The organism is Micromonospora sp. DT228 (assembly GCF_049841595.1).
Taxonomy (GTDB): domain Bacteria; phylum Actinomycetota; class Actinomycetes; order Mycobacteriales; family Micromonosporaceae; genus Micromonospora.
On sequence record NZ_JBNCKO010000022.1, the window covers coordinates 1 to 100988 of the forward strand.

Consider the following 100988-nt stretch of genomic DNA (forward strand, 5'->3'; position numbering starts at 1 on the left):
GCAACCACTACCACCACCGAACGTGAACACAGCCAACCGCCACCACACCCCTGCACCCCGAAGCCAGAACCACCGCAGACACCCGCCCCGGTGCGATTCCTTCCGGCGTTCGACAACGCGATCCTCGGCTACGACGACCGCAGCCGCATCATCGACGACGCTCACCGTGGCCTGTCGGTGGCCGGCGAACGTGTGGTGCTCGTCGACGGGCGGGCCGCGGCGACCTGGAGCGTCGATTCGGGCACGGTGACCGTCAGCCCCACTATGCGGCTTCTCCCCAGCGGATCTGGCCGCCGTGACCGAGCAGGGGCAGGCCCTGGCGTCCTTCCTCTCCGACAACGAGAGCGACCGGGTGCGGGTCGGTTCGTCGCCGCGGTGACGGACCAGGACGGTCCGACCCCGGGGCGACCGAAGTGATCAGTCGACGGTCGGCGGAGCACGGGTTCGCCCCGCCCCTGGACCCGACGGGGCGGGGCGGGGCGGGGCGAAAGCGTGCCCCCATGGCAGGGGCGGGACGGATAGGGTGCGCGGCGATGGTGATCGGGCGCGTTTCACGGGAGGCGGTCACATGACATCGGTGGGACGACGCGCGGCTCTACGCGCTGGCCTGGCGGCTACGGCGCTGGCGGGCGGGGCCGCTCTGGCGGCCAAGCCGGCTGCGGCTGCGCTGCCCGGCACCGACGACGGCTGGGTCTCGGTGCTGACGCACGGAGCGGTCGGCGACGGAGTCACCGACGACACCGCGGCGATCCAGGCGGCGTTCAACGCCGCGCGGGCGGCCACTCCGAACCGGGGTGTGCTGTTCCCGGCCGGCCGGACGTACCGGGTCAGCAACCGGGTGACACTCTCGGGACTGACCGACACCGCGCTGCGGGGTCACGGGGCGACGTTGGCGCTTGTCGACGCCAGCCCGGTGACGGTGAAGGATCAGGTCCGCGGTGTGCTCCAGGTCGAGGACTGCCACCGGCTGAAGGTGCTCGGGCTCAACCTCGTCGACAACACCGCCGCGTACTGGTACAGCGGCCTGATCATCACGGCGTCGACCGGCATCGTCGTCGACGGGGTGGTGTCCCGGGGGTTCCGCCACACCGGCATCAGCGTGTGGGACAACACCCCCGGCACGTCCAACGACATCCTCATCACGAACTGCACCACCGAGGACGTCCGGTTCGGCATCGCCAGCAACGGCCACGACGTGCGGATCACCAACAACCATGTGGCGATGGACTGGCTGTCGTCGCAGGAAGCCGAGGACTGGGGCGGCGTCTGGCGGGCCGAGTCCAAGTACTACGACGGCATCAACGTCTGGTTCGGCGCCGACCGCACCGTCATCTCCGGTAACACCATCACCGAGTGTGGCCAGGCCGGCGTCTACACGCAGCAGGTGACGAACCTGGTGGTCGCCGACAACACCGTGTCGGGCTGCCAACTGCGCGGCATCGAGGTCGACGGCAGCGCCCGTGGTTCCCTGCCCCGGTCCGGGCAGGCCGTGGGTGTCTCCATCACCGGCAACGTGGCGACCAACTGTGTCGGCCACATCAACGTTCTGTCCGCCCGGGACGTCACGGTGGTCGGCAACCGGGTGGAGAATCCGAACGCGAGCCGGGCCGTCAGCTGCGTCGCCGTGCACCAGGGCTCCACGAAGGCCGTCGTGGTGGGCAACCACCTACGCCAGGCGCACCCCTCGCATCCCGCCGTCTTCGTGGACACCGCCTCGGTCGACGTCACGCTGGCGTGGAACGCCGTGGAAGCGGCCGTTCCCTACCAGGCGCCGGCGGACACGGTGATCATCCGGCGAAGTGGCGCCGGGCAGATCCGCACCGAGGGCAAGCTCATCGCCGTCGGCGGGATCGGAGTCGGCAACAGCGTCGCCGCCACCACGCCGGGTGCGGTGATTCGCAAGATCGAGGTGTTCTCCTCCACCGGTCAGAGCCTGGGCTGGGTCCCGGTCTACAACTCGATCACCTGATGCCGTGGACCGACGTGACGGTGCGCGCTTGCATCGATGTTCGTCGACTGCGATGCTGTGGTCGGTCGTGCTCGGGAGCCAGCGCGCACCACACCTTCTCCGGTCCACGGGGCGCACGCGGTGGTCACGTCACCCGTGCCGGGCAGTCCTCGTCGGTGACCGGACACCCGAGCGCGGCACCGGCCACCACCTCGGTCCTCGGTGCCTGCTAAACCACGGAGGCACCGATGCTTCGCACGTTCCTCGCCGTCACGACCATGGCGCTGGCCGCCTGGGCCGGGACCGCCGTCGCCGAGGCGACGCCAACACCGACACCGTCGGCTACGGCGCTACCCACCGCGGTACCCACGCCCACTCCGATACGCACGCCCACGCCCACTGCGGTACCGACGCCCACTCCGATAGCCACGCCCACTCCGATAGCCACGCCCACGATCGCCTGCCCGCCGGCCCTGCCGATCGGCGCCAGCGTCACCGCCGTCACCACCACGAGCGTGACCATCTCGTACTCGATATTCTTCCGGCCGCCCTGCGGCTACGACCCGCCGCTGACCCTCACCCTCTTCGCCAGTCGCGAGGACGCCCAGCAGTGGCGGTCGCCGGTGGCGTCGGTCGTCTCCGGGCCGGAGCGCTTCGGCGCCGTGACAGTCGACAGGCTGACGCCCAACACCGAGTACTGGTACCGGTTCACCGCCCCCGACGGCAAGCGGGATCCGTACATCAACTGGTCGGTCCGGACCGCCGGGCTGACGTCGTGCCGTGCCACGGCCTCGATCGACTCCCAGTGGGGCAGCGGCTTCGTCGTCACGGGCACCGTGCAGAACATCGGCAGCCAGCCGCTGGACCGGTGGCGTGTCTCCTGGCGGTGGGCCGGCGACGAGCGGGTCGATAACGTCTGGGGTGGGGTGCTGGAGACGGTCGGCGCCGACATCACGGTCCGCAACGCCACGTTCAACGGGACGCTGGCGCCGGGTGGTGTGGCGAGGTTCGGCCTGCTCGTGTCGACGAGCGCGGTGCCCGACGGGTTGACGCTGACGTGTGACGGGTGAGTGACGTCCGCCCCGCTGCCGCGCTCACGGCGGCGGCGGGGCGGCGTCAGGTCGGTCAGGGCTTGCGGGCCACCGCGCCGTAGGCGTCGATCCCGACCGCGTCGGGATCTTCCGGTCGCCACAGGGGGATCGGCACCAGGCCCGGCTCCACGATCGTCAGCCCGTCGAAGCAACTCGCGAGTTCCTCCGGGCTGCGCAGGATGTACGGGACCCCGCCGCTCTGCGCCAGCCGTTCCGCGCCGGAAACCACCGCCGGGCTGGTGTTGGTGCCGTCCCACAGCACCAGGTGCGAGCCGGAGGGCATCGCGTCCATCGTCCGGCCGACGATGGAGCGCACCACGTCCAGGTCCGGCTCGTAGCCCAGCACACCCATGTACATGACGGCGATCGGCTTGTCGAAGTCGAGCGTCTGCGCCGCCTCGGCGAGGATCTTCTCCGGGTCGTGGTAGTCGGCCGGGACGTAGGTGGTGACACCCTCCGAGGTCGTGCTGGCCAGCAGTGCCCGCGCGTGCACAAGCACCATCGGGTCGTTGTCCACGTAGACGATCCGCGACTCGGGCGCGACACCCTGCGCGACCGCGTGCGTGTTCTGCATGGTGGGCAGGCCGGTGCCGATGTCCAGGAACTGCCGGATGCCCGCCTCTGCCGCGAGGTGACGCACCGCCCGCACCAGGAACACGCGCGACTGCTGCGCCATGAGGACGATCTCCGGGTAGACCTCGGCGACGGCGTCGCCGGCCGCCCGGTCGGACTGGAAGTTGTCCCTGCCGCCCATCCAGTAGTTCCAGATCCGCGCCGCGTGCGGCACGTCGGGCTGGAGTTTCGCGGCGAGTTCGGCGTCCGGACCGGCCATGCCAGGCTCCTATCGAGGGGTCGTCGGCGGGAGATCACCACTGCGGTGCGCAGCGGGATCGTACTCCGCTGTCGTCCACAGTCGACCTGGGACGGCGTGGACCAACGGCGGCTCGTTCGACCCGGGGACTTGAATTCCTACCGCATTGGTAGGAAACTCGACGGCATGCCGCTGGTTCGGTTGTTCACCTCCCGCCGGGTCGTCGACCTGATGCGGGTCGCCGCACAGCTCTGTCCCGGCGCGCCCATCCCAGCCTGAACGGGCTGCCCAGCCCTCGCCGGCCCCCTCTTGTCGTCGCCGGCGCAGGGTCGCGCCCGGCATCCCCGCATCCCGCGCGTGTGGCGGTGCATCTCGTCGAGGAGGACCCTGTCGTGACCAACAAGGCTGTCCTGCCGCCCGTCGTGGACCCCCGGCTCGACTTCGAGGCGGCCTGGCGGGAGTGGCACCGACGCCACGAGGAGGTTCGGGCCGACCCGCACGGCTTCCTCGCCGTCACCGGTCTGCACTGGCTGACCTCGGTACCGCAGCGGTTCCCCGACGTGCCGGGGGAGTGGCACACCGGCGACGACGGACCGGTGGTGGTTCTCGGCGAGGACGAGTTGCTCGTCGTCGACGGCCGGCAGGGTCGGGGCCGGCATGAGTTCGGGCCGATCGCCGAGCGTGCCGGCGTCACCGTCGGTCTCGACGCCGGGGTGCTGGAGGTGGCCCGCCGAGGTGGGCACGACATTCTCCGTCCCCGGCGTCCGGACCACCCGCTGCGCGTCGGCTACCGGGGCACCCCCAGCTATCCGCCCGATCACCGATGGGTCCTGAGCGGGCGCTTCGTACCCTTCGACAGCCCGCGCCCGACCACTGTCGGCGCGGCCGTGGAGGGGCTCACGCACGTCTACGACGCACCCGGCCAGATCGAGTTCGCCGTCGACGGGGTGCCGCTGCGCCTGACCGCGTTCAACGGCGTCGCCCCCGGGAGCCTGTCGGTGCTGTTCACCGACGCCACCTCCGGCGTCACGACCTATTCGGCCAACCGGTCCCTGGCCGTCGCCGCTCCGGACGAGCGGGGTCGGGTGACGCTCGACTTCAGCCGGGCCACAAATCTGCCGTGCGCGTACACCGACTTCGCGACCTGCCCGCTGCCCCCGGCGGAGAACCGGCTGCCGATCGCCGTCGAGGCCGGCGAGAAGACCCCGTACGAGCGGCTGTCGGCCGATTCCGCCGCCTGTTCGTAGCCCCCTGCGCATCCCACCCCTCGGGAGGATCGTCATGACCCAGTCCACGGACACCCCGATCGACGCCGACAGCGACGCGCTGCGGACGTTGCTCCGCCACCAGGCCAGCACCGTCACGGTGGTCACCGCTCCCGGCTCGCCCGCGGTCGGCTTCACCGCCACCTCGTTCACCTCGGTGTCGCTGGCGCCACCGATTGTCTCGTTCTGCCTGAACCTCGGGTCGTCGAGCTGGCCCGCGGTGGCCCGTGCCCGGCACGTGGCCGTGCATCTGCTCGCCCACCACCAGCAGCAACTGGCGCGGACCTTCGCGACGAGCGGCATCGACAGGTTCGCCGCTCCCACCCGCTGGCGGAGCGGCCCGGAGGAGGTGCCGATCCTGGACGACACCCTGGCCTGGCTGCTCTGCCGGGTCGTCGAGCGGGTGACCGTCGGCGATCACGCCGTCGTGCTGGCCGAGCCAGAGGTGCTCCGGCACGCCGATGTCGGCTCGCCGCTGCTGTACCACCGGGGGCGCTACGCCGGACTGGCCGGCGACCAGCCCGGGCTGTCCCGCCGTCCCGCCGCCTGAGGCGGCGTACGCCAATTCACGGAGGAGGATGCCGTGCGAGCGATCGTCGCCGCTGCTCGTCACCACGATCACCCACGCGCACGCCGACCGGGTCAGCTCCTACGAACTGCTCGCCAAGGAGTGGAGCGACTGAGGCGGTGCGCCCGTCAGGGGCGGGCCACCCCGTTCTGGTACGCCCACACGACGGTCTGCAGCCGGTCCCGTGCGCCGATCTTGCCCATGGCGCGCCCGAGGTGTGACTTGACGGTGCTGGTCTCGATGAAGAGCCGGTCGGCGATCTCGACGTTCGACAACCCCTGCGCGAGCAACTGCACGATCTCGGTCTCCCGCGCGGTGAGCTGGTGGGCCGTCGCGGCGTCCGAGCGGGGCGCGGGGGTGCGCCTGGCGAATTCCGAGATCACCCGGCGGGTGACGGCCTGGTCGACGAGGCCGTAGCCGCCGGCGAGGCGACGGACCGCCTCGACGAGGTCCTCCGGCTCGCAGTCCTTGAGGATGAAGCCGCTGGCACCGGCCTCCAGCGCGCCGAAGACGTACTCGTCGAGGTCGAACGTCGTCACCACGAGCACCGCCGGCGGCGTTCCGGCGGCGTCCGCGAGGATCTGCCGGGTCGCGGTGAGCCCGTCGCCGTGTGGCATCCGGACGTCCATGCAGATCACGTCGGGTTGCAGCCGACGGGCCAGGTCGGCGGCGGCCGTACCGCTGGACGCCTCCGCCACGACCTCGATGTCGCCGACCTCTTCGAGGATGACGCGGAAGCCGGCGCGGACGACCGCCTGGTCGTCGACGAGCATCACTCTGATCATGCCGGGGCCTCTCCCTCTGGCGGCGACGCGACGGGGTCGTTCGTCGGTAGCGTCGCGGTGACCGACCAACCGCCGGCCGCGGTCGGGCCGGCCGCGAAACTCGCGCCGATGAGCTGTGCGCGCTCACGCATGCCGACCAGGCCGACACCGCCGGTGCGCGGCGCCGGCACGGTACGCCGGGCGGGGGGTTCGTTCACCACCTCCAGTGACACCGAGCGGGGCCGGAAGCGGAGCACCACCCGCGCCGCCGCGCCCGGGGCGTGCTGACGGGCGTTGCTGAGCGACTCCTGCGCGATCCGGTAGAGCGCGACGTCGGCGATCGGCGACACCGCACGCTGCTGCCCCTCGCGGACGAACTCGACCGGACCGGCGAGGGTGCCGACGGTGCGGACCAGGTCGTCGAGCATGCCCAGGCCCGGCACCGGTGTGGCGCCGTCGCCGCCCTCGTGTCCCGGGCGGCCGCGCAGCACGCCGACGACCAGCCGCAGGTTGTCCAGGGTCTCCTTGCCCTGGCTCCGGATCCAGGCCACCCCGGCCTTCGCGGCTGCCGGGTCCCGGTCGATCAACCGTTCGACCGCCGCCGCCTGCACGACCATGCCGGAGAGGTGGTGGGCCGCCACGTCGTGCAGCTCCCGGGCCATCCGGGTGCGCTCCGCGCCGATCGCCCCCTGGATCTTCGTCTGCTGTTCCCGGACCGCCTCCTCCGCCCGCACCCGGACCAGCTCCACATAGCGCCGGGACGTGGCCACGTACGTGCCGACGAAGGTCGCGCCGAGGTAGGTCAGCGCGCTCGCGGAGACGTACGCGACGCCCGTCAGGAGATCGGGGGTCACCACGAAGGCCGCCCCGACCGACTCCGCCAGCACGGCCGCGCCGACGGCCAGCAGCGCGTGCCGGGACGGCAGCACCGACCCGATGGTGTACGCCACGACGAACGGCGCGACGCCCCGGACGGTCGCCTCGGGCAGCGAGACGCCGATGACGGGCAGTTGGAGGCCGACGACGAGCGCGAGGCAGAGCAGCGGGCGGACCCGACGCAGGCACAGCAGCAGCGCCTGGACGCAGCAGACGGTGATGAGCAGCCATGCCCGCGTCGGGTCGAAGGACACCCCGTCCTCCGGTGCCACGAACCAGATCAGCAGCGTCAACAGGACGAACGTCAGGACGGTCAGGGCCGCCGCGAGCAGGCAGTCCCGGGGGAACACCCCGATCACGCCGAGTCGGGTGAGGCGTTCGTCGAGCCACCTCGTCAGTCGCGGCGTGCCGGGTTCGGTGCCGGTGTGGTCCCTCATGCGGTGCGCATCCTCGCTCCGGATCGTCCCGGGTCGGGCGGGTCAGTAGGAGATGCTAGGCGCGAGCAGCCGGAACTCCACGGCGAACCAGGCCGCACCGGCGAGAGCGAGCAGGAGCAGGGCGCTGCCGGCGATCCTGCGCCAGCCGAGGTGGCGTCGGACGTCGTCGGCCAGCCGGACGGCGGCGGGCAGCACACCGAGCAGACCGACAAGTTGCAGCACCTGAATGGCGCGCAGGACACCACCGGGGATTTCCCGCAGGCTCATGATGCTGCTGATGGCCAGCACCCACCCGGCGAGGGCGAGGAGCGTACCGGCGACGGCGACGCGGCTCAGGATCCGCGCGGTGCGCCCGGCCCGCTCGCGCGGGGCGCGGCCGAGCCGGCGGCGGACGAGCGCGCCGACCGGCCAGGACAGCACGGTCAGCAGCAGCACGACCGTCGAGACGGCGAGCACCGGGACGGCCACCGTCGAGGCGCGGGCGGGCTCGACGGGCAGCAACGCGAACGCGGAGTCGAAACCGATCGCCTCGACCCGGTCGTCGGTTGCCCGCATGGCGATCGTGCGCTGCCCGCCGACCTCCCGCCAGACCCAGGGGGCCACCTCCTCGTAGCGGGCGGGGGAGTCGGACAGTGGCCCCGGCTCGAACAGCAACCGGTCGCCGTCGGTGACGCTCACCGTCGTCCGCCCGACCAGGCCGATCGCCGTCAGGAAGTTGCTCCGTATCGCTCGCGAGGACTCGTACGTGCCGGCTGCCAGCGCGGCGTGTTCGGCGGTGGTCGCCGGGTCGACGCCGGCGGTCGGCTGCCCGTCGCGGGCGGGGAAGTAGCGGTCGGCGAAACCGTTCACGACCGACTCGCGGAGTTCGTGGCTGGCGAGCGCCCCCGAGCCGTTGCTGTTGAGCGAGAGGAAGATGCCGGCCCGGTCGTCGGGGTAGATCTGCAGGTGGGTGTGGAAGTACGCGGTGTCGCCGCCGTGGCCGAGGATCCGGTGGCCGTTGCGGCTCTCGTCGAAGAAGCCGAGAGTCATCCGGGGTCCGTCGGCAAGCGTGCCGAGCGATGTCGCGTCGAGTGCCGGGCGCTGCATCAGCTCGCGGGTCGGCTGGTCCAGCAGGGCCCCGAAACCGACGGGCTCCCCGAGCTGGGCGAGCATGAACCGCGCCATGTCCGTCGCCGGGGCGCTCAGCGCGCCGGGCGGGGGAGTGCCGACGATCTCGAAGGGCGCGGCGGGCGCGCCGGAGGTGTCGTACCCCTTGGACATCCGCTCGCGCAGCGGCGTCGGCAGGGGCTGCTCGAAGCTCGACGACGGCATGCCCGCCCGGTCCAGGATGTTGCGCTGCACGTACTCCTCGAAGCGCGTCCCGGTGGCGCGCTCGACGACGTAACCCGCGACCGCGTTGCCGTAGTTGGAGTACGCCGGGACCGTGCCCGGCTCGTAGATCTGCTCGGGCGGGTCGGTCACCAGCGCCCGGCGCAGGTTGACGTTGCCGCCTTCGGTGCCGATGAGGCCGGAGACCCGCTCCTCGAAACCGGCGGTGTGCGTCAGCAGGTGCCGCAGGGTGACGGCTCGCTCGAAGCCGCGCGGCAGGCGGAAGTCGAGGTACGTCTCGACGTCGGCGTCGAGGTCCAGCTTGCCGCTCTGCACGAGTTGCAGGACGGCGGTGGCGGTGACGAGCTTCGACACCGATCCCATCCGGAACAGGTGCCGGTCCGGGTCGACAGGCACCGCCCCGACGCCGCCGTCACCGGTGTCGGCGTGGCCGTACCCCCGGGTGGTGACAATGCGGCCATTGTGGACGACGGCGACGGTGGCCCCGGCGATGCCGGTGCGGTCCAGCGCGGCCGGCAGCAAACCGTCGAGCCAGGCATTGACGTCGACGTCGGTCAGGGCGGAGGCCGCCCCGTTCGCGGCAGCCGGTGCCGCCGGAGCGTCGACTGGTGGCGCGGGAGCGCTCTGCCCCGCGCCACAGCCCGCGGTGCTCACGGCGATGACGACAGCGGTCGCCACCACCGCGCCGAGCCGGACGACGGGCCGTGCGATTCGGGCGGAGCGGGATGGGGAAGAGGAAAGAGATCGCATCGTCGGTTACTGCCTTTCCAGGCGAACGGGTGTCCGGAGCAGGTCCGTACGGCGTCACCCGACGCCCTGGGTCAAGCCTGTTCCAGCGATCGCACCCCGCCATCTGGCGCAGGACGGCCATACCCTTGCGACCCGAGAAGGAGAGGCGTGCGTACCGACGGTGGAAGATCCGCGCTCGTTGCGTGAACCACCGCCCGTGCCGGGGCATCGAATGTGGTGACGGATCCCGCAGAGGAAAGGACCACCCATGCACGGCAAACTGCTCGTCGGTGTGGCACTCGGCGTCACGCTCGGCGCTGGCTGCACCCCATCGGTAGACCGGCAAGGCGGTGACGCGGTGCCCGCCGGCTCTTCACCGGGCAGCGTGAGCCCGTCGGCGTCGAGCGCCCCGACGCCCGCCAGCTCCGGCCCGGGTACGCCGGCCACCGCCGGCGCCACCCAGGGTGCTCCGGTCTCCGGCACCTCCGGGCCGGCCACCCAGGTGGGCGAGATCAGGCAGACCGACTGGCCCAACGCGGTGATTCGCAAGCTGACCTTCTGCAGCGAGTCCGACGACGCCGTGGCGTTCCGCAACGGGTCGAACGGGTTCGACGTGCCGTGCCGGATCCTGCCCGGCGGCGCGCAGCCGGTGTACGGCGAGTTCATCGTCGAGGAACCGGCGAACGCGCCCTCGACCGAGGACGCGCTCGTCCTGGTCGAACTGGGCAACGCGAACGCCGCACGACGCCAGGCGCTCGTGCCCGTGCAGCTCTCGGACAACGGCCGCGGACGCCACGCGTGGCCGGCCATCAGGGGAGACCAGCCCGGTTCCGGAGCTGACCAGGTCATGACGTTCGTCTCGTACCGGCTGGTGGGCCAGAACGTGGAGGCCACCGTCCGTACGCTCGACGGCGGCACCGAGACCCGTCGGTGGCGCAAGGCCGACGGCAGCGGCAACTGGGCGCGGTACTAACTAAGGCCTGTTTCATAAGAACTGGCCGGCCTGCGGCGGGCCCGGACGACGAGCGGCGGCGTTGCGGTCTCGCCCGGATACAACACCGGTATCCGAACGAAACCGCGCCTTGCCGGATCGCCGCCCGGACTCCGCCTCGGCTCGACCGCCCTTATGAAACAGGCCTAAGGCTCGGCCGTGGTGCCGGTCACCCGCAGCGTGTCCAGGATCTCGTCGGTGCGATCCACGTCCCCGGTCTGTCTGACCTGGACATAGACGTCGAGGGTGCCGTTGGCCTCGGTCAGGATGACCTCGCTGAAGGACGTCGTGGTGTTGGCGCACCGCGTCCAGCGCCGGACGCTCCCGCTGAGGCTGCCGACCGTGATCGTGCGGTCGGCAGCGCGGGTGCAACGGTTGTGGCCGGTCAGGGTGGGCTGGACCGTCGCGGCGGTGCGGGTCCGGCTCACCCCGACGAACACGCCGGGCGTGGGACTGTTCGCGTTGGACCACGCGGCGAGGTCGGGCCCGACGACCAGACCCGGGTCGTGTGCGCCGGGCAGCCCGATCACGCCCGGTTTCCAGCCGCCGTCGCGGAGGTGCCGGGCCCAGTCGTCGGGCACGGCGACGGAGATGGTGCCGGTCGCGTCGCGTACCCGGGTCCAGCCCGGCGGCGTGGCGGTGGCGGCGGCCGAACCGGCCAGGACCAGCGTCGTGACCATCGTGCCGACGGTGGTGAGGGCCCGGCGGGCGCGCCGTGGCGACGGTCGGGCCGGACCCGTTCGTGCGGCCAGCAGGCCCTCCAGCGCGGCGGCGTAAGCGGCAGCGGTGGGCCAGCGGCGGTCCGGATCACGATGCAGGGCGCGGCGGACGACGCGCTCGACCACGGCGGGTACGGCCGACGCGGTCTGCCCCGCCTGCCCCGGCGGCGCTCCGGTCATCATGTGCTGGGTCAGGGCGCCCATCGCGTAGACGTCGGCGCGCGCGTCCAGCGTGCCGCCCGCGACGAGCTGTTCCGGTGCCATGTAACCGGGCGTGCCGGCGACGAGCGTGAACCCGGACGCGTGCGCGAGGGCCTTGGCCAGTCCCAGGTCGGCGACCAGCACCCGGGCTCCGGCGGCGGTGGTGTCGAAGAGGACGTTCGAGGGTTTGAGGTCCCGGTGCAGCACCCCCTTGTCGTGCAGGACGGCCACCGCCCGGGCGATGTCGGCGGCGGTCCGCAGCGCCTCGCGCACCGGCATCGGGCCGTCGGCCAGCCGGTCGGCGAGCGTGCCGCCTCCGGCGTACGTCATCACCAGGTAGGGCCGGCCGTCGGGCAGCTCGCCGATGTCCAACACCCGGACCAGGTGGTCGGAGTCCACCTGCCGCATGAACCGGGCCTCCTGCCGGAAACGCGCCCGGATGTCGGCCCGTTGCGACCAGTTCTCGGCGAGCACCTTCACGGCCACGGGGGCCTGCAACTCGTCGTCGTACGCCAGCCACACGGTGGCGAACGCGCCGGCACCGACCGGGCGTGCGACGCGGTACCGGCCGATCTGCGGCGGAATGGACACGGCCGTATTATCCGGCACCGCGGCAGCGGTGTCGCACGAGCCGGGGGAGCGCCAGTGGTGGTGGAGGAGTCGTCGACCGAGGAGCTGGCACGCCGGGCGGCGAGCGGCGACAGCGCGGCACGTGACGAGTTGTTGGCGGCGATCGGTCCGCGGGTCCTCGAGCAGTGTGGGCGGTTCCTGCCCTGCCAGCAGGACGCGGAGGAGGCGGCGCAGGACGCGTTGCTGCAGGTGGCCAGGCACATCGAGCGATTCGAGGGTCGGTCGCTATTCTCGACCTGGTTGCATGTCGTGGTCGCCAACTGCGCCCGCCAGACCTATCGGTCGCTGCGGCGACGGGCGGTCGAGCGGCCGAGTCCGCTGCTGCCCGTCGAGATTGCCGATCCCCGCACGACCAGCGTCATCGCCGGGTCGCGTCTCGACCTGCTCGACGCGTTGGACCGGCTGGAGGCCCACCGGCCGGAGTTGGTGACGGCGCTCGTGCTGCGGGACCTGTGCCAGCTCGACTACCAGGAGATGGCCGAGCAGCTGGGCATTCCGGTCGGCACGCTGAAGTCGCGGATCCATCACGCCCGCCGGCACGTCCGGGAGTCGTTGCGGGGCGGGGAGTAGGGCTGCGGCCCTGCCGGACATCGCATCGATCTGGGGTTTTGTCGCCGATCACGTGACATCGTTTGACATGTGTCGTCGACCCATCTTTGATATTCGATGTTCACAGTTCGACTTGGTCGAGCGCCGGTCCATCCGGTGCCGGGGGCGGTCCGGTCGACGCCCCGATCCTGGAGGACAGATGGCAGCGTTCGCGCGGCCCAACCCACGCCACGCACGACGACGACGGCTACTGCCGGCGACGATGGCAGCGGTGACGCTGCTGACCGTCGCGGTTGGCGTACCCGCATCGGCCGCGGTGGCCTCGACCGTGGTCAGCGCCGCGTCGGGCCGCTGCCTGGACGTCGTCGGCAACGTCCGGACGGCCGGCGCCGGCATCAACATCTACGACTGCAACGGTCAGGCCAACCAGGCCTGGACGTTCACCTCGGCCGGTGAGCTGCGGGTCTACGACGAGACGATGTGCCTGGACGTGGTCGGCCAGGACACCACCGCGCCGGCCACCCTGCAGATCAACACCTGCACCGGTGGCGCCAACCAGCGTTGGCGGATCAACACCAACGGGACCATCGTCGGCCTCCAGTCCGGCCTGTGCCTGGACGTCAACGGCGGCGCCACCGCCAACAGCACCCTGGTCGGTCTCTGGACCTGCAACGGGCAGGCCAACCAGCGCTGGACGACGGCGCTGGGCAGCTCCGACGCCCAGCCGCCCACGGCGCCGGGCAGCCCGCGGGTCAGCGGCCTGACGTGCAACTCCGTGACCTTCGCCTGGAACGCCTCGACGGACAACGTCGCGGTGGCCTTCTACGACATCTACCACGACGGTCAGCTGATGACGTCGGTGAGCGGCTCGACGCTGTCCACAAGCCTCACCGTGGTCGCCGGAGCGACCTGGGGCCTGTACGTCAACGCCCGCGACGCCGCCGGCAACGTGTCCCAGGCGAGCACCACCGTGTCGATCACGCCCCCGCCGTGTCAGGCCGACACCCAGGCGCCGACCGCGCCGCAGCAGCTCACCGGCAGCGCCTCGGGCACCACCGTGACCCTGCGCTGGACCGCGTCCACCGACAACGTCGGCGTCCGGGCGTACGACGTCTTCCGGGGTGGCGTGAAGGTCGGCACGGTCACCGGCACGCCGCCGGTGACCACCTTCACCGACAGCGGGCTGGCGGCGAACACCGCGTACCAGTACTACGTCGTGGCCCGGGACGCGCAGGACAACGCCTCCTCGCGCAGCGCCACCACGACCGTGACCACGGGCGCGGGCTGCGGCAACCCGGTGTGCGGGGTGCGCCAGGTCACCACCGACACCGACATCCCGTGGGGGCTCGTCACCCTGTCGGACGGCACCGTGCTCTACAACCGCCGCGACGCGCACGACGTCATCCAGCTCAACCCCACCACTGGGGCCAAGACCAACCTGGGCACGGTGCCGAACGTGCAGAGCACCGACGGTGAGGGCGGCCTGCTCGGGCTCGCCGTGTCGGCCAGCTTCGCCAGCGACCGCTGGCTGTACATCATGCACACCTCGCCCAGCGACAACCGGATCGTGCGGATCAAGTTCGAGAACGGCCGCCTCAACACCGCCAGCGAGCAGGTGCTGGTCAGCGGCATCCGACGCAACAAGTACCACGACGGCGGCCGGCTGCGCTTCGGCCCGGACGGCAAGCTGTACGCCAGCACCGGCGACGCGCAGAACGGCAACTACGCGCAGGACCGGTCGGCCCTCGAAGGCAAGATCCTGCGCCTCAACCCGGACGGCACCGTCCCCTCGGACAACCCGTTCGGCAACTACGTGTGGAGCTACGGCCACCGCAACCCGCAGGGGCTGGCGTTCGACTCGCAGGGCCGGCTGTGGGAGCAGGAATTCGGCAACTCGATCATGGATGAGACCAACCTGATCACGAAGGGCGGCAACTACGGCTGGCCGGCGTGTGAGGGCACCAGCGGCACCTGCGGCACCGCCGGGTTCATCGCACCGGCGCGCACCTATCCGACCGCGGACGGGTCCTGCTCCGGGATCACGATCGTGCGGGACGCGCTCTACGTGGCCTGTGCCCGGGGCGCCCGGATGTACCGCGCGGTGATCAGCGGCAGCAGCCTGACGAACGTGCAGACGTACTTCAGTGGCACCTACGGTCGTCTGCGGACGGTGGAGCCGGCTCCGGACGGCGGGCTGTGGCTGACCACCACGAACACCGGCGACAAGGACAGCACCCCGAACAACAGCAACGAGAGGATCCTGCACGTCACGCTGGGCAACTGACAGCCGTGGGCCGGGCGGCTCAGCACCTCGTCAGGATGACGAGTTGCTGGGTCGCCCGGGTCATCGCGACGTAGCGGTCCACCGCCCCCTCGACGCCGGTGCCGAACGCCTCCGGGTCGATCAGCACGACCAGGTCGAACTCGAGACCCTTGGCCTGCTCCGGGCTCAGCGATCGGACCCGCGACGTCGGCGCGAACGTCGGGTCGCCGATCACGCAGGCGGTCCCGTCGGTGTGCGCGGTGAGCCAGGCGTCGAGGATCGCGCCCAACTCGGCCACCGAGCCGCGCACGACGGGAAGCCCGTTGCCGCGGATGGAGGTCGGCACGTTGGCGTCCGGGAGCACGGCCCGGATGACCGGCTCGGCCTCCGCCATGACCTCCGCCGGGGTCCGGTAGTTGATGCTCAGCGAGGCCAGGCTGATCCGGTCGAACCCGACCCGCTCAAGGCGTTCCTGCCACGACTCGGTGAACCCGTGTCGGGCCTGGGCGCGGTCCCCGACGATCGTGAGACTGCGCGACGGGCACCGCGCCAGCACCATCTGCCACTCGGCGTCGGTCAGCTCCTGGGCCTCGTCCACGACGATGTGCGCGAACGGGCCGGCCAGCAGGTCCGGCTCCGCGGTGCGCACCGCGGACTCGCCGGCCAGGACGTCGTGCAGGTCGGGCTGGCGCAGCATCGTCAGCAGCCCCTCACCGTCGTCGTAGGCGTCGGCCGCGAGCAGCTCGTCGACGACCCGGGCCCGGTGTTCGCGTTCCACCTCGGCGGCGGGGTCATGTCGCTGCGCGTGCCCCGACGCGACGCCGAGGCGCCGCCGAGCCGCGTCCAGCAGCGGCAGGTCGGACACGGTCCAGGCCCGGGGGTCGTCGCGCTGGAGCTTCCGGACCTCCGCCGGGCTGAGCCAGGGCGCGCACGCGCGCAGGTACGCGGGAACCGACCACAGGTCTCCCACCAGGTCGGCCGCGTCGAGCACCGGCCAGGCCCGGTTGACGGTGGAGCGCAGCTCGCGGTTGCGCGACAGCGACAGGCGCAGCACGTCCTCCGGCTCGTCGCCGTCGTACCTGTCCACGAGGATCGTGAGCAACTCCGCCCAGATCTCGTCGCGCGCCTCGTTGTGCGGGGTGCCCGGCCCCGGCGCCTGGAACGCGTCGGCCCAGTCGTCGGGGCTCAACCGGATGTCGGCCTCGTCGGTCGTGACAGTCAGCGGTGTGACGGGCGGGTCCTCGTAGAACCGGACGGCCGCGTCGATCGCCCCGACCAGGTCCGCCGAGGACTTCAGCCGGGCCACCTCCGGGTCGGGTTCGACGATCGCCGCGCCGCCCTCCTCGACGAGGTCTCGCAGGGTGCAGGACTGCACGTCCTCCTCGCCGAGACTGGGTAGGACGTCGGAGACGTAGGCCAGGTAGGGCTGGTGCGGCCCGACGAAGAGCACACCGCCTCGGCGTTGGCCCAGGCGTGGGTCGGAGTAGAGCAGGTAGGCGGTGCGGTGCAGCGCGACGACTGTCTTCCCGGTGCCCGGACCGCCGTCCACGACGAGCGCGCCGGCAGATCCCGCCCGGATGATGGCGTCCTGGTCGGCCTGGATGGTGCTGAGCACGTCCCGCATCCGGGCGGATCGGGCGCTGCCGAGGCTGGCGATGAACGCGGACTGGTCGTCGAGCGCGACGGCGTGCTCCACGAACCCGTCCGAGGTGAACACCTCGTCCCAGTAGTCACTGATCCGGCCGCGCGTCCACCGGTACCGGCGACGGCTGGCCAGACCCATCGGGTTGGCGTGGGTCGCGCCGAAGAACGGCTCGGCGGCGGGTGAGCGCCAGTCGAGCAGCAGCCGCCGACCCGTGCTGTCGGTGAGGCCGCGCCGCCCGACGTACGCGGGCTCGGGATCGTCCGCACCGACCACGTGGCCGAGACACAGGTCCAGGCCGTAGCGACTGAGCGCACGCAGGCGGTCGGTCAGCCGGCGGATCTCCTCGTCCCGGTCCATCGCCTGCCGGCCCCTGCCGCCGGGCGCCAGGCGCTCGGCGGCAAGGCGTTCGGACAGCTCGGCGTTCAGCCGGTCCAGGCTCTGCGCCATCGTCGCGAAATGCTGCTCGTCCCGGGCGATGAGCGTCGGGTCGGCCTTGGGGGAGAGGTGTGCGGGGAGATCGAACACGGAGGTAGGCAGGGAACTCAAATGACGTCCATTTCGGCAGATTCTGGTCTCGGCCGACGCATTCTGCGGCACGACCCGGGTCTTGCCGCAAGCCCCCCAGTGCGCTATATGTTAGAAGTGGCAGGGGACCTGGGGTCCCCGTTTTCCAAGCTCAGGGCGTGTCCACGACCTCGCGGCCGAGGGGCCAGAACGCCGCCGGCACGAGCTTGAAGTTGGCGATGCCGAACGGGATCCCGATGATCGTCACGCAGAGGGCGATGCCCGCGACGACGTGGGACAACGCGAGCCACCAGCCCGCCAGCACCAGCCAGAGGATGTTCGCCACCCCGGAGGCCACGCCCGCACCGGGCTTCGGCACCAGGGTGCGGCCGAAGGGCCACAGCGAGTAGACGGCGAGGCGGAGCGACGCCACGCCGAACGGGATGGTGACGACCAGGACGAAGCAGATGAGTGCGGCCACGCCGTACCCGACCGCCAGCACGATGCCACCGCCGAAGATGAGCCACAGCACATTCAGTACGAAACGAATCACCCCTCCAGCATGAGCGATGCTCGCCACCCGACCGTCGCCGCACGCCGCCCAGCCGATCCGGCGCGCCTGAGGGCGAGGGCGCACCGAGGGTCTGCTCGGTGGGAAACCTGAGGCGGAACCCAGGGCCGGGCGAGGGATCTTCCCGGAGGCTGGCGGGGCACCGGCGACCAGATGATGATCGGCATGAAACGCGCTGCGCTCTACGTGATCGCCGGACCGGTCGGCATCGCCGCCTACGGCCTGGTCCGCCTGTGGGCACGATCCGACGGTGTGTACGGCCCGGGGATCGACTGGCAGGCCGCCCATCTGGTCGCGCTCGCCGGCATGGTGTGCTTCGTCCCGGGTGTGCTCGCGCTGTCCCGCCTCCTGCCACGCAGCCCCTGGCGCACCGGGGTGGTGACTCTCACGATGGTGGGGCTCGCCGCGACGATGGTGCAGTTCTGCGCCGACATCGTGGAGGGTCTCCTGGCCGCGGACCGGGCGGAGATGTCGGCGCTCGGCGCGGACTTCAAGGACATCCCCGGCGTCGAGGTGGCCTTCTACGACGTCGTACCCCAGTTCTTCTTCCTCGGCCTGGTCATCCTCGCGGGCATGCTCGCCGCGAGACGGCGGCTGCCGTGGTGGAGCGTGCCGCTCCTGGTCGTCGGCATCGTCCTACCGGTCGTCACTCTCGACCTGCTGCCCGTCGCCGGCCTGGCCATGCTGGTGGCGCTCGCGCCGGTGCTGCCGGCCCTCCGAAGGCAATTCGGATAGTACGTGATCCGACAGTAACTGTGGTCGTGGGCGTATAGCGTCTGACCTGGGCAAACGTTCTGATAGGACCGACCGGGACGACCCCACTCCGATGCCACTGCCGGGCATTTTCCGTATTCCGCGCAAGGAAGGCCCGCCCATGCATCGCATGATCCATCGAGGACTGCTCCTGACTGGCACCGCCGTCGTCATCGCACTGCTGACGACCTCGACGGGCGCCGCGGCCCGGCCGGACGGCGTCGCGTCGGCGCGTACCTCGTCCCCCGCTCGGGCGTTGTTGGACGCCGGCCCCTGCACCATTCTGTGGGACCTGCTCAACGCCGGCGGCCGTAACGGTCGGGTGGCGGTCGGTCTGACCGAGGACCAGCAGTTGTTGAGGTTCGCCGCCAACCGACCCGAGCTGCCCTGCGTGATCGGCACCGTGGACCTGCCCGGCACGGAGAACCTCGTGGGCATCGACTACCGGGTCCAGGACGGCCGGCTCTACGGCGTCGGTGACAGCGGCGGCATCTTCACCCTGTCCACGAGCAACGCTGCCGCCACGAAGGTCAGCCAGCTGACCGTCCCCCTCAGCGGGTCGTTCTTCGGTGTCGACTTCAACCCGGCCGCCGATCGCCTGCGCATCATCAGCGACGTGGGCCAGAATCTGCGGCACAACGTCAACGTCGGCGGTGTCACCCTCGCCGACGGCACCCTCACCTACCCGCCCGCGGTCACCGCCGCCCCCGGGCTGACCGCGGCGGCCTACACGAATAACGACCTCGATCCGATCACCGCGACCACGTTGTTCGACATCGACACAAACCTCGACCAGGTCGCGCTGCAGTCCCCGGCCAACTCCGGCCAACTCGTCGCCACCGGCAGCCTGGGCGTGGCCGCCAACCCGCGGGCCGGGTTCGACATCCACAGCACCCTGCGCGGCGGGCGAGCGGTGAGCAACAACGCCTACGCCATCCTCAACGGTGGTTTCCCCAGCCAGGTGTACCAGATCGACCCGCTCACCGGCGCGGCGCAGTTGACCGGCGCGTTCGCCGTGAAATATCTGGTCATCGATCTCGCGCTGCACCTCAACCAGCAGTAGCCCCGGGTGTCCGGCAGGGGGGTGGCCCACCTTCGGGTGGGTCACCCCGAGCCGTGATCTGGCCGGCGCGTGCCGGTCAGTTCGGCAGACCGGTGCAGGCGGCCCCGTCGATGGCGCACGTGTCGGGGGCGGCGCCTGCGGGCGTGCCGTTGACCCGGAACGTCACCCGGACCGACGCGCCGCCGGGCGCCGGAGCGGTGCTGCCGTCCGGCACGAACGTCCACACCGCGCCGTCGCGGCTGGCCAGCGCGCCCTCGACCGAACTTACCCGCAGCGACTCCCGGGGCAATGTGAGCACCAACGTCCACTGTGCCGCCGGTGCCGGGCCGGGGTTGGTGATCGTCACGGCCGCACCGTAACTGAGCAGCGCGGTGTCCTCGATGGCGAAGTCGGCGGTCCGGGCGGCCGTCGTGGGCGCGGCTGTCGACCCCGTCGGCGCGGGCCTGGTCGTGGCCCCGACGGACGGTGGGACCGCGGTGACCGAGGCGGACGGCGGGGGAGCGGCCACCGCCGGGCTGGTGGCCGCCGGTCGTGCCCGCGCCCGCGGAGTGCCGGCCGGCGGAGTGCCCGCCTGGTCCACCGACAGTGGCGGGTCGAGAGTCACCGGCGCCAGCTTCTCCGGCGTACGCAGCACCCCGGCGACGAGTACGGCTGTCGTGACCAGCACCCCGAGCACCGCGACCACCGCCACCCAGATGACCCGCGAGGCGTCGTCCCGGCCGGTGAGCACCCGCCCGGCGGCGGTGGCGAGGGCCACGATCCGGTCCAGCAGGATGATCGCCACGGTACGGCGTGGCTGGGGTGGTGTCGCCGGCACTGCCTGTCTCCCCTTCAGTTCGTCGCCGGAGACCCGTCCGCGATCGGTCCGGGTCGCGGCTGGCCGCTGCCCTGTCACAGGGCGCGGAGCCCGACGAGTATCGCCTCGAGCAGATCCTCGGTCGGCAGCTCCGACAGCATGGGCGGGTCGTGCGTCTCGATCAGCCCGGCCGCGAGCAGGTCGCCGAGCAGCACCCGGACGGTGCCCAGCGGGAGGTCCAGCTCGGCGCCGACCTCGGCGACCGACACCGGATGGTGGCACAGCTCGACGATCCGCGCCTGTTCGGGAAAGAGGGGTGTGCCAGGCGTGACCCCCCGCCGGCCGACGACAAGTGAGATCAGGTCGAACTGGCCGCGCGCGGGAGCGGTACGCCCTCCGGTCATCGTGTACGGCCGGGCGACCGGTCCCGCGTCGTCGTCGTACCACGCCTCGTCAGCCGTGCCGCCGGTGTGCACCGGTGTCCCCGATCGTCGCGGAGGAGGCCGGACCCAGTGTGATCGGCAGGTGCCGCTCGGCCTGCCCGACGAAGAGCGCCACCTCGTACGCCATGTCGCCGACCTTGACGTCGTCACCGGCGATCCGCACGGTGAGGATGGTCCCGTTCGGGACGGTGGCGACGAACAGGAAGGCTCGCGTCATCTGCACCACGACCTGACGCAGAGCGCCCGCGTCGCAGGTCCGGGTCGCGGCGAGCCCCAACGCGATCAGGCCGGCGACAACACCGGAGATCTGCTCGGCCAGCTTCGTCTCCACCTGCCGGGAGCCGCCGAGGAGCAACCCGTCCGGGGAGAGCACGAGGGCGAACTCCGCGCCGTGCACTCGGTCGACCAGGCGGTCCAGGGCACCGGTCAGGTCGTCGCTGACCACTGCGGAGGTCATGGGTGTCTCCTCGCTGCTCTGGCGACCGGCATCTCGACCGTGTCGAGTGCGGCCCTGCCGTGTTCGGGGTGTGTCGGCCCGGTCTGTCGGACCCGGGTCGGCAGCGCGCCGTTGCCGCCCGCCTCGGGCGGGCCGGTGCCGCCCGCCTCGGGCGGGCCGGTGCCGTGGTGTGCTGGTGGGGCCGGGGTGGTGGGTGGCGCGGTGGCGGGCCGCCGGCCGGTGTCGTTCACCGGGACCAGGTGGGCCGGCAGGAGCACGACCGCCGCCGTTCCACCGCGCCGGCTGGGACGCAGCGAGACGTGGACGCCACACCTGTGGGCCAGCACGGCGACTGTGTACAGACCGGTGGGACCCGTGGGTGGACCGGCCGGCGGGCTGGCGAGCCTGTGGTTCGCCTCGGCCAGCGCGGTGGCGTCCAGGCCGGGCCCGTCGTCGACGACGAGGACGGCGCACCCCTGTGGTCGGTGCTCACCGCTGACCCGGACGGTGGTGTCGGCCGGGGAGAAGGTGAGGGCGTTCTCGATCAGCTCCGCCAGCAGGTGGACGACGTCGGTGACGGCCGGGCCCGCGAGCGACCACGGCCAGTGCGGCGCGATCAGGACCCGGTGGTAGTCCGGCACCTCGGCGACGGCGCCGCGTGCGACGTCGAGCAGCGGCACAGCGCCCCGCCAGCGGCGGGCCGGCCGTGCGCCGGCCAGGGCGATCAGCTTCTCCACGTTGCGCCGAACCCGGGTGGTCAGGTGGTCGAGTTGGAACAGCTCGCCGCTCTCCTCGGCGGTCCGCTCCCGGCGCTGCATCCCGTCCAGCAGATTGAGCTGATCACGCAGCAGGACCTGGTTGCGACGGGTGATCCGCAGGAACAACTCCCGGTCGGGGCCGTCGGGCGCCGCCGCGACATCCGGGGTCGGGGCCGGCGGGGTCGGGACCGGCGCGTCGACGACCGGCCGGGTCAGCGCGTCGGTGAGCCGTCGGACGGTGCTCGCCCAGCTCACCAGGAGCACGAGCACGACGATGAGGCCCAGCCCCACCACGGCGCCGGTCCGGGCGACGAGCACGGCGGCGCCCGGCGTGGCCCGCTCGACGCTGCTGCGGGCGGTGCTCGTCACCAGGGTCTGCAGCGCGCCGAGGGCGGCGTCCGTGGCGGCCCGCCAGCCCGCCATTGTCGTCCCGGCCAGCGCGTTCGCGGTGTCCGCCCGCAACAACCTGTCCTCCAGGGCGATCAGCCCCGCGAACTCGGGGCCGCTCGCGATGCGCTGGTGCTCACCCGGGCCGTCGTCGGGCAACCCGGCCGCCGCCTCGGCCCGCGCGAACCGCTGGTTGTTGACGAGTTCGGTCAGCCGGCGTCGATCGTCCAGGCCGAGCCGGTGGGCGGTCAGGGCCGCGCTGACCAGCGTGTCCTCGCGCGCCAGCAACTCCCGGGCGCGGGCCAGCGCGATCACCGCACGGGTGTCGGCGGCCAACGTGCTCTCGTACGCGGCCCACTCCGGGCCGTACACCCGGAAGGCGACGTCGACGACCTGGTCGTACCCGTCGACCGCCTCGGCCGGGTCGAGTTGCCCGGCGTCCACCTGGGACCGGATCGTGCTCAGGCCGTCGAGCCGGCGGACCAGCTCGTCGGCCCGCTCGCGCACCTCGCCGGCGCTGAGCAACCGGACGTCGCGGCCCCCGGTGAACCCGCGAATCTCGGCGGCGGCCCGGTCGGTGAGCTCGCGCGCCCCGCCCAGCGGGGTCGCCGTCGCCCCGGCTCCGGCGATCGTCTCGGCGCTGGCCCGGCGTTCGGTCTGCAGACTCAGGATCAGCCTGTCGATGGGCTGGCCCAGGGTGTCCGCGAGGGCCCGCACACGCAGCAGGTCGATGGCGTCCTGGCTGGTCAGGTAGGCCGCGTACGACCAGAGTGTGACCAGGACGGCGGTCAGCACGACGAGCCTGGTCCGGATCAGCCGGACCTCGCCGGGCGTCACGCCCCGCTCCGCCCGGCGCGGCGGCGTCCCCGGCGCGAGCCCCTCATCGGGTCGTCCGCTGCGGCCACGGCTGCCCGGCCGTGTCGCTGGCCCGGTCGGCGACGACGGTGCGCAGCAGAGCCAGCAACTCGGTGCGGTTGGCGCAGTTCAGCCGGTTACGCATCCGCGCCACGTGGTGTTCCACGGTCTTCGCCGAGATGAAGAGCCGGTCGCCGATCTCGCGGTAGGTCAAGCCGGCGAGCACCAGCTCGGCAACCTCGTACTCGCGGTCGCTGAGCCCCTGCGGGGTGGGGCCGGCGACCCGCGCGGTGCTCTCGGTGGTGCTCGTCGGAGCCTGCTCGCCGTGGCCGCCGGCCGGTCGCCCCTGGAGTGCCCGCGCGCACTCCAGCAGCGTGGTCATCGCCCGCCGGTCGGCGGTTCGGATGGCGGCCTGGCCGGCGAGGCGAGCACCGTCCCAGCGCAGTCCGGTGTCGTGCAGCGCCCGGGCGGCGGCCTCCACGCGGGCCGGGTCGACGACACCCCGGAGCACCTCCACCCAGCACTCCGCGGCGGCGGCGACCACCGCCGCGTACCGGCTGTGGTCGGCCGCGGCCAGCAGGGCCGCGACGTGGTCGTCGGCGACGTCCGGCGCGCCGGTGAGGATCGCGGCGTGCAGGCCGCTCCAGTGCAACGGCACGCTCCACAGTGGTGGGTCGCCGAGCCGGCCGAGCAGCGCACGCGCCTCCCGCAGGTACGGTTCGAGTCGGGCCAGGTCACCGAGGCGCGCGCCGGCGATGGCCAGCTCACCCAGCGGCAGGAGCGTGAACAGGTCGACGGGGTGCCGGACCACCGCCTCCAGCGCCTGCCCCCAGCCGCTCTTGAGCGCCCCGATGTCGCTGGTGCGGCGGCCGACGCCCATCCGGATCGCGGCGGCGAAGAGCAGGTCGCGTGACTCCAACTGCCGTCCGTCGAGCGTCACCGCGGCGAGGTGTTCGGTCGCGGCGCGCGTCTCGCCGCGGACCATCAGGATCCAGCCCTGCAACAGCCGGTGGCGGCGAGCCATCAGCGGGCCACCGACACCGGCGTCCAGGGCGCGGTGCAGCACCTGCTCGGCGATCTCCAGCTCACCACAGTGCACAGCCGTCAGCGCGGCGAGCGCCGCCGGGCTGTCCGGGAGGAGAGCGGCCCGCCCGTCCGGTTCCAGCAGCGCGGCGGCCTGCACCAGCGCGGAGAGCGCGGCGGTCGGCGGACCGCTGACGCTCTCGCGTACCCCCTCGGCCATCAGCCGGGCGGCGCTGGCGTGCAGGGTCGGTGGTTCGCCCAGCAGGTCACCCGCCGGTGCCGCGGCCGTGGCGTCCATCTGTCCGGTGGCGAGCCCGCCGACGACGGCGAAGGCCAGCGCCGAGGCGGTGCCCGACCACCGGTACAGCTCCACGCTGCGGCCGACGTGGCCACGGTGCGCCAGGGCGGTCGCCGCCACCACGGCCGCCTCGCGGCGGTCGGACGGGGCGGCGGTGGCCAGCAGTCGGTCCGCCAACCGCAGGGCGTCGTCGAGGTTGCCGGCGAGCGCGGCGGCGAGCGCCTGCTGCGCGCTGGCCGGCTGTCCGGCCGCGGTGGCGGCGGCGAACAACTCGGCGGCGAACGCCGGCTCGTCGGCCAGGGCCTCACCCGCCGCGGCGGCCAGCGTCGAGGCCGGGCAGTCGCCGAGCGCGCCGACCGCGAGCAGGGAGCGGACCAGCGGCAGCACCGCGCCACCCCGCGCGAGCTGCACCTCGGTGAGCCGACGCCAGACCGCCGTCCGGTCGGTGGCGGGGCTGAGCGTCGTGACCGCCCGCCGGACGATCGGCGCGAGCCGGCCGTCGGCGCCGAGCAGCCCGGCCGCCCGCGTCGTGGCGATCAGTTCGTCCACCGCCGCCGGGCCCACGCCCAGGAGCGCGGCGAGCATGTTCGCCGGCAGCGACCCACCGGCCGCGACGGCGAGCAGCAGCCGACGTACCTCGGCGGGCTGCACGTCCAGGTCCGGCCCGAACTCGGCGACGACGGCCCGGGGTGGGTTGACCACCGCGCCGGTCCGGGTCTCCGCGCCGGCCAGGCCGCGGGCCAATCGCTCGACGTCCCGGGGTACGCCGGAGGTCTGGTTGTGGACGAAGTCGACAAGGTCGTCGCGGCGGCCCAGCTCCGGCGCGGCGGTGAGATAGCTGGCGGTCTGCTCCCGGGTGAACGGGGTGAGGAGCACGGCCTGCCCGTCCCGCCGCAGGGAGTCGACGAGCTCGCTGAGCGCCGCCGACCGGGGCCACGGGCGGTGGGCGACCACCAGGCGGTGCCGGCGGGCGCCGAGCAGGCGCAGGAGCACCTCGATCCGGGCGTCGTCGAGCAGGTGCGCGTCGTCGACGAGCACAAGTGTGTCGGGGTCGACCGGTTCGTCGGGCTCCGGAGCGGCGGTGCGTACGGGGATCCCGGCCCGCTGGTGAACCCGGGCCAGCTCGGTGAGGAGCGCCGTCTTGCCATGCCCGCCAGGTCCGGCGATGCCGACGGCCAGTGGGCCGGTCGGGTCCTGGGCGACCGTGTCCAGCAGGGCCTGTGGCCCCCGGTCCAGCGTCAGCCCCGGTGCGTCGACGTCATTCATGATCATTGGGGTCATCCTTCGCGTCCCCGGCTGCGAGCCAGCGCCAGGCGGGACGGCTTCGGCAGGTCCAGTGGGAGGACCCGGACCGGCGGCCGCGGTGGCGGGTCGCCCGGAACGGTGTCGTGGTGGGGGCGGCGCGACGCCGGGATGGAGGCCCGCCCGGCGCTGCGCACCGGGTCGCGGACCGGTGCCGGCCGGCGAGCGCGCGGCGACACCACCTGGGCGGCGGCCAACGCCGCCCCGCCGGCGGCGGTCAGTTGCGAGTCCGGTTCGACCTCGACGGGCACCGGAAGGGCCGCGCTGATCAGCTCGACGACGAGCGGCACGCGGGTCGAGCCGCCCGCCAGCAGGACGCCGTCGAGCTGCGCCGACGTCAGGTCGGCGCTGCGCACGGCCCGCAGCAGCAGGTCGACTGTGGTCTGCACCATTGGGCGGATCATGTGCTCGAACTGCGCCCGGGTCACCGGGATCCGGGCGGGTCCGCTCGGCAGGGTCACCACCACGTCGGCCGTCAGGTCGACGGTCAGCGCCCGCTTGGCCCGGTCGCACTCCGCGCGCAGCCCGCGCAGGGCGGCCTGGGCGCCGCGGCGTGCGGTGCTGGCCAGTTCCCGCGCCAGCATCGTCCGGGTATGCCCGGCGAGCGCCTCGTCGAAGTCGACGCCGCCAACCGAGTCGAGACCCTGCGGCGTGCCGAACGTCTCGTAGGTGCCGCGCGCGGTGCGGCGCACCAGCGCGGCCTCGAAGCTGTTGCCCCCCAGGGCGTAGACGGCGGCCGTGGTGCCCGCGAACCCGCGAGCCGCGTGGCTCTCGGCCACCGTGACCGTACGCGGCAGCAACGTCACGTGCCGCAGGCCGAAGTCGGACAGCGCCCGGTGCAGCACCTCCCGCCGGTACGGACGCCACCCCGCCGGGTGACTGAGCACGACCGCCTCGGCCGGGCCGCCCTCCAGGGCGTGCACCCGCTCCACCACCCATGTCGCGAGTTCCGCGGTGAGCGTCTGCGGTGTGCACGCCTCGCCGCCCAGCAGCAGGGGCACGTCATCACCGATCCGGTGGACGAAGTCGCGGGTGGTGCGGCTGCCGTCGTCGGTCGGGGGCTCGCCGACGTGCAGCGAGCCGTCCTCCGCCAGGCACAGCACCGACGGCACGAGCGGGGAGCCGACGTGCAGTGGGACGGCCTCGGGACGCGTCCAGGTCGCGCCGGTGCGCCGTGCGACCGCGGCGGCGGTGTTGGTGCTCCCGATGTCTATCCCCAGGACGTACGGCATCGTCTCTTCTCCCCCCGTGAGTTGGCCGGCCGGTGGCGATGGTGTCGGTGCTGCCGACGACCCACCCCCGGCGAACCCCGCGGGCTCCTACGTTCGTACCAGAGATCAGCCCCTGGTCGGGACCCTAATCTCGCCGGGACGGTTTCCCCCTGTCCCCCTAACGTACGAGGTCGAGGAGCCCCTAGTTCAACCGGGCCGGTTGCGGGTTGAGCCCCGATGCCCGGGGCGAGCCCCGGCAATAGCGTCACTGTCGACGTACGACACCCGGCGCCACTTCCGAGGAGAACCGGCACATGGACTCGCACCAGACGCTCCACGACTTCGTGCTCGACCTGCTGACGAACCCCGACGCGCGGTCGGCATTCGACCTCGACCCGGAGGGCGCGCTGCGGGGCGCGGGGCTCACCGACATCACCGCCGCGGATGTGCAGGACGTCGTGCCGCTCGTCGTCGACTACGCGCCGGGGGCGGGTCTCGCGCCGTTGACCGCGCCGGTCGGGCAGCTCGGGCTCGACCCGCTGCTCACCGACACCACCGATGTGGTGGGTCAGTTGCAGAGCGTGGCGCAGCAGATCAGCGTCACGAGCTCGCCCACCGGCGTGGACGTCAAGGCCGGCGTGCTCGGCGCCATCGCGGTCGACCCCTCGACGGCCGCCGCCGGGGTGACCGTGCTGCCGGGGATCGGCCTGGGCGTCGGCCCGTCCGGCCTGGACACCGACTTCGCCGGAGTCGCCGACGTGGCGCACACCCTCGACGCGGACGTGGTGCAGCCGGTGGACGCGATCGCGGACCCGGTGCTCGGTGACGTCACGGGCACCGTCGGCGACCCGACCGGTCTGCTCGGCGGCGCCGACCCGAATCTGATCGGCGGCGACCTGTCCGGTGGCGTCCTCCCCGGCGCCCACGGTCAGCTCGGCGGGGTCGTCAGCTCGCTCGGTGTCGGCGACACCCTCGGCGGGCTGGGCCTCGGGCACGGCGACGGTCTCGTCGGCGGCACGGTCCCGCCGCTCGACGTGCCGTCGACGGTGGGCGGCGTGACGCACCAGGTGGACAGCCTCCTCCCCGGTGTCACCGGCACTGTCGGTGACGTGACCGGCGGGGTCACCGATGGTGTGCTCGGCGGCGACTCGCACGCCTCGTCCGATCACGGGCTGCTGGGTATCACCGGCGGCCTGCTCTGACCCGGATCTCCGGTCGGAGCGGAGGGCCGGATCGTCTCGGGCGGTCCGGCCCTCTCCGGTTCCAGTTCCGGAACCTCTTGATAATTGAGCCGAAATCCGCACACTTGGTGCGGTGATGGCCGGGATCTGGTTGGACGTACTGGACGACATCGCCCGCACGTGCAGTGCACACGGTCGTGGTGACCTGCTCCAGACGGTCCGGCGCAAGCGCGCCCAACTGCTGGATCCGACGCTGCGCGTCCTGGTCATCGGTGAGCCGAACCAGGGCAAGAGCCAGCTGATCAACGCGATCATCAACGCGCCGGCCTGTCCGGTCGGCGACGGCCGCACGACTGTCCTTCCGACAGTGGTGTCGCATGCCGAGGCCCCGACCGTCGCGGTCGCCCAGGCGCCGCCGCCCGCCCGGGGCGGCGCCGCCGTCGCGGTGGCCGTCGAGCGGACCCCGATGGCACTGAACCAGGTCGCGGAGAGCGTCGCCGGCCTGGTCGGACGCCGGCCGGGTGGTGGCCCGGCGTACGTCGAGATCGGAGTGCCCCGCGCCCTGCTCGGCGCCGGGCTGGTGTTGGTGGACACTCCCGGCGCCGACGAGGTCTCGGCCATCGGCGGCGCGGCCTCGGTCGCCGCGCCCGCCCGCGCGGACACCGTGCTGCTGGTCTCCGACTCCACCCGGGACCTGTCGGTCGCCGAGTTGAACATGTTGCTGCACGTCATGCGCGCACACCCCAACGTGGTCGTGGTGCAGAGCAAGACCGATCTGGTGGCGGACTGGCGCGCGGTGGCCGACCGCAACAGGCAGCACCTGGCCGAGGCGGGCATCCCGGCGACGCTGATCCCCGTGTCGGCGACGTTGCGACTGCGCGCCGCCGGGGCCGACGACCGGGGTCTCAACGCCGAGTCCGGCTTTCCCGCGCTGATCGCCCGACTCCAGCGGGACCTGGCTGGCAAGGCCGACCAACTGGCCCGGGCCTCGGTGCAGACGGTGGCCCGGACGGTGGTGGAGCAGTTGGCCGCCCCGCTGCGCGCCGAGTTGGCGACCCAGGAGGCCGAGGAGCAGTCCGGGCCGATCTCCCGGCTGCACGCGGCGCAGCGTGAGGTCGACGAGCTGCGCCGGTGCTCCACCCGGTGGCAGAACACCCTGAGCGACGAGATCGCCGACCTGCTGTCCGACATCGAGTACGACCTGCGCGACCGGACCCGGGAGATCCTGCGGACCGTCGACGAGGCGTTCGACACGGCCGATCCGTTGGTCGCCTGGGACATCTTCCAGGACTGGCTGGAACGCAGCCTGGTGGAGGCGGCGGAGGCGAACCACGAGTGGCTGATCCAGCGCTGCGACTGGCTCGCCCGCCGGGTGGCCGCCAACTTCAACAGGTACGGCTACGACGTGCTGCCGCCCTGGTCGATGACGATGCCGGAGGACATCGGGCAGCGCCTGCCCGAGTTGCAGATGCCGACGATCGACAGGTTCACCCCGAGCCAGAAGCTGTTCACCGGTATGAAGGGCTCGTACGGCGGCATGCTGATGTTCGGTCTGGCGACCACCCTGGCCGGCATGCCGATGATCAACCCGGTCTCGGTCGGCATCGGGGCGCTGTTCGGCGGCAAGAGCATCCGCGACGAGAGCAAGCAGTTGCTCCGTCGCCGTCAGGCGACCGTCAAGACGGCCATCCAGCGGCATGTCGACGACGTCTTCGTCCGGATCATCCGCGACTGTCGGGACACCGCCCGGCAGGTGCAGCGGATGCTGCGGGACCACTTCACCGGGCTGACCGAGGAGCTTCAGGAGGCGATCGTCCAGTCGTTTCGTAGCGCCAAGCAGGAGGCCGACACGGATGCGTCGCTGCGCGAACAGCGGCAGCGCGAGATCCGGTTGAAGATGACCCGGTTGGCCGCGCTCTACGAGCAGGCTCAGCAGTTGACCGGCACCCGGGCGGCCCCGCTGCTGTTGGAGCCGCAGGCATGACCGTGGGCCTGCGCCTGGACGAGGCGGCCTGGGGGTTGTTGCACCAGGCCATCGACCTCTACCAGGACCATCCGCGGGCCGTCGGGCAGTTGCGGCACCAGGTTGCCCGGTTGGAGCAACCGCTGCGGATCGCGGTCGCCGGCCCCTGGCGTTCTGGGAAGTCGACGGTGCTCAACGCCCTGATGGGTGAGGAGGTCGCACCCGTCGAGCGGGCCGACGGTGCGTTCACCTGGTACGAGGACGGCGCCGAGCCGCGCGCGACCGCCTATCCGGCCGGTCAGCCTCCGCAGGAGTTGACGGTGGTCAAGTCGGCGACCGGCCTGCGGGTGGACCTCGGCTGGGGCGCGGGCGACGTGCGCGACATCGTGGTGCGGTGGCCGACGCGGGCGCTGCGGCAGGTCACGCTCATCGACACCCCGGCGGTCACCGGCAGCGTCGAGCAGGGTCGGACGCCGGTGTGGGAGCGGGTGTTACGGGATTCGGACGCGGTGTTGTATCTGACCCGCGACGCTCGCGACAGTGATCTGCGGGTGCTGGAGTCCGGCCGGGACAGCGTGGTCGGGCAGGCCGCCCCGGTCAACGTGATCATGGTGTTGTCCCGGGCGGACGAGATCGGCGGAGGCCGGATCGACGGCCTGCTCACCGCCCGGCAGCTCGCTCGTCGGCACTACCGCGATCCACCGGTGAGCGCGGTCAGCGTGAACGTGGTGGCGTGCAGTGGGATGCTCGGCCTGGCGGGCCGGATGCTCGGCGAGTCGGACTTCGCCGCGCTCGCCGCCATCGCCCAGGTGCCCCGGGCCGAGCTGGACGCCCACCTGATCTCCGCCGATCGTTTCCGCAGTGGTGAGCTGCCGGTACGGCTGGAAACCGAGGTACGTGCCGCGCTGCTGGACCGGTTCGGGCTCTTCGGCGTCCGGCTGGCGACCACGTTGGTGCGTAGTGGTTTCGACAGTCGGGTGAAGCTCTCGGCGGAACTCATCCGGCGCAGCGGTCTCACCGAGCTGCGCGAGTCGGTGACCCGCTGCTTCATCGACCGCGGCGACGCCCTCAAGGCCCGGTCCGCGCTGGCCGCGGTCGAGGCGCTGCTGCGGGCCGAGCCCACCCCCGGTTCCGCGGAGCTGGCCGGAGCGGTCGAGCGGATCCTCGCCGGCGCGCACGAGTTCCGGGAGCTGCGCCTGCTTGTCGCGCTGCGCAACGCCCGGCTCGGCTTCGACGCGGAGGTGGCCGCCGAGGCGCAGCGGCTCGTCGGTGGTGACGGGGTGGGTCTCGCGGCCCGACTGGGTGTCGAGCACGAGGCGACCGTGCAGCGGCTCTGGGAGGTGGCCACCGACGCGCAGTGGCGGTGGCGGGACCGGGCGGAGGACCCCCTGCTCCCGCTGGCGCAGCGGCGTGGAGCCCAGGTCGTCGTCCGCAGTTGCGAGGGGATGATCGCCGAACTGGTGGCCGGTGGTCGCTGAGCTGCGGCGTCTGCCGTCGCAGCGGTGCGGGCCCTCCGGAGATCGTCAGCGGGCGCGTCGGGTTCGGCACCCGTGCGACCGCCGCAGCAGGGCCTCGATCTGGGCGCCGAGTTGGTCGGGATGCCGCAGTGGCGTGCGGAAGTTCAGCCGGACGTCGCGGTCACCGCTGGCCAGTTCCAGCCGGAGTACGACTCCGTGGCGGTCCAGGCGTACCGGTCGGACCTGGCGAACTCCTTGGAGATGGCGACCGGGTACCAGTCGGCACAGCCGCTCGACGGTGCGCGGGTGGTGATGGTCGAGGTGGCACAACAGGTCGGCTTCGGCGTCCGCCAACGGATCGGGCTGGGCGGCCGCGAAGACCTCCGGGTCGACGCCTCTGGTGCGGCCGTCGACGGTCAGCTCCGCGGTGGCGAGGTCGAGGACGACCGCCAGGTCCTGATCGCTTCCGGTCGCGGCGGCCTCGGTCACCAGCCAGCCGGTGAGCCTGCCCCGCGCGCGTACCCGGTTGCGGACCGGGATGGGCGCCAGGTCGGTCACCTCGATCATCGCCACGGTCTCCCGCTGCTGCGCGAGGTGGTGGGTCAGGTCGCAGCCGGTCGGCAGGTCGATCCGCAGTCGCCCGTCCGGCGTCACGACGTGCCGGCCGGCGACGTACGCCTCGACACCCGGGACGTGCAGGGTGAGGGAATCGGTGGCGACCAGCATTGATCGTAGTCGGACACCTGCGTCGTCGGTGGAGTCCGTGTTCGTCGACGGCTTGCTCACGGCGATCATCTCCTAATAAGGTTAGCCTTACCTTACTTGAGAGGTGAAGGATGAATCAGACCCGCCCCAAGGTCAAGCGTTCCCGCGCTCTGGGCATCGCGCTGACCCCGAAGTGCGTGCGCTACTTCGAGCGCCGTCCGTTCCCGCCGGGACAGCACGGCCGTGCGCGACGGACGACAAGTGACTACAAGGTCCGGCTGTTGGAGAAGCAGCGGCTCAAGGCGCAGTACGACCTGCACGAGGGCCAGCTTCGGCGCGCCTTCGACCGGGCGGTGCGCCGGCCGGGCAAGACCGGTGCGGAGCTGATCGTCGAGTTGGAGAGCCGCCTCGACGCGCTGGTGCTGCGAGCCGGGTTCGCCCGCACCATCTACCAGGCCCGCCAGATGGTCACCCACCAGCACGTCACGGTGAACGCCCGTCGCCTGGACCGGCCGTCGGCACGGCTGCAGCCCGGCGACGTCATCGCCGTGGCGGAGCGCAGCCGGGGCAAGGCGCCGTTCGTCGTCGCGGCGGCCGGGGCGCACGCCGTGGAGCGCCGCGCCCCCTACCTGGATGTCAGTCTGCCCGGCCTGACCGCGCGTCTGACCCGGCTTCCGGTGCGCGCGGAGGTCCCGGTGGTCTGCGACGAGCAGCTCGTCGTCGAGTACTACTCACGCTGAGCGGCGACCGGCCGTCGGGGGAGGGTTCCGAGCGCCTTCGTTGCGCCTCGGGACCCTCCAGCCGTGGATCGTGACCCGAAAACCGTTATTCGATCTTGCTGGCCACGGTCGTCTCTGACCTGCGGAGATAGCGCTCTCACGGATGGCGGAAGAGGCTTGACGCGACCGTGACCCAGACGCAACGATGCATTCGCATTTCTCGTTCCACTGCCAGGCGTGATCGGCGCACGCCGTCCTCGCACCACGAAAGGACAACCGTGCGCAGATCCCTGAGATCGTGGCTCGGTGTCGCGCTGAGCGCGATCCTCGTGGCCGGCGGCATCGTCGCCGCGCCACCCACGGCCAGCGCCGCACCGTTCACCGTGCTGGTCTTCAGCAAGACCGCCGGATTCCGGCACGGGTCCATCACCCCGGGCATCGCCGCCATCCAGCAACTCGGCGCCGCCAACGGCTTCACCGTCGAGGCCACCGAGGACGCCGCCCAGTTCACCGACGCCAACCTGGACCGGTTCGCCGCGGTGATCTGGCTGTCCACCACCGGCGACGTGCTCAACGCCGCCCAGCAGGCCGCCTTCGAGCGCTACATCACCGGCGGCGGCGGATACGTGGGCGTGCACGCCGCCTCCGACACCGAGTACGACTGGCCCTGGTACGGCGGGCTGGTCGGGGCATACTTCGCCGCGCACCCGGCCGAGCAGAACGTCACCGTCAAGGTCGCCGACCAGGTGCACCCGTCCACCGCGACCCTGCCGCAGCGGTGGAACCGGTTCGACGAGCTGTACAACTACCGCACCAACCCCCGGGGCGCCGCGCACGTGCTGGCCACCCTCGACGAGAGCACCTACACCGGCGGGGGCATGGGCGCCGACCACCCGATCTCCTGGTGTCAGAACTACTCCGGCGGCCGAGCCTGGTACACGGGCCTGGGCCACACCGACGCGTCGTACACCGAGACGAACTTCCGTCAGCACCTGCTCGGCGGCATCCAGACGGCCGCCGGCGCGGTCGACGCCGACTGCGGCCCCACCGTCACCAGCAGCTTCCAACAGGTGGAGCTGGCCAAGGGCGCGGCCGAGACCGGCGAGCCGATGAGCCTCACCGTCCTGCCGGACCGGGGCGTGCTGCACACCTCCCGCAACGGCGTGATCCGGCACACCGACGCCGCCGGCAACACCAAGATCGCCGCCACCCTGCCGGTCTACACCGGAGACGAGGAGGGCCTACAGGGCATCAAGGCCGACCCCAACTTCGCCACCAACCGCTGGGTGTACGCGTACTACGCCCCACCGCTGAACACTCCCGGCGGCGGCCCTCCGGCCACCGGCACCCCTGCGGACTTCGCCCCCTGGGACGGCGTCAACCGGCTGGCCCGGTTCACCGTCAACGCCGACAACACCATCAACCTGGCCAGCGAGACGTTGATCCTCAACGTGCCGACCAGTCGGGGCATGTGCTGCCACGTCGGCGGTGACATGGACTTCGACGCGGCCGGCAACCTCTACCTGTCCACCGGTGACGACACCAACCCGTTCGACTCGGCCGGCTTCACCCCGATCGACGAGCGGGCCGGGCGCAACCCCGCCTCCGACGCCCAGCGCACCTCGGCGAACAGCAACGACCTGCGCGGCAAGGTGCTCCGGATCAAGCCGAGCGCGGCCGGCGGGTACACCATCCCGGCCGGCAACATGTTCGCACCGGGCACCGCGCGGACCCGCCCGGAGGTCTACGCGATGGGCTTCCGCAACCCGTTCCGGATGAGCGTGGACAAGGCCACCGGCATCGTCTACCTCGGCGACTACGGTCCGGACGCGGGCACCGCCGACCCGAACCGGGGACCGGCGGGCAACGTGGAGTTCGCCCGCATCGACAGGCCCGGCTTCTACGGCTGGCCGTACTGCACCGCCCGCAACGACGCGTACAACGACTACACCTTCCCGTCCGGGCCGTCCGGGCCGAAGTTCGACTGCGCGGGCGGGCCGGTGAACAACTCGCCGAACAACACGGGCATCACCCAGCTGCCGCCGGCCATCTCGGCGTGGCTGCCGTACGGCGGCTCCGGCTCGCCGCCGGAGTTCACCGGCGGCGGCCTGTCGCCGATGGGCGGCCCGGTCTACCGGTACGACCCGAACAACACCTCGCCGGTGGCCTTCCCGGAGTACTACGACGGGACCTACTTCGCCGGTGAGTTCGGCCGCCGCTGGATCAAGAACATCAAGCTCGACGCGTCCGGCCAACCGCTGAAGATCAACCCGTTCCCGTGGACCGGCACGCAGGTCATGGACATGGAGTTCGGGCCGGACGGCGCGCTCTACGTGCTCGACTACGGCACCGGCTGGTTCAACGGCGACGCCAACTCGGCGCTCTACCGCATCGAGTACGCCCGCGAGGGCAGAGCGCCCGTCGCCAAGGTTTCCGCCACCCCGACCAGCGGCACCGCGCCGCTGACCGTGGCCTTCTCCTCGGCCGGCACCCTCGATCCGGACGGTGACCCGTTCACCTACGCCTGGGACTTCGACAACAACGGCAGCACCGACTCGACCGCCGCGAACCCGAGCTTCACGTACACCACGACCGGAACCCGCAGCCCGACGCTGACGGTGCGGGACACCACCGGCAAGACGGCCACCGCGAGCGTGGTCGTCACGGTCGGCAACAGCGCGCCGGTGGTCACCGTGAACACCCCGTTGAACGGGCAGACGTTCTCCTTCGGCGACGCCGTCCCGTTCAGCGTCACCGTCACCGACGCCCAGGACGGTGCGATCAACTGCTCCCGGGTGAAGGTGAACTACGTCCTCGGCCACGACTCGCACGGCCACCAGCTCGGCAGCGCGCAGGGCTGCACCGGGGTCATCCAGACCACCGCCGACGGTGAGCACGACACGGCGGCGAACATCTTCGGCATCATCGACGCCGAGTACACCGACCTGGGCGGGGGCGGCCAACCGCCGCTGACCACGCACACCCAGGCGGTGCTGCAACCCCGGGTCCGTCAGGCCGAGCACTTCGGTGACTCGTCCGGCGTGCAGATCGTGTCCGGGGCGGCCGGTCACGGTGGCGCGGCGGTCGGCTACATCGACAACAACGACTGGATCTCGTTCCGCCCGTACAACCTGACCGGCGTCCAGTCGTTCAGCGCCCGGGTCGGTGCCCCGGCCGGCGGGGGCGGCACGGTGGAGCTGCGGGTCGACTCGCCGACCGGGCCGCTCGTCGGCTCGGCCACCGTGGTCCCCACCGGCGGGTACGCCACTTTCGTCACGGTCACCGGCGGGGTCACCGCCCCGACCGGCACCCGGACCCTGTTCCTGGTCTTCAAGGGCGCCGGCCCGTGGTTCGACATCGACGAGTTCACCCTCTCCGCCAGCCCCGGCGGTCCCGGTCCCGACCCGGACCCCGAACCGGGCGCTAACCTGGCTCGGGGCAAGCCGGCCCGCGCGTCCAGCTCCGAGGGGGCCTACACGCCGGCGAACGCCTTCGACGGCGCGACCGGCACCCGCTGGAGCAGCACGTTCAGCGATCCGCAGTGGGTAGACGTGGACCTGGGCGCCACGTACGCCATCAATCGGGTCAAGCTGACCTGGGAGGCCGCGTACGGCAGCGGGTATCAGATCCAGACCTCGGCGGACGGCGTCACCTTCACCACGATCCGGACGGTGACCGGCGGCGACGGCGGCGTGGACGACCTGACCGGGCTCACCGGCTCCGGCCGGTACGTCCGGCTGCTCGGCACCACGCGGGGCACCGCCTGGGGTTACTCGCTGTTCGAGTTCGAGGTGTACGGCGGCACCGGCGGCTCGACCGGCGGCAACCTGCTGCTGAACAAACCCACGTCGACGTCCAGCAACGAGGGGGCCGACGTGTCGGGCGCCCAGGCGGTCGACGGCAGCCTCACCACCCGCTGGTCGAGCACGTTCTCCGATCCGCAGTGGATCCGGGTCGACCTCGGCAGCCCCACCGCGATCGGCCGGGTCAAGCTGAGCTGGGAGGCGGCGTACAGCAGCGCGTACCAGATCCAGACCTCGAACGACGGCACCACCTGGACCACCGCGAAGACGGTGACCGGGGCCGACGGCGGCGTGGACGAGCACACCGGGCTCGGCGCCAACGGCCGTTACCTACGGATCAACGGCACCGCCCGGGGCACCGGCTACGGCCACTCGCTCTGGGAGGTGGAGGCGTACAGCAGCTGAACCACCACCGCGGACGGGGCCGGCACGGTGTTCCGTGCCGGCCCCGTCCGTCGCTCACGTGCTGGGCGTCGGTGTGGGCGTCCGGGTGAACGGCCACGGGTACTCTCCGAACAGGTTTGTGCACGCGGTGAGCAGGCCCTGGCGTGCGTCGGCCAGACGTTTGTCGGCCGGTCCCTTGTCGACCGGTCCCTTGTCGACGTCGGTCGTCGGCGACGGGGACCGCGTGCCGGCCACACCCTTGCTAGGCTCCGCCCAATTTCCACGGGGGAGAAGATCATGGGTGTCCGCTTTCGGCAGTCGCGTGCGGGCTACCGGCGCCCCAAGGTGCTGCTGCTCGTCCTCATCCTGCTGGTAACCGGCGCGGCCCAGGCGGTGGCGGTGCCTGCGCGTGCGGCGAGCGACGTAGAGACCGTTCGCCACCGCTGGCTACAACTGTTGACCGACAGTGACACCAACCACGCCGGTGATGCCCGCTATGCCGGCCGCCTCCCGGATGTCCCCCAAATCCAGGGTTACGCCGCCAGCATCGACCCGCTGGCCGTCGCAGACGCGGACAATCCCGAGCACGGGCGGCTGTGGCCGATCGAGTTCGACTACGACAGCACGACGGGCGTGTCCAGGTCGGTCGATCGGCTGGCGCAGATGGCCGCCGCCTACGCCACGCCGGGGACCATTCTCACCGGCAACGCGGCGCTGGCCGATACGACGGTCGGCGGGCTCAACGCACTCGTCGACACGTTCCCGAACAGTGCTGCCGAGCTGCCGCTGCCGCATCCCGCCGGGGAGTGGTACGACTGGGAAATCGCCATCCCCAAGCAAATCGTCAACATCGCGGTGATGATGTGGGGGCATCCGAGGCTTGCCGTGCGGGACTACCTCTCGGCCATCGAGGTGCTCACGCCCACCTGCACGCGGTCCGGCCGCAGCACCAACGGCGACGACTACGCCGAACCGACCCGTGGCGCGAACCGCACCTGGAAATGCGCCACCGAGGTCATGATGGGTGTCCTGGCCAACGACGTCGCGGCCATCGCCACGGCACGGGACAACGCCCTGGAGACGATGGCGACCGTGCAGGTCGGCGAGGGCATCTATCGCGACGGTTCCTTCATCCAGCACGGCCGGCACCCGTACAGCGGCGGTTACGGCACCTCGATGGCCCAGACGTACGCGGAGCTGATCTACGCCCTGAGTGGCTCGCCCTGGGCGATCGACGGCGCCGCCAGCACCGCGTTCGCTGGTTGGCTGCGAGACGGCCTGCGGCCCCTGGTGTACCGAGGTGCCGGCACGCCCGGCGTGCGGGGGAGGGAGATCGCGCGGGCCGGGACGGGGAGGCGCGGCGATCCCGCCGGGACCAGCATCAGCAACCACCAGTCCGGGCACGGTCTTACGCGGGCCGCGCTCATCCTGGCCGAGGTGGTGCCCGCGACCGAGGCGCTGCGACTGCGCCGGATGGCGAAGGGGCTGATCAGCGGCGACACCTTCGCGCCCTACCCGGACAACTATTTCCTGTCGCTGTTCACGCTCGCGCGGGCCTACGCGGTGATCGACGCGGTCAATGTGGTCGGCGAAGTGGATCTCGTCGCCACCAAGGTGTACGCCGGCATGGACCAGGTCACCCACCAGCGGCCCGGTTACCTGGCCGGGGTGAGCATGTTCTCCAACCGGATCCTCGACTACGAGACCCTCGGCCAGAACCCGCGCGGATGGTTCACCCGGTACGGCATGACGCAGCTGAGCCTGCCAAACGACCTGGGTCAGTACGACGACGCCTACTGGCCGACGGTGGACGCAACCCGTCTGCCCGGCACGACCGTCTCCACCGCAGCCCGGTCCACGACGCACCCCAGTGGCGTGCCATCCACCGCGAGTTGGGTCGGCGGCGCGTCGCTCGACGACCGGTACGCCTCGGTCGGCATGGAGCTGCGCGACCCGTTCTCGGACCTCACGGCGAAGAAGTCCTGGTTCCTCTACGACAACGAGATCGTCGCGCTCGGCGCGGGCATCACCGGTACCGGCACCATCATCACCACCGTGGACCAGCGGCGAGTGAGTGGTGCCGAGGCGCTGACCATCAACGGGACAGCGCGCTGCGCCACAAACGGCAGCACCGAGGTCATCAGTGGCGTGACGAACGCTCACCTCAGTGGCCAGAACATCGGTTACTACTTCCCGGGCGCGGTGACGCTGCACTGCAAGCGTGAGATCCGAAGTGGCACCTGGAACGCGATCGACCCGGGTGGCAGCACGACGCCGCACCAGCGTGCGTACGTGTCCCTCTGGATCGACCACGGCACGAACCCGTCGAACGCCTCCTACAGCTACGCGCTGCTGCCCGGGGCGGGCGCACAGCAGACCGCCGAGTACGCCGCGAATCCGCAGTTCCGCGTGCTGCGCAACGAGAAGACGATCCAGTCGGTCCAGCAGCACCCGCTCGATGTCATCGGCGTCAACTTCTGGCAGCCCCGGGTGACCCAGCGGTTGGACGCGTGGGGCGAGGCCGAGTTCCTGACGGTCGATGACGCGGCTTCGATGGTGCTGCTGCGTACGCCCACCACCATCAGGGTTGCCGCGGCTGATCCCACCCAGCGCCGTACGGGCGCGCTGCACATGAAGCTGAACACTCCCAGCGGGGGCCTGGTGTCCGGGTCGCCCGGCGTACGGCTGGTGCAGACGGTGCCGGCGATCCTGAGCGTGACCTCGTTCCAGACCGGTGGCGCCACCGAGACCGCGGTGGTGGCGACCGACCCGCGGGTACTCCGTCCGACGGACGATGCGATGGTCTGGAAGGACAACGGCGACGTGAACTACGGCGGCACCGGTCTGGTCGTGAAGGGCACCGGCGACGGCTGGACGCGGCACAGCTACCTCAAGTTCGACCTGGCCGGTGTGGACCCGACCGACATCGCCAGTGCCACCTTGCGGATGTACGGCAGCAACACGACCTGCACCGGATGCACCACGGACCTGGTTGTCCAAGCGGCTGACGACAAATGGAGCGAGAAGACGCTGACCTGGAACAACGCTCCCCTGCCCGACGGGGGTCCGGTCGGCAACCTCACGGTCGGCACGGCGCCCGCGTACGCCAACGGCGACGTCACCACCCATGTCCGGGAGCAGGCAGCCGGTGACGGAGTGGTCACCTTCGTGTTGAGCGATCCAGCGCGGACCGGCGACTTCGTGCTGCTCAACAACAGGGAGGCCCCGACCGGTCAGCCGGAACTCATCCTGACTCTGCGGGGACCACAGCTCGACAACTGGCAGCAGCCAAATGCCAGCAGCATCCCCATCGGCGACACGTGGGTCGACTCAGGCGTACCCGGCGGCGCCTACGGCCAGTCGCCGGTGAACGCCGTCAAACACACCACCACTCGGCAGCGGGCCACCTACTTGACCTTCGACATCGCGCAGTACGGCGAGATCGAGTACGCCAAGCTGCAGTTCCATGCGCGGGTGACGGACGCCGTTCCAGGCGCGGACAGGGTGGTCGTCTCCGAGGTCGGCGATGCCTGGAACGAGGGTCTGGTCAGCTGGAACAGCAGGCCCGCTGCCGGCGCGGCCCTGAAAACGGTGAACGTGTCCGCTGAAGGCGGCATGGTCGAGCTGGACGTGACCGACTATCTACGGCGCAACGCCGCCGACGGACGGGCCTCGTTCGCGATTACCGGCGATCCAGCGGGAAGCCACAAGTACATCGGCATCACCTCACGGGAGAGTACGGTGAACCCGCCGGATCTGATCATCCGGGCCGAGCACGCCGACCGGCCGGCGCTCGCGGACACGTACGTCGACGCTGCCAGGCCGGCGGCGGCACCTGGCAGCGGCACCACGCTGGCGGCCGATGCCGGCAATCGGGTGGCCCTCCTGCGGTACAGCCTCGCCGCGGTGGCCGATATGAACCGGGTTGCCGTCAACCTGTACGTCAGTCAGTGCGCTACGCAGCCGGTGACGCTCAGGGTCAACGGCGGCGCGGATGGCGGATGGACAGAGAGTGGTACGTCCTGGAACACCCGGCCGTCGGCGACGTTCACGTCCGTGCGAGAGGTGACGTGCACCGGCGACAGTCCGTATGTGTCCATTGATGTCACTGGCTTTGCGATAGCGCAGTGGTTCGGTGACCAGAGTCTGAGCCTGCAGGTCACCGCAGACCGCTCCGTCACCATCGGGAGCAGGGAGTCGGCCAACCCGCCTACGCTGACCATCAAGACCAGTTGATCCGACCCCCGCTGGCGGAGCCCTGCTCGTCCGTCGCCGGGAGGAGACACCGCCCATGGTCGTCCTGGGCCGCGACGCGGTACCTCCGGCTCAGTCGTCGGCGACAGCCACCGGCTCCGAGCCGATGCAACGCACCTTCAACTCGTACTGGCGGGTCGACCCCGCGAACGTGACCTCGACGTCGTCGTCCGGGCCCCGGTCCACGTCCCGGACCCGGTAACCCTGCGCGGGCGCCCAGGAGACGAGGCGTACGCCGTCGGCGCCGCACTCGGCCACGGCCGTTCCGCCGTCGGTGGCGAACCCCCGACGGGCCCCGGGGCTGGCGCTCGGTGCGGCGCCCGTCGTGCCCGGAGCGGCCGAGCCGGTGCCCGTGGCGCCGGTGGGCACCGGCTCCGGCGAGGCGAGCGCGCGTTCGATCTCCGCCTCGCTGCGCACCCCGCCCGGGGTGCCGGTGATGCTCTCCCCGACCAGCTGGATCGCGCCCAACCCGATCAGGGTGGCCACGGCGACCGTGGCCACCCATCCGGCGGCGACGAGAAGCGAACGACGGCCCATGCGCTGACTATCCCCGATCCGTCCTTGTCGTTGGCACATCCGGACGCTAAGGCATGGTTAACGTGCGCCTCGCCGCAGGCGGCAGCGGTTAACCTGCCAGCTGTGGCCCGCCTGCTGCTCATCGAGGACGACCTGACCATTCGTACGCCGCTGATCCGGGCGTTGCGGGAACGCGGCCACGCGGTGGCCGCCGCCTCGACCGCGATGGCCGGCCTCCGGGACGCCCTGGAGGACCGACCCGACCTCGTCGTGCTCGACCTGGGCCTGCCCGACCTGGACGGCCGCGAGCTGCTGCGGATGCTGCGCGCGGTCAGCTCGGTGCCGGTCATCGTGGCCACCGCCCGCGACGACGAGGCCGAGATCGTCCGGGTGCTCGACGCGGGCGCCGACGACTACGTGGTCAAGCCGTTCACCGCCGCGCAGCTCGACGCCCGCGTCCGTGCGGTGCTGCGCCGGGGCCCGACCGGCGCAGACGGGCAGGACCCGTCGCTCGTCGTGGGCGGGCTGCGTGTCGACCCCCGGTCCCGGCAGGTCACCCTGGACGGGACGGCTGTGGAGTTGACGCCGCGCGAGTTCGACCTGCTGCACCACCTGGCCGGCCGCCCCGGCCAGGTGGTCACCAAACGTGAACTGCTCACCGAGGTGTGGCAGATCCCGTACGGCGGCGCCGACAAGACCGTCGACGTGCACCTGTCCTGGCTGCGGCGCAAGCTGGGGGAGAACGCCCAGCAGCCGCGCTACCTGCACACCGTGCGCGGGGTCGGGGTGCGTCTCGAGGCGCCGGCGGCGCAGCCGTGAGGGCCCGGCTCGCGCTGCTGGTCGCCGCCGTCAGCGTGCTCACCCTCATCGCGTTCCTGGTGCCGCTGGCACTGCTGGTCCGCACCGTCGCGGAGGACCGGGCCACGGTTGCGGCCACCGCCGACGCGCAGAGCCTGGTGCCGGTGGTCGGCACCGCCGACGCGACGACGATCCGACTCACCGTCGAGCAACTCGCCGCGGAGTCGGGGCGACCGGTGAGTGTCTTCCTGCCGGACGGGTCGGTGCTCGGCGCGCAGACCCCCCGTACCCCGGCGGTGGCCCTGGCCGCGCGCGGGCAGAGCCTCACCGGGGAGTCGGCGGCCGGCCGGGAGGTGGTCATCGCCGTGCAGGGCCGGGCGGACGGGACCGGAGTGATCCGGATCGTGGTGCCGCGACACGAGCTGACCGCCGGGGTCACCCGGTCCTGGTTGGTGCTTGCCCTGCTCGGTGTGCTGCTGGTGCTGATCGGTCTGTTGGTGGCCGACCGGCTGGCCCGTAACCTGGTCCGGCCGATCAGCGACCTGTCCGCCGTGTCGCACCGGCTGGCCAACGCCGAACTGGACGCCCGGGTCACCCCGGCCGGTCCGGCCGAGCTGCGCGAGGTGGCCGGCGCGCTCAACCATCTCGCCACCCGGATCCAGGTGCTCCTGGTGCAGGAGCGCGAGCAGGTCGCCGACCTGTCGCACCGGTTGCGTACCCCGTTGACGGCGTTGCGGCTGGAGGCGGAGTCGTTGCGGGACCCGGACGACGCCGCCCGGATCACCACCGCGGCCGACGGTCTCGAACGCGCGGTCAGCGGGCTGATCCGGCAGGCCCGGTGGCGTCACTCGCCGACGGCGCGGCCGGCCACCTCGGACGCGGCGGCGATCGTCGCCGACCGGGTCGCGTTCTGGTCGGTGCTGGCCGAGGACACCGGCCGGGCCGTCACCCTCGACCTGGTTCCCGGCCCGCTGCCGGTGGGCGTGCCCGCCGACGACCTGGCGGCGGCCGTGGACGCACTGCTCGGAAACGTCTTCGCGCACACCCCCGACGGGACGCCGTTCGCCGTCCACCTCACCCGCGACGAGGGGGAGGTGGTTCTCACCGTGGTGGACGCCGGCCCGGGCCTGCCGGTCGGGGCGGTCCGCCGGGGCGCCAGCGCGGCCGGGTCGACAGGTCTCGGCCTGGACATCGCCCGGCGCGCCGCGCAGGCCGGCGGCGGCAGCCTGGAGTTGCGGGCCGGTCCGACCGGCGGGGCGCGGGTGCTGCTGCGGCTGCGTCCACCGGCGTCGCGGCGGGAGGGTTAGGCGCGACGCTCTCGGGTAGCTGCCAGCTATGGCGCGGTATACGAAACCCGAGCTCAGGGAGCAGATCAAGGAAGAGGTCAAGGCCTCCGACAAGGGCGGCAGGCCGGGGCAGTGGTCGGCGCGCAAGTCACAGCTGGTGACTCAGGAGTACAAGAAGCGCGGCGGGGGATTCCTGGGCGAAAAGGACGAGCGGCAGAAGTCGCTTCAGCGCTGGGGCAACGAGAAGTGGCAGACGAAAGAGGGCGACACCCGGGCGCGCAAGGGCGGCACGACGAGCCGCTACCTGCCCAAGAAGGCCTGGGACGAGATGTCGGACAGCCAGAAACGCGCGACCGACACCAAGAAGCGTGCCGCCTCCCGGTCCGGCAAGCAGTACGTGGCCAACACCGGGCCGGCGAAACGGGCGCGTCGCGACGCCACCACGGCCGGCCGGATGTCGGAGATGTCGGTCGCCGAGGCCGCCAAGTTGGTCCGTGGCCTCGACACACGGCAGCTCAGGACCGCGTTGCGCAACGAGCATGCCGGCAAGGACCGCAAGACGCTCGTCCAGCGGCTCGAAGCGGAACTCAACAGGCGCGGCTAGCCGCGCCGGTCAGGGTGCTGCCGCACCGCGCCGGTCAGGGTGCTGCCGCACCGCGCCGGTCAGCGTGCCTGACCCGCGGCCTCGAAGCCCGTCGAGGTGATCCGGTCGTCATCTCGGCGGCGCAGGATCTGCACCTCGGTGGTGGCCTCGGTATCGGTCAACGGCAGCACTGACACCGAGGCGGGCACCACGGCGGAGATGCTCGCCGGCGCGATCGTCACCCCGAGGCCGGCCGCGACCAGGTGCGCCACAGTGGCCCAGCTCGTGGCGTCCTGGACGATGCGCGGGGTGTAGCCGGCTTCCAGGCACGGCCGAAGATTGCGCTGGTAGGCCCGCTCGCCGGCCACCCGGGGGAAGAAGACGAACGGGTCGTCGCGCAGCACCACGGCGTTTATCGCGAGGTTGGCCGCCCGCGGGTGGTCGGCCGGCAGGACGGCGACGAAGGACTCGGTGGCGAACGTGGTGCCGACCAGGTCGTCGTGGTCGTCCGCGTCCCGAACCACGCCGAGATCGACCTCGCCGTTCAACAACCGGTCGACGATATGTGCCGTGTACGCCTCGTGCAGGCGCAGGTGGACGGCCGGATGCCGCTCGCGGAAACGACGGATCGGCCCGGCCAGCCCGAGCGGGATCGCCGAACTGACGAAGCCGATGTCGAAGCGCCCCTGCTCCCCGCGCCCGATGCGGCCAGCCTCGTGCACGTCGTCGGCCACGGCGGCCAGCACCCGCCGGCACCGGCCCAGATACGCCTCACCGGCGGGCGTCAGCGCCACCGACCGGGAGGTGCGAACGAACAGCGGCGTACCGATCATCGCCTCGAGCTGGCGGATCTGCTGCGACAGCGGCGGCTGGGCCATCCGCAGCCGCGCCGCGGCCCGGCCGAAATGCAGCTCCTCGGCGACCGCGACGAAGTAGCGCAGGTGGCGCAACTCGGGTTCCATACGTCAAGGATACGAATGACTCCGAACAAGATATTGGACGTTCGAATGGCGGCGGCCGGAGAATCGAACCATGAACCCGAGCACGCTCACCGTCACGTCCATGACGACCGCTGCGGAGGCCGAGGCCTTCCGGACGCTCAACGAGGAATGGATCGCCCACTTCTTCACCATCGAGGAGTCGGACCGTAAGACGCTCGGCGACCCGTTCGCCGCCATCGTCGTCCCGGGCGGCGACGTGCTGATCCTCCGCGACGGCGGGGAGATCATCGGCTGCGTCGCCCTGGTCCGCAGCTCGGACGACGTCTTCGAACTGTCGAAGATGACGGTGGCCCCGGCGGCGCGCGGCAAGGGCCTCGGCCGCCAGCTCATCGAGGCGGCGATCGAGCGCGCCCGCCAGCTCGGCGCGACCACCCTGTTCCTGGGCAGCAGCACCACGCTCGCCAACGCCGTGCACCTCTACGAGACTGCCGGCTTCCAGCACGTCAGCCCGGACCAGATCCCGCTGCCGCCGTACGCCCGCGCCGACGTCTTCATGAAGATGGCGCTCTGATCACCTCCGGCCGACGCGGAGTTCCGGGGCTCGGCGCACGGCCGACGCCAGCGCCGGCTTAACCCGGCCTTAGCGTTCGGACAGCGCGGTGCTATCCCCGTTCAGCCGATCCTCGTAGTCGACAGCCCAGGAGTTGACATCCGAGGAAAGGTGGACACCACGATGAAGCGCACCAACCTGCTTCTGGCGACGGTCGGCGGGTCGGCGGTGCTGGCGGTGGCCGGGGTCGCGCTCGGCGTCAACGCCGTGAGCGACACGCGGGCCGGCGGCACGGCACTCGCCGCGGCCACCGTCGCCCCGACGGCCACGGACGCGCCGGAGGCGGGCGCGACCACCGCCACGCCAGGGACCAGCGGTACGCCGTCGGCCGGCGCCTCGTCGGGTACGCCGTCGAGCGGTACGCCGACCACGAGCACCGCCCCGGCGGGCAGCGCCGTCGACGAGAAGCGCGCCGGCGAGATCGCACTCGCCAAGGCCGGTGGCGGCCAGATCGTCGAGGTCGAGGCCGAGCAGGAGAACGGCCGGCCGGTGTGGAGCGTCGAGATCGTCGCCGGTGAGACCGAGCACGAGGTGGACGTCGACCGGGACAACGGCTCGGTGGTCAAGGCCGAGCAGGAGCCCGTCGACGCCGACGACAACGACGCCGATGACAACGACGACAACGACGACAACGACGACGACAACGACGACAACGACGACAACGACTGACCGTCCGCTGCCGCCGCCCGTTCCGGGGATCTCCCGGGGCGGGCGGCGGCTCGCGTCGTGGAGCAGGAGCCCGGTGCGGCGGCCTCAGCTGGCGACGCGTTGCTCCTGGACCGTCGGTTGCTCCTGGACCGTCGGTTGCTCCTGGACCGTCGGTTGCTCCTGGTCGAACTGGGTGCGGTACAACTCCTGATACCGGCCACCTGCGGCGAGCAGGTCGCCGTGTCGCCCACGCTCGACGATCCGTCCGTCTTCGACGACGAGGATCTGGTCTGCCGCACGGATGGTGGAGAGCCGGTGCGCGATGACCACACTCGTCCGGCCGGTCAGGGCTTCGGCGAGGGCCTCCTGAACCGCTGCCTCGGAGGTGGAGTCGAGGTGCGCGGTGGCCTCGTCGAGGATGACCACGCGCGGACGGGCCAGCAGCAGCCGCGCGATGGTGAGCCGTTGCCGTTCCCCGCCCGACAGCCGGTACCCGCGTTCACCGACGACGGTGTCGAGCCCATCGGGAAGTGAGCGGATCAGGTCGTCGAGGCGGGCCCGCCGGAGCACCTCCCACATCTCGTCCTCCGTGGCGTCCGGCGAAGCGAACGCCAGGTTGGCGCGGATGCTCTCGTGGAAGAGATGCCCGTCCTGGGTGACCACGCCCAGCGAGGTCCGGATCGACTCGGCCGACAGGTCGCGTACGTCGACGTCGGCGAGCGTCACCGCGCCGTCCTCGACGTCATACAGGCGGGGGACGAGCTGCGCGATCGTCGACTTGCCCGCCCCGGAGGAGCCGACGAGGGCGACCATCTGCCCCGCCTCGGCGCGGAACGACACCCCGTGCAGCACCTCCTCGCCGCCCCGGGCATCGAGCTTCACCACGTCCTCGAGGGACGCGAGCGACACCCGGTCCGCCGAGGGGTAGCCGAACCGCACCTTGTCGAACTCCACCGCGACCGGCCCGTCGGGAAGCGGGCGCGCGTCGGGCCGGTCGAGGATCAGCGGCTTGAGGTCGAGGACCTCGAACACCCGCTCGAAGCTCACCAGCGCGCTCATCACCTCCACCCGAGCGCTGGCCAGCGAGGTCAACGGCGCGTAGAGGCGCGACAGCAGCAGCGCCAGGGCGACCACGGTCCCGGCGTCGAGGCTGCCGCGGAGGGCGTAGAGACCACCCAGCCCGTAGACCAGGGCCAGCGCCAGCGAGCCGACGACGGTGAGCGCGGTGATGAAGACCCACTGGAGCATGGCGGCACGGATGCCGATGTCCCGCACCCGACGCGCGCGTGCCGCGAACTCGGCCGACTCCTCGGCTGGCCGCCCGTACAGCTTGACCAGGGTCGCGCCGGGCGCGGAGAAACGTTCGGTCATCCGTGTGCTCATGGCCGCGTTGTGCTCGGCCGCCTCACGCTGCAACTGGGCGAGCTTCGAACCCATCCGGCGCGCCGGGAGGACGAAGACGGGGAGCAGCACGAGCACCAGCACCGTGATCTGCCACGAGAAGCTGAGCATCACCGCAAGCGTCAGCGCCAGGGTGACAGCGTTGCCGACGACCCCGGACAGGGTGTCACTGAAGGCCCGCTGCGCGCCGATCACGTCGTTGTTCAGGCGGCTGACAAGCGCACCGGTGCGCGTCCGGGTGAAGAACGCCACGGGCATGCGTTGGACGTGGTCGAAGACTGCCGTCCGCAGTTGGACGATGAGGCCCTCACCGATGCTGGCGGACAGGAACCGCGTCACCAGACCCAGGCCGGCTTCGGCCAGGGCGATCACGGCGATCAGCACCGCCAACCGGATCACGACGTCGCTGTCGGCACCGTCGACGATGGCCTCCACCACCCGTCCGGCGAGGACCGGCGCCGCCACCGTGAGGACCGCCGTCACCACGCTCAACAGCAGGAACCTGATGATCAGGGCACGGTGCGGCCGCGCGAACCCCGCGATGCGCTTCAGGGTGACACGGGACAGCGGTCGTTCTTCCTGCGCGTTCATCGCGTGGTGCAGAGACGTCCACGCGGTAAATTCCATGCTCATGCCTTACCTCCGATACCGGAGGTTAGGACCTCACCCGAGCTTGAGGTCAAGTCACCGCGCCGAGCGTTCCCGCCCGGCGGGCGACCGGAGATTGGCTAGGCGTCGCGGCGCAGCGTGAACCAGAAGGTCGGCACCGAGTTGGTGCCCGGTGTGACGTCGAGTAGTTCCCAGCCGCGGAACCTGGCGCGGAGCTCGTCGGCCGTGACGCCTGCCGCCCACGATGTGACCTCGGGGATCGGATTGCCGATCGGCTCGGGACCGTACCCGAACATCAGCAACCGTGCTCCGGGAGCGGCGCGGTGGGTGAGCCCGGCGGCGTAGGCATCGCGGCGGTGTAGTGGGACGCCGCAGTAGCAGCTCAGGTCGAAGAACAGGTCGAAGGGGCCCGGCACGTCCAGCTCGTCGAGGCGGGTGGCGTCTCCGTGCAGCACCCGTACCGCCACGCCCGCCGCCGCGGCCTTCTCCCTGGCCTGGTCGACGGCGCGGTCGATCAGGTCGACGGCCGCCACCTCCCAGCCGTGCCGCGCGAGGTAGGTGGCGTTGGTCCCGGTGCCGCAGCCGAGTTCGAGGGCGCGGCCGGGCGGCAGCGCCCCGGGCCCCTCTACCAGGTCGACCAGCTCGGGCGGCGTCACGCCGGTGTCCCACGGCGGCTTGCCGGCGCGGTAGTAGCGCTCCAGCGCGCGGTGGACGGCCTCCTCCTCCGGGTCTCGCTGCTCCTCCGGGTCTCGCTGCTCCTCCGGGTCTCGGTGCGTTGAGGCCAGGTCCGGGTCCGGCTTCTGGGTGGCGTTGGGCTGGGCCATCGTGTCCTCCAAGAATTTAGAGCTCAACTCTAGTGACGTGCTCTAAAGATAGGCTCGCAATATGGACAAGGTCAAGCGGCCGGACAAGCGAGCCGAGCGCTCACGCCGTACCCGTGACAAGGTCGTCGACGCGGCTCGCGAGTTGTTCGTCGCGCAGGGTTACGGGGCGACGAGCCTGCAGGAGGTCGCGGACCGGGCGGGCGTGGCCGTCCAGACGGTCTACTTCGTCTTCCGCAACAAGCGCACGCTGTTCAAGGACGTCGTCGACGCGTCCATCGCCGGGGACACCGAGCCGATCGCCACAATGGATCGTGAGTGGTTTCGCGCCGCGTGCGCCGAACCCACCGCAGCCGGGCAGTTGCGCGCGCACGTCCACGGCACCTGCGAGATCCTGGGCCGGGTCGCCCCGATCATGCCGCTGATCGCGGCTGCCGCGGCCACCGACCCGGAGATCGCCGCACAGTGGCCGGACGGCCCCGACCCGCGCTACACCGTGCAGTACGCGGCAGCCGAAGCCCTGGTCGGCAAGCCCGACACCCGCCCCGGCCTCTCCGTCGAGATGGCGGCGGACCTGCTGTTCGGCCTGCTCAGCCCGCAGCTCTACCTGATCTTCGTCCGCGACCGCGACTGGTCACCGGACACGTGGGAAGAATGGGCCCGCACCACCTTGACCTCCCAACTCTGCGCCGACCCCGGCTGAGCGGACGGACGTCACGATCGCCCTCCCGCCTCGCGATGGTTGGCGCCGTGGTCGCGGCGGATCCCAGGAGCCGCCGCTCCGATTGGGTATCCACATGATCCAGGTGATCAACGCCAGTTCCGGGTGGTGGGCAGGGACGTGCATATGCCGGCTCGCGGATATACCGGGTCGTGGTGGGCAGCCATGGGTGGCCCAATAGCTGCCGGCTCGCCTTGAGGCCCTGCCCCGGCCGGGTGCTCGGTCAACGCCGCTCCAGCTCGGTCGGTCTCGCCGCCGCGGTTGATGATGGTGACGGTCCTGCCGGTCACGGTGAGGTGGGCGTCCTCGGCAAAGATCCCCTGGCCATCGGTACGCAGCAAGCCATCCGTCAACGGTTGCTGGCGAAGGCCCTCGGCTGGTCGTGTCTAGGGCCGCCGGTGGTAGTGGTTGCGGCGGGGGACCTGTTGGGGGTCGAGCCAGGCGGGTGGGATGAATTCGGGGTGGCCGTCGCCTGCCAACCGCACTGTCCAGTCGTTGTGGTGGAGGTGTCGGTGGTGGTGGCCGCAGAGCAGGACGGCGTTGGCCAGGGTGGTGGTGCCGCCGTCGGCCCAGTGGTGGATGTGGTGGGCGTCGCACCAGCGTGGTGGGCGGTCGCAGCCGGGGAAGGCGCAGCCGCCGTCGCGCAGGACGAGGGCGCGGCGCAGTGAGCCGGTGACGAGGCGGCGTTGCCGGCCGACGTCGAGGACCTGGCCGGTGCCACCGAGGACGGCCGGGAGGATCGCGGCGTCGCAGGCGAGTCGGCGCACCGTGTCGGGGGTGAGGCGCGGGCCGGTGTCGAGTGCGCCGACACCCAACTCGCGGGCCAGCGAGTCGTAGCCGGTGGTGACGACGATCTGGGCGTGGTCGCCGCCGCTGTCGGGCAGCTCACCCGTGCGCAGGGCGAGTCGGCACACGTCGGCGAGGGCGTCATGGCGGCGTTGGCCGGCGCATCGGGTGTCGTCGGGCCCGGTGGGTGCGCTGAGGGGGGCGATGGCGGCGCGGAGCAGCGCCGCGGCTTCCGCGTCGAGGGTGCCGGTGAGTCGCAGCCGGCCGTCGGTCTGCTCGGAGAGGGTGAGGGTTCGGTCGCGGGTCGCCCGGGCAGCCTCGGCGTCCAGTGCGGCGTGGGCGGCGGCGTCGGCGATGTCGGGGGCGACGTGGTCGAGGATGCGGGTGCCGAGTTTGCGCATCAGGATGGGATCGAACTGGCCGGCCCAGTCGGTGAGCACTCCGACGGCCTTGTCGGCGACCTCCGGCCCGGCGGCCGTCTGCACGGCCGTGACGGTGTCGACGATGACTCGGGCATGCTCCACGCTGACCGCGCCGGTCGCCAGAGCCTCCCGCACGGCGGCCGGGGCCGCGTCGACGCGGGCCGCGAGATCGACCAGCCGGCGCGCGGCGGGGACTGTCAACCGCAGTCGCTCGCGCAGCCAGACCGCCGTGCTGGACGCGCCCTGCGTCAGTGCGGTGCCGCGACCGTCCAACTCGCGCACCAACGCCAGCTTGACGGCGGCGAGGCGTTGCTCGACGCGGTGCGCTGCGTCGAGCGCGGCGATCAGCTCATGCTCGGTGAGGGCCCAGGCCGAGCCGCCAACGCAGGCGGCAACCGCGTCGTCCGCCTGCGCCAACTCCTCGACCATGACGACACACTAGAACACATGTACGACAATTTCCCCGGTCATGATCGACCGCTGGGCTCGGTGGTCAAGGCCGAGAAAGAGCCGGTCGACGGCCCCGACGACGCGGACGCCGACGACGCGGACGCCGACGACGCGGACGCCGCCGCCGCCGCCGACGACGCCGCCGCCGCCGCCGACGCCGACGCCGACGCCGACGCCGCGGCCGACGCCGACGCCGGCGCCGACGCCGACGCGGCCGACGGCGACGCGGCCGACGGCGACGCGGCCGACGCCGACGACCACAAGTGCGACGACGACAGCTCCTACGCCCACCGACACCACCCAGCCGCGCCCCGACCGGGTCCGCCATCCTCGCCGGGGCGCGGCTCTGTTGTCGCAGGACGCGCGGCGGTGTGGGGGAGCGGGCCTACCGCGTCAGGCGTCGGGCTGCGGCTGGCCGGCAACACCCTCGACGCCGGAGCGGGGCTCGAGAACCACCACCGCGGTTTCGGACGGGCGCAGGGCCGCGAAGGCGTCCAGATTGGTGTCGACGTCGCGCCAGCGGGCCCACAGGCGGGTCCGCTCGTCCCCGGTCGCGGCGCGCCCACGGACCAGCCGCCGCCCGTCCACCAGGTCGACTGTCGCCTCCGGATGGGTCCGCAGGTTGAGCCACCAGGCGGGTTCACCCTCGCCCCAGCCGTTCATCGCCAACGTGAACAGGTTCGGCCCATCCTCCAGGTACGCGACGATGACACCGCGTTGCTGGCCGGTACGGCGACCGGTCGTGGTCAGTCGCAGGGTGCCCCAACGGTCCGGGCGGGGCCGCCAGAGCCCGACTCGGCCGCGAAACACCCGGTAGAGCCCTCGGTGCACCGACCAGGCCGTCCGGATGAACCAGCGCGGCGGCAGCTTCGGTTTCCTTGCGCGATCCTCGATCGACACGACGACCTCCCGCACCAGCGTGGCGATGGTACGAACAGCATGCCAGCCGCGCCCCCGGCGCGGAATGGCGCGCACGGTGATCGTGGGAGCCAGGTCGCGAGGTATTCGGTACGGTTGTCGGGCAGTGGGTGGAAGTAGTCGAGATCCTGGTGGAGTGGTGGGAGTGGGTGGTGGCTGTGTGGGCGGTAGGTAAGGTCATCCGGTTCGATGAGGCACGTGGTTACGGTTTCATCGCGCCGGCGAAAGGCGGCGAGGACATTTTCGTCCACGCCAACGACTTCGGCGAGCAGCGGCATCTGGTGCATCCCGGCATGCGTGTCGAGTACGAGGTGGAGGCCGGCGACCGTGGTCTGAAGGTGGCGGCGCTGCGGATCGTCGAGTCGGTCGCGGTCGCCCGGCCGGAACGGGCACCGGACGTGGTGCCGACGCGGACCGGGCAGACCGGGGAGGATGACGGGATGTGCGACGTCCTGTCGCCGCGCGAGTTCTCCTACGAGGTGACGGAGTTGCTGATCGAGCGGGTGCCGACGCTGACCGGGGCCCAGATCTCCGCGATCCGGCAGTCTCTGGTCGACCACGCCAGATCGCACGGTTGGGTCGAGAGCTGAGCCGCTGGCCCGTTCGGCTCACCGGTGCCGTGCTGTCGTCATCGGCGAACGGGTGCGAACGGCACCCGTAGGTCGATGCCCCGACGGGTCACGGCCAGGGCCTCACCGATGAAGCTGATGCCGATGGTGAGTTGGATCGGACGGGCCGCCGTCTCTGGGCGCACGCCGAGTGCCTGCTCGGCGACTCCGGCGGCAGCCGCGCGGATCGACGCCGCCACCTGGACTCGCTTGTCGCCGCCCCGGCCGGCGCCGCCGGGTAGCGGTCCGCCTAGGGTCTGTGTCAAAGCCCTCGGTCGAGCCGAGGCGGAGTCCAGACGGCGATCCGGCAAGGCGAAGATTCGTCCGGATACCGGTGTTGTATCCGGACGAATCTTCAACGCGGCCGGTCGTCGTCTGGGCCCGCCGCAGGCCGGCCAGGGGCTTTGACACACGCCCTAGACGTCTCTGCGCAGGTAGGTCTGGGCCAACTGACGCAGGCGTGCCCGGTCGAAGCTGCGCCCGTGGCCGGGGTGGACGATGGACACGTCGAGGTCGGCGAGAAACTCCATGCTGCGTCGGTAGTCGGCCACATCGGAGTTCGGCAGATCGTCGATCAGCGCGCCCTCGTAGATGATGTCGCCGGAGTACAAGGTCCCGGTGCGTTCCTCCAGCAGGGCGACGCTGCCCGGCGTGTGGCCGGGAAGGTGCAGCACGGTGAGTGTTCGCCCGCCCAGGTCGACGTGGTCGCCGTCGTCGAGCAGGCGGTGCAGGGTCATGGGTGCGATGCGGTAGGCGGCCGGGTCGTAGTCGGGATCGGGCAGGGCGTCGATCATCAGCTCCGGGACGGGTTCGCCCGCCGCGTCGATCCCGAGCTTGTCGAAGAGCTCCGCGCCGTACAGGCTCGCCGGCACGCCCGCCGCCAGGAGGTCCGCCTCGGCGGGGTGCGCGGCCCGGTCCGCGAACTCGGCCGCCCCGCCGACGTGATCCAGGTGCGCGTGGGTGAGCAGGACCATCGGATCGCGCGCGAACATGGCCGGGATCGCCTCCCGGAGGGCGACGACCCCGAGCCCCGCATCGATCACCAGGTCCCGATCGTTGCCGCGCAACCACCAGAAGTTCGCCGACAGGAGTTCGTTGACGTGCGGTTCCGAGAGCCGGGTGAGACCGCTACCGGCCTCGGCTCGGGTGTACCAGTCGACCATGTCGGCAAGTGTGCCAGTGCGCGATCCCGTTTTCGTGCCCGCCGGTTCGGCCACCCCACCGACCAGCGGCAGTCCTGAGCCGTGTCGTCAGCGTCGAGGCGGGGTCGCGTACGGGGGACGGCTCAGGGCGCCGCGCGGGCGGCGCCCTGAGCGTCTGCGTCAGCCGATGCGGAACTGCTCGCCGTAGACGGCGAACGCCAGCGGCGTGTTCAGGTTGAGGTTGCCGTTGTTGAGGAACACCCGCTGGGCCGTGTCGACGCGGGACGTGTCCGAGTGGGCTTCCTCCTTCTTCATCTCGATGACCCGCTCGTCGAGGAACGCGTTGAGCCAGGTCCGCTCGTCGCCGCCCTGCGCCGGGGGCTTCGCGCGCGCGAGGGCGCGGCTGCGGATCTGGCGCATGCCCTCGTACCCGTGCATCACCGCCGCGTCGTAGTAGGCGAACTGACCGAGTGCCCGGACCTGGTCGTTCTTGCCGTCGCGTACCGACGGGTTGAAGTAGACCCGGTCCCGCTCGGCCTCCTGCGCGGCGCGGAACACCGAGTCGTTGGCCGCGGTCCGCCAGTCGCGGGAGAAGTTGGGGTCGAGACCCGCGTGCGAGGCGGTGCCGTTGACGGCGCGCAGCGCCGGCAGGTATCCGGCCAGCACGTTGCCGGGCTTGGTGCGCGTGTACGCCTCGACCAGTTCGAGCATGTCGCCGGTGCCGGAGCAGAAGCCGATGATGCCGGCGGTGTAGCCGCGGCCGTCGCCGATGTCCTCGATGTAGGAGAACTGCGCACGCCAGTCGAGCGAGGAGTTCTCCGCGGCCGAGACGAGCTGCATGGCGACGTCCTTCTTCGCCGGGTCGTCGAGGTTGGCGCCGGCCGGGACGGTAGCGGTAGGCGTGGGGCTGGGGGTGCCACCGCCGGGCAGCGTCCACTGCTGGTTCGTGGTGCCGCCGCAGGTCCAGATCTGCAACCGGGCGCCGTTCGCGGTGCTCCGGTCGGTCACGTCGAGGCACTTGCCCGAGGCGGTGTTGACCAGAGCGCCGTTGCTGGCCGTCCACTTCTGCGCGCCGGTGTTGTTGCAGTCGTACAACTGGATCTTGGCGCCGTTGGCTGTCGACGCGGCGGTGACGTCCAGGCACTTGCCGAGCGCGCGGATCGAGGTGTCGGTGTTGCCGACCGTCCACGTCTGGGCGGTGCTGCCGTTGCAGTCGTAGAGCTGGACCGGCGTGCCGTTCGCCGGATTGGCCCCGGCGACGTCGACGCACTTGCCGCCCAGGCCGGTGATCGCGCCGGCGGTCGCGGCGCTGGCCGACGGCAGGCCGTAGCCGACCGCCGCGACGCCGGTCAGCAGGGTGCCCACGACGTAGGCGGCTGTTCTCTTGCGGACCATGGTGTTCCTCGGGGAAGGGGCGGCATGCCGCCGGCCGGTCGGTGCCCGGCGCGACGATCGGCCCCGGCGGGCACCGCGAGCATCTGGAAACTGTATTAACAGATATCAGTGCGTCGCGGTGCCGTCAATCGATGACAGCGGGCCGTGACGACGCGTGTTCATCTCGTCGTCGGCGGGCGTTCTGCGCGAGGACGGCTACCGGGGTGCTCGGTCGCCGAGGCGCCCAGTTAGATGGCGTGAGCAGTACCGCGTCCCGGGCGGAACGACCCGGGACGGCACCGACACGCAAGGAGCAGTCCATGGCAGTCCACCTTCGCCGTACCGGGTCTCTGTGGGTCACGGCCGCCGCCGTGCTCGCCGTGGCGGCGTTGTCCGCCTGCGGCAGCGCCGACGCCGCCGACCCGGTCGCCGCGCCCAGCGTCGGCGCGCCGACCGAGGCCGCGCCGACCGGCGCCGTGCGGCCGGCGATCAAGGGCAAGTTGCGCGGGTACGGCACGGTGCGGCAGCTCAGTGAGACCGCGGACCTGGTGGTTCGGGGTGAGGTCGAGGCGACCGGGTTCCGGGTGGACGAGGTGCTGCGCGCGGCGAACGGAACCTCCGTCGGGGCCGGGACGCGGATCACGCTCGCCAGCCTGGATCGCGGCGTCGCGGACATGGCCCAGATGTCCACGCTCACCTCGGGTCAGGTCGTGGTGCTCTATCTCGCCAAGGACCCGGCGGCCGCGACGTTCCGTACGCTCAGCGGTGACTTCGGGGTGTTCGACGTGGCCGGCGCCGGTGACGACGCGGTCGTGGTGTCCCGCTCGCAGGCCATGGCCGTCAGCGGCCTGGTCGACGAGGACCCGGCCGCGTCCGGCCACGGCTTCCGCACCACCCTCGGCCAGGTTCGGGCCGTCGCCGCCCAGGTGAAGTAGGACGACGGGAACGCGGACGGCACCCGCCCGGGGGTGCCGTCCGCCTGCTCACTGCTCCCGGTAGGTGGCCAGGTCGAAGTCGGCGTACACCCCGTCGCCGCCGAGGTCCTGCACCCACAGGCCGACGAACGCGCCGGTGAAGCCCCACGCGGCCGGCTCACCGTCGATGATCAGTGCGGCGTGCTCGTCGGACAGGATCGTCGCGTCCAGCTCGACCGGGAGGCGCTGCCACCCCGCGCCCAGGTCGTAGTCGAAGCCCACCACCGGCCCGTCGAACACCACCCGCAGACCGACCCGGGTGACGCCGCTGGCGTCGACGGTCAGCTCCGGGTGCGGGGTACGCCGCCCGTTGTCGGAGCTGAGCAGCTCCAGCACCGTCCGCCCGTCGTCGGCGCGGGTCAGGTAGAGGTGGTGCCAGTTGAGGGTGTTGTAGTAGGCGGTGATCCCGGCGAGCTGACGGTGGTCGACCGGGTCGAACTCCACAACCGTCTCCAGCGAGCAGTGCGTCGCTTCGACGCGGCGCGCGACCAGGCTGGGGGCCTGTCGGCCGACGGGCGACTGCCCGCCGTGCACCCGCAGGTACGACGGCCGCGACCGCAGGTCGATCCAGTCGTCGGTGGCCGGCCGGCGCAGCGTCGACCAGCACAGACCCAGCTCGGGGGCGTCGAAGTGGTCGGTGTCGGGCTCGGCCGGCCACGGGTGCCCGGGCAGGTCCGGCGCGACGACCTCCTCCGCGGGCACCCCGCCCGGGATCCGGGGCCAGTCGTCCGCCGGCCACTCGACCCGCTGGATCGCCGTCTCCCGGCCCAGCACGCAGCTGCCCAGCGGTGAGTAGGGGCGACCCACCAGGTGGGCCAGATACCACTCGCCGTCCTGGGTGCGCACCAGGCTGCCGTGACCGGCCTTCTGCAACCGCAGGTCGGGCCGACCCACCGAGCTGAGCAGCGGGCCGGACGGGTCCACCTCGTACGGCCCGAACAGCTCCCGGGACCGCGCCACGGTGACCTGGTGCTCCCAGCTGGTGCCGCCCTCGGCGGTGATCAGCCAGTACCACCCGTCGTGGCGGTACAGGTGCGGGCCCTCGGTGACCCCGACCGGGGTGCCGGTGAACAGGATGCGGGGCCGGCCGACCAGGCGGCGCGCGGCCCGGTCGTACTGCTGGATCTCGATGCCGCCGAAACGGTCCCGACCGGGTCGCCAGTCCGCGCTCATGCTCAGCAGCCAGGTGGTGCCGTCGTCGTCGTGGAACAGGGCGGCGTCGAAACCGCGCCCGTGCAGTTTCACCGGGTCCGACCACGGGCCGGCGATGTCCTCGGCGGTGACCAGGAAGTTCTGGGGATCCCAGTAGCCGCTGGCGAAGCTGGCCACGTCGCTGTAGACGAGGTGGAACTGCCCGTCGTGGTACGTCAGGTCGGGCGCCCACACGCCGTTGGAGTCACCGCAGCCGCGCAGGTCGAGCAGGCGGCGGTCGGTGACGATCCCGCCCAGGGTGCGCCAGTTCACGAGATCACGCGAATGGTGCACACGCACGCCCGGATACCACTCAAAGGTCGAGGTGGCCAGGTAGTAGTCATCGTCGACGCGCAGGATCGATGGATCCGGATGGAATCCGGCGAGGACAGGGTTGCGGATCGACCGGGCAGCGGTCGCCACGTTAGCGATGTCGGTCGACACGAGGGCTCCTCTGGACGACTGTCTGGAACTTCCGGAAACTTGCGGTCCCGGATCACTGGAAGTCCTGCCTACGCTAGCCGGTCTTTTCGCAATAGGACAGAGGTCTTGACCGCTGGGGCCACAGCTCGTAGCGTGCCGGCCATCGACCGGTAATACCGGCGAAGCAATGAAAGTTCCGGAGATCCATAAGTCCCACCCGCCGGCTCGGCCGGCGTCCGAGCACCCCGTGAGTCCCCGAAGGGATGGATCATGACTACGCACCTTTCCCGCCGAACGTTGCTCGGCCTCGCCGGTGCCGGCGCCGGCGCCTACCTGCTGAGCGCCTGCAGCGGTGACGAGAAGTCCAGCGACCCGAACGCGCCGCAGACCATCAACTGGTGGCACATCCAGAACACCGAGCCGATGCTTCCGGTCTGGGCGGCGCTGGCCACCGAGTACAAGGCCGCGCACTCGAACGTCACCATCGACATCCAGCCGCTGGAGAACGAGGCGTTCAAGGCCAAGCTCACCACCGCCACCCAGGCGGGTGACCCGCCGGACCTCTTCCAGTCGTGGGGTGGTGGCGTGCTCAAGCAGCAGGTCGACGCGGGCCTGGTCAAGGACCTCACCGACGACGTGAAGGACCTGGTCGGTGGCATCCTGCCGGCTGCCATGGGGCCGTACACGATCGACGGCAAGATCTACGGCATCCCGTTCGACATCGGCATGGTCGGGTTCTGGTACAACAAGGAACTCTTCACCCGCGCCGGCATCACCGAGTCGCCCACAACCTGGGCAGCGCTGCTCGACGCGGTCCGGAAGCTCAAGACCGCCGGCATCACCCCGGTCGCCATCGCCGGCAAGGACAAGTGGCCGGCCCACTTCTACTGGTCCTACCTGGCCATGCGCATCGGTGGCGTCGGCGCGCTGCAGAAGGCCGTCGACGACAAGAACTTCGACACCCCCGAACTGGTCGCCGCGGGTGAGCGGCTCAAGGAACTCGTCGACCTGCAGCCCTTCCAGAAGGGTTTCCTCGGCGCCGAGTACGGCTCTCCGGACGGGCAGGCCGCCACCATGGGCAACGGCGGCGCGGCCATGGAACTGATGGGTCAGTGGGCGCCGGCGGTGCAGGCCTCAAGCTCGACCAGCAAGAAGGGCCTCGGCGACAAGCTCGGCTTCTTCCCGTTCCCCGCGGTGGACGGCGGTAAGGGCACCTCCACCGAGGTCTTCGGCGGCGGCAACGGTTTCGCCGTCGGCAAGGACGCGCCGGCGGCCACCATCGACTTCCTGAAGTTCCTGCTCAGCGTCGACAACCAGAAGAAGTCCGCGCAGACCGGCGCGGTACTGCCCACGGTGAAGGACGCCACCTCGGCGATCAGCGACCCCAACAACAAGGTCGTCGCGGAGACCCTGGCCAAGAACACCGGCTTCCAGCTCTACCTCGACCAGGCGTACGCGCCCGCGCTCGGGCAGCAGATCAACGACAGCGTCGCCGAGATCATCGCCGGCAAGAAGGCCCCCTCGGCGATCCTCAAGGACATCACGCAGGTGGCAAAGACCGCCTGACCGTGACCCGTCAACCATCCGTAGCCGGCCGTAGAACCCGAGTGGAGTAGGCATGACCAGGCCATCGACCGTGTCGGACACGAGGCGCGGCGACACGGCGACCGATCCGCCGGCATCGGGGCCGGGCACCGCGCGCAAGCGCGGCCGCCAGCCCCGGCCGGGCCGGGGTGGCGTCCTCACCGTGTTCCTGGCGCCCGCCCTGGCGCTGTTCGTGCTCCTTGTCCTCGCCCCCATCGTGGTGGCCGGCTACGCCAGCCTCTTCAAGTGGAACGGCTTCGGGCTGCCGGAGAACTTCATCGGGTTGGACAACTACACACGTGCCTTCGGCGACCCGACGTTCCGCGGCGACCTGTGGCGTGGCCTGGTGTTGGTGTTGCTGTCCCTGGTCGTGCAGCTGCCGGTCGCGCTGGCCCTGGCCATGCTGCTCAACCAGCCACTGCGCGGGCGGGCCGTCTACCGGCTGATCTTCTTCGCCCCGTACGTGCTCTCCGAGGTCACCACGGCCGTCCTGTTCACCCTGGTGTTCTCTCCGAACCGAGGGTTGGGCGAGGGCGTCGCCCGGTGGTTGGGTGCCGACGCGGGCACCGTCTTCGCCGACCCGGACACCGTGCTGTACGCCGTCTTCCTGGTGGTGTCCTGGAAGTATTTCGGCCTCTACATGATGCTCTTCCTGGCCGCCCGTCAGGGCATCCCCAAGGAGTTGTCCGAGGCCGCGGTCACCGACGGCGCCAGCGCCTGGCAGGCGTTCCGGCACGTCACCCTGCCCCTGCTCGGCCCGACGATCCGGATCAGCATCTTCCTGTCGGTCATCGGCACCATCCAACTGTTCGACATGGTCTGGGTGCTCACCGGCGGCGGGCCGATCCACTCCTCGGAGACGCTGGCCGTCACCATGTACCAGTTCGGCTTCCGTCGCTTCGAGGTCGGCTACGCGAGTGCCATCAGCATCGTGATGTTCCTGTTGAGCCTCGTCTTCGCCCTGTTCTACCAACGCATCGTGCTGCGTCGTGACACGGCGGGCGCGGTCACCACCCAGGGAGGCCAGCGATGACCGCCACGGCGAGTCGCGCCCAGCGGACCCGCAGCGTCGTGCTGCACCTCGTCTGCATCGCCGTCGGTGTGCTCATCGTCGTGCCGGTGTACTTCGGCGTGCTCGGTGGCTTCAAGGACAACGGCCAGCTGTCCACCAACCCGCTGGGCTGGCCCGATCCCTGGGTGGGAAACTACCTCGAGATCCTCAGCGAGGGCGTGTTCTGGCGGCAGCTCGGCAACAGTGTGCTGATCGCCGTCAGCAGCACAGTCATCGTCGTCGGCGCGGCGGCGATGGCCGCGTTTGTCTTCGCACGCTATGCGTTCCGGGGCCGCGAGTTCCTGGTGACCCTCTTCGCGATCGGTCTGATGTTCCCGTTCGCGGTGGCCATCCTGCCGCTGTTCGTCCTGCTGCGCGGCATGGGCCTGCTGGACAATCCGCTCGGCGTCATCCTGCCCCAGGCCGCCTTCGGGCTGCCGATCACCATCATCATCCTGCGCCAGTTCTTCCGCACCATCCCGGCCGAGGTGGAGGAGGCAGCCGTCCTGGACGGCTGCAGTTCCTTCGGGTTCTTCTGGCGGGTCCTGCTGCCGATGGCCCGTCCCGCCCTGGCCACCGTCTCGGTGCTGGCGATCGTGACCAGTTGGAACAACTTCATGTTGCCGCTCGTCGTCTTCAGCGACCAGAGCTGGTGGACGCTCCCCGTCGGGGTCCAGGCATTCCAGGGCCAGTACGCCGACGACACCGCGCGAGTGCTCGCGTACGTCGTGCTGTCCATGCTGCCGGCCCTGGGCTTCTACGCCGTGGCCGAACGGCAGCTCATCGGGGGCCTCACCGGGAGCGTCAAGGGATGACATCGCACCACCGCGAGCAGACCTGAAGCCTGCCGGCAGACGAAGGAGCGACCGTGGGCGCGGAGAACGGCCGAAACGTCACCATCGCGATGATCGCGCGGCTGGCCGGTGTCTCGGTGCCCACGGTCTCCCGGGTCATCAACGGGCGATCCGACGTCGCCCCGGACACCCGGGAACGCGTCGAGGCGCTGCTCAACCGGCACGGCTACCGCCGCCGCTCGCCGGCCCGGCGTACCGATGCCGCTCTCATCGACCTGGTCTTCAACGACCTGGACAGCCCGTGGGCCGTGGAGATCATTCGCGGCGTGGAGGACGTCGGCCAGACCAGCGGCGTCGGCACCGTCGTGTCGGCCATCCACTGGCGCATCTCCTCGGCGAAGCAGTGGCTCGACAACATGCGTACGCGCTCCACCGAGGGCATCATCTTCGTGACCTCGATGGTGAACCCGCCGTTGCAGGCCGAGCTGCGTCGCCTGCACCTGCCCGTGGTCATCATCGACCCGGCCGGCGTCGACCCGCAGGAGTCACCCACCATCGGCGCCACCAACTGGGCCGGCAGCCTGAGTGCCAACCAGTACCTGATCAGCCTCGGCCACCGCCGCATCGGCTTCATCGCCGGGCCGCCGCACCTGATGTGCAGCCGGGCCCGGATGGACGGCTACCGGGCTGCCCTCGGCGCCGCCGACATTCCCGTCGACGACAGCCTGATCCGTCCCGGCAACTTCTACCACGAGGCCGGATTCAGCGCCGGTACCCAACTGCTGGCCCTGCCCGATCCGCCCACCGCCATCTTCGCCTCCAGCGACCAGATGGCGCTCGGCGTCTACGAGGCGGTCCGCAAACGCGGGCTGCGGGTGCCCGACGACATCAGTGTGGTCGGCTTCGACGACCTGCCGGAGGTCAGGTGGTGCTCACCGCCGTTGACGACCGTCCGTCAACCCCTGGCCGAGATGGGCATGCTGGCCGCCCGGACCGTGTTGCGCCTCGCCGGCGGGGAGAAGACCGAGAGCCCCCGGGTCGAACTGGCCACCGAGCTGATCGTGCGCGACAGTGCCGCACCACCGCGACGGCCGGCGTCGAAGGGGCAGCCCGGGCCGTGAGGCCGGCGAGGCTTCTCTCGGGTGGCCGTCACCTGCTGCGTCTCGGCGACCGACCCCTCCATTCGCACTGACAACCATCTATGGACATACGTGTCCGGTGAGCGCTAACGTGACGGACAGTCGCCGATTATCCACTGCTCCGGGGCGATCGTGAGCGCTGTGACTCCTGGTCCGGAGACGCCGACGGCGGCGTGGGCGGGTGGATTGCGGCCGGCGCGGGTCGGCCTCGGCGTGCGCGGCGAAGCGTCCTCCCTGCCCGCACCGGGGATCGTCGGTCCGGCCAGGTGGTCGGGTCGCGTCTGGTAGTCCCGCTGTTCAGAGTCCGGGCCCGAGCAGCGGGACTCCACCCGCGCCGCGCGCCGCACCCCCGCGCTGAGCACCACACCCTCGCGCCCTCGACGCCGCCGACAGCGGCTCGCTCCGCCAGTGCGGCGCTCCTCGGACAACCGATGGCCCGGCCCGGGATTCCTCCCGAGCCGGGCCACCGACCGATCAAGCGACAAGCGGGGTACGCCCCCGTCGGTCACCGCGTCAACTTCTGCTCCACCGCTGGGAGTTCGTGCCGTTGCAGGTCGAGAGGACCAACTGGACGCCGTTGGCGGTGCCGCCGGCGTTCGGCGCGAGGCACAGGCCGGACTGCACGCCGGTGACCGTACCGTCGGAGTTGAGGTTCCACTGCTGGTTGGTGCCGCCGTTGCAGTCCCAGATGATCGCCCGGGTGCCCGACGTGGTCCCCGCGCCCTCGGCATCCAGGCACTTCGTGCCGTACACCTGGAGTTGTCGCGCGGCGGTCGGCGTCCACTGCTGGTTGGTGCCGCCGTTGCAGTCCCACAGCGCCACCTGGGTGCCGTTCGTCTGCGACCTCGCCGGGACGTCCAGGCAGCGACCGGCGTTGACGTTGCGCAGCGGTCCGGCCGTGCCGCCCGGTGGCGGTGTGGTCGGGTTCGGCGGCGGGGTGGTGGGGTTCGGCGGCGGGGTGGTGGGACTCGTGGTGTCCAGACCGAGGAACCGGACGGCCTGCGCGGCGTCGAACGGGATGGAGTGGCCGTACCCCTGGAAGCTGATGGCTTCGACAGGCGCCGTGCCGCCGGTGCCTCCGTACCGGGTACGGGTGGCGCTGGCCTGCGGGGAGTCGGTGTAGGCGGGGGTCTGTGAGACGCCCTGGACGTTCGTCCACTGCTTGATTTGCTCGCCGAAGTTGACGTAGCTCAGCGTGGTGTCCGTGGTGCCGTGCCAGATCTGCATCCGGGGACGTTTGCCGGTGTAGCCGGGGTAGGCGTTGCGCACCAGGTCACCCCACTGCTGCGGGGTGCGGACGATGCGCCCGCCGGAGCACTCGCTGTTCCACTCGGCGCCGTTCGTGGTGGCGAAGCAGCCGAACGGGACCCCGGAGGAGCTGAACCCGGCGTTGAACAGGTCCGGGTAGAGGCCGGCCATGACGTTCGTCATCATGGCGCCGGAGGAGAACCCGCCCACGGCGATCCGGTTGGCGTCGACCGGGTAGCGGCCCCGGACGTAGTCCACCATGGACCTGAGGCCGATGGGGTCGCTGCCGCCGTCGCGCCGCAGCGCCTGCGGGGAGGAGACGTCCCAACACTTGCTGCTGCGGGTCACCGACGGGTAGATCACGATGAAGCCGTAGCGGTCGGCGAGGGTGCTGAGCCCGAAACCGGAGTGCACCGCCGGGCCACTGCCGGTGCAGTAGTGCAGGGCGAGCAGGAGAGCCGGCTGGGCCGCGACCCGGTCCGGCACGTACAGGTGCATCTGGAGGTTCGTCGGGTTGGTGCCGAAGTTCGTCACCTGGGTGAGCGTCGCGGCCGACGCCGGGGTGGCGGCCGTGACCACGGCCGTCGTCGTCGCCAGGGCCGTCGCGAGCGCGGCGGCCAGCAGTGCGATCCTTGATCTCATCGGCGCTTCCTCTGGTACGGGTCGGGGACTCGGCGGCAGCACGGGTGCGGACGCGCGTCGTCCGCCGCACGTGGTCGGCGGCCGCTGTCGAATCCTGATGCGACGCCCGCATGCCCGGCCGGACGCCGTGACGCCGAGGCCGACCAGCCAGGGCTCTCCCGCGAGCCCTGAACGCCGTTCGCCTCGACATCGACTGTGAGCGATAACATGCCGTTCGTCAAGTTGTAACGTATGACGTCAGTCGATCGGTCGGAGGCCTGTTTTCTGGTGGGGCGGGAGTGCCACAATGGCGGTGGCGCTCTGGCGGCTACCGCTCGGGCCCGGGGGAGGGCCTTCCGCAGGAAGCGGACGGTGGGCACGAACCCGGAGGCCGTTCATGGATCTTGTGCCGCACGCTGACGCCATCTCCAGCCTGGTCGACCTGCTGGGCGCCGCACTCCAACTGACCGCCGCGGTCGTCACCCTGCTGGCGGCCGGCACGGTGTGCCGCCGCCGTGGTGGCCGGGGCGACGACGAAGACGCGTAGCACGGCCAGCCGGACCTGTGGTCATCGCAGGTCAGTCCTCGTCGCGGGACCAGTCTCGCGGCGGCACGACGGCGAGCTGGGGTTCGCCACTTATCGGTTCGAGTGCGTGCACGATCCGCAGGTCACCGTCGTCGGCGGCGTCCTCGTCGGTGAGCACCCGGCCACTGCTGCCATCGGCGCTGACCAGGAGCCACCTGTCGGGATAGTGGCTGCCGTCGTCGACAAGCGCCCGAACCCGGAAGGCGCGGGCCAAGGCGACGGCCAGCTCCCGTTCCTCCAGACCGGTGGCGTCGGCGAGCTCGGTGTCGCCGATCAGCGCCCAGCCGAACTCCTCGTCGTCGTCGGGAGGGGTGAACATGGCGACCGGCCGGGGGTCACCAGCCGAACGGTCCTCGATCCGCCCGACGTAGATCGCCTCCGGCGCGATGCCATAGCTGTCCGCGAGGAACCGACGCAGATCGGCTGCGGGGATCTCACTCTCGACCTGAATCTGGAAGACCAACGCCTACTCCCGGTAATTCTTGTGGTGGCGGAAGACCTCCATCGCGCGCTCCCGGTGGGCGGGTGTGATGTATGGGTCCCTGTCCAACTGGGCATTCGCCGCATCGAGGTCGCCGCCGAACTGGATGTACGTCTTCAGCGCCTTGTACTCCATCCGCTCCATCCGCACCAGGCCGGGCCCGGTCTCGGGGAAGACCGTACCCGTGTCCTCGACGCCGTAGGTACGGCCGTTCACCACGTAACGACTGCGGTCCGCGTCCCAGGTGGCAAGGCCGGCGGCGATGTCGGCCAGATCCCGCGCGACGTCCGTGCCGGGCAGGACCACCGTGTTGATTGGTTTGGTCGGATTCTTGGGCCGGATGCGATTGAGGTGGTGCCGGTCGTGCACCGGCTTGAGGGGGATCTTGCCGGCTGGTCCGGCGACAGGCGCGGTGGCCGGCGGGGCGGCAGGCCCGGTGGCCGGCGCGGACGTCGAGGTTGGCGTGGTCTGGGAGGCCCCGCTTCCCGCCTTCCGTCGCTGCTCGCCCAAGGGTGTCGATCGCGGAATGGCTGCTTGGATGGCCTGGGCGCAGCGGGCGGCAACCTGTGCGTACCGCTGCTTCGCCTGGAGCGCGGAGGCCCGCGCGCGTTCGCGCTCTGCTTCGCAGAGCCGCGCGTTGCGGGCAATGCCGAGAGCCTGTGAGCGGACCGGTTCGCGCAGCGGGGCCGCGTACGACTCGTTCAGGCCACGCCAGACCCCCGGTCCGTAGGTGAGCATGCCGGTCAGGCCGCAGAACTGTTGGAGCATGGCCCGGTACTGGCTGTCCGCCGTCATGCCGATTTGGAGTGCGCCGCGCGACTGCACCTGTAGCTGAGTGAGGTCGTTCGCGAACGCCGACAGGGCCTTCGCGCAGGCCAGATAGGCGTCGGCCAGGGCCCTCGCCGTACCGGGGAGTCGCCCGAGCTCATGATCGACGGTGGTGGCGTAGTCGCCCCGCAGCCTCATGGCGGCGCTGTTGGACGCGACGGACCTGAGCCGCGCGGTGTGCCCGTTGATCTCCGCGGTGCGACGCTGCATGGCGGTTGCCATCGCGCTGATCGTGGCGGGCGTGCCCGGGGTCGGATCGCCGTCGTAGATGCTGAGGGCTTGCCAATCTTCCATGTCGGCCGGTGATCAGCCGTTGATGCCCCCGGCCAGCCTGGCGTCCAGGTCCTGGTGCTCGCGGACGACGCCGACCAGGAACGTGGACATGCCCTCCAGCCCGCCGATCATGTTCTGCGCGCCGGTGGTCCACTGCTGGTAGGACTCCTGGAAGCGACCCGAGGCCAGCTGGGTGCGGAACTCGCTGTTGACCAGTTGGTCGATCATCGACTTCAGGGCGTTCAACTTCTGGGTCATCTCCTCCTGCCCCGCGGTCAGGGTGCGGGCGGCCGACTGGAGGCCCTCGTAACCGACGCTGACGTCACTCATCGCGCTTCCCCTTTGCGTGTTGGTTGGTCGGTAGCTCGTTGGCCAGTGCGCTGTCCAGTTGGGCGTGGCCCGTGACCACGCCGTCGAGCCGGTCCGCGACGGCCGCCACCGCGGCCACCAGATCGGTCTGGTGCTCGATCGCGGCCTCGGTGAACTCGTAGAGTGCCAGGTCGATGTCGTAGGAGCCGGTCTTGGGCAGGTGGCCGGTCTGCTGCCGGGCCGACTCCAGACCGGAGCGCACATCCGTCAGCTGCCGCACGGCCTGAAGGACCGCGTCCCTGTCGAAGCCGAACCCGGTCGCCATCGCCCCGTCCCCCTGAAAGTCGCGCGTTCCCCGGTCGAACCCAGCCCCACCACCGGCCCACGCGAGGCGCGAGACGTAGATCAACTCCTATGTGGACGGACATCGCCGAACGATCCGCCGGAGTATGGTTCGCACCGACTGTAATGCCCGATGGCAAGGAGCGCGAAGGTGCCCAATCCCCAGTCGCCGCACCAGCTCATCGCGGGGCGTTACCGGTTGGAGAGTGTCCTCGGCCGGGGCGGCATGGGAGTCGTCTGGCGGGCGACCGACGAGCTGATGGGTCGCGTCGTCGCCGTCAAGGAGGTCCGCGTTCCCCTCGGGCTTCCCGCCGAGGAACGTCTGCGGTTCGCCGAGCGGGCGCTACGCGAGGCGCGCAGCGCGGGGCGCATCAACCACCCGGCGGTCGTGGCGATCCACGACGTGGTCCCGGCCAACGGCGACGACGAGGCCGTCTACCTCGTGACGGAGTTGGTGGAGGCTCCGACGCTCGCCGATCTCCTCGACCGGGAGGGGGCGTTGTCGCCGGATCGGGTGGCGGCCATCGGCGTCCGTGTGCTCGGCGCACTGGCCGCCGCGCACTCGGTAGGTGTGGTGCACCGCGACGTCAAACCCGGCAACATCATGGTGCTCCCCGGTGACGAGGTGAAACTGCTCGACTTCGGCATCGCGCACGCGGCGGGGGACACCCGCCTGACCCGCCAGGGGATGATGGGCTCGACGGGCTACCTCGCTCCGGAACTGTTCCACGGCAACGACCCCACGCCGGCGGCCGACCTGTGGTCGGTGGGTGTGACCCTCGCCCAGGCCGTGACCGGTGAGCTGCCGTTCGAGGGAGCGTCGACCGCGGCCACCCTGCACGCGGTCCTCTACGACGACCTGCCGGCCATCCGCTGCGGCGAGCCGCTGGCCACGGTGATCGCCGGCCTGCTCACCCGCGACGTGGCGCAACGGCTCACCGTCGAGCAGGCCCGTGACCTACTCGACGCCCCGGTCAGCGCGGGCGCACCCGGCCGGCGCGACAGCCCCGCCGCCGCGGTCGGGGCGCCCGACCAGCCCCGCCCGGCCCGCCTCGCCCCCGAGCCGGAGGGCGAATCCTGGGAGCGGCACGCCACGACCGTGCAGCCGGCGGGGCCCACGCCTCCTCGGCAACGTCCGGTCCCGGCCGCGCCAGACACGCGATCGACCGAGCAGCCGGCAGTCAACTTCCTCGCCGAGGTGCCGAAGACAACAGTCATCGCCAACATCGTCACCCGGTTCGTCGTCGTGGGCCTCGTCCTGTGGGTGGCCGGCCTGCTCGCCAGCCTGCTGCTGATGACCGGCCGACCCGACTGGACGCTGATCCCCGCGATCCTCCTGCCGCTGCTGGCCGGGGCCGGGCTGATGGTGAGCATCGTCAGCCCGCCGCACGGCTGGATCCAGCTGACCGGCCGTTCGATGCGGATGCACTTCCGGCGGCGGGAGCCGACGCATCTGCTCTGGGAGCACGTCGCCGCCATCACGGTCGGGCCTGGTGCGGGCCGGTCCGCCACACGATCCAGGCTCGGCATCGAGCTGTCGACCGACGCGCCGCCGGACACGATCAACCGCTGGAAAGCCCGCGGGGTGCTGCGCGAGCAGGACGGCGGCGGGCCGGTCTGGATCGTCGGCGACCTCGACACCAGCCCTTCGGTGCTGATGGACGAGCTGGGCGCCGTCGCCCCCGACCAGGTCCGGATCGTCGGCCCGACCGACGAGGTGCCGGGCGGGTCCACACGAGCCTTCCTGCCGCTCGGCCGACGATGGCCGTACCCGGTGCTGTCGTGCCTGCTGTTGGTCGTCCTCGTCGTGACCGGCCACGTCTTCGTGCGGCAGAGTCGGTCGGCGATGGTGGAGCTCGACGCCGATCGGGTCAGCACGCTGGCGTTCAGCCCGGACGGCGCCACACTCGTCAGCGCCGAGGATGAGACGTCCAGCATCACCTTCTGGAATGTCGCCGACCGTACGGCGATGGCCACCGTTCCCACGCACACCAGAGGCATCGAGGTGCTCAGGTTCAGCCCGGACGGAAAGACGCTCGCCAGCGGCGGGCACGACGGCGTGGTCAAGCTCTGGGACGTCGCCAGCCGACAGAACACCGCGAACCTCGCCTTCGGCAACTACGGCAGCGTCGACCACGTGGCGTTCTCGCCACAGGGCGACAGCATCGCTGTCCTCGGCGGGCTGCGGGTGATGATGTGGCGCCTGTCGTCCCCGAACGCGCGCGTCGATTTCCCCGTCGAGCCGGCGACCGAGCCGCCCACCTTCGACGAGCTCCGCTTCAACCAGGACGGACAACTGCTCGTGGCCTTCAACTACCGGGGGGAGCTGCGAGCCTGGGAGACCGCGAGTGGTCGCCAGACCTCCCAGGTGGCCGGGCCCATCGCGCCGTGGGCGCAGACCACCCGCGATGCGAAGGTGCTCCTCCGCACGCCCGGGTCCAACCAGGTCGTGACCACCCTGGTCGGCGACACGAGTGGGACTTTCGGCTCCACCGCCTTCGGCCCGGGCGACCTTCTCGTGGCTGCCTCGGTGGGCGACATCCGGATCTGGCACACCACGACCGGCCGCACCGCGCACCTGTACAAGCCACGAGTCGTCCCCAGCCAGAGCGTGCCGGAGTCGGTGGTGGCAATCAGCTCTGCCGGCACCGTCGCGCTCGGCGGCTACTCGGGGCTGTGGCTGTGGACGTACGACTCGGACCGCTGAGACACCAGCCATGATCCTGCGCCTGACCGTCTGGGAAGTCGGCACCGGGACCACACGCGACGTCGAGGTGGTCGCCGCGCCGACCAGCAGCGTGCGCTCGGTGCTCGCGGCGCTGCCCGTCGCCGTGGCAGGCCGCCGCTGCTTCGTCGGAGCGGTCCCGTTGGACCCGGCCGCCACCCTGGCCGACAGCCCTCTGCTCAACGGCTCGGTGATCAGTGTGGGTGGGCCCGGGCCGGTCGGGCGCCTGGCCACGGACGGCGCGGTGGGCGTGCTGGAGGTGGTCCACGGCCCGGACGCCGGCCTGGCCGTCGCGCTGCGGGCCGGGGTCCACCCGATCGCCCGCAGGTCCACCGCGGCGCTGCCGCTGCGCGACACGGACGTCTCCCGGGACACGCACGCCCTGCTGGAGGTGTCCCCGGACGGCACCGCCACCGTCACGGACGGCGGATCGAGCAACGGCACGTACGTCGACGGCGTTCCGGTCACCGACCGGGTCACCGTCGCGCCGACCACAGTGCTCCAGATCGGCGGCGACGAGCTGTGGTGGACTCCCGTGCCGGCCGGTGCGCGGCGGCTCGTCCGAGCCCCGGACGGTCGACTCGACTTCGACCGCGCCTTCGCACGGGCCCCGGTGGTCCCGAGCATCGAGGTGACCCTGCCGGCCCGGCACACCGTGACCCGGGGGCCCATGGCGGCAACGTTCCTCCTGGGCGCGGCGGCATCCGTCCTGGCAGCCGTGCTCACCCAGACTCCCATCCTGCTGCTCGGCGCGGCAGCCTCCATCGCCGGGCTCGTCGTGCACCAGGTCGCGCAGAACAGGCAGGACCGGGAGCGTGCGGCCGAGTTCACCGCGGGGCGGCAGGGCGTCGAGGCGGCGTTCGCCGCCCAGGTGACCGCCGAGCGGCGGGCACGCGAGGCGCTCGCCCCGAGCCGCGCCGAGATCGTCGACATCGCCAGAGGGGCCCGCACCGATCTGTGGACGCGCCGGGCGGACTCCCCGCACGCGGTGGCGCTGCGGGTCGGCGTCGCCGACGAGCTGGCGTCGGTGACCGTACGAGGTGAGCCCTGGCCGGATTTCCACAGCCCGACGCTGTCGGCTGTCCCGGTCACCGTGGACCTGCGTACCGTCGGTGTGCTCGGTGTGACAGGTGACGACGAGCCGGTGCACGCCGTCCTGCGGTGGTTGCTGCTCCAGTTGGCCACCCTGCGCGGCCCTGACGACCTACGGATCGTGCTGCTCAGCGCCGACGCGGCGGGCCGACTGGCCTGGGCGCGCTGGCTGCCGCACGTCGACGCGGGCGAGACGACCTCGTTTCCCTGCCGGATCGGCAACACCACCGCCACCCGGGCCGACCGGGTACGGGAGCTGCGTACCCTCATCGCGTCGCGGCGTGCCGAGCGCGGCCCGCAGCAGTTCGACGACGTGGTCGTCGTCCTCGACGGCGCGTTGGCGCTACGGGACCTGTCCGGCATGGACGAGGTGCTGCGGGACGGGCCGGCGGTCGGGGTCTATCTCATCTGCGCCGACCGGCACAGCATGAACGAGTGCCGGGGTCTGATCGAGACCGCGGGTGACTCGGCACAGCTCACCCGCAGTCCGCACGGCCCGGCGACGACGGTCTGGGTCGACCGCCTCGACGCGACGACCGCCGAGCGGCTGGCGCGGGCGTTGGCTCCGATGCGCGACCGGGCGACGCTCGGCGCGACCCAGAACGCGATCCCCGGCGCGGTACGTCTGCTCGACCTCCTGGACCTCGGCGCGCCCACCGGCGACGACGTGCGCGCGCTCTGGGAGCGGGGGCGGGGCCCACGGACCAGCGTCGTGCTCGGCGCGGATGCCACCGGTCCGGTGTACGTCGATCTCGCCGGCCAGGGACCGCACACCATGTTGGGCGGTGCGACGGGCGCCGGCAAGAGCATCCTGCTGCAGACCCTTGTCACGTCGTTGCTGCTGGCGAACCGGCCGGACGAGCTCAACCTGGTGCTTGTCGACTTCAAGGGCGGCAGCGCGTTTCTGCCCTTCGAACGGTGTCCGCACGTCGTCTCCCTCATCCGTTCCACCGGCGAGACTCCCGCCGACGTGTTCGACGACGCGGCGGCGGCCCGGGTGCTCGCCTCGATCCGGGCCGAGGTGAGCCGCCGGGAGTCCCTGCTGGCCCGGTACGACGGGGAGATCGACAGGTACTGGCAGAAGCGCCTGGCGGGGGCGGACCTGCCGCCGCTGCCCCGACTGGTAATGATCTTCGACGAGTTCGGGCGGGTGCTCGACGCCGTACCCGACTTCGTCAAGGAGCTGGTGAACGTCGCCGCGAAGGGGCGGTCACTGGGCATGCACCTCGTGCTGGCCACCCAGTCGTTGCAGGGCAAGCTCTCGCCCGAGTTGAAGAACAACGTGTCGCTGCGGATCAGCCTTCGCCAGAACGAGCCGGCGGACAGCACGGAGGTGCTCGGAGTCCCCGACGCCGCCACCATCCCGGGCGCGTTGCGGGGCCGCGGCATGATCCTGTGCACCACCGCCGAGACCCGGATCCCGCAACCGTTCCAGTCGGGCTACCTCGGCGACCCCCCGCCCAGCGGTGGCGCCGCCCCGGCCGCCGTGCGCGTCCTGGCCCCGACCGACTTCGGCGCCCCTCGGCCCGTCGCGGCGCAGACGGCCAGCGCGGGGCCCACCGACCAGGACCGCGCCATCGCCGCGATCGAGGACGCCGCCGGTCGGTCCGGGCTGTCGGCGCCCTTCCGACCGATTCTGCCCCCGCTGCCGGCCACCCTGACGGTGGACGAGCTGCCGTCGCGGTGGACGGCCGCCGCGCCGGCGACCGCCGTGCCCTTCGGCCTGGCCGACGACCCGGCACGCCAGGCACAGCCGGCGGACTTCCTCGACCTGGCCGGAGTCGACCGCCTGCTCGTCGCCGGTGGCCCGCAGTCCGGCCGTACGACGTTCGCCCGCACCCTGATCACCGGCCTGGCCGCCCGCTTCCGACCCGACCAGGCCCACCTGTACGTGGTGGAACGGCACCCGGCGGGCCTGGCCGAGTACGCGGCGTTGCCGCACTGCGGCGGGGTCCTCTCGGCGGCCGAGCCGGACCGGATCCGTCGCCTGGTCACCTGGCTGGACCAGGAGGTGCAACGCCGCGCCGCGACGGCGCCTCCGTCGGACGGCCCCCGGCCGCACATCGTCGTCGTTGTCGACGGGTGGGAGCACTTCGAGGACCACAGCGACCCCGCCTTCGTCGAGACGTCACTGCTCGCCACCCTGCGTGGCGTCATCACCGCGGGCGCTCCGCTCGGCGTGCACGTCGTGCCGCTCGGCGGCCAGGACATGCTCAACCACCGGCTGCCGACGCTCTACAGCCGACGGCTGCTCCTACCGTTTCCCAAGGAGGAGACGCGCCGGATGCAGTTGCAGACCGGCATGGCCAGCCCACATGTCCTGCCCGGACGGGCCATCGACGCCGGCAGCGGCCGGCATGTGCAGGTGTGCCTACCGACGAGAGCCGACGCCGTCGCGCCGCACGACACACCCGCGCACCTGCTGCCCCGGCGGTTCCCCGCCCTGCCCGCGCGCATCGACCTGGCCACGCTCTGTGCGAGCGCCGACACCGGGGCGCCGTCCACCTGGATAACGCTGGGCATCGGCGGGCCGGACCACACCACGGTGGGCCTCGACCTGTTCCACGCCGACTCGCACCTGTTGCTGATCTCCGGTGCCGCCGGGACGGGCCGTACCACCGCGGCGGCCACCGTGGCGCACGCCCTGCGGCGGCGCGGGATCGGCGTGCTCGCTGTCGCCTCGCCCCAGTCCCCGTTGCCGAAGCTGCTCCCCGACGACACCGGGCTTCGGGTGCTCACCGGTGTCACGTTCCGGGACAGCGACCTGCGCGAGGCCGCCGCCGCGTTCGGCGACGAGCCGTACGCGGTGGTCGTCGACGACGTCGACCGGATCACCGTGCTGCCCAGCGAACAGGGCTTCGCGAGCAGCCCCACGCTGCTCGACGACATCAGCAGCCCCGCCGCGCGCGGGCAGCGGGCCCTGGTCGTCACCGCGGACGCAGCCCCTCTGCTGACCGGGTTTCCCAGCCCACTCACCCGTCTGGTCAACGCGATCGTGATGGCGGGGACACGTCTCGTGCTGGTCCCGGGCAACCGGTCGGCGGCGGTGGCCCACAACATCACTCTGGAACCCGACCAGTACCTCACCGGCCCGCCCGGTCGGGGCTACCTCGCCGCCGGCCGTACGCCGGTGTCGATGCAGGTGGCCGCACCCTAGTCACCCGCACGTCCACCGCCGTGACCTGCGGTTTGTCACAGACGAACCGCCTGGATCGACGTTCCCTTCGACAGACCATCTCGAAGGGGAGCACACCAGATGCGTATCGTCGTTCTCGGCGCGAACGGGGGCACGGGCCGTCGCCTCGTACAGCAGGCGTTGGACGCCGGCCATGAGGTACGGGCGGTTACCCGGCAGCCGCAGTCGTTCCCGGTCAGCGGCCACGGCTTGGAGGTGGTGGCGGCCGATGTCACAGTGGACGCCCCGTTGGACGGCGCCGAGGTGGTGCTGTCGACGCTCGGAGTGCCGTTCACCAGGCAACCGGTTCTGCTCTACAGCCGCAGTACCGCGACGATCCTGGCGGCGATGCGCCGCGAGAGTGTGCGGCGGCTCGTGGTCGTCAGTTCCAGCGCCACCGAGCCGCATCACCACGCCGAGGGTGGTTTCCTCCTCAACCGCGTCATCCAGCCGTTGGTCACCGCCACCATCGGCAGGACCACCTACGACGACATGCGCGCGATGGAGGCGCTGGTGCGCGACAGCGACCTCGACTGGACGATCGTGCGCCCGTCGGGGCTGTTCGACGGCGACACCATCACCCGCTACCGGCTCTCCGAGAATCGCTCCGACGGCATCTTCACCAGCCGCGCGGACCTGGCGGCCTGCCTGTTGGCCCAGGCTGGCGACACGGCGTGGGTCAAGCGGACCGTGGCTGTCACCACCGCGGACGGCGCTCCGACACTCTGGGCGATGCTGCGGCGGGAAGCGTTCGGGAGATAACGAGATGGACGACCAACAGTGGTTCGCGGAGCAGTTCGCACAGCACCGCCCCCGTCTGCGGTCCGTCGCCTACCGACTGCTGGGATCGGCGACCGAGGTCGACGACGCGCTGCAGGAGGCGTGGCTGCGCACCACGCGCACCGACCCGGCCACGATCACCAATCCCGCGGCCTGGCTGACAACGCTCGTCGGCCGGGTGTGCATCGACATGCTTCGGGCCCGGCAGGCGCGCCGCGAGTTCTTCGGCGCGACCTGGGAGCCGCTGGTCAGCGAGTACGGTGATCCGGAGGCAGCCAGCCTGCACACCGACGCGGTCGGCATCGCGTTGCTTGTGGTGCTGGACAGCCTCGAGCCCGCCGAGCGGCTCGCGGTCGTGTTGCACGACATGTTTGGTATGCCGTTCGAGCAGGTGGCCGCAGTCGTGGGGCGTACACCAGCGGCCACGAGGCAACTGGCCAGCCGCGCCCGCCGACGACTGCGCGACCACGCCTCGCAGCCCAGGGCGGGTCTGCCCGCCCAGCGACATGTCGTCGACGCGTTTCTGACCGCCGCCCGCGCCGGTGACTTCGACGCTCTGCTGGCCCTGCTGGACCCCGACGTGGTGCTCCGTGCCGACCACGGACGCCGAGCGCGGCTCGCACCCGCCCTGCTCACCGGCGCCCACGCCGTGGCCGCCCGCGCCGCCGACGCGGGACCACGATTCGCGCGCCTCTGCGCTCCCGCGCTGGTCAACGGGCTAGCCGGCGTCGTCGCCCGCGACCGGCGCGGCAGGCTCGTCGCCGTGGTCGGCGTCACCATTCACGGCGATCGCATCACTGCCATCGACCTGATCCTCGACCCGGACAAGCTCTCCTCGGAACCTGCGCACCCGTCACCGCGGGCGTGACTGGTTGGCGACATCAGCTACGTAGCTTCCAGTGACGGCCCGGTGCGAACGCCTCTGCCGGGTCTTCGGTCCGTGCTGGCCGCGTCGATGGTGACACTCTGCTGTGGAGAGGCTTACGCTCGGGAGGCGTTTCGCTCGACCGGGTCGAGCTGGTGAACGTTCCACCCCGTCAGTCGCATGAGTAGTCGATCTTCCGGTTTGGGGAGCTTTGCATGGCCGACTTACCGCACCCGCTCGCCGCGTTCATCGTGAACGAGATCCGCCGGTCCCGGGGGGCCGCTGGGATGACGCAGGAGGCTTTCGGTCGGGGCGCCGGTTTCAGCGCCTCCCATGTCAGCGCCGTGGAGAGTGAGACGCGAGCGCTGACGATGGACTTCATCAAGGGCGCGGACCGGGCAGTCAAGAACGGCGGCCTGTTCCAGCGCATGGTGGCCGAGCTGGGCGCACCATCCTGGTTCCTGCCGTGGCTCGACGCCGAACGCACCGCGACGCAGCTCAGGTCTTTCCAACCGACTCTCGTTCCGGGCCTGCTCCAGACCGAGAGCTATGGCCGGGCCGTTATCCGCTGCAACGAGACGCTGAGCGATGACGAGGTCGAGAAGCGGCTGGCGCACCGGATCGACCGGCAGGCGATCCTCACGAGGGCAAACGCCCCGCACCTGGTCGCGGTCATCGCCGAGGCGGTGCTTCGCCGCGCCGGTGCGGAATTCCGCGACATCATGGCGGGGCAGATCAAGCAGTTGACCGCCCTCGCGGAGCGGCCGAACATCAGCGTTCACCTGCTGCCGGACGAGGTCAGCATGCACGTTGGCCTGACCGGGCCGTTCAGCCTGGCCCGGCTGCCGGAGCACAAATGGGTGGGGGAGATGGAGAACCAGCTCGGCGGGGTCGTCATCGACCGCGACGACGAGGTGGATACTCTGATGTCGAGGTGGGAAATGGTTCGCAGTGAAGCTCTTCCCCGCCGTCAGTCGATCGAGCTGATGAAGGACGTGGTGACGTCATGGACCTGATCGGCGCTACGTGGCGCACGTCCACCCGCAGCGGCTCTGGTGGCGGCAACTGCGTCGAGGTTGCGGACAACCTGCCCGGCATCGTCGGGGTGCGCGACTCCAAGGACCCGACCGGGCCAGCGCTGGTCTTCGGGCCGGTGGCCTGGCGCGCGTTCGTCACCGAGGTCACCCGGCAGTCGTAGCCGTCCCCAGCACACGCCGAAGCGCCCGCCCCCGGAACCACGGGGACGGGCGCTTTCGCGGTGCGGGATCGTCAGCCGACCACCGACCGCAGCGGCACTCGCGCGTCGCGCAGCGCGCGTACCAGATCGCTCGCGAACGGGTGTTCGTCGACCTGGAGGCCCTGCGGGTTGGGGATCACGACGTACGCCGAGCTGTCCTTCGCGGACGTCCGCGCGTCGGTGGTGAAGCGTTCGACGATGGCCCGGGTGCGCGGCAGGTCACTGGCCGCGACCTCGACGGTGATCGGCCGCCAGCCGCCGCCGAGGTCCGGCGTGACCGGTGCGGCGGCGGCGCTGGCGCGCGCCGGGTCGACTCCGGCGGAGCGCCGGGCGTCCGGCGCGCCCACCGGGTAGAGCAGCGCGTTGGCCACCAGGTGCAGGCCATTCTCGTTGTACGCCCGGAAGAGCGGATTGAACGCGAACAGCACCGCCCGACCGGCGCCGGTCGGCTCGTCGACGACTGCCGCCGTGCCCTTCAAGGTTTCCGCGCCGACGGTGTAGCCGTTGGCCCAGAACGTGTCACCCGTCGGGTAGCTGAGCACGTTCGTGCCAGTGGTGCTCGGGTTGAGGATCGGGTCGCTGTTGTTGAACTCGAAGTCCTCCGCCGGGCGGCCCAGGGCGACCGGGCTGGTGGTGTCCACGTCGACCCGCAGGTGCGAGCCGATCACCAGATAGTCGGCCGGCTTGGTCTTCTCGGTGCTGGAGGTGAGTCCGGCAGCGCGGGCCAGCCGGGTGCCCTCGTTGCGCAGCCCGACGTAGGTGTGGCCCTGGGCGATCCAGGCACGCAGGTTGGCCTGGCCGGCGGCGGTCAGACCGCCTGTCGCGCTGCTGCCGTCCGGCACCAGCAGCACGGTACGACCGGTGAACGCCTCGGTGTTGTCGTTGATGTCGGCCGTGGTGACCGGGGTGAGGTCGAGCCCCCACCGCTTGCCGAGCACGTAGCGGGCCTCGCCGTGCGAGCCGGAGGTGGTGGAGATGCCGGTGCCCTGGAACAGCCCCACGTCGGGCAGGGTCACGGGCGTACCGGTGGCTGGCCCGCCCGGTGTCAGACTCACTCCGAGCGAGGTGGCGAGCCGGTCGATCTCCCGGGTCAGCGTCTTCGCCGGCAGGGCCACCAGGCTGCTGTCCGCGCTGCGCGTGAGCGGCACGCCGCGACCGAGCAGGCCGAACGTCAGCTCCGCGGCGGCTGCCGAGTCGAGCGGGTACGTGTACGAGCCCCACGGCCACGCCGGGGCGGTCCGGCCGCCGGCTGTCGCGCGGACGAGCTGGGCCTTCGGTCGGACGTTGTCGCCGGTGTAGATGGTGGAGACACCCATCAGCAGCGGGTTGCTCCAGGACGACACGTCGTAGAAGTAGGGGAACGGCGTGTACGGATCCTCGCCCATGATGGCCTGGATCCAGTGCTTCTGCGGCTGGTCCATCGGAATCCAGTACGCGCCCCTGGGCACCGTCACGTTTGTGGCGCTCCGGCCGCCGAAGACGCGTGCGGTCGGCACCCGGGTCGCCTTCTGCACCTCGTACACCTCGACGTCCATTCGGCGCAGCCGCTCGACGAGCTGCCGGACGTCGGCGAGCTGCCGATCCGGCAGCAGGAAGTACGAGCGGATCGTGATGTCGGGCACCGGGAACTGGACCTCGTTCGTGGGCTGCACGACCTCGTTCGGTTCGAGGGCGCCCGCCCGGCCCTGGGCGAGGGCGTCGGTCCAGATGTCGAAGTAGCCGTCGAGCACCTCGCGCTTGTTGGCGGCGGCCCAACCCAACGTCGACCACTGGGTGTGGAACTGCTGCTGGACCCGGTCGGCGACCGCCGACGCGCTGCCCTTCTCGTAGGTCATGCCGGCCGCGCCGAAGCCGGTGGTCGGCACGGTGTCGCCGTAACCCATGAAGAACATGTCGTACGTGTCGTAGTTGAAGTAGCACTCGGTGAAGGCGGTGTCGTCGCAGGCGCCGTTGTAGCCGAAGCCGGCCTTGTTGGCCTCGCCGATCCGGTTGATCCAGTCCACCGCCTCGCCGGCGATCTCGTGGTGGATGGGGTCGGCGTTGGGCGGGAAGAAATACTGCTTGCCACCCATCTCGTGGGCGTCGACGAAGACCTGCGGCGGGTAGCGGCGCAGCAGTTCGAGTTTGCCGTCGGTCTCCTGCTGGGTGCGGGCGAACCAGTCCCGGTTCAGGTCGAAGCCGAACTCGTTCTGCCGGCGGGTCGCGTCGCGGCCGTCCGGGTTCTGGGTCGGGACGATGACGGTGACCAGGTTGTCGTTGCGTCGGGCGACCTCGCAGGACAGGCCCGCCGCCAACTCGTACAGCGTCTTGAGGGCCGCGTCGGTGCCGCTCTTCTCGCCGCCGTGCACGTTCGCGGTGATCCAGACGATGGCCGGGCTGTCCTTCGCCGTCCGGGCGGCAGTCCGCGCGCTGGTCCGACGGGGATCACGCAGGTCCCGTACGTCGTCGGCGATCCGGCGCAGCGCGGCGGGTCGCACGTGGCGTTCGTTGGACACCACCGCGTACGGCAGGGGTTGCCCGGCCACGCTCGTGGCCAGCACGCCGGTGACGACCCGGTCCGAGGCGCTGTCCACCGCCCCGAGGTAGGTCCGGGCCTCCTCGTTGGTGACGACCCGCTCCTGGCCCGAGCCGAGCGGGAAACCGAAGACGGCTTCCGGCGCGGGCACTGTGCTCAGTCGGGCGTTGGGGTCGCTGCTACAGAGGGCGGGTCGGCCGGCACTCGCTGCGGACGTGCCGCTGAGCAGAGGGGTCATGCCAAGGAGGAGCGCGATCGTGGCGGCACTCGCCAGCCGCTTCGGAGGGACAATCCAGAACGGACGCGACGATTGGTGCATGTCTCGGGTTCCCTTCTTGGGGGAAAGCCTCGCAGTGGCCGGAGCCTATGAATCGTTGATACGGCGGTCAAGGGCTGATCGACTCCGGTGACTTTGCGGGGTGCCTGGGGGCGACGGCGGCTGGCAGGATGACGGGGTGGGGTTTGCCTTCGCCGGAGGGAGAAGACGTTGCCCGAGTCTCAGGAGACGATCGCGCTCGCGGTCTATCCAGATCATCCCTCTGCCGATGCTCGCCGGTCCCTGGCGTCCTGGCTGCGCGCCGAGGACCGGCTCCGCGGAAAGGTGACCGCCGCGCCGGCCCCCGGTTCGACGATTCCGGCTGACGAGATGTCGGCCGGGGCCACGGACGTGCTGCTGGTGGCCGTGGGCAGTGGCGGCGCCGTCATGGTGCTGGTGCAGGCGATCGCCGGCTGGTTGACCCACCGTCGCGAGGACGTGACGGTGCGCCTGACCCTTCCTGGCGGATCGTCGGCCGAGTTGGACGTCCGCCGGGCTCGTGACATGGACCAGGTCACCGCGCTCATCGAGGCTGCCGTACGCGCGCTGGCCGAGCACGAACCGTCTGTCGAGACAAACGACAGGTGAGTCGCCCCGATCCGAGTCGGTCGACGGCGCTGTTGATCGGCACCGCCACACACAGCCAGCAGGCCCTTGAGGATCTGCCGGCGGTGCGAGCAAATGTCACCGAGTTGGCCCGACTGGTCACCACCGGGCCGGTCGACCTGGTCGCCGTCGAACGCTGCACCCAGCTTCTCGACCTCCCGCACGCGGGGGAGGCGGGTGTCACGATCGCCGAACGCTGCGGCGAGGCGGAGGACCTGTTGTTGGTCTACTACGCCGGCCACGGGCTTCTCGACGACAACGGGGAGCTGTTCCTCGCTCTGCCGGGCACCGACCCCCGTCCGGACTGGTTGAAGTACACGGCCATTCCGTTCAGTTGGGTTCGCGACGCGATGCGCGACAGCCCCGCCCGCACCCGAGTGCTGATCCTCGACTGCTGTTTCGCGGGCCGCGCCCTCAACAACATGTCCACTGCGGACGTGGAGAACGGGCTCGCCGACCGCAGCGAGATCCAGGGGACCTTCACCCTCACCGCGACCTCCGACAACGTCGCCGCCATCGCCCCGGTCGGCGCCGAGCACACGGCGTTCACCGGCGAACTGCTCCGACTGTTGCAGCACGGGCCTCCGGTGCGCGACGGCCACCCCGACGGGGATGACCTCACGTTGAGTGCCGTGTACCGGCACCTGGCGGTGACACTGCCCAGCCAGGGGCTGCCCCGCCCGCGGCAACGCAACACGGATCTCGCGGCCGACCTGGTGCTGCGGCCGGCCCCACCTGCGACTACCGCGTCGCCGACGGCCGAGGATCAGCCGGCGGGTGATCCGCCCGCTGCCACGCCGGCCGCGAATCTACCCGCCCTGGCCGATGCGCGGCCGGTGATCGACACACTGCGGCGACCACAGCGGCTGTTCCACCCATTGCACCGAGAACTCCTGGCGGCGCACTGGAGACAGCTCGCGCTGTCGGTCGCCTTCGCCGCCCTGTACACCCTGTACCTGCTGGCGCGACAGATCATCCCCGGGACGGCATCGGAGCTGCCTGGGTGGGTCGATGTCGATGCACTGCTGATCTTCGCCGACCTGTTTGCGGCAACGATCGGCATCGGACTGGTATTCACCGCCAGTAACGACTTTCGAGAAGGGTTTCGGCGACACGCAAGGATCAAGTGGGGGCTGGCCATCATCAGCGGGGGCTTGATCGCCGCCATCGTGCTGGTGACGGTGATCGTGAATATCCTGGAGCCCGTTCTCGGGGCGGACACGAACGTCGCCATTCCCATCATTGCCTGCGCAACCGCCGTGGGGGTGTGGTGGCTCGGGGGCATGGGTCCGGACGTCGATGGTGACGTGCCGCGTTGGTGGTGGCGCACCCCGGTCCTGGTTGCCGCTGTCGGCGGCGCTCTGCTGGCGGCGATGATCAGCCCCGACCCGATGCACCGGCACATCCAGTTCGGGGGATTTATCGAGCTCAAGGCCCTCGGGGTGCTGTGGATAGTGGCCGGGTCCCTCGTCAGCGCCTATCTCGTCGTCGTTCAACTCCAGGACGTCGTGACCGGCCACCTTGCGCTGGCGAGACGGCCGCTCATCCTCGCGCTCTCCAAGCAGGGCATCGGTATCCGGACCAGCGACCACAACAGGTTCATCGCCTGGCACCACCTGGATCGGATCTTCGTCGCCGGCAACGTCCTCGCCATCGCCTTCAAACGGGACTATCCCGAGGTCGAGAAGCCGCGAGAGTTCAGCTACTCCGCTGCCCACGGCGGCTTCCCGGTGGCTGACATCCGGCAGTTCCCGCACACCCGGGCGGAGGTCCTGCACGCCATCTCCTATTTCGCGGGCGCCACCCTGCACGGGGTCACCCCACCCGGCCCCGACGAGGATCGGCTTCCCCGACAGCCGGACGGCAGCCTGACCTGGCGGTACAGCGAGCGCTGGAGCAGCCACTGAGCTGACGCGACGGCCCGCCGCCGACCGGGCGATCGGTCGGCGACGGGCCGGGTCGTGCGGAGGTGCGCCTACCAGGTCGTCAGCCCGAGGCCGATGGTCTTGGTCAGCGTGGCGTTGTCGTCGTCGCCGTCCAGCGACCAGATCATCGCGCCACCCAGACCGGTACGCCGGATGTAGAGCGTCTTCTGCAACACGACGGCCGGGTCGTCGTACGTCCAGAACGTCGTACCGTCGAAGAGCCAGGCGTGCCCGGCGCGTAGGTCGCGGTGCACGGTGTAGCCGTTGCCGGCCAGGGTCTTGAGCTTCTTGTAGTCCTCGTAGCCGGCCTCGAAGGTGGCCGGCGCGGGCCCGGTGGCCGGCTGGAAGAGGCCGTTGCCGCCGCCGGTGACGCCGGTCCAGCCCCGGCCGTAGTAGGGGATGCCGAGAACGAGCTTGTCCCGCGGCGCGCCCCGGGCGATCCAGCCGTCGATGGCGACCTCGACGGAGAAATCCGGGTTGTCCGGTGATCCCGCCGGTACGCGCAGCGCCGACTGCTGGTTGGCCACCGCCTCCCAGCCGCCGTGGAAGTCGTACCCCTGCACGGTGGCGAAGTCCAGGTACTTGAAGATCTTGCGGCCCTCGTAGCCGGCGTCCATGGTGGCCGGGTTCGCGGGCAGGAACGCGGTCAGCGGGTGGTGCGCCCGGGTCGTGCGCCCGTACGCGTCGAGTTGTCGGCGGAACTCGGCCAGCAGCTTCGTGAAGTTCTCCCGGTCCTCCGGGCGGATGACGTTGCCGGGCTCACCCGCCCAGTTGGGCCACTCCCAGTCGAGGTCGATGCCGTCGAAGACGCCGGCGGCGGCGCCCGGGGCGCCCGGGAGGTTGCCCCTGAGGTAGAGGTCGACGCAGGACGCGACGAACGCCCTGCGGGAGGCGTCGGTGCGGGCGGCGTTGGAGAAGTACGTCGACCAGCTCCAGCCGCCCAGCGAGATCAGCACCTGGAGTTTGGGGTGCTTGGCCTTCAGCTTGGCGAGTTGGCCGAAGTTGCCGTTGAGCGCCTGGCCGGGGGCGTCGGCGACGCCGTCGACGCTTTCCTCGGCGGGGACCGGTCGCTGGTAGTCGGCCCAGGCGTCGCCCTCGCCCGGCCCGCCGTCCAGGTAGCAGCGGCCGTCCTCGCTGACGTTGCCGAAGGCGTAGTTGACGTGGGTGAGGCGGCTCGCCGCCCCGGAGGTGTCGAGCTTCTTGACCGGGAAGGCCCGCCCGTAGATGCCCCACTGGGTGAAGTAGCCGACCCGGTGGTAGCCGGCGCGGTGCTGCTGGTGGTCGCCGGCGCTGGCGGCGGTGGGCGGGGTTGCGGTGATCAGCAGGGTCGCCAGGGCGACGACGGCGGTGAGACGGCGGTGGCGGAGTTGTCGCATCGGCACACTCCCACGACGGGTTGACGCACAATTAGTAAAGACACTTATCTGATTGATGAAGTTAAGCCGACCACACTCCACGGTCAAGAGTCGACCGGCCACACGGACGATTGTGAACGCGTTACCCACTGGTAACGATGTTGTGCCATGGACTCCGCCCTGACCCTGATCGGTCTGCCCATCGCCCTCGGCATCATCATGCTCGGTCTGGGTCTCGGCCTGACCAGCACGGACTTCCGCCGGGTGGCCCAGCACCCACGAGCCGCCGTCATCGCGCTCGTGTGCCAGGTGCTGGTGCTGCCGGCGCTCTGCTTCGGCCTGGTCCTCGCGTTCGACCTGGCACCGGAGTTGGCCGTCGGCATGATGCTGCTGGCCGCGTCGCCGGGCGGCACGACGGCCAACCTCTTCAGCCACCTGTTCGGCGGGCACGTGGCGCTGAACATCACCCTGACCGCCGTCAACTCGGTGCTCGCCGTGGTCACCCTGCCGATCCTGGTCAACCTGTCGGCCGCGTACTTCCTGCCCGACGGCAGGAGCATCGGACTGCAGTTCGACAAGGTGCTGCAGGTCTTCGCCATCGTGCTCGTCCCGGTCGCGATCGGCATGCTGATCCGGGCCCGGGTGCCGTCGGCCGCCGAGCGGCTGAACCGTCCGATCCGGATTCTCTCCGTCGTCGTGCTCGTCGCCGTCATCGTCGGCGCCGTCCTCGGCGAGCGGGAGAACATCGCCGACTACTTCGTCTCCGTCGGCCTGGCCGTGCTCGCGTTCAACCTGCTCAGCCTCGCGATCGGGTACGGCGTACCGCGCCTCGCCGGGGTGGACCGGAGCGCCGCGACGGCCGCCGGGTTCGAGATCGGCATCCACAACAGCACCCTGGCCATCACGATCGCGCTCAGCCCCGCACTGCTCGACAGCACCCAGATGGCGATACCGGGTGCCGTCTACGGGATCGTCATGTTCTTCACCGCGGCGGCCTTCGGCTACCTGGTGACCCGCTCCGGCACCCGGTCCGCCGCCAGCCTGACCCCCTGACGCGCGGCGTCAGCCGTCAGCCGACCTGGTCGTTGTCCTTGAGCGAACCCCAACCGTGCCACCTGTCGACCTCGATCAGGGCACTCACCCGGGCGCGCTCGCGCCGCGGGTACGCGTTGCCCGTGTAGTGCAGGGACAACCTGTCGATGTCCGCCAGGTCCTCGTCGGCGCGCAGCTCGGCGACGTGCCCGACGATGCTGACATGGGTGTACCAGCCGGCCTCGTCGAGCACGGTCAGGGACACCCGCGGGTCGTTGCGGATGTGCTCCAACCGGCGGCGGCTCTCGTCCAGGTTCACCAGGATCCGGCCGTCCTCCCACAGGTACCAGGTGGCGGCGGACACCGGCTGACCACCGTTACGAAGCGTGGTCATCACGGCCGGGTTCGGCTTCCGGAGCATGGCGATCGCGGCTTCGGGAAGCGGTGGCTTGGACATGCAGTCTCCTCGTCGCGTCAACGTTTACCCCTGCACGTTACGCACCCGCGGGCCCGGGCACGCGCGGACCGGCAGGTACATCGCAGGGAGAGCGGGCTCATCACCCCCGGCGAATAGGGGTGGCGCGGCACCCGCGTGCGGGCCCGCCGCCGCTCCCGGCGAAGATGTGGTGATGACCAACTCCGCACTGCCCAGGCGTGTCGTCGTCACCGGTGCCACCGGCAAGCTCGGCCGTGCCGTGGTCGCCCACCTGCGCGCCGTGGGCGTCGACGTGCTGGCGGTGGACCGTGCCGGCGGCCGTGATCCGCGCGACGTCGACGGCGAGTTCCTCCTGGTCGACCTGACCGACTACGGGCAGGTGGTGGAGGCGTTCACCGGGGGCGCCGACGAGCACGCCGGTGGGGTGGAGGCGATCGTGCACCTGGCGGCGGTGCCGGCCCCCGGGCTGATGTCGAACGCGACCACGTTCGCGAACAACTCCGCCGCCACGTACAACGTCTTCGCCGCGGCCAGGGCGGCCGGGATCAGGCGGGTGGTGTGGGCGTCGAGCGAGACGGTGCTCGGGCTGCCGTTCGACACCCCGCCGCCGTACGCCCCCGTCGACGAGGAGTACGCGCCACGACCGGAGTCGACGTACTCGCTGAACAAGGCCCTCGAGGAGGAGATGGCGCGGCACTTCTGCCGCTGGGACCCGGAGCTGGTCATGGTGGGTCTGCGCTTCTCCAACGTGATGGATGTCGAGGACTACGCCGCGTTCCCCTCCTTCGACGCCGACCCCCAGGCGCGGCGGTGGAACCTGTGGGGTTACCTCGACGCCCGCGACGGGGCGCAGGCGGTCGAGCGCGCGCTCGCCCACGACCGGCCCGGCGCCGACGTGTTCATCATCGCGGGCGTCGACACCGTCATGAGCAGGTCCAGCGCCAGCCTGCTGGCCGAGGTCTACCCGGGCGTCGAGGTCCGCAAGGAGTTGGGCGAGCACGAGACCCTGCTCAGCGTCGACAAGGCACGCCGGGTGCTGGGGTACGAGCCGCGGCACTCCTGGCGAGACCACGTGAATCCGGTTCAGCGCGCGGCCTGGTAGGCGCGGCCCACGGCGGTCACCTCGCTGCCGGTGCGGAAGAGCCCGGTCTGGTCCTTGTCGGTGGCGGGCAGGCCGAACCACGCGTACCGGTGCAGCCAGGACAGGCCGCCCAGCATCCGGGTCGCCGCGGTGAGGAACGCGGCCTGCTCTGCCTGGGTCGGAAAGCGAACGCCGTTGGAAAAGTCGATCAGGGCGAACTCGGTGAGCCAGATCGGCAGTTGGTAGCGGTCGTGCACCGCCTGGAGATACGACCTGAGCTGGTTGACCGCGTTGTCCGTGGTGAAGTCGCCGCCGTACCAGTGCAGGGCGATGAAGTCGACCCGGTAACCGCGCTGCTTCGCCCCGGCCAGGAAGCGGTCGAGCCACTCGCCCGGCCGGTCACCGCCCCAGGCCACGGCCGGGCTGCCCAGCGGCAGACCTGTCGCTTCGAGCTGCGGCCACAGCTCCAACGCCTGCTCCACGGTCATCTCCGCCTGACCCTTCAGGTCCGGCTCGTTGAACCCGAGCAGGTAGCGGCCGTTCTGCTTGGCCTTCTGCAGGTTGCCGGCGGTGACGCTCTTCGCCCCCCAGATCATCGGGACGAACTCGGCGTTCTTCGGGCTGGTGACTCCCGGGTGGGCCACGTCCCAGGTGTAGTACCAACTCGCCCCGGAGCTGGCCAGCGCCTGGCTGACCCCGTCGAAGGTCCACACCCCGACACCCTTGCGTTTCGAGGTCACGGCTGTCGCCGCCGGGGCGACCGGACGCCGAGCCGTCGGCGTCGCCGTCGGCCTGGTCGTCGCCGTCGGGGTCAGCCCGGTCGGGCTCGTCGTGGCGGCGGGGGTGGTCGCGGTGGGCGGGCTGGCCTCCGGGGTCGTCGGCACCGGCGTGTCGAACGCCTGCGTTGCGGCGGGAGCGGGCGTCGGCCCGGTCGGTTGCGCCACGACGATCACCCCGGTCACCAGTACGGCGACCACGGCGGCCACGGCGAGGGGCCACAGCAGACGCCGGACGCCGATCGGAAGCCTCAGGCGTCGGGGCTCCGCATGGACTCCACGGGACCCTTTCGGGGTGTCCGCTTCACCCGGGCCGGTTGCGCGCATCGTCTCGACTCCTTCGTGTGGTCACATCGCTGTTCGACGAAGGACGGTGCCTGATCGTCAGCAGCGCCCCCCTCAGGAGACTCGCCGACCGCTGCGGGATAACGGTTTTCTCGGCGGCCCACCCTTCGGGCCCGGGCTGACCCGGCGGCGACCGGTCCGCTCAGCGGCGGAGGGTCGCGGACGGCGACTCACCGAACCGGCTCCGGTACTCGGTCGCGAACCGACCGAGGTGCACGAACCCGTGCCGTAGCGCGATTGTCGTCACCGAGACCCCCGGCTCGGCCGCCCGCAGCGATCGCTGCGCCGCGTCGAGGCGACACGCACGCAGGTACGCCGTCGGGGTGGTCCGCAACTCCCGCCGGAAGCAGTCCTGCAACGTCCGTACGCTCACCCGCAGCGCCTCCGCGACGTCACCGACGGTCAGCGCCTCGCCGTGGTGGTCGGCGATCAGCGTGCAGGCCCGGCGGACCAGCCGCCCGGGGTTGGCGTGGTGGCCCGGCTCGGCGAGCAGGTCGGAATGGCTGTGCCGGTGGGCCAGCAACAGTTGGCCGATGAGCCCCTGCTCGAAACGAGCGGCGACCTGCGGGTGGTCGAACAGGGACGCGTCCGTCGGCTGTGCCAGCTCGTCGGCGAGGAACGCCACCCCACGTGCCCACGCCTGCGCCCTCGGCGTGGTCATGGCCATGCCGATGTCCAAGCGGATCGGGTCGTCCACCGGGTGGCCCAGCAGGCGGGCTATCTCCCGGTCGACGGAGCGCCGGTCGGCGTAGAAGATCCGATGTGGGGATCCCTCGGACCACCGCATGTCCGAGGGGTCATGAGGGGACAGGACCGAGGCGACCTCGGGTGTCGAGGTCACCGTGCCTCCGGCGTGCCGGACCTCGGTGCTGCCGGCCTGGGGGACCTGGACGAGGTAGAAGCTCTCCAGGGCGGGGGGTTGGATCCGTACCGCCTGCCCGTAGTCGAGGTCGATGACACCGACCCCGCCCACCCGGTGTGCCGCCATCCGCAACTGGACGGCGTGCACGCCCGCCTGCGGGGTGAGTCGATGCGGACAGAAGACCCGGCCGACCTCGGCGCGGGCCTGGTCGACGTCGTCCGTCCGGACCGTCACCGCATCCATCCGACCCCTCCCGGTCGTCCTGGTGCGCTAAAGGTAAGGCGCGACCCGGAAGGACTGTGTCGGAAAGCCGTGCACCCGACACGGATCGGTCGGCCGCGCGATGCGGACACACCTCGCGCGCAGCGGATAGCGACAGCCGCGGCCCGCTCGCTAGCGTGCGCTCACCACCGCTGCCGCAGTGGTTCGAGCGCTTCGGAGGATGCCATGAGGATCGCCATCGTCGGTGCCGGATTCGCCGGTCTGAGCGCAGCGAAGGTGCTGCGGCAGAGCGGGTTCGACGTCACCGTGTTCGACAGGTCGCCCGATGTCGGTGGGGTGTGGAGTCGCACCCGGCGATATCCCGGTCTGCACACGCAGAACAACAAGGGCACCTATCACCTGTCCGACCTGCCGATGCCCGCCGACTATCCGCAGTGGCCCTCGGGGGAGCAGGTCCAGCGCTACCTCGAGAGCTACGTGGAGAAGTTCGGGATCGCCGGCGTGCTGCGTCTGTCCACGGAGGTCGCCTCCGCCGAGCTCATCAACGACGACACCGGGTGGCTTGTCACGTCGCGGCCGGCGGGGGCCCAGGACCCGGTGACGGTGCAGCGGTACGACCACCTGATCGTCGCCAACGGCATCTTCTCCGACCCGGTCGTTCCGTCGTTCGACGGGCACGCGGCCTTCGCCGCCGCCGGTGGGCGGGTCCTGGCCACGGGGGAGTTCCACGACCTCGAGGCGGCCCGGGGCCGCAACGTCCTCGTCGTCGGGTACGGCAAGTCGTCGTGCGATGTGGCGGTCCCGCTGACCGACCTCGCCGCCCAGACCCACGTGGTGGCCCGGGAGTTGCTCTGGAAAATGCCCCGCAAGCTCGGTGGCGTGCTCAACTACAAGTACCTGCTGCTCAGTCGGATGGGTGAGGCGCTGTTCCGCTACCTCAACCTGAAGGGCTTCGAGCGGTTCCTGCACGGTCCGGGTAACGGCCTGCGCCAACGGATGGTCGACAGCGTCGGCTCGGTCGCGACCAGGCAGCTCAAACTGCGTGAGTTGGGTCTGGTGCCCAACGGCAGCTTCGAGGACATCGCCCGCAGCACGGTCAGCCTCGCCACGGAGGGCTTCTTCGAGCGCGTCGCCGATGGCCGCATCGTCGTGCACCGCGACCAGGTGATCACCGAACTGCTTGTCGACGACGACGGTCGGCCCGCCGCCCGCCTGGCCGACGGCACCGTGCTCCCCGCCGACCTGGTGATCTGCGGCACCGGCTTCCGTCAGCACGTGCCCTTCTTCGACGACGCGCTGCACGCCCGGCTGCAGGACGACGCGGGCAACTTCCAGCTCTACCGCCAGATCCTGCCGCTCGGCGTGCCACGGCTGACGTTCGCCGGCTACAACTCGTCGTTCTTCAGTCCGCTCAGCGCGGAGATGGCGGCGGTGTGGACGGCCGCGTACCTGCGGGGTGGGATCACCCTGCCCGCCGAGGACCGGATGCGCGACGAGGTGCGCACCCGCCTGGCCTGGATGGCGGCGCGCACCAACGGGCGGCACGCCCGCGGGACGAACATCATCCCGTTCTCGATGCACAACATCGACGAGGTGCTCGACGAGATGGGGCTCAACCTCGGTCCGCTGACCCGGGCCCGGCAGTGGCTGTTCCCCGTCGACCCGCGCTCCTACCGGGGGGTGACGGCACGCATGATCGCCCGTACCGCCGATGGGGGCGCGACGGGCGAGGCCGCACCGGCCGGATCCGCACCCGGGGGTATCCGGCAAAATCACGAAGAATCTCACATACCCGGATAAGGTACGCAGAGCAGGAAGCAGGCGGCACGGTCGGCGAGAGGGCCCGGGACGATGGCAGCGGAGCAGGTCTTCGAACACCGTCACCGCCCCGGCGTGCCCGTGCCGGCGGCTGTGGCCGGCTGAGCTGTCCCGCCGTCCGTGCTGACCCGCCCCCGGATCATGCGTGGGCTCGGCGACAGCAGGAGCCCCGACTCGGCGACGGTCCTGGAACTGCTGTTCGACATCGTCTACGTCTTCGCGCTCGCCCGCCTCGCCGGGCGGGTGGCGGACGACCTGACAATCGTCCGGCACACGCTGCTGTCAGAGGCGGGCCAGACGGTCCTGTTCTTCGCGGCGATGTGGATGATCTGGTCGCTCAACGCCCTGCTGGCGAGCACCTACGACCCCCGCCGAGCGGACCTCCAGGCCGTCCTGCTGGCGACGATGTTCGGCACGCTGGTGCTGGCGGTCTCGTTGCCGGAGGCGTTCGGCAGGCGCGGCGTGGTCTTCGCCTGCACGTACGTCATCATCCAGATCGGCCGACCGCTCTTCCTGACGTTCGCCCTGCGAGGCCACCCCGGTCGGGCGCTCGCGGCCCGGGTGCTGACCTGGCACACGGCCTCCGCCGTGCTGTGGATCAGTGGCGGCATCAGCGGCGGCCTCGGTCGGGGCATCTTCTGGACCCTCGCCCTCGCCATCGAGCTCACCGGCACCGCCACGGCCTGGCCCGTGCCGTGGCTCGGCAAAGGGTGGTTCCACCGGTCGGGGGTCGCGGTCTCCCACGTCCACCTCGCGGAGCGGTACAACCAGTTCTTCATGATCGCCCTCGCCGAGGTGGTGCTCGAAGCCGGCGCCGCCGTCAGCTTTCCCGGCTTCACGATGGCGGGGATCATCACCCTCGTCGCCGCCTTCGTGACGGCGGTCTCGTTCTGGCGGATCTACTTCTACCACGTCCGGTCCGGCCAGGCCGCGACCCCGGGCGGGCAGGGGATTCAGCTGTCGCGGTGGGCGAGCTACAGCCTGCTGATCATCGTCGGGGGCATCATCTGTACGGCCGTCGGCTTCGGGCAGGTCATCGAGCACCCGCACCCGCCGATCGACTGGGCCCTGGTCGCCATCATGTTCGGTGGCCCGGTGCTGTTCCTGCTCGGGCGGAGCTTCCTGGAGAAGGAGAACCGATCCGCGCCACGCTGCCGGATGCTGTACGTCGGTGCGGGGGCGCTGCTCGTGGCGGCGCTACCGATGGTGCTGCTTCCGCCAGTCGCCGTGGCGGCCTCGGCGGCGGTGATCCTGGCCGGCATCGCCGTGTTCGACCAGCGCGCCCACCGGCGTGGGTCGGAGACCAACCCGACGTTGTGACGCACCGTTGCGGCCCGACGGCTGGCGCGCGTATGGTGCTCTGGCACGCCGTCGAGCTGGAAGGAGGTCAGAACAATGTCCGATGTTCTGCGCCCCCTCCGCGCTCCGGCGTCCGCGCGGATCTGATCCGGGGCGCGCGCTTCCCGGAGGCCCCACCCATGACTGATCTGGTCATCCGTCCGCTCGTCGCGGGCGAGGAAAACCTGTTCGACTCCATGCCTGATCCGCTGCCCCAACTGCGCCAGGTCGCCTACGCCGACGGAATCGCCGGCGGCGGCTACCGGCCCGAGACCACCTGGGTCGCCCTGCGCGCCGGCCGGGTGGTCGGCCGGGCCGCCTGGTCGCAACCGCCGGGCGCCGTCGGAGCCCCCTGGCTGGACCGGTTCGATCTGGACGCCGAGCCGGAGGTGGGTGCCGAGTTGCTGCACGCCGCCCACGAGGCGCTCGGCGGTCCCGGCCTGTACTACGCCGCGCTGCCGGCGCACTGGCGGCGTCGGGCGGAGGTGCTGGCCGTGGTGCGGGCGCCGATGGAGGCCGCCCGGCTCGCCGGGCTTGTCGAGCGGGGGGAGCGGCTCAGGTGTTCCTGGGCGGGCACCCCGCTGCCCGCGTCCTCCGGGCGCTACGAATTCCGGCGGCCCGCCGACGTGGCGGAGATCAATGCCCTGGTGGCCCGGATCGCCGAGCCGGACGTGCTGACCGGCGTCGAGATCGCGCGGGCGGTCGCCGGCGTCGACCTGGCCACCGACCCGCTGGCCTGGCTCGGCGACGCGACCGAGGAATGGCGCGTCGCGCTGGATGCGGGCGCGCCGGTGGGTCTGGTCGGCACGGCCGGAGACGCCTGCTACCCGCTGCTGGCCTATCTGGGCCTGCTCGACGAGGCGGCCCGACCCGAGTTGCTGGCCGAGGCGGTCCGGGTGCTGGCCGCCGGCGGGGCCCGGGAGGTCATCGCCGACGTGGACTCCCACCAGGTCGCGGTGCTCGCGGAACTGGAACGGACCGGGTTCCGGCAGTTGCGCTCCCGGATCGTCTTCGCGCCGGGGGACGCTGCGAAATAGCTGACCGGGGTGCGCCCTGTCACCGGGGCGCACCCCTCGGCACAGCCCGACCCGCACTCCTGTCAGCATCGGCGCATGCCGGAGATCATCGCGCTTGCGCTCGGTGGGTCGGCGCTGGTCGTGGCGCTGGTCGCCGGGTTGTATCTCTGGCCACTACGCCGCCGTGGGCTACGCGTCGCACCGTCGGAACCGCTCGACTTCGACACCGCCACCCGGGCCGCCGAGGCCATGATGGCGGCCGAGGCGGCGGACCCGGCGGTCCGGCCGGAATCGCGGAGCCGCCTGCTGAGTCACGGCTCCCGTACCGGCCGGGTCGTCCTGCTGCTGCACGGATACACCCTCGCGCCCGAGCAGTACGACGGGCTGGCCGAGGAGTTCTTCGACCGCGGGTACACCGTCTGGATCCCCCGGGCTCCCCACCACGGGACCGTCGACGGGCGGGCCCACCACCGGGTCGAGGCCGAGGAGCTGACGACGTACGCGGCGCGGGCGCTGGCCGTGGCGGCGGGCCTCGGCGACGAGGTGGGCGTCGTGGGGATCTCCGGCGGCGCGGTGCTGGCCGCCTGGCTGGCCCAGGTGCCCGGCGACCTCGTACGGCATCTGCTGTTGCTCTCGCCGTTCTTCGGCCCAGATCCGCGCCAGGCGCCGGCCTTCGCGGTCCGACCGCTCATCACGCTGTACGGGCGGCGCATCCTCCCGGATCGCGTCACGTCACGCGGCTACTCGCTCTCCGCCGTCACCCAGTACCTGACGATCGCGCGGAGCCTGCCGAAGCCGCCGCGCCGGACCGGTCTACGGACCGCCGCGGTCGCCATCAGCCCGCTCGACGGCGTGGTGGACCTCGCCACGGCGGTGACCGTGCCCCGCCGGATCGCCGACGCGAACGCGATCCCGCTGCGGGTCTGCACCCTTCCCGAGGCGTGGGGCGTCGGCCACAACATCCTCAACCTCGCCGCGCTCGGCGCGCAGGGGTCCGAGCTGCGTCGGCGGTACGTGGCGCTCTACGAGGGCGATCCGACGCCGACGCCGGGGCTCAGCCGGGTGGCCGGCGTCGACGAGTGAGGTGGGCCGCGCGTCGCCGCGCCGGCGTCTAAACTGCGCCCGTGTCGTGCCACGAGTGGGCGCGGCGCCCCGGTCCGGCACTGCGCACCCGCTATTGACCGGGCAGAATGTTAGCGCTAACGTGCCGCGGCACCGCATCGCGCCGCGTCGGATGCCACCCCCACCCGAAAGGCGTCACCTGCAATGAGTACGGCCGGATCCACCGACTTGCGCGCCGCAGTCCTCGCCGCGAACCGCCTCATCGCCTCGGCCGGCCTGGCCGAGCTGACGTGGGGCAACGTGAGCGGGGTCGACCGCGAGGCGGGCATCTATGTCATCAAGCCCTCCGGCGTGGCGTACCAGGACCTCACCGCCGACCTTCTGGTCCCGGTGGATCTGGAGACCGGGCAGGTCGTCGCCGGAGAGCTGCGGCCCTCCGTCGACAGCGAGACCCACCGCGCGTTCTACCTGCACTGGCCGTCCATCGGCGGGGTGACCCACACCCACTCGACGCACGCCGTGGCCTTCGCCCAGGCCGGGCGGGACGTGCCGGTGCTCGGCACCACGCATGCCGACACCTTCGCCGGTCCGATCCGGGTGACCCGCGACCTGACCGCCGACGAGTGCGCCCACGACTACGAGTTCAACACGGCTCGGGCGATCATCGAGCTGATCGGGGGAGAGGCCGAGGCGCTGGCCAACCCCGTCGCCCTCGCCGCCAACCACGGCCCCTTCACCTGGGCGAAGGACCCGCTCAAGTCGGTGGAGAACGCGATCGTCTGCGAGGCGGTCGCGGAGATGGCCCTGAAGACGCTGTCGCTGAACCCCGCGGCGGCCGCCCCGCAGTGGCTGCTGGACCGCCACTTCACCCGTAAGCACGGCGCCGGCGCCTACTACGGCAACCAGCTTCCCGAGCAGAGCCGGCCGTGACCGTCGCCGTGCGGTGACACCGGTACGGGCGCTGCGCGCGCGGCGCCCGTACCGGTGGTCGGCAGGGGCAGTCACGTCGTGGGCTGGGTGGCCCCGTTGAACACCGGCGGGGCGTAACCCGCCGGCTTGTCGCCGATGCCGAGGCCGGGGCTCACCACCCAGGACTGGTACTGCGGCGTGAACATGCCGTACGGCAGCCCCAGGTCCGGAGCGCTGGCCTCGTCGAGCCGGCGACGGGCGTCGGCCGGGATCTCGAAGTCGAGCGCGCCGAAATTGCTGGCGAGTTGCTCGGGGCTGCTCGCCCCGACGATCACCGAGGCGACGGCGGGCTGGGTGGCCACCCAGTTGATCGCGACCTGGGCCATGCTGCGGCCCAGGTCGGCGGCCACGCTCTCCAGCGCCTCGATCACCTTCCAGTCGCCGGAGGTGATCTCCCGACCCGCGGCGTCGGGGTTTGTCAACCTGCCGGTCCCGCTCAGGCCCTCGCCGGTCCGTCGGTACTTGCCGCTGAGCAGCCCGCCGCCGATCGGGCTCCACGCGGTGAGCCCCATCCCCAGGCTCTGCGCCATCGACACGAACTCCGCCTCGATGCCCCGCGTCACCAGGGAGTACGGAAGCTGCACGTTGATCATCGGGGCCAGCCCGTGTGCCTCGGCGTAGCTCTGCGCCCGGGCCGCGTACCAGGCCGGTACGTCGGAGAGCCCGGCGTACCGGATCTTGCCGGCGCGCACCAGGTCGTCGAGGGTGTGCACGACCTCCTCGACCGGCGTGATCCGGTCCCAGGTGTGCACCAGGTACAGGTCGATGTAGTCGGTGCCGAGCCGGCTCAGCGAGCCTTCCACGGCCCGCATGAGGTGCTTGCGGCCATTGCCGCTGGCGTTCGGGTCGGCCGGGTCGACGGTGTTGGTGGCCTTGCTGGTGAGCACGAGCCGTTCGCGGACGCCGGCCCGGTCGATCAGGCGGCCGAGGATCCTCTCGCTCTCCCCGGCGGTGTAGAAGTCCGCCGTGTCGATGAGGTTGCCGCCCGCTTCCAGGTATTGGCGGAAGATCGGCTCCGCCTCCTCCTCGGTCTTGCCGTACGCGGCGTGGAACCCGTCGACTCCGAAATTCATGGTGCCCAGCGCCAGCCGGCTCACCCGCAGGCCGGACCGCCCGAGCAGGTAGTAGTGGTTCACGGTGGTGCCCCTCCCGATCGTGGTGTCGGCCCGGATCGGACCGCGCCGCAAACCTTCGCTCGCCAAATTTGGACCGGCAAGTCCAAAGCGCGAGCTAGGGTCGGATCGGCAGGCACGCAGCAGAAACGGTGACGGAGGTCGCATGACACGGGCGTTCACCCGCAAGGGCGAGGCCACCCGCGCGCGGATCGTCACCGGCGCCGCCGCCGAGGTCCGCGAGCGCGGCGTCGACGAGGTACGCCTCGAGGACGTGCTGGCCCGCACCGGCACCAGCAAGGGCCAGCTCTTCCACTACTTCCCCGACGGCAAGGAGGAGTTGCTGCTCGCGGTGGCCCAGCACGAGGCCGACCAGGTGCTCATCGACCAGGAGCCGATGCTCAGCAACCTCACCTCCTGGCCGGCCTGGCTGGCGTGGCGCGACCGGCTCATCGAGCGCTACCTCGCGCAGGGCGTGAAGTGCCCGCTCAACGGGCTGCTCGGCCAGACCGGCCGGCGCGCACCGGGCGCGCAGGCGATCGTGACCGGGCTCATGTGGCGCTGGCAGGAAGCGATCACCGAGGGAATCCGACACATGCAGTCGACCGGAGACATCGCCGCGGGCGTGGACGCCAACCGCGCCGCCGCGGCGCTGCTGGCCGGGATCCAGGGCGGCGTCCTGCTGCTGCTCTCCACCGGCAAGATCGATCATCTGGAGGCGGTCCTCGACCTCACCATCGACTCGCTGCGGGCGAGCGCCCGAATGTAGGAGGGTGAGGCAATGACGGACGACAACCGCCCACCGTTGGTGCTGCTGCACGGCCTCACCTTTGACACGCGGCAGTGGGACCCGGTCCGCCGCGAGCTAGCGGCTATCGAACCGGCCCGGCCCGTCCTCGCGCTGAACCTTCCCGGGCACGGCGACGCACCCCGGCTGCCGTCGTACGACATGGCGGAGGTGGCCGACGTCGTGCACGAGCAGGTGACCGGGGAGGGTCTCGTCCAGCCGATCGTGGTGGGACATTCCGTCGGCGCGGTGGTCGCCACCACCTACGCGGCCCGCCACCCCGTGCGCGGCGTGGTGAATCTGGACCAGATCCTGCTGCCCGGCCCATTCGGTGCGGCCGTACGCCAGGCCGAGCCCACGCTGCGCGGCCCGGACTGGCGACAGGTGTGGGACGGCATGCTCGCCGGGATGGGCATCGAGGCCCTGCCGGCCGAGGCACGCCAGATCGTGACCACCGCGACCGATCCCCGGCCGGACCTGCTGCTGGGTTACTGGGGCGAGATCCTGCGCGGGTCCGACGAGGGGATCTCCGCCGAGCGGCAGCGTGATCTGCGGTCCATCGGCGAGCGGGGGATCCCCTACCGCTGGGTGACCTCCTCCGAGCCGCCGCCCCGCTATCTGACCTGGCTGACGGAAACCCTGCCGGAGGTCGTGGTGACAGTGCTCCCCGGTAGCCACTTCCCGCACCTGGCGGAGCCGGCAACGATCGCCCGGCTGCTGGCGACCGTCGGCTATCGTTGACGCGTCGGACATGGTGTCCGACAGACTGTCTGTTCGGTGAAAGCGCAGGCCATGATCTCGACTCGCCCCACCCTGTTGCTCGTCCACGGTGCCTGGCACCAGCCCGGCGTCTGGCACCGGCTCCGGGCCGAACTGGACGCCCTCGGCTATCCGACCAGGGCCGTCGACCTGCCCACCTCGGGGCCGGACGCCCGTGGCGGCCTGCCGGACGACGCCGACGCCATCCGCAAGGAGATCGCGGCGGTCGGTGGACCGGTCGTCGTGGTCGCCCACTCCTACGGAGGAATCCCGGTCAGCGAGGCCGCCACCGGCCTACCCGAGGTCGAGCATCTCGTGTACCTGACGGCGTACCAACTGGACCGGGGCGAATCGATGTTCAGCTTCCACGGCGTACCGGACCCGGTGGACACCGACGGGTTGATCCCACTCACCGGGGACCCTCGGGAGGCGTTCTACGGCGACCTGTCCGACGCCGACGCCGAGGCCGCCATCGATCAGCTGGTCGACCAGCGCCTGCGGGTCTGCGTGGACCGGGTGACCGAGCCGGCCTGGCGTTCCATTCCGTCGACCTACGTCGTCTGCACGAACGACCATGCCATTCCGTTGCCGCTGCAGGAGAAGATGGCCGACCGGGCCACCGACGTCCGGCGGATCGAGTCCAGCCACTCGCCGTTCCTGTCCCGCCCGGCCGAGCTCGCCGCGCTGCTCGACGAGATCGTCACCAGTCGCGGTTGACGGCTGTGGTCCGGTCCAACCGATCGAGTCGGGTGAGCTCGGCGCTGCCGGTCCGGACCACCTTCGTGGCCAACGCCGTGGTCGCGGGGTGGACCCCTGCGCGTTGCTCGGCACTGCCGATCCGGATCGCCTGCTCCAGGTGCGCCCGTACGTGCTGGCTGGCCCGCCGCTGAAACGCGGCCCCGCTGGCCGACCGCAACGCGGCCAACTCCTCGTCGGTGACCATGCCCGGCATGTCGTGGCCCTCGTGCGGGTTTGTCGTCGGGGCGCCGAACTCGGCGAGCAGCCGTCGAGCCGTGCGCAGATCGGCGCGATGCGCCGTGTCGAGCCGAGCGGTGAACGTCAGCCACGCCGAGTCGGCGGTTCGGCTCGACACCAGGTCCAGCACCGGCAGGAGGCGTTCGTTCATCGCCACCGTCAGTTGAAGCCACGCGACGTCGGTGGCGCTGAACGGGCCCGCCGAGCCGCTCGGTGAAGCCGACCCGACCGGTGCGGCGGTAGCGGTCGTAGCGTGGACGGCGCCGTGGTGGATGACTCGGTGGCCGCGCTCGCCGCGGTCGATGTCGGAGGCTCGGTCGGTGACCCGCTGGTGCACGCGGCGACGAGCAGCAGCGCCGCGAGGAGCAGGCAACCGGTCGTACGCACGGAGGGTCTGCTCATCCGGCCTCCTCTCGCCCGGGACGGCGGGCCCGGCATGGCCGGACCCGCCGCCGCGGGGTGCGACTGTCGGCTCAGAGCGGACGCCCGTCGGCACCGCACTTGATGACGGGACGGATGCAGTCCTGGACCCGCCGGGCCATCTCCGCGACCGGCCAGGCGTTGAAGAAGTCGCCGTGCATTGTGTAGCCGGGCCCGGAGGCCAGCCGGAACCGCGACGGGTCACCGTTGACCGGGTACCGCAGCACCTGCCGCAACTTCGGCACGTGCACCGGGTGGGTGCTCGGGCAGGCCTGATTCACCGGGTACGCCAGGTGGCTCTTGTGGTCCGGCGAGTCCAGGTCGCGGCCGTTCCAGCACTGCGGGAAGTCCAGGTACGACTCCAGCATCGTGCCGGACGGGCAGGTGACGAAGTTCTTCGACGGCGGCACCTGTCCCGCGTGCAGGCACGACCACCGGGCGATGCTGTCGTCCGACCCGGTGGCTTTCGCGTTGCCGGCGACGAGTCGCAACCCGAGCGGGAACGGCTGGGTGTTCGCGACGACGTCGGAGCGGACGCCCTCGCCCAGGTAGTAGAACGTGGCGATGGCCGGCTCCACCGGCACGTTGTCGCGGTAGAGGGTCGGCACCCAGTAGGACGAGACGTCCACCCGCGGGTTGCAGGTGCTCTGGGAGTTGACCAGGTCGGGCAGTGTGGTGTTGGCGTTCGTCACCGTGCTGCCGAAGAAGCTGTGCATGTGCGACGCCCCGGGCAGGCCCGGGAAGATGATCGGGTCGTCCGGCAGCCGGTGGCTGTAGGTGCAGTCGGCGGGGAACTCGGCTACCCGGATGGCGTTGGCGCCGAAGTCAGCGCCGGCTCGGCCGGGGGCGGCGTCGGCCCGGTTGGTGGTGGACACCAGGTACGTGCCGAGTAGCAGCAGCAGTGCGCCGATCGCCGTGGCGAGGCGCAGTCGGCGGGGGATGCCGGAGAGGGGTGCGGCCCTGTCCATCGTGACTCCTGTCGGGGACGGGTCAGGCACAGCTCCGGCGCCGCCGCCGAAGGCATCGGAGTTGTGCCTGGCCAGACTGGGTGGTGGCCGGTTGGGGCCGGTGCGAGAGAGCGCTCTCACTGCCCCTCAGCCTCATGCCGAAGTCGACAATTGTCAATACGTGCCGCAGTTGGTGGAAAAGTCGCCGAAGGGCCGGGCCCCGTGGTGGGGTCCGGCCCTTCGGTGTGTGTGCTGTGTGCGGGTGTCAGCTGGTGGCGTA

At 71.3% G+C, this 100988-nt stretch carries 86 protein-coding genes; 47 read left to right on the forward strand and 39 right to left on the reverse strand.

Features of this window, described 5'->3' with window-relative positions; translation table 11 throughout:
* Positions 1-90 precede the first annotated feature (90 nt).
* The 3 genes from ACLQ29_RS31005 to ACLQ29_RS31015 all read left to right on the forward strand — a co-directional run bounded on the left by ACLQ29_RS31005 (position 91) and on the right by ACLQ29_RS31015 (position 3018).
* On the forward strand, positions 91-417 hold the full coding sequence (locus ACLQ29_RS31005) for a DNA glycosylase AlkZ-like family protein (RefSeq protein WP_425774921.1): 327 nt from the start codon (positions 91-93) through the stop codon (positions 415-417).
* 151 nt (positions 418-568) lie between these two features.
* The gene (locus tag ACLQ29_RS31010) at positions 569-1969 is read left to right on the forward strand and encodes a right-handed parallel beta-helix repeat-containing protein (protein WP_425774922.1); all 1401 of its coding nucleotides are present in this window, start codon (positions 569-571) and stop codon (positions 1967-1969) included.
* A gap of 227 nt (positions 1970-2196) precedes the next feature.
* Positions 2197-3018, forward strand: a complete 822-nt coding sequence (locus ACLQ29_RS31015; RefSeq protein WP_425774923.1) for a cellulose binding domain-containing protein — start codon at positions 2197-2199, stop codon at positions 3016-3018.
* 55 nt (positions 3019-3073) lie between these two features.
* On the opposite strand, the gene ACLQ29_RS31020 is transcribed toward ACLQ29_RS31015, so the two are convergent.
* Positions 3074-3871: an SAM-dependent methyltransferase gene (locus ACLQ29_RS31020; RefSeq protein ID WP_425774924.1), complete on the reverse strand. Its 798-nt coding sequence runs from the start codon at positions 3869-3871 to the stop codon at positions 3074-3076.
* A gap of 371 nt (positions 3872-4242) precedes the next feature.
* On the opposite strand from ACLQ29_RS31020, the gene ACLQ29_RS31025 reads away from it, so the two are divergent.
* Together ACLQ29_RS31025 and ACLQ29_RS31030 are read left to right on the forward strand one after the other, a co-directional pair.
* On the forward strand, positions 4243-5097 hold the full coding sequence (locus ACLQ29_RS31025; RefSeq protein ID WP_425774925.1) for a DUF1684 domain-containing protein: 855 nt from the start codon (positions 4243-4245) through the stop codon (positions 5095-5097).
* 34 nt (positions 5098-5131) lie between these two features.
* Positions 5132-5665 carry a flavin reductase family protein gene (locus tag ACLQ29_RS31030; protein WP_425774926.1) on the forward strand — a complete coding sequence of 178 codons (534 nt, stop codon included), beginning with the start codon at positions 5132-5134 and terminating at the stop codon, positions 5663-5665.
* Positions 5666-5811: 146 nt separating this feature from the next.
* On the opposite strand, the gene ACLQ29_RS31035 is transcribed toward ACLQ29_RS31030, so the two are convergent.
* From ACLQ29_RS31035 to ACLQ29_RS31045, 3 genes are read right to left on the reverse strand one after another with little or no spacing between them, the layout of a single operon-like run.
* Complete coding sequence (locus ACLQ29_RS31035) at positions 5812-6468, reverse strand: response regulator (RefSeq protein ID WP_425774927.1); 657 nt, start codon at positions 6466-6468, stop codon at positions 5812-5814.
* On the reverse strand, positions 6465-7760 hold the full coding sequence (locus ACLQ29_RS31040) for a sensor histidine kinase (protein ID WP_425774928.1): 1296 nt from the start codon (positions 7758-7760) through the stop codon (positions 6465-6467). The genes ACLQ29_RS31035 and ACLQ29_RS31040 overlap by 4 nt, the downstream gene beginning before the upstream one ends.
* Positions 7761-7802: 42 nt before the next feature.
* Complete coding sequence (locus tag ACLQ29_RS31045) at positions 7803-9743, reverse strand: serine hydrolase domain-containing protein (RefSeq protein WP_425774929.1); 1941 nt, start codon at positions 9741-9743, stop codon at positions 7803-7805.
* Between the two features lie 343 nt (positions 9744-10086).
* On the opposite strand from ACLQ29_RS31045, the gene ACLQ29_RS31050 reads away from it, so the two are divergent.
* Entirely contained in the window at positions 10087-10791 is a 705-nt protein-coding gene (locus ACLQ29_RS31050; protein ID WP_425774930.1) for a hypothetical protein, read from the forward strand.
* A gap of 164 nt (positions 10792-10955) precedes the next feature.
* Here ACLQ29_RS31050 and ACLQ29_RS31055 read toward each other — a convergent pair whose 3' ends face one another.
* Positions 10956-12320 carry a serine/threonine-protein kinase gene (locus ACLQ29_RS31055; protein WP_425774931.1) on the reverse strand — a complete coding sequence of 455 codons (1365 nt, stop codon included), beginning with the start codon at positions 12318-12320 and terminating at the stop codon, positions 10956-10958.
* 54 nt (positions 12321-12374) lie between these two features.
* Here ACLQ29_RS31055 and ACLQ29_RS31060 point away from each other — a divergent pair, with 54 nt between their 5' ends.
* Together ACLQ29_RS31060 and ACLQ29_RS31065 are read left to right on the forward strand one after the other, a co-directional pair.
* Entirely contained in the window at positions 12375-12929 is a 555-nt protein-coding gene (locus ACLQ29_RS31060) for an RNA polymerase sigma factor (RefSeq protein ID WP_425774932.1), read from the forward strand.
* 241 nt (positions 12930-13170) lie between these two features.
* On the forward strand, positions 13171-15192 hold the full coding sequence (locus ACLQ29_RS31065) for a PQQ-dependent sugar dehydrogenase (protein WP_425775000.1): 2022 nt from the start codon (positions 13171-13173) through the stop codon (positions 15190-15192).
* A 19-nt stretch (positions 15193-15211) separates the two neighbouring features.
* Here ACLQ29_RS31065 and helR read toward each other — a convergent pair whose 3' ends face one another.
* On the reverse strand, positions 15212-17341 hold the full coding sequence (gene helR / locus ACLQ29_RS31070; protein WP_425774933.1) for an RNA polymerase recycling motor ATPase HelR: 2130 nt from the start codon (positions 17339-17341) through the stop codon (positions 15212-15214).
* 151 nt (positions 17342-17492) lie between these two features.
* The gene (locus ACLQ29_RS31075) at positions 17493-17873 is read right to left on the reverse strand and encodes a YccF domain-containing protein (protein ID WP_393361093.1); all 381 of its coding nucleotides are present in this window, start codon (positions 17871-17873) and stop codon (positions 17493-17495) included.
* Between the two features lie 183 nt (positions 17874-18056).
* Between ACLQ29_RS31075 and ACLQ29_RS31080 the strand changes: the two genes are divergently transcribed.
* Together ACLQ29_RS31080 and ACLQ29_RS31085 are read left to right on the forward strand one after the other, a co-directional pair.
* On the forward strand, positions 18057-18626 hold the full coding sequence (locus tag ACLQ29_RS31080; RefSeq protein ID WP_425774934.1) for a hypothetical protein: 570 nt from the start codon (positions 18057-18059) through the stop codon (positions 18624-18626).
* Between the two features lie 139 nt (positions 18627-18765).
* Positions 18766-19707 carry a DUF4394 domain-containing protein gene (locus ACLQ29_RS31085; RefSeq protein WP_425774935.1) on the forward strand — a complete coding sequence of 314 codons (942 nt, stop codon included), beginning with the start codon at positions 18766-18768 and terminating at the stop codon, positions 19705-19707.
* Positions 19708-19783: 76 nt separating this feature from the next.
* On the opposite strand, the gene ACLQ29_RS31090 is transcribed toward ACLQ29_RS31085, so the two are convergent.
* The 6 genes from ACLQ29_RS31090 to ACLQ29_RS31115 form a co-directional block, all read right to left on the reverse strand.
* Positions 19784-20524 carry a cellulose binding domain-containing protein gene (locus ACLQ29_RS31090; RefSeq protein ID WP_425774936.1) on the reverse strand — a complete coding sequence of 247 codons (741 nt, stop codon included), beginning with the start codon at positions 20522-20524 and terminating at the stop codon, positions 19784-19786.
* 74 nt (positions 20525-20598) lie between these two features.
* A complete protein-coding gene (locus ACLQ29_RS31095) occupies positions 20599-20979 on the reverse strand; it encodes a DUF742 domain-containing protein (protein ID WP_425774937.1) in 381 nt (126 codons plus the stop codon).
* Complete coding sequence (locus tag ACLQ29_RS31100) at positions 20957-21403, reverse strand: roadblock/LC7 domain-containing protein (RefSeq protein ID WP_393361078.1); 447 nt, start codon at positions 21401-21403, stop codon at positions 20957-20959. Before ACLQ29_RS31100 ends, ACLQ29_RS31095 begins: the two co-directional genes overlap by 23 nt.
* Positions 21400-23364: a nitrate- and nitrite sensing domain-containing protein gene (locus ACLQ29_RS31105; RefSeq protein WP_425774938.1), complete on the reverse strand. Its 1965-nt coding sequence runs from the start codon at positions 23362-23364 to the stop codon at positions 21400-21402. Before ACLQ29_RS31105 ends, ACLQ29_RS31100 begins: the two co-directional genes overlap by 4 nt.
* 43 nt (positions 23365-23407) lie before the next feature.
* On the reverse strand, positions 23408-25975 hold the full coding sequence (locus tag ACLQ29_RS31110) for a LuxR C-terminal-related transcriptional regulator (protein WP_425774939.1): 2568 nt from the start codon (positions 25973-25975) through the stop codon (positions 23408-23410).
* Between the two features lie 5 nt (positions 25976-25980).
* Positions 25981-27237 carry an Hsp70 family protein gene (locus tag ACLQ29_RS31115; RefSeq protein WP_425774940.1) on the reverse strand — a complete coding sequence of 419 codons (1257 nt, stop codon included), beginning with the start codon at positions 27235-27237 and terminating at the stop codon, positions 25981-25983.
* 293 nt (positions 27238-27530) lie between these two features.
* Between ACLQ29_RS31115 and ACLQ29_RS31120 the strand changes: the two genes are divergently transcribed.
* From ACLQ29_RS31120 to ACLQ29_RS31130, 3 genes are all read left to right on the forward strand, one after another.
* A complete protein-coding gene (locus tag ACLQ29_RS31120; protein WP_425774941.1) occupies positions 27531-28418 on the forward strand; it encodes an IniB N-terminal domain-containing protein in 888 nt (295 codons plus the stop codon).
* 115 nt (positions 28419-28533) lie between these two features.
* The gene (locus ACLQ29_RS31125) at positions 28534-30381 is read left to right on the forward strand and encodes a dynamin family protein (RefSeq protein ID WP_425775001.1); all 1848 of its coding nucleotides are present in this window, start codon (positions 28534-28536) and stop codon (positions 30379-30381) included.
* On the forward strand, positions 30378-31838 hold the full coding sequence (locus tag ACLQ29_RS31130; RefSeq protein WP_425774942.1) for a dynamin family protein: 1461 nt from the start codon (positions 30378-30380) through the stop codon (positions 31836-31838). Before ACLQ29_RS31125 ends, ACLQ29_RS31130 begins: the two co-directional genes overlap by 4 nt.
* Positions 31839-31883: 45 nt before the next feature.
* On the opposite strand, the gene ACLQ29_RS31135 is transcribed toward ACLQ29_RS31130, so the two are convergent.
* On the reverse strand, positions 31884-32612 hold the full coding sequence (locus ACLQ29_RS31135) for a DUF2470 domain-containing protein (RefSeq protein ID WP_425774943.1): 729 nt from the start codon (positions 32610-32612) through the stop codon (positions 31884-31886).
* Positions 32613-32653: 41 nt separating this feature from the next.
* Here ACLQ29_RS31135 and rpsD point away from each other — a divergent pair, with 41 nt between their 5' ends.
* Both rpsD and ACLQ29_RS31145 read left to right on the forward strand, forming a co-directional pair.
* Positions 32654-33262 (forward strand): 30S ribosomal protein S4, encoded by a 609-nt coding sequence (gene rpsD / locus ACLQ29_RS31140; RefSeq protein ID WP_425774944.1) that lies wholly within the window; start codon positions 32654-32656, stop codon positions 33260-33262.
* Between the two features lie 257 nt (positions 33263-33519).
* Positions 33520-37449 (forward strand): ThuA domain-containing protein, encoded by a 3930-nt coding sequence (locus ACLQ29_RS31145; RefSeq protein ID WP_425774945.1) that lies wholly within the window; start codon positions 33520-33522, stop codon positions 37447-37449.
* Positions 37450-37503: 54 nt separating this feature from the next.
* Here ACLQ29_RS31145 and ACLQ29_RS31150 read toward each other — a convergent pair whose 3' ends face one another.
* Positions 37504-37683 carry a hypothetical protein gene (locus ACLQ29_RS31150; RefSeq protein WP_425774946.1) on the reverse strand — a complete coding sequence of 60 codons (180 nt, stop codon included), beginning with the start codon at positions 37681-37683 and terminating at the stop codon, positions 37504-37506.
* A 42-nt stretch (positions 37684-37725) separates the two neighbouring features.
* On the opposite strand from ACLQ29_RS31150, the gene ACLQ29_RS31155 reads away from it, so the two are divergent.
* The gene (locus ACLQ29_RS31155; RefSeq protein ID WP_425774947.1) at positions 37726-41664 is read left to right on the forward strand and encodes a DUF7594 domain-containing protein; all 3939 of its coding nucleotides are present in this window, start codon (positions 37726-37728) and stop codon (positions 41662-41664) included.
* A 90-nt stretch (positions 41665-41754) separates the two neighbouring features.
* On the opposite strand, the gene ACLQ29_RS31160 is transcribed toward ACLQ29_RS31155, so the two are convergent.
* Positions 41755-42219, reverse strand: a complete 465-nt coding sequence (locus ACLQ29_RS31160) for a septum formation initiator (RefSeq protein ID WP_425774948.1) — start codon at positions 42217-42219, stop codon at positions 41755-41757.
* A gap of 102 nt (positions 42220-42321) precedes the next feature.
* Here ACLQ29_RS31160 and ACLQ29_RS31165 point away from each other — a divergent pair, with 102 nt between their 5' ends.
* From ACLQ29_RS31165 to ACLQ29_RS31175, 3 genes are read left to right on the forward strand one after another with little or no spacing between them, the layout of a single operon-like run.
* Positions 42322-43017, forward strand: coding sequence for a response regulator transcription factor (locus ACLQ29_RS31165; protein WP_425774949.1), 696 nt, complete (start codon positions 42322-42324; stop codon positions 43015-43017).
* Positions 43014-44303, forward strand: a complete 1290-nt coding sequence (locus tag ACLQ29_RS31170) for a HAMP domain-containing sensor histidine kinase (RefSeq protein ID WP_425758426.1) — start codon at positions 43014-43016, stop codon at positions 44301-44303. The genes ACLQ29_RS31165 and ACLQ29_RS31170 overlap by 4 nt, the downstream gene beginning before the upstream one ends.
* A 28-nt stretch (positions 44304-44331) precedes the next feature.
* Positions 44332-44886, forward strand: a complete 555-nt coding sequence (locus ACLQ29_RS31175) for a DUF5872 domain-containing protein (RefSeq protein WP_425774950.1) — start codon at positions 44332-44334, stop codon at positions 44884-44886.
* Positions 44887-44945: 59 nt separating this feature from the next.
* On the opposite strand, the gene ACLQ29_RS31180 is transcribed toward ACLQ29_RS31175, so the two are convergent.
* Positions 44946-45827 carry a LysR substrate-binding domain-containing protein gene (locus tag ACLQ29_RS31180; RefSeq protein WP_425774951.1) on the reverse strand — a complete coding sequence of 294 codons (882 nt, stop codon included), beginning with the start codon at positions 45825-45827 and terminating at the stop codon, positions 44946-44948.
* 70 nt (positions 45828-45897) lie between these two features.
* Between ACLQ29_RS31180 and ACLQ29_RS31185 the strand changes: the two genes are divergently transcribed.
* Together ACLQ29_RS31185 and ACLQ29_RS31190 are read left to right on the forward strand one after the other, a co-directional pair.
* Positions 45898-46377 carry a GNAT family N-acetyltransferase gene (locus ACLQ29_RS31185; RefSeq protein ID WP_425774952.1) on the forward strand — a complete coding sequence of 160 codons (480 nt, stop codon included), beginning with the start codon at positions 45898-45900 and terminating at the stop codon, positions 46375-46377.
* Between the two features lie 162 nt (positions 46378-46539).
* Positions 46540-47085 carry a PepSY domain-containing protein gene (locus ACLQ29_RS31190; protein ID WP_425774953.1) on the forward strand — a complete coding sequence of 182 codons (546 nt, stop codon included), beginning with the start codon at positions 46540-46542 and terminating at the stop codon, positions 47083-47085.
* Positions 47086-47169: 84 nt separating this feature from the next.
* Here ACLQ29_RS31190 and ACLQ29_RS31195 read toward each other — a convergent pair whose 3' ends face one another.
* Both ACLQ29_RS31195 and ACLQ29_RS31200 read right to left on the reverse strand, forming a co-directional pair.
* Positions 47170-49098 (reverse strand): ABC transporter ATP-binding protein, encoded by a 1929-nt coding sequence (locus tag ACLQ29_RS31195; RefSeq protein ID WP_425774954.1) that lies wholly within the window; start codon positions 49096-49098, stop codon positions 47170-47172.
* A gap of 95 nt (positions 49099-49193) precedes the next feature.
* Complete coding sequence (locus ACLQ29_RS31200; RefSeq protein WP_425774955.1) at positions 49194-49898, reverse strand: class I SAM-dependent methyltransferase; 705 nt, start codon at positions 49896-49898, stop codon at positions 49194-49196.
* 61 nt (positions 49899-49959) lie between these two features.
* Between ACLQ29_RS31200 and ACLQ29_RS31205 the strand changes: the two genes are divergently transcribed.
* Entirely contained in the window at positions 49960-50598 is a 639-nt protein-coding gene (locus ACLQ29_RS31205; RefSeq protein WP_393361018.1) for a TetR/AcrR family transcriptional regulator, read from the forward strand.
* A gap of 404 nt (positions 50599-51002) precedes the next feature.
* Here ACLQ29_RS31205 and ACLQ29_RS31210 read toward each other — a convergent pair whose 3' ends face one another.
* The 3 genes from ACLQ29_RS31210 to ACLQ29_RS31220 all read right to left on the reverse strand — a co-directional run bounded on the left by ACLQ29_RS31210 (position 51003) and on the right by ACLQ29_RS31220 (position 53189).
* On the reverse strand, positions 51003-52253 hold the full coding sequence (locus ACLQ29_RS31210) for a DUF222 domain-containing protein (protein ID WP_425774956.1): 1251 nt from the start codon (positions 52251-52253) through the stop codon (positions 51003-51005).
* A 9-nt stretch (positions 52254-52262) separates the two neighbouring features.
* A complete protein-coding gene (locus ACLQ29_RS31215) occupies positions 52263-52574 on the reverse strand; it encodes a hypothetical protein (protein WP_425774957.1) in 312 nt (103 codons plus the stop codon).
* A 93-nt stretch (positions 52575-52667) separates the two neighbouring features.
* Positions 52668-53189: a nitroreductase/quinone reductase family protein gene (locus ACLQ29_RS31220; RefSeq protein ID WP_425774958.1), complete on the reverse strand. Its 522-nt coding sequence runs from the start codon at positions 53187-53189 to the stop codon at positions 52668-52670.
* Between the two features lie 113 nt (positions 53190-53302).
* Between ACLQ29_RS31220 and ACLQ29_RS31225 the strand changes: the two genes are divergently transcribed.
* The gene (locus tag ACLQ29_RS31225; RefSeq protein WP_425774959.1) at positions 53303-53782 is read left to right on the forward strand and encodes a cold-shock protein; all 480 of its coding nucleotides are present in this window, start codon (positions 53303-53305) and stop codon (positions 53780-53782) included.
* A gap of 38 nt (positions 53783-53820) precedes the next feature.
* Here ACLQ29_RS31225 and ACLQ29_RS31230 read toward each other — a convergent pair whose 3' ends face one another.
* From ACLQ29_RS31230 to ACLQ29_RS31240, 3 genes are all read right to left on the reverse strand, one after another.
* Entirely contained in the window at positions 53821-54000 is a 180-nt protein-coding gene (locus ACLQ29_RS31230; protein WP_425774960.1) for a hypothetical protein, read from the reverse strand.
* Between the two features lie 216 nt (positions 54001-54216).
* Entirely contained in the window at positions 54217-54963 is a 747-nt protein-coding gene (locus tag ACLQ29_RS31235; RefSeq protein ID WP_425774961.1) for an MBL fold metallo-hydrolase, read from the reverse strand.
* 159 nt (positions 54964-55122) lie between these two features.
* The gene (locus tag ACLQ29_RS31240; RefSeq protein WP_425774962.1) at positions 55123-56337 is read right to left on the reverse strand and encodes a chitosanase; all 1215 of its coding nucleotides are present in this window, start codon (positions 56335-56337) and stop codon (positions 55123-55125) included.
* A 299-nt stretch (positions 56338-56636) separates the two neighbouring features.
* On the opposite strand from ACLQ29_RS31240, the gene ACLQ29_RS31245 reads away from it, so the two are divergent.
* Positions 56637-57251 (forward strand): hypothetical protein, encoded by a 615-nt coding sequence (locus ACLQ29_RS31245; RefSeq protein WP_425774963.1) that lies wholly within the window; start codon positions 56637-56639, stop codon positions 57249-57251.
* A gap of 48 nt (positions 57252-57299) precedes the next feature.
* Here ACLQ29_RS31245 and ACLQ29_RS31250 read toward each other — a convergent pair whose 3' ends face one another.
* Positions 57300-58925 carry a glycoside hydrolase family 43 protein gene (locus ACLQ29_RS31250; RefSeq protein WP_425774964.1) on the reverse strand — a complete coding sequence of 542 codons (1626 nt, stop codon included), beginning with the start codon at positions 58923-58925 and terminating at the stop codon, positions 57300-57302.
* Positions 58926-59174: 249 nt separating this feature from the next.
* Here ACLQ29_RS31250 and ACLQ29_RS31255 point away from each other — a divergent pair, with 249 nt between their 5' ends.
* The 4 genes from ACLQ29_RS31255 to ACLQ29_RS31270 are packed head-to-tail and all read left to right on the forward strand — an operon-like array spanning position 59175 to position 63454.
* Complete coding sequence (locus ACLQ29_RS31255) at positions 59175-60470, forward strand: extracellular solute-binding protein (RefSeq protein ID WP_425774965.1); 1296 nt, start codon at positions 59175-59177, stop codon at positions 60468-60470.
* A 52-nt stretch (positions 60471-60522) separates the two neighbouring features.
* On the forward strand, positions 60523-61521 hold the full coding sequence (locus tag ACLQ29_RS31260; protein WP_425774966.1) for a carbohydrate ABC transporter permease: 999 nt from the start codon (positions 60523-60525) through the stop codon (positions 61519-61521).
* Positions 61518-62354 (forward strand): carbohydrate ABC transporter permease, encoded by an 837-nt coding sequence (locus tag ACLQ29_RS31265; RefSeq protein ID WP_425774967.1) that lies wholly within the window; start codon positions 61518-61520, stop codon positions 62352-62354. The genes ACLQ29_RS31260 and ACLQ29_RS31265 overlap by 4 nt, the downstream gene beginning before the upstream one ends.
* A gap of 53 nt (positions 62355-62407) precedes the next feature.
* Complete coding sequence (locus ACLQ29_RS31270) at positions 62408-63454, forward strand: LacI family DNA-binding transcriptional regulator (RefSeq protein WP_425774968.1); 1047 nt, start codon at positions 62408-62410, stop codon at positions 63452-63454.
* 531 nt (positions 63455-63985) lie between these two features.
* On the opposite strand, the gene ACLQ29_RS31275 is transcribed toward ACLQ29_RS31270, so the two are convergent.
* Positions 63986-65362 (reverse strand): extracellular catalytic domain type 1 short-chain-length polyhydroxyalkanoate depolymerase, encoded by a 1377-nt coding sequence (locus tag ACLQ29_RS31275; RefSeq protein WP_425774969.1) that lies wholly within the window; start codon positions 65360-65362, stop codon positions 63986-63988.
* A 376-nt stretch (positions 65363-65738) separates the two neighbouring features.
* Here ACLQ29_RS31275 and ACLQ29_RS31280 point away from each other — a divergent pair, with 376 nt between their 5' ends.
* The gene (locus ACLQ29_RS31280) at positions 65739-65888 is read left to right on the forward strand and encodes a hypothetical protein (RefSeq protein WP_425774970.1); all 150 of its coding nucleotides are present in this window, start codon (positions 65739-65741) and stop codon (positions 65886-65888) included.
* Positions 65889-65919: 31 nt separating this feature from the next.
* Here ACLQ29_RS31280 and ACLQ29_RS31285 read toward each other — a convergent pair whose 3' ends face one another.
* The 4 genes from ACLQ29_RS31285 to ACLQ29_RS31300 are packed head-to-tail and all read right to left on the reverse strand — an operon-like array spanning position 65920 to position 68143.
* Complete coding sequence (locus ACLQ29_RS31285) at positions 65920-66390, reverse strand: hypothetical protein (RefSeq protein ID WP_425774971.1); 471 nt, start codon at positions 66388-66390, stop codon at positions 65920-65922.
* Positions 66391-66393: 3 nt separating this feature from the next.
* Positions 66394-67530, reverse strand: a complete 1137-nt coding sequence (locus tag ACLQ29_RS31290) for a hypothetical protein (protein ID WP_425774972.1) — start codon at positions 67528-67530, stop codon at positions 66394-66396.
* A gap of 12 nt (positions 67531-67542) precedes the next feature.
* A complete protein-coding gene (locus tag ACLQ29_RS31295) occupies positions 67543-67839 on the reverse strand; it encodes a WXG100 family type VII secretion target (protein ID WP_393241114.1) in 297 nt (98 codons plus the stop codon).
* A complete protein-coding gene (locus ACLQ29_RS31300) occupies positions 67832-68143 on the reverse strand; it encodes a hypothetical protein (protein ID WP_425774973.1) in 312 nt (103 codons plus the stop codon). The genes ACLQ29_RS31295 and ACLQ29_RS31300 overlap by 8 nt, the downstream gene beginning before the upstream one ends.
* A 168-nt stretch (positions 68144-68311) precedes the next feature.
* Here ACLQ29_RS31300 and ACLQ29_RS31305 point away from each other — a divergent pair, with 168 nt between their 5' ends.
* The 6 genes from ACLQ29_RS31305 (at position 68312) to ACLQ29_RS31330 (ending at position 77995) form a co-directional block, all read left to right on the forward strand.
* A complete protein-coding gene (locus tag ACLQ29_RS31305; RefSeq protein ID WP_425774974.1) occupies positions 68312-70867 on the forward strand; it encodes a WD40 repeat domain-containing serine/threonine protein kinase in 2556 nt (851 codons plus the stop codon).
* A gap of 10 nt (positions 70868-70877) precedes the next feature.
* The gene (locus ACLQ29_RS31310; RefSeq protein ID WP_425774975.1) at positions 70878-75134 is read left to right on the forward strand and encodes an FtsK/SpoIIIE domain-containing protein; all 4257 of its coding nucleotides are present in this window, start codon (positions 70878-70880) and stop codon (positions 75132-75134) included.
* A 99-nt stretch (positions 75135-75233) separates the two neighbouring features.
* Positions 75234-75914: an NAD(P)-dependent oxidoreductase gene (locus tag ACLQ29_RS31315; RefSeq protein WP_425774976.1), complete on the forward strand. Its 681-nt coding sequence runs from the start codon at positions 75234-75236 to the stop codon at positions 75912-75914.
* A 4-nt stretch (positions 75915-75918) separates the two neighbouring features.
* Positions 75919-76800 carry a sigma-70 family RNA polymerase sigma factor gene (locus tag ACLQ29_RS31320; protein ID WP_425774977.1) on the forward strand — a complete coding sequence of 294 codons (882 nt, stop codon included), beginning with the start codon at positions 75919-75921 and terminating at the stop codon, positions 76798-76800.
* 212 nt (positions 76801-77012) lie between these two features.
* Positions 77013-77813 carry a helix-turn-helix domain-containing protein gene (locus tag ACLQ29_RS31325; RefSeq protein ID WP_425774978.1) on the forward strand — a complete coding sequence of 267 codons (801 nt, stop codon included), beginning with the start codon at positions 77013-77015 and terminating at the stop codon, positions 77811-77813.
* The gene (locus ACLQ29_RS31330) at positions 77804-77995 is read left to right on the forward strand and encodes a DUF397 domain-containing protein (protein ID WP_425774979.1); all 192 of its coding nucleotides are present in this window, start codon (positions 77804-77806) and stop codon (positions 77993-77995) included. Before ACLQ29_RS31325 ends, ACLQ29_RS31330 begins: the two co-directional genes overlap by 10 nt.
* 71 nt (positions 77996-78066) lie before the next feature.
* On the opposite strand, the gene ACLQ29_RS31335 is transcribed toward ACLQ29_RS31330, so the two are convergent.
* A complete protein-coding gene (locus tag ACLQ29_RS31335) occupies positions 78067-80787 on the reverse strand; it encodes a M14 family zinc carboxypeptidase (protein WP_425774980.1) in 2721 nt (906 codons plus the stop codon).
* Between the two features lie 249 nt (positions 80788-81036).
* On the opposite strand from ACLQ29_RS31335, the gene ACLQ29_RS31340 reads away from it, so the two are divergent.
* Positions 81037-81453, forward strand: coding sequence for an effector-associated constant component EACC1 (locus ACLQ29_RS31340; RefSeq protein ID WP_425774981.1), 417 nt, complete (start codon positions 81037-81039; stop codon positions 81451-81453).
* Complete coding sequence (locus tag ACLQ29_RS31345) at positions 81450-83378, forward strand: caspase family protein (protein WP_425774982.1); 1929 nt, start codon at positions 81450-81452, stop codon at positions 83376-83378. The genes ACLQ29_RS31340 and ACLQ29_RS31345 overlap by 4 nt, the downstream gene beginning before the upstream one ends.
* A gap of 68 nt (positions 83379-83446) precedes the next feature.
* Here the strand turns inward: ACLQ29_RS31345 and ACLQ29_RS31350 are convergent, their stop codons facing one another.
* A complete protein-coding gene (locus tag ACLQ29_RS31350) occupies positions 83447-84772 on the reverse strand; it encodes a glycoside hydrolase family 18 protein (protein ID WP_425774983.1) in 1326 nt (441 codons plus the stop codon).
* 147 nt (positions 84773-84919) lie between these two features.
* Between ACLQ29_RS31350 and ACLQ29_RS31355 the strand changes: the two genes are divergently transcribed.
* Positions 84920-85804: a bile acid:sodium symporter family protein gene (locus tag ACLQ29_RS31355; protein ID WP_425774984.1), complete on the forward strand. Its 885-nt coding sequence runs from the start codon at positions 84920-84922 to the stop codon at positions 85802-85804.
* A gap of 16 nt (positions 85805-85820) precedes the next feature.
* Here ACLQ29_RS31355 and ACLQ29_RS31360 read toward each other — a convergent pair whose 3' ends face one another.
* Positions 85821-86240 carry a PPOX class F420-dependent oxidoreductase gene (locus tag ACLQ29_RS31360; RefSeq protein ID WP_425774985.1) on the reverse strand — a complete coding sequence of 140 codons (420 nt, stop codon included), beginning with the start codon at positions 86238-86240 and terminating at the stop codon, positions 85821-85823.
* Between the two features lie 172 nt (positions 86241-86412).
* On the opposite strand from ACLQ29_RS31360, the gene ACLQ29_RS31365 reads away from it, so the two are divergent.
* Positions 86413-87321 carry an NAD-dependent epimerase/dehydratase family protein gene (locus ACLQ29_RS31365; protein ID WP_425774986.1) on the forward strand — a complete coding sequence of 303 codons (909 nt, stop codon included), beginning with the start codon at positions 86413-86415 and terminating at the stop codon, positions 87319-87321.
* On the opposite strand, the gene ACLQ29_RS31370 is transcribed toward ACLQ29_RS31365, so the two are convergent.
* On the reverse strand, positions 87303-88277 hold the full coding sequence (locus tag ACLQ29_RS31370; protein ID WP_425774987.1) for a glycoside hydrolase family protein: 975 nt from the start codon (positions 88275-88277) through the stop codon (positions 87303-87305). The two genes, ACLQ29_RS31365 and ACLQ29_RS31370, sit on opposite strands and share 19 nt — an antisense overlap.
* A 286-nt stretch (positions 88278-88563) precedes the next feature.
* Positions 88564-89526, reverse strand: coding sequence for an AraC family transcriptional regulator (locus tag ACLQ29_RS31375; protein WP_425774988.1), 963 nt, complete (start codon positions 89524-89526; stop codon positions 88564-88566).
* A gap of 204 nt (positions 89527-89730) precedes the next feature.
* Between ACLQ29_RS31375 and ACLQ29_RS31380 the strand changes: the two genes are divergently transcribed.
* The 5 genes from ACLQ29_RS31380 to araD all read left to right on the forward strand — a co-directional run bounded on the left by ACLQ29_RS31380 (position 89731) and on the right by araD (position 95669).
* Complete coding sequence (locus ACLQ29_RS31380) at positions 89731-91305, forward strand: flavin-containing monooxygenase (protein ID WP_425774989.1); 1575 nt, start codon at positions 89731-89733, stop codon at positions 91303-91305.
* Between the two features lie 138 nt (positions 91306-91443).
* A complete protein-coding gene (locus ACLQ29_RS31385) occupies positions 91444-92643 on the forward strand; it encodes a low temperature requirement protein A (RefSeq protein WP_425774990.1) in 1200 nt (399 codons plus the stop codon).
* 158 nt (positions 92644-92801) lie between these two features.
* On the forward strand, positions 92802-93698 hold the full coding sequence (locus ACLQ29_RS31390) for an acetyltransferase (protein WP_425774991.1): 897 nt from the start codon (positions 92802-92804) through the stop codon (positions 93696-93698).
* 75 nt (positions 93699-93773) lie between these two features.
* The gene (locus ACLQ29_RS31395) at positions 93774-94760 is read left to right on the forward strand and encodes an alpha/beta hydrolase (RefSeq protein ID WP_425774992.1); all 987 of its coding nucleotides are present in this window, start codon (positions 93774-93776) and stop codon (positions 94758-94760) included.
* Positions 94761-94943: 183 nt separating this feature from the next.
* Positions 94944-95669 carry an L-ribulose-5-phosphate 4-epimerase AraD gene (gene araD, locus ACLQ29_RS31400; protein ID WP_425774993.1) on the forward strand — a complete coding sequence of 242 codons (726 nt, stop codon included), beginning with the start codon at positions 94944-94946 and terminating at the stop codon, positions 95667-95669.
* A 71-nt stretch (positions 95670-95740) separates the two neighbouring features.
* On the opposite strand, the gene ACLQ29_RS31405 is transcribed toward araD, so the two are convergent.
* Complete coding sequence (locus ACLQ29_RS31405) at positions 95741-96844, reverse strand: aldo/keto reductase (protein WP_425774994.1); 1104 nt, start codon at positions 96842-96844, stop codon at positions 95741-95743.
* A 142-nt stretch (positions 96845-96986) separates the two neighbouring features.
* On the opposite strand from ACLQ29_RS31405, the gene ACLQ29_RS31410 reads away from it, so the two are divergent.
* From ACLQ29_RS31410 to ACLQ29_RS31420, 3 genes are read left to right on the forward strand one after another with little or no spacing between them, the layout of a single operon-like run.
* Positions 96987-97589, forward strand: coding sequence for a TetR/AcrR family transcriptional regulator (locus ACLQ29_RS31410; protein WP_425774995.1), 603 nt, complete (start codon positions 96987-96989; stop codon positions 97587-97589).
* 12 nt (positions 97590-97601) lie between these two features.
* Positions 97602-98348, forward strand: coding sequence for an alpha/beta fold hydrolase (locus tag ACLQ29_RS31415; protein ID WP_425774996.1), 747 nt, complete (start codon positions 97602-97604; stop codon positions 98346-98348).
* Positions 98349-98399: 51 nt separating this feature from the next.
* Complete coding sequence (locus tag ACLQ29_RS31420) at positions 98400-99083, forward strand: alpha/beta fold hydrolase (RefSeq protein ID WP_425774997.1); 684 nt, start codon at positions 98400-98402, stop codon at positions 99081-99083.
* On the opposite strand, the gene ACLQ29_RS31425 is transcribed toward ACLQ29_RS31420, so the two are convergent.
* A complete protein-coding gene (locus ACLQ29_RS31425; protein ID WP_425774998.1) occupies positions 99067-99492 on the reverse strand; it encodes a DUF305 domain-containing protein in 426 nt (141 codons plus the stop codon). The two genes, ACLQ29_RS31420 and ACLQ29_RS31425, sit on opposite strands and share 17 nt — an antisense overlap.
* 322 nt (positions 99493-99814) lie before the next feature.
* The gene (locus ACLQ29_RS31430) at positions 99815-100729 is read right to left on the reverse strand and encodes a DUF1996 domain-containing protein (RefSeq protein ID WP_425774999.1); all 915 of its coding nucleotides are present in this window, start codon (positions 100727-100729) and stop codon (positions 99815-99817) included.
* Positions 100730-100988: the final 259 nt, after the last annotated feature.

Bases quoted from the DNA above. Each gene is read 5' to 3' on its own strand.
- ACLQ29_RS31010 (WP_425774922.1), top strand. From the start codon at position 569: ATGACATCGGTGGGACGACGCGCGGCTCTACGCGCTGGCCTGGCGGCT.
- ACLQ29_RS31015 (WP_425774923.1), top strand. From the start codon at position 2,197: ATGCTTCGCACGTTCCTCGCCGTCACGACCATGGCGCTGGCCGCCTGG.
- ACLQ29_RS31020 (WP_425774924.1), bottom strand. From the start codon at position 3,871: ATGGCCGGTCCGGACGCCGAACTCGCCGCGAAACTCCAGCCCGACGTG.
- ACLQ29_RS31030 (WP_425774926.1), top strand. From the start codon at position 5,132: ATGACCCAGTCCACGGACACCCCGATCGACGCCGACAGCGACGCGCTG.
- ACLQ29_RS31035 (WP_425774927.1), bottom strand. From the start codon at position 6,468: ATGATCAGAGTGATGCTCGTCGACGACCAGGCGGTCGTCCGCGCCGGC.
- ACLQ29_RS31040 (WP_425774928.1), bottom strand. From the start codon at position 7,760: ATGAGGGACCACACCGGCACCGAACCCGGCACGCCGCGACTGACGAGG.
- ACLQ29_RS31050 (WP_425774930.1), top strand. From the start codon at position 10,087: ATGCACGGCAAACTGCTCGTCGGTGTGGCACTCGGCGTCACGCTCGGC.
- ACLQ29_RS31065 (WP_425775000.1), top strand. From the start codon at position 13,171: ATGGCAGCGGTGACGCTGCTGACCGTCGCGGTTGGCGTACCCGCATCG.
- ACLQ29_RS31080 (WP_425774934.1), top strand. From the start codon at position 18,057: ATGAAACGCGCTGCGCTCTACGTGATCGCCGGACCGGTCGGCATCGCC.
- ACLQ29_RS31085 (WP_425774935.1), top strand. From the start codon at position 18,766: ATGCATCGCATGATCCATCGAGGACTGCTCCTGACTGGCACCGCCGTC.
- ACLQ29_RS31100 (WP_393361078.1), bottom strand. From the start codon at position 21,403: ATGACCTCCGCAGTGGTCAGCGACGACCTGACCGGTGCCCTGGACCGC.
- ACLQ29_RS31110 (WP_425774939.1), bottom strand. From the start codon at position 25,975: ATGATCATGAATGACGTCGACGCACCGGGGCTGACGCTGGACCGGGGG.
- ACLQ29_RS31115 (WP_425774940.1), bottom strand. From the start codon at position 27,237: ATGCCGTACGTCCTGGGGATAGACATCGGGAGCACCAACACCGCCGCC.
- ACLQ29_RS31120 (WP_425774941.1), top strand. From the start codon at position 27,531: ATGGACTCGCACCAGACGCTCCACGACTTCGTGCTCGACCTGCTGACG.
- ACLQ29_RS31125 (WP_425775001.1), top strand. From the start codon at position 28,534: ATGGCCGGGATCTGGTTGGACGTACTGGACGACATCGCCCGCACGTGC.
- ACLQ29_RS31130 (WP_425774942.1), top strand. From the start codon at position 30,378: ATGACCGTGGGCCTGCGCCTGGACGAGGCGGCCTGGGGGTTGTTGCAC.
- ACLQ29_RS31135 (WP_425774943.1), bottom strand. From the start codon at position 32,612: ATGATCGCCGTGAGCAAGCCGTCGACGAACACGGACTCCACCGACGAC.
- rpsD (WP_425774944.1), top strand. From the start codon at position 32,654: ATGAATCAGACCCGCCCCAAGGTCAAGCGTTCCCGCGCTCTGGGCATC.
- ACLQ29_RS31155 (WP_425774947.1), top strand. From the start codon at position 37,726: ATGGGTGTCCGCTTTCGGCAGTCGCGTGCGGGCTACCGGCGCCCCAAG.
- ACLQ29_RS31160 (WP_425774948.1), bottom strand. From the start codon at position 42,219: ATGGGCCGTCGTTCGCTTCTCGTCGCCGCCGGATGGGTGGCCACGGTC.
- ACLQ29_RS31175 (WP_425774950.1), top strand. From the start codon at position 44,332: ATGGCGCGGTATACGAAACCCGAGCTCAGGGAGCAGATCAAGGAAGAG.
- ACLQ29_RS31180 (WP_425774951.1), bottom strand. From the start codon at position 45,827: ATGGAACCCGAGTTGCGCCACCTGCGCTACTTCGTCGCGGTCGCCGAG.
- ACLQ29_RS31185 (WP_425774952.1), top strand. From the start codon at position 45,898: ATGAACCCGAGCACGCTCACCGTCACGTCCATGACGACCGCTGCGGAG.
- ACLQ29_RS31190 (WP_425774953.1), top strand. From the start codon at position 46,540: ATGAAGCGCACCAACCTGCTTCTGGCGACGGTCGGCGGGTCGGCGGTG.
- ACLQ29_RS31195 (WP_425774954.1), bottom strand. From the start codon at position 49,098: ATGAGCATGGAATTTACCGCGTGGACGTCTCTGCACCACGCGATGAAC.
- ACLQ29_RS31200 (WP_425774955.1), bottom strand. From the start codon at position 49,898: ATGGCCCAGCCCAACGCCACCCAGAAGCCGGACCCGGACCTGGCCTCA.
- ACLQ29_RS31205 (WP_393361018.1), top strand. From the start codon at position 49,960: ATGGACAAGGTCAAGCGGCCGGACAAGCGAGCCGAGCGCTCACGCCGT.
- ACLQ29_RS31210 (WP_425774956.1), bottom strand. From the start codon at position 52,253: ATGGTCGAGGAGTTGGCGCAGGCGGACGACGCGGTTGCCGCCTGCGTT.
- ACLQ29_RS31235 (WP_425774961.1), bottom strand. From the start codon at position 54,963: ATGGTCGACTGGTACACCCGAGCCGAGGCCGGTAGCGGTCTCACCCGG.
- ACLQ29_RS31240 (WP_425774962.1), bottom strand. From the start codon at position 56,337: ATGGTCCGCAAGAGAACAGCCGCCTACGTCGTGGGCACCCTGCTGACC.
- ACLQ29_RS31245 (WP_425774963.1), top strand. From the start codon at position 56,637: ATGGCAGTCCACCTTCGCCGTACCGGGTCTCTGTGGGTCACGGCCGCC.
- ACLQ29_RS31255 (WP_425774965.1), top strand. From the start codon at position 59,175: ATGACTACGCACCTTTCCCGCCGAACGTTGCTCGGCCTCGCCGGTGCC.
- ACLQ29_RS31260 (WP_425774966.1), top strand. From the start codon at position 60,523: ATGACCAGGCCATCGACCGTGTCGGACACGAGGCGCGGCGACACGGCG.
- ACLQ29_RS31265 (WP_425774967.1), top strand. From the start codon at position 61,518: ATGACCGCCACGGCGAGTCGCGCCCAGCGGACCCGCAGCGTCGTGCTG.
- ACLQ29_RS31275 (WP_425774969.1), bottom strand. From the start codon at position 65,362: ATGAGATCAAGGATCGCACTGCTGGCCGCCGCGCTCGCGACGGCCCTG.
- ACLQ29_RS31280 (WP_425774970.1), top strand. From the start codon at position 65,739: ATGGATCTTGTGCCGCACGCTGACGCCATCTCCAGCCTGGTCGACCTG.
- ACLQ29_RS31290 (WP_425774972.1), bottom strand. From the start codon at position 67,530: ATGGAAGATTGGCAAGCCCTCAGCATCTACGACGGCGATCCGACCCCG.
- ACLQ29_RS31295 (WP_393241114.1), bottom strand. From the start codon at position 67,839: ATGAGTGACGTCAGCGTCGGTTACGAGGGCCTCCAGTCGGCCGCCCGC.
- ACLQ29_RS31300 (WP_425774973.1), bottom strand. From the start codon at position 68,143: ATGGCGACCGGGTTCGGCTTCGACAGGGACGCGGTCCTTCAGGCCGTG.
- ACLQ29_RS31310 (WP_425774975.1), top strand. From the start codon at position 70,878: ATGATCCTGCGCCTGACCGTCTGGGAAGTCGGCACCGGGACCACACGC.
- ACLQ29_RS31315 (WP_425774976.1), top strand. From the start codon at position 75,234: ATGCGTATCGTCGTTCTCGGCGCGAACGGGGGCACGGGCCGTCGCCTC.
- ACLQ29_RS31320 (WP_425774977.1), top strand. From the start codon at position 75,919: ATGGACGACCAACAGTGGTTCGCGGAGCAGTTCGCACAGCACCGCCCC.
- ACLQ29_RS31325 (WP_425774978.1), top strand. From the start codon at position 77,013: ATGGCCGACTTACCGCACCCGCTCGCCGCGTTCATCGTGAACGAGATC.
- ACLQ29_RS31330 (WP_425774979.1), top strand. From the start codon at position 77,804: ATGGACCTGATCGGCGCTACGTGGCGCACGTCCACCCGCAGCGGCTCT.
- ACLQ29_RS31335 (WP_425774980.1), bottom strand. From the start codon at position 80,787: ATGACCCCTCTGCTCAGCGGCACGTCCGCAGCGAGTGCCGGCCGACCC.
- ACLQ29_RS31350 (WP_425774983.1), bottom strand. From the start codon at position 84,772: ATGCGACAACTCCGCCACCGCCGTCTCACCGCCGTCGTCGCCCTGGCG.
- ACLQ29_RS31355 (WP_425774984.1), top strand. From the start codon at position 84,920: ATGGACTCCGCCCTGACCCTGATCGGTCTGCCCATCGCCCTCGGCATC.
- ACLQ29_RS31360 (WP_425774985.1), bottom strand. From the start codon at position 86,240: ATGTCCAAGCCACCGCTTCCCGAAGCCGCGATCGCCATGCTCCGGAAG.
- ACLQ29_RS31365 (WP_425774986.1), top strand. From the start codon at position 86,413: ATGACCAACTCCGCACTGCCCAGGCGTGTCGTCGTCACCGGTGCCACC.
- ACLQ29_RS31375 (WP_425774988.1), bottom strand. From the start codon at position 89,526: ATGGATGCGGTGACGGTCCGGACGGACGACGTCGACCAGGCCCGCGCC.
- ACLQ29_RS31380 (WP_425774989.1), top strand. From the start codon at position 89,731: ATGAGGATCGCCATCGTCGGTGCCGGATTCGCCGGTCTGAGCGCAGCG.
- ACLQ29_RS31390 (WP_425774991.1), top strand. From the start codon at position 92,802: ATGACTGATCTGGTCATCCGTCCGCTCGTCGCGGGCGAGGAAAACCTG.
- ACLQ29_RS31395 (WP_425774992.1), top strand. From the start codon at position 93,774: ATGCCGGAGATCATCGCGCTTGCGCTCGGTGGGTCGGCGCTGGTCGTG.
- araD (WP_425774993.1), top strand. From the start codon at position 94,944: ATGAGTACGGCCGGATCCACCGACTTGCGCGCCGCAGTCCTCGCCGCG.
- ACLQ29_RS31410 (WP_425774995.1), top strand. From the start codon at position 96,987: ATGACACGGGCGTTCACCCGCAAGGGCGAGGCCACCCGCGCGCGGATC.
- ACLQ29_RS31415 (WP_425774996.1), top strand. From the start codon at position 97,602: ATGACGGACGACAACCGCCCACCGTTGGTGCTGCTGCACGGCCTCACC.
- ACLQ29_RS31420 (WP_425774997.1), top strand. From the start codon at position 98,400: ATGATCTCGACTCGCCCCACCCTGTTGCTCGTCCACGGTGCCTGGCAC.
- ACLQ29_RS31425 (WP_425774998.1), bottom strand. From the start codon at position 99,492: ATGAACGAACGCCTCCTGCCGGTGCTGGACCTGGTGTCGAGCCGAACC.
- ACLQ29_RS31430 (WP_425774999.1), bottom strand. From the start codon at position 100,729: ATGGACAGGGCCGCACCCCTCTCCGGCATCCCCCGCCGACTGCGCCTC.